Raw genomic sequence first — 111,906 nt, 5'->3', positions numbered from 1 at the left:
TGGTTTGTCTTTCCGGCCTCGCGGCCGTTCCGACGAGTGAGACTTTAGTGGATCCTTGGCCGCTCGGTCTAATCGAGCGAATTCCGGTTCCACATTCCGAAAACACGCACGAAAAAGCTGCGACAGCTAGTCGGTTGCGTTTGCGGAATGGTCACCCGCGGACCGACCGAAGTCGGCGCTCACGCCGGGCAACTCGGAGAACACTACGGATGGGCCGGGCCCGTGTCAACTCGCTTCGGTGTCGTCCGTCGCATCCGGGTCCACCCGGTGCAGAACGCTCGCCAACATCCCGCCCAGCGTGGCCAGTTCCTCGGAGGACAGGTCCTGCAACAGCTCCGACTCGAAGCCCGCCGCCATCCTCATGGCCTCCAGCCACTTGCCCCGGCCCTCGTCGGTCAGCTCGACGATCACCCGTACCCGGTTGGACTCGTCGCGCTCGCGGGTCACCAGACCCTCGGCGACCATCCGGTCGATGCGGTGCGTCATCGCGGCGGGGGTCAGTCCCAGGCGCTTGGCCAGATCACCGGGACCGAGGCGGTAGGGCTTGCCGACCAGTACGAGGGCCTTGAGCACCTCCCACTCGGCGTTGCTTATGCCGAGCTCGGCGACCTGGCGCCCGTAGGCGACGTTCATCCGCCGGTTCAGCCGCTGGAGGGCCGAGACGACCTTCTCGATCTGCGGGTCCACCTCGGGGAACTCGCGCTGGTAGATGGCGATCTGCTCGTCGAGGTCTAGCTCCGCCGGCTCATGGGGCGGCTCGTCGGCTGCGGTCATGTGCCGAGTATCCCATGGAAGTCGTTCGCACTTAAGTCTTCGGCCATGTATATTTTAGCTTCGAAGTTTAGGGTTGAAGTCTTCGAGCTCGTAGACCACGGGCTCTCGCACCAGAGGTAGGTGAGTGTGACCACGGCAATGGGCGCAGCGCTGCGCCGGATCCAGTTCGGGAACGCGCTGAGCGCGTTCGGCAACGGCTTCACGGTCCCGTTCCTGTTCGTCTACGTGGCGCGGGTTCGAGATCTTGGTGCCGTCACCGCGGGCGTGGTGTTGTGGGCTTTCGCCGCCGCCGCGCTGGTCGTGCTGCCGTTCACCGGTCGGGTCATCGACCGGCGGGGTCCGCTGCCCGTAGTGCTCGTCGGTTCCGTGGTCTCCGCGGTCGGTTCGCTGGGGTTCGGGTTGGCGACGTCGGCCCCGATGGCGATCGTCTCCTCCGGCGTGCTCGGTGCGGGCATGGCGGTGATCCAGCCCGCGCTGGCCACGCTGATCGTCTGGTGCTCTAGCACCACGACGCGTTCGCGCGCCTTCGCCACGCAGTTCTTCCTGAACAACCTGGGGCTCGGCATAGGTGGACTGTTCGGCGGGCTGCTGGTGGACACCGCCCACCCCGGCTCGTTCACCCGGCTGTTCGCCATAGAGGCGGCGATGTTCCTGGTGCTGGCCGCCATCGTGGCGACCGTGCGTCTGCCGCGTACCGTCGCGATCGAGGACATCCAGGACGCGCCGGAGGGTGAGCGGATCGGCGGTTGGCGGGCGTTGCTCGCGGACCGGTCGATGGTGCGGCTGTGCGTGCTCGGCGCGGTGATGTTCTTCGCCTGCTACGGGCAGTTCGAGTCCGGACTGTCGGCGTTCGCCACCGATGTCACCCGTATCCAGCCCGCCACCCTGGGCGTGGCGCTGGCCGCCAACACGGCGGTCATCGTGATCGCGCAGTTCCTGGTACTCAAGCCCGTGGAGCGGCGTCGGCGCACCCGCGTCATTGCGGCGGTGGGGCTGATATGGACGGTCGCCTGGCTGGCGGCGGGCGCCTCCGGGCTGATCCACGGGCACCAGATGTGGGCGACCGGGGCGATCATCTCCACGTACGCCCTGTTCGGGCTGGGCGAGGCGCTGCTGGCGCCGACGGTGGCTCCGCTGGTGGCGGATCTGGCCCCGGGCCGCATGGTCGGGCTGTACAACTCGGCGTTCGCGCTGGTCAAGCAGCTCGCATTGGCCGTCGGGCCGCTGGTCGGCGGCATATTGGCGGGCCTTGGGCTGTACACGCCGTACATCGTGATGCTGGTCGGCTGCTCACTGGCGATCACCGTGCTGTCGCTGCGGTTGGGGCGGCGCCTCACTCCTGTACAGGACTCGCCGATGCGTGCCGCCGCCGTGTCCGCGCCGTCCGCGGAGGCGGATCGGGTGGTGGCGGCGGCCTGAGCGGTCAGCCGCCGGTACCCGGCAGGGCGAACTCGCACCAGACGGTCTTCCCGCCGCCCGGTGTCCGCCGCGAGCCCCATGAGGAGGCGATGGTCGCGACGATCGCGATCCCGCGGCCCGCTTCGTCTCCGGGCTCGGCGCGCCGTCGCCGTGGCAGATGGTCGTCGCCGTCGGTCACCTCGATGATCAGTCGCCGGTCGGTGCGGCGCAGCCGCAACCGCATGGGCGGGGTGCCGTGTTGCAGCGAGTTGGCCACCAGTTCGCTGGTGGCCAGCACCCCGAGGTCCCGCAACTCCACCGGGAACCGCCAGGACGCGAGCACCCCGGTCGCGAACGCCCGTGCCCGGGGCGCCGCTTCGACGCCGCCGAGCAGGTCGAGTGAGGCGTTGCGGAACAGTTCCGCTTCGGCCCCGGTGTGCCGGGGGTGTTGCAGCACCAGTACCGCCACGTCGTCGTCATGGTCCGAGCTGACGCCCAGGGTGCGCAGCAGCCGGTCGCAGATGACCTGCGGGGTGCCGCTGGCTCCGGCCAGTGCCCGCTCCAGCCCGGCGACGCCCTCGTCGATGTCCTCGTCGCGGCGTTCCACCAGCCCGTCGGTGTAGAGCACGGCGGTGGCGCCGGGCTCCAGCGGGACCGACCCCGATGCGTGCAGCCAGCCGCCGGTGCCCAGCGGTGGGCCGGTCGGCCCCTCGGCGCGGTGGACGGTGCCGTCCGCCGCACGGATGACGATGGGCAGGTGCCCGGCGGAGGCGTAGGTCAGCCGGGCCTCGCTGGGGTCGTGGACGGCGTAGACGCAGGTGGCGATCTGGCTGGCGTCGATCTCGGCGGCCAGCCCGTCGAGGAGTTGGATCACCTCGTGCGGCGGGAGGTCCAGCCTGGCGTACGCCCTTACGGCGGTGCGCAGCTGGCCCATCACGGCGGCGGCGCGTACTCCGCGGCCCATGACGTCGCCGATCACCAGGGCGGTGCGGCCCGCGCCGAGGGTGATCACGTCGTACCAGTCGCCGCCGACGGCGGCCTCGGTGCCGCCGGGCTGGTAGGTGGCGGCCACCCGCAGGTCGTCGGGCTGCTCCAACTCCTGTGGCAGCAGGCTGCGTTGCAAAGTGACAGCGGCCTCGCGCTGCAACCGCTCGCTGGCCCGCAGCCGTTCGGCGGAGCGCACCTGGTCGGTGACGTCGGCGGCGAAGACCAGCACACCGCCCTCCGCGGCATCCTCGGCCGCGGCCTTCTCCAGAGCGGTGTTCGCCAACGGGGTGCAGGTGAACGTGAAGTAGCCGCTGCGCTGCTCCTCGTTCGCGCCACGCGCCCAGGTCACCTTGCGGGCCTTGACGGTGCGCGGGCGTCCGCTGCGCAGCACCTGGTCCATCAGCGGCAACAGGCCCAGCTCGGCGAGTTCGGGCAGCGATTCGCGGGCCGGTTCGCCGGTTTTGCGGGCGCCGAAGACCTCGGTGTAGGCGTCGTTGACGTACCCGGTGCGGTGCTCGGGCCCGTAGGTGATGGCGATCAGCGCCGGTACCTGGCCGAGGACGTCATGGACGGAGAGTTGGTCGGCCGCGGTCGCCCCGGGGTGCCGCGCCGCGCGGGCGGCGGGGACGGATCCCGTGGCACCGGTGGCGCCCGGTGTGGCGGTGGGATCCGCTGCCGCGGCGGCAGCCGCCGCGCGTCGCTGTGTTCCGGGGAGCCGGGCGCTCCAGCGCGTCAGATTCACAGATTGATGCCTCGTGCTGTCGTACCGGGTGGCTCTGCCGGGCGGCCGTGGGGTAAACGCCCAGTTTCTCTTCTGTGTCACACTCTGCCCGCGTCAGGCGCATGTGTCACTCTTCGCAGGTACGGGCGTACCCGCCGTCACCATCGCAGTGTTGGAGCGTAGTTGGCGAGGGACGGATGTGGCAGTGCGGCGAGTACCTCGGTTGGGGGCGGTGGTGGGCCCAGCCGGGGTCAGACGTCCGGCTGTCTGCCGATGCCTGCGGCGAGTTCGAACTCCGCACGGGGGTTCTCCAGGGAGCCGAGTGCCGCGATCTCCCGCTTGAACAGCGCGGCCAGGGTCCAGTCGGCGAGGACTCTGGACTTGCGGTTGGCCGTTGGGAGGCGGCTGAGGTGGTAGACGCGGTGCATGAGCCACGCAGGGTAGCCCTTGACCTGGCGCCCGTACAGATGGGCGACACCCTTGTGCAGGCCGAGGGAGGCCACCGAGCCGATCAGGGCGTGCCGGTACTCCTGGGGCTCGCCGCCGCGGAGGGTGGCGATGATGTTGTCGGCGAGGAGCCTGCCTTGGCGGACGGCGTGTTGGGCGTTCGGCGCGCACTCGGTGCCGGGCTTCTGCGCGGTCAGGTCGGGTACGGCCGCGGCGTCACCGGCCGCCCAGGCGTGTTCGGTGCCGTCCAGCCGTAGCGCGGCGGTGACCCGCAGCCGGCCGTGCGGGTCGCGCGGCAGGTCGGTGGCGGCGACCAGCGGATGCGGCTTGACCCCGGCGGTCCACACCACCGTACGGGTGGGGAAGCGCGCGCCGTCGCTGAGTACCGCGATCCGTTTCTCGCATCTGGCCAGCCGGGTCTCCAGCCGTACGTCGATGTTGCGGCCGCGCAGCTCGCGCACCGCGTACCGGCCGAGTTCCTCGCCGACTTCCGGCAGGATCCGGTCGGTAGCCTCCACCAGCACCCAGCGCATGTCGTCGGGCAGCACGTTGTGGTAGTAGCGGGTGGCGTAGCGGGCCATGTCCTCCAGCTCGCCCAGCGCCTCGACCCCGGCGAATCCGCCGCCGACGAAGACGAAGGTCAGCGCCGCGTCGCGGACCTCGACATCGCGGGTGGAGGAGGCGATGTCGAGTTGGGCCAGCACGTGGTTGCGCAGGCCGACGGCCTCCTCCACGGTCTTGAACCCGATGCCGGACTCGGCCAGTCCGGGGATCGGCAGGGTGCGGGAGACCGACCCCGGGGCGAGGACGATCTCGTCGTAGCGCAGCTCGGCGTCGCCGCCGCCCTCGCTGCGGGTGGCGGGCGTGGAGACGTACGCGGTCCGTCTGGCGTGGTCGATGCGGCGCGCTTCGCCGACCACGACCTGGCAGCGGGGCAGGACGCGCCGGAGCGGCACGATGACGTGCGCGGGCGCCACGGACCCGGCGGCCGCCTCGGGGAGGAACGGCTGGTACGTCATGTACGGGTCGGGCGAGATGACGACGACCTCGGCCTCGCGGCGCCTGAGCCTGCGCTGGAGGCGCAGGGCCGCGTACATGCCGACGTATCCGCCGCCGACCACCAGGATCCGTGCTGGCTGTGTCACCTTCCCATGACGCACCGACAAGCGGTGGTTTGTCCACAGGGCCGCACAACGTTGTCCACAGGCCGATCATGGTTGGCTCACAGACTCGTACGATGCTGGAAAGCAGTCCGGGGAAGTACGCGATCGGGGCGGTCCGGGCGGAACCTCCCCCTTCATTCTTGACCTGGGCTCAACTATGTTCGTACAGCGGTACGTCATCGGTACGGGCAAGTGCCCGGCACCGAAGGGACATTGGGGGAGTCTCCGGGGGGAGACGTCACAACCGGGGGATACATATGCATATTCAGGACCCGCAGTGGGCGATGACCATCAACACTGACGGTGACGGACACGGCCGTGCCCATGGACGAGCGCACGGCCTGACGACGGGGGGTTCGGGGGGCAGGGGCACACCGCTGCGGGTGGATGCCCAGCGCAATCTGGAGCATGTGCTGCGGGCGGCGCGCGAGGTCTTCGGCGAGCTGGGCTACGGCGCGCCGATGGAGGACGTGGCGCGACGCGCCCGGGTGGGTGTCGGCACGGTCTACCGGCGCTTCCCCAGCAAGGACGTGCTGGTGCGCCGGATCGCCGAGGAGGAGACCGCCCGGCTGACCGAGCAGGCCCGCGCCGCGCTCGGACAGGAGGACGATCCGTGGGCCGCGCTCTCGCGGTTCCTGCGCACCTCGGTGGCGTCCGGGGCAGGGCGGCTGCTGCCGCCGCAGGTGCTGCGGGTGGAGACCAGCGCGCCCGAGCTGGCCGAGGCCAGGGTTCCGCAGCAGCGCGAGTCGGTGGCGGTCGTGCCGCACCGTGTGGACGGCCACGGGCCTGAGTCGCCGCGGCTGGTCGAGCCGCGCTCCACGGTCGGCGCGGAGCACGACGGCGGCATCACGGCGCTACTCACGGTGGTCGGCCAACTGGTCGAGCGGGCGCGTGCGGCGGGCGAGTTGCGGCCCGATGTGGCGGTGGCCGACGTGCTGTTGGTGATAGCCACCGCGGCGCCTTCACTGCCGGACGCGGCGCAGCAGGCGGCGGCTTCGGCGCGGCTGTTGGAGATCCTGCTGGAGGGGCTTCGGTCGCGTCCGCAGATACGTACGGCGTAGTCGGCCGCCGGTCCGCCGCTGGATCGGGGCGGTGCCACCCACGGTCCGGCGGCGGATGGTCACCCTCGTACGGGTGAACGTTCAGGGGCGACGCGGGAAGTCTGCCCGGACGAGTGGTTCCGGTGACAGCCCGGAGCGCGCGTCATGGGGGTGTGCGACCCTTGGCCGTGGCTTGGTGCGGCGGCGGGTTGTGGAGCTTGCGCGATGGGCGTTGACGGACAGGACGACTCTCGGGGCACTGACGGCGCGCGGTCCGGCGACGGCCGGGATGCGGGCGACTCCGGGGCCGCCGGTGGCTCGGGCGAGGGCCCCAGACCCGGCCGTGGGCTGCACCGGCGGGTTCCGGGCCAGGCTCCCGCGGGTGCGGGCGCCACAGGCGCGGCGGACGCCTCCGGACGGTCCGGCGGCGGACGCGGCGCGGCCGACGAGTTCGTACCGCAGCAGCGCGAGCGCTCGGGCGGTGGTCAACTGCCGCCGTCGGACGCCGAGTTGGTGGCCCGGGTGCGTGACGGTGACGACAGCGCGTACGAGGAGCTGTACCGGCGGCACGCCGACGCGGTACGCCGCTATGCGCGCGGTTGCTGCCGGGACGCCTACACCGCGGAGGACCTCACCGGTGAGGTGTTCGCCCGCACCCTTCAGGCGGTGCGCGGTGGCGCCGGGCCGGACGCGGCGGTACGGGCGTATCTGCTGACGACGGTGCGGCGGGTCGCGGCCTCCTGGACGAGCAGCGCGAAACGGGAGCAACTGGTCGAGGACTTCGCGGTGTTCGCGGTCAGCGCCGCCGGTGCGAACAGCAACGGCGGGAGCGGGGCGTTCGGTGCCGGGACGGATCCCGGCGCCGATGTGCGGGCCATGCAGGAGGCCGACCAATCGCTCGCGGTGAAGGCTTTCAAGACCCTGCCCGAGCGGTGGCAGGCGGTGCTGTGGCACACCGCTGTCGAGCAGGAGTCGCCCAGCCAGATCGCCCCGTTGCTGGGCCTGACCGCCAACGCGACCGCTGTGCTGGCGCACCGGGCCCGTGAGGGGCTGCGCCAGGCCTATCTCCAGGCCCATGTCAGCTCCGCGCTGACCGCCGAAGGCGAGTGCGCCCGGCACGCGGACCGGCTCGGCGCGCATGCCCGCGGCGGTCTGCGGCTGCGCGCGGACCGGGAGTTGCGCAAGCACCTTGAGACATGCGGCAGATGCCGTGCGGCGGCGGCCGACCTCGCCGATGTCAACGCCTGCCTCAAGGGCCTGCTGCCGGTTGCCACGATCGGGTGGTTCGCCGCGTCCTACGTCGCCAAGGCGGCCGGGATCGCCGCGGTCGGCGCGGCAGGCGCGGGAGCGGCGGCCGGTGCTGGTGCGGCGGGGGCGGGCGGGGCCTCCGGCTCCGGCGGCGCGGCGGGCGGTGCCGCGGCGGCCGAGGGCGTGGGGATGCCCGCGAAGATCGGCATCGCGGCGGGCGTGGTGGTCGCGGCGGGCGGAGTGGCGATCGCCGCCGTCCTGCTCGGCAACGACCACCACGCGCCGAAGCCGGAAGCCAAGCCGCCGGTGAAGGCCGCGCCCATCGGCCCCGTACCGAAGGCATCACCACCGTCCCCGGCGTCGACTCGCACCCCTAGGCCGAGTACCCCGCCGCCCTCACCCGCCCATGTCGCCCTGCCGACGCCGACCCCGACGCCGCCGCCGCCCAAGCCAACTCCCAAGCCCACCCCACCGGCGCCCCGGCCGACCCCGTCGCCCACCCCGACGCCGACGCCGCCACCGCTCGCACCGCCGACCGTCTACCAGCTCAACGAGCTACCGCTGGGCGTCCTCGGCGACGGCACGGGACCGGAGGTGCGGCCGGACGCGTTCAACTGGCTGTGGCACCGCTACGACCTGGAGATGGACGGCACCAACTACCCGGACGGGGTGAGCGTGCACACGCCCTCGTCCGTCGAGATCGACCTCAACCGCGCCTGCACCTCGTATGACGCGGTGGCCGGGCTGGACGACCTGTCGGCGGAGGGCGGCGCGGTGCGCTTCGCGGTCTACGGCGACGACACCCCGCTGTTCACCTCGGGCGTGGTCACCGCGGACAGCGGTCCGGTGCCGGTGCACGCCGACCTCACCGGGTACAGGACGCTGCGCCTGGTCGTACGGGACGCGGGCGGCGGGCCGTTCCTGAACCTCGCGGACTGGGCGCGGTCACGCATCAGTTGCCGGTGACGCCGTCCAGCAGTTCGACGGCCTCGCCGACGGTGTGCCGCAGGCCCTCCGCGTACGCGGCGTCGTGGGCCTGGTCGCCCAGCACGGCACGGGCCCGGTCGTGTACCCGTGCCGCGTCGGCTCGCTCCGGCACCGATCGGGCCAGCGAACCGCGCAGCGTGGTCGCCGCGCCCAACACCCGCAGCGCGTCCGCGGGTCGGCCCAACTCCAGCAGGCCGACGGCGGCTCGCTCGGCGAGGGTGGCGAGCAGCGGTTCGGTGCACTGCGCCGCGATGCCCTCGCGCAGGGCGCGGCGGAACGTGTCCACCGCCTCGGGCCGCTTGCCCTCGGCGAGCAGCACATCGCCGTCCAAGCCGGTGAGGAAAGCGGTGAACATCGGCGGCGGGGTGCCCAGTTCGGCCTCGGCACGGGCGATATCGCACAGCTCACGGGCTCTGGATACATCGCCCGCACGTGCGGCGATAGCGCCTTGCAGACAGCGGATATACGTACGCGCGTCCCAGACGCCATAGTGGTCGGCCTCCCGTTCCGCCTGCTCCAGCAGTCGCCCGGCCGTCGCGTCATCACCCTCCCTGGCGGCCAACTCCGCCAGCCTGGCCACCAGAAACGGGTGCTCAGCGCGCGCGCCCAGTTCCTCGCACAGCCGGATGGAGGCCTCCAGGTCGGCGCGCGCGGTGGCGTACTGGCCGCGCGCTATCGCCAACTCGGCCCTGGCGGTACGCACCTGGGCGATCAGCCAGCGATCCCCCACCCGCTCGGCCAGTTCGGCCAGCTCCGCCCAGTCGGCATCGGCGGTGTTCAGCCCACCGGGCATGTCGATGATCACGTGCGTGCGGAAGGTCAGCGCACACGCGAGTTCCCACTCGCCGCCGTACGCACGGCAGTTGTCCACCATGACGTCGGTGTGCGCCCGAATATCCTGCTGTCCGCCCAGGTGATATCCGACGAACGGCCACAGCAGTCCGGGAAAGCGCGCGCTGTGCGGCCCCGGCTCGGCGTAGACGCCTCTGATCTGCCGGGCCATCGCCTTGACCTCGTCGTGGACCACCCCCGCCACGCTCGCCCGGTCGGCACTGAGCAAGAACTGCACCAGCCGCAGATCCATCCGCGACATGAACAGCGGATCGCTGCGATCCGTCGGCGGCTCGCCGAGCGCGACGACCCGCGAGATCCACCCGGCGCTCTCGTCCCGGTAGCTGCGCAGCCACCAGAACCAGCCTAGCGCGGAGACCATCGAGATCGCCGTCTCCTCGTCACCCTCGTCGATCACCCGCTTCAGCACGCCGCGCGCGTTGTCCAGCTCGGTCTCCAGCCGCTCCAGCCAAGGGAGTTGCTCCCCGGTGCGCAGCTTCGGATCGGCGGTCCGCACCAGGTCGTGGAAGTACGCGGTATGGCGGCGGGCGGTGGCGGCAGCCTCGTCCGGATACTCGGCGGCGCGCTCCCGCGCGTACTCCTGGATGGTCTCCAGGAAGCGATAGCGCACCCCGTCCGGCAACTCCTCGGCGACCAGCAGTGACTTGTCCACCAGCGACCCGATCAGGTGCAGCACGTCCCGCTCGCGCAGCTCCGTGCCGTCGGCGCACACCGCCTCGGCGGCGGCCAGCGTGCAGCCGCCGGAGAAGACGCACACCCGGCGCAGCAGGGTGCGCTCCCGGGCGTCGAGCAGCCCCCAGGACCAGTCCACCACCGCGAGCAGCGTCTGCTGACGCGGTAGCACGGTGCGGCTGCCGCTGGTCAGCAGACGGAAGCGGTCGTCCAGCCGGTCGGCGATCTGATGCGGGGTGAGCATGCGCAGCCGGGCGGCGGCGAGTTCGATGGCGAGCGGCAGGCCGTCCAGGCGGCGGCAGATCTCGGCGATCGCCTCGTGGTCGGCGTCCGCGTCGAAGCCGGGGCGCACGGCCGCGGCACGCTCGGCGAACAGCCGGTACGCGGTGGGCGGAGGCAGCGGTTCCACCGGGCGGACCGCCTCGCCGGGCACGCCCAGCGGTTCCCGGCTGGTCGCCAGCACGGTCACTCCCGGGCAGTGTGCCAGCAGCGCCTCGGCGGTACGGGCGGCGGCGCCGATGACGTGCTCGCAGTTGTCGAGCACCAGCAGCATGCGGCGGTGCGCGCAGTGTTCGAGCAGCCGCTCGGTGGGCTCGGCGACCGGCGCCGTGCTCGTCAGCAGGGCGGTGTCGCTACGGCCTACGGAGTTGAGCACCGCGCGGGCCACCCCGCCCGGATCGGCGACGGGCGCCAGCTCGGCGACCCACACCCCGTCCGGGTACATGGCCGCGAGTTCGGTTCCGGCTTGCTCCGCCAGCCGCGTCTTTCCCGAGCCGCCCGCCCCGACGAGGGTCACCAGCCGGTGCAGGGCCATGTCGTCCCGCAGTGCGCGCAGGTCGTCCTCCCGGCCGACGAAGCTGGTGAGGCGGGGACGGAGGTTGCCGGGTGCGCCGGGGGCCGGGGGCGCGGGCGGTGGTTGGCGCGATGGGGGGCCGGGGTCGAGCAACTCGGCGTGCAGCGCGCGCAGTTCGGTACCGGGGTCGGTGCCCAGGCTGTCGGCGAGGGCGGTGCGGGTCTGCTCGTAGGCCGCCAGGGCGTCGGCGGTACGGCCGACCGCGCGCAGCGCACGGATGTACTGGGCGCGGAACGGTTCGTTCAGCGGATGCTCGGCCACCAGTTCCTGCAACTGCGGTAGGACGTCGGCGGCACGTCCCAACGCGAGGTGCGCCTCGGCGCGGTGCTGCAACGCGGTGAGCCGCAGGGCCTCCCAGCGGGCGGCGGCGGAACGGTCCGGGAGATCGGCGAGCGCCGGGCCGCGCCAGAGCGCGAGGGCCTCGTCCAGCGCGCTCGCGGCGGCCGCCGCGTTTCCCTCGCCGAGCGCGGTGGCGCCGTCCTTCGTCAGGCGCTCGAACACGAAGAGGTCGACGTCCTCGGGCTTGGCGTGCAGTACGTAGCCGGCCGGGCCGGAGCCGACCTCGTCCCGGCCGAGGGCCCGGCGCAGCCGGGACACCAGCGCTTGCAGGGCACCGTGCGCGTCCTCGGGCTCGTCGCCGCCCCACACCTCGTCGATGAGCACGGAGGGCGCGACGGGGCGCCCCGCACGGAGCGCGAGGGCAGCGAGGGCGGCGCGCAGACGGGCCCCGGCGAGCGGGGCTCCGGCGACTTCCGTCGTGCCGAGGAGTTGGTAGCGCACGTCTCATTCTCCCCCGCCCCCTGGGTGCGGCCCTGCCAGGGTTCGGAGTTTTCGCACTCGCCCGACCGATCGCCGCCGACTGTGCGCGTTCCGGTTCGCGGCCGCGCCGCGGGTTTGCGAGTGGGGATCTCCCACTCGCCAACCCGCTTTTACCGCGGGGCAACCGGACCCGCGACCAACCGCGCGACGGCGCACCAAAGGCCGACGGCGAACGGGCAGGCGGGTGGGCGAACCCCAGCCCCGGCTAGTGCGTAGGCGGCAGCGAGATCGCCCGAAAGGCCAGCGCCAGCACCCCCGGGGCGTCGGGCCCCGTCCAGCACGACCCCCGTCGCGCCAGCAGCCGCCGCAGCCAGACCTCCGTCGCGACCAACTCCCCCAGCCCGTCGAGCGGCAACGCCTCCCCGTCCGCCGCCGAGCGCAGCGCCCCCCGTACCACCCGCGCGTCGACCAGCCCGGCGTCGGCCAGCAGCGGCGCGCTGAACAGGTCCATCAGGTCGTCCACAGCGGCGCGCAGCCCTACCCGTACCGCGCCGGAGGTGTTGGTCGTGGCGCCCCACCCGGGCGGCAGATCGTGCACCCCGGCCCCGGCCAGTACCGCGCGCAGCACGGAGGCCCGCGCTCCGGGCCGTACCCGCATCGTCTCGGGCAGCGCCTGCGCCGCCCGCACCACCTGGTTGTCCAGGAACGGCGCATGCAGCCGCTGGCTTCGCACCTCCACCGCCTGCTCGAAAACCCGCAGATCAGCCGCCGCACGAGCGAGCGCCGCGCGGGCCCGCCGCTCGCCGGGACGGCCCACGGAGCCGGGCCGGGCAGCCGCGTCGGACAACCGAATCGATACTTCGGCGAGCGCCTCCCCGGTCAGCCAGCGGGCCGCGGGCCCGGGACGGCACCAGGTGAGCGCCGCCAATGACGCCGTGAGCCCACCCGCCCCGGCGTCGTCGAAGCGCCGTGCCAGCAGCCGGCCCGCCGCGTCCTCCACACCCTGTTGATAAGGCGTGCGGGCGAGCCGCCGCGCCGCCCGGTACAGCGTCAGCGGTACGAACGCGGAGCGCGCCGACGCCCCCTCGGCCCGCGCCAACGCGGCGGCGGGACGCAGCAGATGGCGTCGGTGCCGCTCCAGCAGCAGATCGGCGAGTCGCGCGGGATGCGCGTCGAGCACGTGGCGCGCGCCATGGCCGATGAAGTGGTCGGCGCCACCCGCTGCGAGCCGCCGCCGATGCCGCTCCGCGGTGATCAACGCGGGACCCGGTTCGTCGGTCAGCGGACCGCTGTCCAACAGGTCCGCGTACGGCAGGGACTCGGCACCGCCGGGCACCACCACGTGGTGCAGCCGGGGGTCGGCCGCCATCCTGCGGGCTCGTTCCAGCTCCGCGTCGCGCCCCTGCTCCCCGCTGGTGGCCAGGTCGTTGAAGGTGACGGCGCGCAGCCGCTGCCCGGCCTGCGCCCCCAGTCCGATCGGCGTTCCCGGCATACCGGGCAGGCCCGCGGCGAGCAGCGCCAGGGTCGCGGACGCGCTGCCGCCCGACAGGTCGGCGCCGATCCCGGGCGCGGGCGCGTCGCCGGGCTCGGGTACGTAGCGCGGCTGGGCCAGCCGGGCACGTACCGCCTCGACCAGCGCGTCCCGTACACCCGCGACCGCCTGCTCGGCGTCGGTGGCGGAACGGGACGCTCCGACCGCCAGGGAGGCGTGCGGCTCGTAGCCGGTGATCTCCGGGGCGCCCTCGCGCAGGATGAGCGCGTGACCGGGCGGCACCCGGCGCACGTCCTGGTACGGAGTGCCGTTGCCGAGCGCCTCCGGCGAGTCGGGGCAGGCTAGTTGGGCGGCGAGGTGGGTGACGTCCAGGCTCGCCTCGACGAGGTCGGCGAGCGGCAGTGCGGCGGTGGCGTACGCGGTGCCGCCCGCCCACGGGGTGTGGAAGACCGGGCGGGCTCCGGCGAGGTCGGCGACGATCGTGGTGCGGCGCCCGATCTGGAGCACCGCGGTGTAACTCCCTGCCCACATGGTGAGATGGCGCAGCGCGCCGCCGCGCGCCGCGTAGAGCCCGATGCGGAGCGCGTCATCGCTGGCGAGGCACCGGCCCAGTACGGCGAGGCGGACGGTCACCGGGCCTCCGCCGTTGCGCTGCCCGGAGCCGAATCCGGGCGTGGTGCCGTACGCGCTTCCGTACGCGCCGTGTGCGCCGTTGCCTCCGGGGCGTGTCGGGTCGGCCGTGATGACCCGGATCTCGTCGGCGCGCCAGTCGCCGACCGCCCACAGCGGATCGGGGTCACCCCACAGGAGTTGACCGCCGACCGGCAGCAGGGTCCGACCGGCGACGACCGATGACCGCGCTACGGCGCTGCTCCAACCCACCAACCACCGCATCGCAGCCTCCACCGGCTGTGGACAACTGGCTTCGCACCACGGCGAACTGCCGCTCCATCAGAGCCCGGACAGATCTCCGCTCGGGGAACATCAGGGCTCTGCTCTGGGAACATGCTGCCACGGAGTGGAGCGTCAGGGGCGTACGGGAGCGCGGCGAAGCGGTGGTCCCGCGCCACCGATGCGGGTCAATGTGGCGGTATGCGCGTTATGTTCCGTCTGTCGTATGCCGGTTGGCGTATGCCCCGGGCGGGGTGCCGCGTGGCGCGGGGGTACGCCGAACACGTTCGGCGGGGTGCGCGTCGCATTAAGTGGCGGCTGGGCTCCCGCCGTTGGGCCAGTGCGTAAAGCTCTGGTATAAGGCTGCCCGCCCCGGGCCTCCCCCTCCGTGGTCCGGAACGGGCAGCCCGTCTCAGTGCCCCGACCCGCAATCCCCAAACCGGCGATTTCTCGCCAACGTCGCGCGGGTATCCACACGCCACGCGCGGGCCAACACTCAGTCCGGGAGGCGTCGGCACGCCCCCCGGACCGGTTCCGCCACCCGCGGGGAATGAGGCAGCGGTGTCCCCTGGCCCACCACCGACAAATCCGAAGCCGCAGTCTCGACGGCAGGCCGACCCACGGCCCCATGCAAGCGCGATCACCGCGGCCCGCACAGAGCGCACGGACGGGCGCACAGCCACACACTCCGGGAGCACGTACACCAGTGCGGCGCAGGAATCTCGCCATCCGGGACAACTCCTCTTAACGGTCGGGATCCGGCGAACTACGCTGGGTGTACCCGAGGAGCGGGCGTCCCGGTGGCTCGGGTCTCGGCCCATGCCCTGCGACGGGCGTCGGCGGTCGCAGGACCCCGGCGGCCAGCGGGGGAAGCGGTCCGCGGCCCGCGACGCAGGGGGCGGCGAGCGGGACGAGGAGTGCGCATGACGAGGGAACACCGCGGGCCCAACGAGAAGCTCGGCACCATGCTCGCCTTGGCCGGGATCAGTAACGCGGGGCTCGCGCGCAGGGTCAACGACCTCGGAGCGCAACGGGGGTTGACGCTTCGCTACGACAAGACCTCGGTCGCCCGCTGGGTGGCCAAGGGGATGGTGCCGCAGGGCGCGGCGCCTCATCTGATCGCCGCGGCGATCGGCAGCAAGCTCGGCCGCCCGGTGCCGTTGCACGAGATCGGCCTCGCGGACGCGGATCCGGCGCCCGAGGTGGGGCTCGCCTTCCCGCGCGATGTCAGCGAGGCGGTGAAGTCGGCGACCGACCTGTGGCGCCTCGACCTCGCGGGCCGCCGTGACTTCCTGACCGGCTCCTTCGCGGTGACCGCGTACGCGACCCCGGCGTCCCGCTGGCTCATCACTCCCGCGGATGGTTCGGTGGCACGCGAGTTGACGGAGTCCGGAGTGCCGAGGGTCGGCCACGCGGACGTCCGCAAACTGCGTGAGGCGGCCGACGACGCCCGCCGCTGGGACTCCAAGTACGGGGGTGGTGACTGGCGTTCCGGCATGGTGCCGGAGTGCCTGCGGGTGGAGGCGGCGCCGCTGCTGCTCGGTTCCTACAGCGACGACGTCGGGCGCTCGTTGTTCGGCGCGACCGCCGAACTGACCCGGCTCGCCGGGTGGATGGCGTTCGACACCGGCCAGCAGGAGGCCGCGCAGCGCTACTACATCCAGGCGCTGCGGCTGGCACGCGCGGCGGCCGATGTGCCGCTCGGCGGCTATGTGTTGGCGTCCATGAGCCTGCAGGCCATCTACCGCGGCTTCGCCGACGAGGGCGTGGACCTGGCGCAGGCCGCACTTGAGCGCAACAGGGGGCTGGCGACCGCCCGCACGATGAGCTTCTTCCATCTGATCGAGGCCCGCGCCCATGCGAAGGCGGGCGACCCGCAGGCGTGCGGGACGGCGCTGTCGGCCGCCGAGGGCTGGCTGGAGCGGGCCCGCGACGGCGACCCGGATCCGGCGTGGCTCGGCTTCTACTCGTACGACCGGCTGGCCGCCGACGCCGCCGAGTGCTACAGCGATCTGGGGGTGCCACGCCAGGTGCGGCGCTTCACCGAGACCGCGCTGTCCCGCCCGACCGAGGACTTCGTCCGCTCCCACGGTCTGCGCCTGGTGGTCTCCGCGGTGGCGGAACTGGAGTCCGGCAACCTGGACGCGGCCTGCGCCGCGGGCGCCCGCGCGGTGGAGGTCGCGGGCCGCATCTCCTCCGCCCGCACCACGGAGTACGTCCGCGACCTACTGCACCGCCTGGAGCCCTACGGCGACGAACCCCGAGTAGCCGAACTACGCGAACGCGCCCGCCCGCTGCTCGCCGCCCCGGCGTAGCCCGCGGGGGCCTGGCGGCCAGCCAACATGGACGGCGGCCCCAAGTCGGCTAATACCGTGGGCAGTTCACTGTCCGGCGAGCACGGAGGCGCACGAAGCCACGCAGCGGTGGCGCGGACCGCTGCGCGGACAGCGCCAGAGCACGCGGGCGCGCCTGGGGCACGACCCGCTAACAGGCACAACACGCGGAGCCCCACGGGGGCGCGGGCGCGCACGGCCACCGGGGCACAGGGGCGGAGCCCCGCCGGAGCGGGGCGGGGCCGAAGCCGCGCCGGACCGAGGCAGGGCCGAAACCTCGCCGGACCGGGGCAGGGCCTCGCCGGTGGTCCGGGGCGAAGCCCCCAGCACCGGTCGCAGCGGCTCTCCCCCGCCCAGACACAGGTCGGCACCCCCACCGGGACACAGGGGCGGAGACCATGCGGGGTCCGGGGCGGAGCCCCGCCGGGTCCGGGGCGAAGCCCGTGCCAGGTCCGGGGCGGAGCCCCGTGCGGGTGGGAGGGTGGGAAAGAACCGTACGGGCGGGTGGCCGGGAAAGAAGGGGGCCGTTGTCAGTGCCCCGGTCCATGATGGAACCCGCACCACACCCAGCGGACGGCCCGAGGGAAACGGAGGTGACGCGATGGCGACCGCAGACGCCGTGCTGGTGATCGGCGCCGGCATCATCGGCCTGTCCACCGCGTACGCGATCACCCGCGCCGCCCCCGGCACCCGGGTCACCGTACTGGAGAAGGAGCTCCACCCGGCCCAGCACCAGACCGGCCGCAACAGCGGCGTGATCCACAGTGGGATCTACTACCGCCCGGGATCCCTCAAGGCCCGCTACGCCGTGCAGGGCGCGGCGGAAATGGTCAAGTTCTGCGCCGAGCACGACATCCCGCACGAGGTCACCGGAAAGCTGATCGTCGCCACCGAGCGCGAGGAACTGCCGCGCCTGCACAGCCTGGTGCAGCGCGGCAGGGAGAACGGCATCCCGGTGCGCGAACTCGTCCCGTCCCAGATAGCGGATCACGAACCGCATGTCCGCGGCATCGCGGCCATCCATGTCGGCACCACCGGCGTCTGCGACTTCCGGGCGGTGACCGAGACGCTGGCCCGTCTCGCCCAGGACGCGGGCGCGGACCTGCGCTACGGCCGCCAGGTGCGGGCGATCACCCAGCGCGGCAACGAGGTGGTCGTGTCGACCGCCGACGAGGAGTTCCGCGCCAAGGTGCTGGTGAACTGCGCGGGCCTGCACTGCGACCGCGTCGCACGCCTCGCGGGTCTCCGCCCAGCGATGCGGATCGTCCCCTTCCGAGGCGAGTTCTACGAGCTCGCGCCGTCCGCCGCGGACCTGGTGCGCGGACTGGTCTACCCGGTGCCGGACCCCGCCTTCCCCTTCCTCGGCGTGCACCTCACCCGAGGTGTGGACGGCGCCGTCCACATCGGCCCCAACGCGGTACCCGCGCTCGCCCGCGAGGGCTACGGCTGGCGTACGGTCAGCCCGCGCGACCTCGTGCAGACCGCCGCCTTCCCCGGCACCTGGCGGATAGCCCGCCGCCACTGGCGGTACGAGGTCGACGAGATCCGCCGCTCGCTGTCCAAGCACGCGTTCACCCGTGCCGTCCAGCGCCTGCTGCCCGATGTGCGCCCGGAGGACCTGATACCGGCCGCCTCGGGCGTCCGCGCCCAGGCGGTGCTGCGCGACGGCACCCTGGCCGACGACTTCCTCTTCGCGGGGAGCGGCCCTTACGTCCACGTACTGAACGCGCCATCCCCCGCGGCGACCGCGTCCCTGCCCATCGGCCGGGAGGTGGCCCGGCGGGCCCTGGCAGCGCTGACCGCCGCGTAGCCGTCGCGCCCATAAGGTCGGCCCGGGGATCTCCACCCCCGGATCCCGGCGCCCCGGGCCTTCTCCACCGCCCCCGTAGAATTGGGGGCACTGTGTCTGAGTCCCGCACCCCCACGTCCACCGTCGAAGCCGAGAACACCCGCGCGGCCCGCGAGGGCAAGCCGCCGATGTTCCCGAACGGCCCGGCGGCCCGTCCGCATCCCGACGCGCACCACGAGCAGCGGATCCGCACGTTCCACCCGCGCCGCGGCCGGGTGACCGCCGCGCAGGGCGACGCGATCAACCGGCTGTGGCCGCAGTGGGGTCTGGACATCGACGGCACCCCGCTCGACCTCACGGCACTCTTCGGAAGCGCCGACCTCCCGGTCATCGTGGAGATCGGCTTCGGCATGGGCGACGCGACGGCGCAGATGGCCGCCGCCGACCCGGCCACCGGAATCCTCGCCGTGGACGTCCACACCCCCGGCCAGGGCAACCTCCTCTGTCTCGCGGAGCGAAACGGCCTGTCCAACATCCGGGTGGCCAACGGCGACGCGGTCATCCTGCTCCGTGACATGCTGCCGCCCGGCTCGCTCGCGGGCCTGCGGGTCTTCTTCCCTGACCCCTGGCCCAAGGCCCGCCACCACAAGCGGCGGATGATCCAGCCCGAGTTCGTCTCACTGGCCGTCTCCCGGCTCGCCCCCGGCGCCCTCTTCCACTGCGCCACCGACTGGGAGCCGTACGCGGAGCAGATGCTGGAGGTGCTCAGCGCCGAACCGGAGCTGCGCAACGCGTACGACGGCTACGCGCCCCGTCCGGACTCCAGGCCGATGACCAAGTTCGAGGGGCAGGGTCTGGCGAAGGGCCATGTCGTGCACGACCTGGTCTTCACCCGCCGCTGAGCCCCACGGTCCGCACCGCCCCCACCCCGCCCACCTGCGAACGGCAGCCCGACGCGGCGTCGCGTACACCGCCCCTTCGGCCTTAGGCTCGACAGGTGTACTCGCACCCGCATTCGCCCGGTCCCTCCGGATCCCAGCACACCGGGCCCAACGGGTACGGGCCCACCGGCCCGACCTACCCGGCCCCGGGTACGAACGGAACGAACCCCACCCCGGTGACCGGCGCCGTCCCCGCCCAGCAGGGCGCGCACCCGGTCCCGTCGTACGAGCAGCAACCGCAGTTCGCGCTGCCCAAGCGCTGGCGCTACAAGCCGCGCCGCGCGTTCTGGGAGAGCAAGGCGCTGCGCGCCGGAGCGCTGATCGCCCTGCTGGCACTGTGCGGCCTGATCATTTTGGCGATAGTGCGCCAACAGACGGGCACCGAAGGCTTCCTGGTCGGCGTGGCGCTGGCCGTCCTGCCCGTCCCACTGCTCGTCGGAACGTTTCTGTGGATCGACCGCGTGGAACCGCAGCCCTGGCGGAACCTGGTCTTCTGCTTCGCCTGGGGCGCGTGCGCGGCGACCCTCGTGGCGCTGCTCGCCAACAGCTACGCGACACATCTGCTGGCGACGACGTTCACATCGAACCCCGGCGAGAGCGACACCTGGGGCGGTACCTTCGTCGCACCGCTGGTCGAGGAGACCTGCAAGGGCACGGCGGTGCTGCTGATCTTCCTGTTCCGGCGCCGCGATGTGCAGGGCATCGTGGACGGCGTGGTGGTCGCCGGGATCACGGCGACCGGCTTCGCGTTCACCGAGAACATCCTCTACATCGGCAACGCCTTCGGCGAGGACCAGGTGCTGGGTTCGACCGGCCTGGGGTCCACGACCATCGCCACGTTCTTCATCCGCGTGATCATGTCCCCGTTCGCGCATCCCCTGTTCACCAGCATGACCGGCGTCGGCTTCGGCATAGCCGCGATGAGCCGGCGCGGCCAGGCCCGCCGCTGGTTGGCACCGCTCGGCGGCTGGGCGATAGCCATGCTGCTGCACGGCATATGGAACGGTTCGTCCTCGCTTGGCCAGTTCGGCTTCCTGCTGATCTACGCGGCCTTCATGGTCCCGGTCTTCACCCTGCTGGCCTGGCTCGCGGTGTGGTCGCGGGGCAACGAACTACGGACGATCCGCGCCCAGTTGCCGGTGTACGCGATGGCAGGCTGGCTCGCGCCGCTCGAACCGGTCGCCCTGTCGTCGATGAAGGCCCGCAAACTCGCCCGTGACCTGGCCCGCGGCTCCCGTGGCACGGCGGCAGCCCGCACGGTGCGCGAGTACCAGTCGTTCGCCACCTCGCTCGCGTTCCTGCGAGCCCGCGCCGCACGCGGGGACGCGGACCCGGACTTCACCGTCCGCGAGCAGGAGTTGCTGCACCACATGTGGCAACGCAAGGCCCTGGCACAGCCGGTCCTCGTCCAGGCCGCGTACTCGGTGCTCCCGCCGGTCCCGCCCGCCTGGCCGGGCCCGCAGGTTCCGCCCCCGTACTACGGCCCCTACGGCCCGCCCCGCTGACCTCGGCGCCGCGCGGCCACCCAACCCGGGCAACTCGGCCAGCCCGGCAAGCCGCACATCGGCACCACCCTCCGTCTCCCGCTCGACGAATCCCCACGGCCCACGCCGCAGCAGCCCCGCCCGGAGCCCGGCGCACTTGGCCGCGACGACATCGTTGACAGGCGCCGACCGCCTGGGGCGCCGGCAAGAAGCCGGGGATCCGGACCAGGGACGTCCCGATCGCCGAGGGGGATTGTCAGTGGCCCTCGGTAGGGTCATGCCCAGCGTCGAACTGGTGCTCCACGGGGGTGAGTTCACCAGTTCGGCACTTGAACGCGCACCATCACACGGGGGAGATCATGAAGACACGCACCGCAGCCGTGCTGCTGGCCGTGGTCGCGGCCGTGGTGGCCGTGACCACCGCTCCGACCGCGTCCGCGGCGCAGGTCTACTCGGGGCGGGGGTGGGCGATAGAGACCGGTTGGGGCATCCACTCCGTCGACCGCTCCGAGCCGTACACCTTCACCTTCACCTCGGCCGCCGCCCGGGAGCGGCTGACCCCGTACATCGCCCCGGTACTCGGCCAGTTGAGCAGCGCCACGGGGGCGAAGTTCGTCCTGAGCCGCACGGTGGAGGGCTTCACGGGGGGCTGCCCCACCAAGCACCACCTGGTGATGAGCCTCGACTACCGGCCGCTGAACGGGCAGCGGGGGATGAGCCGGGCGCTGCCCTGCTACGACACCGTCGACCACTCGGCGTTCGGCGGCATAGCAAGGATAGACAGCGAGTACTGGACCCCGGCCTGGAAGGATCCGGACTGGTGGAAGGCGAACGCCGTCGTCCATGAGATAGGGCACCTGGTGGGTTTGGACCACCCCAACGCCAAGGACGCCAAGGGCGCTGACATCCCGTTCAGGTGCGTCACCGACGCCCGGGGTTTCCGACCTCTGATGTGCAGCCCGAACGGCGGCTACAGCGGCAGCCGCGGCGGGCGGTTCACCGAATTCGACCTGGCGGGACTCAGGCAGCTCGGGCGCAACTGGACGGCGTGACCGGTACGCACCGGCCCACCGCACGGCGGCGTTTCGGACGGGGTTAGTCTCAGGAACCACACAGGAGTTCCTTGAAACGGGAGGTAACGCGGATGCCCAGGATTCCGGGTTCCGTGGCGGCGGCGGCCGGGCTGGTCGGCGGTTACGGCGTGGCGCGTTGGACCAAGAAGCGGCCGCTGGGCGGTGCCGCGATGGCAGTGGCCGGTGCCTTCGCCGCGCGGGACTGGAACGGCAAGGCCGGGCTGAAGACGGCCGCCACGCTGACCGGGCTGTACGCAGCCGCCGCCGCGGGCTCGCACCCGCTGGCGAAGAAGGTCGGCGCCTGGCCGGCGGTGTTCACCGCGGCGGGCACGGTCGCGGCGGCCGCATGGATAGCCGCCGACCGCAAGTACTGAGAAGTGGTGCGCCGACGGCCCTGGTGTCGGGGGATGGCACCGGGGCCGTCGGCGGTTCAGGGACGCGCGAGCGGCACGGCGTAAACGGCGGCATCGGTCGGGCATCGCCGACCGAACAGCGGTGAACGGGCGCTCAGTACGCGTTCTTGTTGAATGTTATACCGAAACCCCGTGGTCCCGCAGCCAGGGCAGCGGATCGACCGGACCGCCACCGCCCGGGCGGACCTCCAGGTGCAGATGCGGGCCGGTGACATTGCCGGTCGCGCCCACTCGGCCGATGACATCGCCGGTGGTTACCTTGCCGCCGGTCTTCACCATCGAGGACAGATGGCAGTACCACAGCTCGGTGCCGTCATCGAGGGTCAGCACGATGCGGTAGCCGTACGAGCCCGCCCACCCGGCGGAAGTGATCGTTCCGCTGTGGATGGCCATCACCGGAGTGCCGGTCGGTGCGGCGAAGTCCTGACCGGTGTGGGTGGACGACCACAGCGAACTCGACTCTCCGAAACCGGCGGTGGGCGTGTAGGACGTGACGGGTTTGCCGTAGCTGGTGGCGAGTTGGGCGGCCTGCTCCGCCTGCGCCTTGGCGGCGGCCTCCTCGGCCGCCTTGCGCCGCGCCTCCTCCTCGGCCTTCTTCTTCGCCGCCTCCTCGCGCACCCTCTGCGCCGCCGCCTCCTTGGCGGCGGCCTCCTCGGCGGCCTTGCGCTCCGTCTCGCGTACGGCGGTGTCGGCGGCGGTCCGTTGCGCCTGCGCCTGCGCCAGGATCCGGGTGAGCAGCGACTCGCCCGCGTCCAGCGGCGCCGCGGGGGCGGCGGCAGGAGGCTGCTCGGCGGTCGAACCGGCGACGGCGTGCACCACCTGCGGCAGCACGTCGGGAACCGAAACCGGAATCGAGACGGGGGACTTGCCCTGGGCGGCGGCCACCCCTCCCGCGCCGACCGCGGCTATCGCGGCGACGCCGAGAACCGTCGAACCACGCGACACGGAACGCTGCTTGGGGAGCCGGTGCCTACCCCCGTCACCGGCGGCCGGGTCAACCGGGGTGGCCGGGTCGGCCGAGGGAGCGGAATCCGCGAAGGCGGGCTGCTGCGACGCCACTGGTGGCGCACTCCTTTCCTTCCTTCACGCCTACCGGGTTAGCTGACGGGTTCGGAAGCAGGAAGGTCTCCTACCGGCCCTTGCGCAGGCCGGATTCACCCCAGAGGATGGGTCCCCGGTTCCCGCGCTTGAGCGCGGGATTCGGCGTTGCGTTATCGAACGTTAATAGACCCGAGGGCTTGTTTCCAACCCGTTCGGGGAAAGCGGTGCCAGCGCAAGGGAGTTGGCGCCGCCCGCGCCGGAAGCGCACCGGAAGCGCGCCAAGGGCCGCCAGCCGTAGGCACGCGGCCGCGGTAACGGCTCGGCGGTCGGGCGGTGAACAGTACGTCAACCACGTGAATCGGCAGAATCCGGCGGAACGCCAACCCCTCTCCACCCGTCTAGTACGTCGTGAGTCTCACCGGCACGTCGTTCTTCGCCGTCCTGATCGCAGCGACGGTACTGATGGTCCTGGCCACCCTGTTGCTGTGGTCCCGTATCCCCGGCCCGCGGCCGGTGCGCTGGCTGTCCCGGTTGGTCATGATCCTGCTCTGCCAGTTGACGGCCATCTCCGTGGTCGCGGCATGGATCAACACCAGCTACGGGCTCTACGCCTCCTGGGCGGACCTGTTGGGCACGAACAGCAACGCCAACGCCGCCGCGATGCCCGGACCGCCCGCCTCCAGAGCGAAGTTCAGCCGAAGCGGAACCGGAATCCTGGACACGTACTTCCACGGTGCGCACTCCAAGCTCTCCGGCCAGGTCATCGTTTGGACTCCACCCGAGTACGACGACCCCAAGAACCGGAACATGAGGTTCCCCGTGCTGATGCTGCTGCACGGGGTGCCCGGCTCACCGCAGTCCTGGCTGGAGCACGGCGGGATGCCCACCGCCTTCCAGCGGCTGGTGGACGCCAACAAGGCGCATCCGTTCATCCTGGCCATGCCGGTGGTCAACCCCGGCAGCGTCGACACCGACTGCACCGACATCCCGGGCCGCAAGGTGGCCACCTGGCTGTCGGCCGACGTACCGAGCCTGATCAGGGACAAGTTCCGCACCATCCCCGGTCCCAAGGGCTGGGGCGTGATGGGCTTCTCCACCGGCGGCTACTGCGCCGCCAAGCTTCCGCTGGAGTTCCCGAACGTGTTCGGCGCGGGCGCCGCGCTCGACCCCGACCGGCTGTCCGGCGACCCGTCGGTGCTGTCCGACCCCGAGCTGCGCCGTCTCAACAGCCCGACCGACATGGTCCGCCACTCCAAGGCAGACGTGGGGATCTTCCTGGCCACCTCGAAGCAGGACCGTTTCAGCCAACCGTTCTACATCGAGCAGTTCGTACGCGCCGCGCAGGGCAGCAAGGTCCGGGTGCAGACCGAGCTGCTCGCCACCGGCGGGCACAACTACGGGACGTGGACCAGCGAGTACCCGGCCGCGTTCGGCTGGCTCAGCCAGCAGCTCGCGGCACCACAGCAGTCAGCGCCTCGGAGGTAGTGGCAAGCGACGGCGTCGGGCTCAACGCCTCCTCGGAGATCCGGCCCGCCGCGTCGCTCAGCTTGATCAGTACCGCGACCATCAGCCAGTTGGCCAGCGCGGAGGAACCACCGGCGGCCAGGAACGGCAGCGCCTTACCGGTCAGCGGGATCAGCCCGGTGACACCGCCCGCCACCACGAACACCTGCAGGCCGAGCGCCGCCGACAGCCCGGCGGACAGCAGCTTGCCGAACGGGTCGGTGAGCACGACCGCGGTCCGCAGGCCGCGCTCCACCAGCAGCACGTAGAGCAGCAGGACGGCGGTGACGCCCGCCAGGCCCAGCTCCTCGCCGACCGTGCTGAGGATGAAGTCGCTCTGCCCGGCGAAGCCGATCAGCCAGGGGTGGCCCTGACCCAGGCCGGTACCGAGGATGCCGCCGCTGCCGAAGCTGAACAGCGCCTGCGCCGCCTGGTCGGAGACCAGGCCCGCCGGGCGCTGGGCGGGCGGCAGGAAGATGTCCATCGGGTGCAGCCAGGCCACCACACGCCCGACCACGTGGGACGAGGTCGAGCCGACGATTCCGGCGCCCGCCACCGCCATGAGCAGGCCGACGACCACCCATCCGGTGCGTTCGGTGGCCACATACAGCATGATCACGAACACGCCGAAGAAGATCAGCGAGGTGCCCAGGTCGTTCTCGAAGACCAGCACCAGCAGGCTGACCGCCCACACCGCGATGACCGGCCCGAGGTTGCGCCCGCGCGGCAGGCTGATCCCCCACACCTTGCGTCCGACCAGCGCCAGCGCGTCACGGTTGACGGTGAGGTACGCGGCGAAGAAGACGGCGATGGCCACCTTGACGAACTCGTCGGGCTCCAGGGTCGCGCCGGGCAGCTGGATCCAGCGCTTGGCGCCGTAGGTGTCGCTGGGCGAGAACACCGGCGCTATCAGCAGCACCAGGGCCACCGTCATCAGCACGTATGCGTAACGCTGCAGCACCCGGTGGTGTTTGAGGAAGATCATGACCCCGACGAACACCACCATCGAGATCGCCATCCACATGACCTGGTTCGGCGTCTTGGCGCTGAAGCTCTTGGGGAACTCCACCTTGTAGCTGATGTCCAGCCGGCCGATGAGCATCAGACCGGTGGAGGAGAGCATCACCGCGATCGGCAGGATCAGCGGGTCCGCGTACGGGGCGAAGCGGCGGACCGCGAAGTGCGCGCCCAGTGCCATCACGCCGAGCACGCCACCGACCATGTAGAGCTTGCCGGACACGGTGTCGTTCAGCGCCAGCGAGGCGCTGGCGTAGCCCAGCATGCCGAGCGCGATGGCGCCGACTATCAGCACCAGTTCGGTGTTCCTGCGCCGATTCACCATGGGTGAAGCCACGCGCCCTCCCTAGATCCTGCGGTCCCGATCCCAGCGATTCCAGGTGGGGATCAGCCGCATTGTTGCACGGTTACGCAAAGGTCCGTTCCGCCTGCCCGTACCGGGCACCGGCGGCCGTCCCCAGCTTCCCGTACCCGGAGTACCGGAAGCTACGGCGCGTCTCGCGTCACATCACGGTACGTCGCGCGCCGGACACGGGTTCAGTCGCCTGCCGCCCTCGTGGGCACCGGTGACTTCGCGCACACGACCGGCGCCCGGGACGGCCCGCGCGAACCCGACCGCAACTCCCGCTCCGCCCAGCCGCCCGCCCAACGGGCCTTGCCCGCCGGGCAGTTGACGGCGAGCGCCACGAGTCGGCCACCGACACGGCCGGGTTTCTTTTGTCGCAGCCGTGCCCCAAGATCGCTCACGGGTACGAAAATCGATCGGCGGCATAACCTGCGTGGTTACGCTTCCCCGCCATGAACGTCTCACTGCTCGACGGCTGGTTCCCCTGGACCGTCCAAATAGCGGCCGCGCTGGCCTGCCTCGCCGCCATCGGCTGGCGGGACCGGCGCTGGCGGCTGCGCCGGGCGCCAGCGGCCGTCGTCGCGTCCGCCGCGGTGACCGCAGTCCTGGCGGTGGTCGTGATCAGGACGGCCGGGATCACCGATCCACTGCCGTTCTCGCTGTGGATCTGGGCAGGGGTGGCGATCACCGCGCTGGTCGTCCTGGTGGTCGGCTGGCGCGGCGCCCGGTGGTGGCGGCTGCTGCTGGCACCGGTCGCCATCCTGCTGGCCGTCCTGTGCGGGGCCAACGCGCTCAACCTGTCGACGGGCTACTACCCGACGGTGGACGACGCGATCGGCGAGCTGACCGACAGCCCGCTGCCGCAGCAGATCACCCTGGCCCAACTGGGCACGGTGACCGGCAAGACCAAGACCGGCCGCATCGTGTCGGTGAACATACCCGGGAACAGCGGATTCCGGCCGCGCCAGGAGCTCGTCTACCTGCCGCCCGCGTGGTTCCGCAGCAAGGCCCGCCCCAAGCTGCCGGTGCTGGAGATGATCGGCGGCGAGTTCTCCGAGCCCGACAACTGGGTACGGGCCGGAAACGCCGTGGCGACCTCCGACGCATACGCCGAGAAGCACCACGGCTTCTCGCCGATACTGGTCTTCGCCGACCCGGCGGGCGGCTTCAAGGTGGACACCGAGTGCGTCAACGGCCCGCTGGGCATGGCCGAGGACCACCTGGTCAAGGACGTGCCCCGGTACATCGAGAAGACCTTCGGCAGCAGCACCAGCCCCGCCAAGTGGGGTGTGGCCGGCTGGTCGATGGGCGGCACCTGCGCGGTCGACATGACCGTCGAGCACCCTGACGTCTTCACGCACTTCGAGGACATCTCCGGGGACATCGGCCCCAACAGCGGCAACAAGCAGCAGACCATCAACAAGCTGTACGGCGGCAGCGCCGCGGCGTGGGACGCCCACGACCCGCTGACCGTGCTGGCCCACCACCGCAGGTACCGGCACATCTCCGGCTGGTTCGAGAGCGGCGACCAGGAGGGCAAGCACATCGTCCAGGCCCACAAGCTGTGCGCGGCGGCCGGCAGGGACGGCATCAGCTGCAAGGTGAACGTGGCTCCGGGCTTCCACGACTGGCAGTTCGGCTCCAGGGCGTTCGCCCAGGCCCTGCCCTGGCTCGCCCAGCAACTCGGCACCCCCGGCGCCAAGGAGCTCCCGAAGACGCACACCCCGAAGCTCCCGGCGGTCCTCGACCCCAAGCGCCCCTGAGCGACCCCGAAGGCCCCTGGTCAGCGGCGCCACGCCGGTGACCTGGGGTGGGCCGGCCGCTGGGCCGTCCGCTCACTCAGCGCTCACGCAAACGACCCGGTTGCCAACGCCTAACGGCTGCAGATGCGGGAGCGCTCGCGGCGTCGGGCAGCCAGGACGTCCGGTACTGGGGCGACGGCGTTGAGGCACTGGCTGTCGGTCATCCAGTGGTAGGTGTGCACAGCGTCGGCCTGCATCAGCGGGATGATGACGAAGCCACCACCGAACGAGTGAGGACACCGACAGCGAAGGCGAGTAGCGGGCGCAGACCCGCGGCATGTCCAAGGGGGCCTGCGCGCAATCTGGCACAGGGCTTCCTCGAACGGTGCGGTTCCCTCGGTGCGGGGGGCGCCCGGGGCTACGGCGTTGACGCGTACGCCTCGCGGCCCGTTCGGCCGCCCATGCCTTGGTGAGAAGGTTCAGTGCGGCCTTGCTCGCCCCGTACAGCGCCAGACCCGGCGGGCTGAAGGCGGCGTTCTGCGAGCTAACGTCCACGGTCACACCCTGCCCGCGTTCGGCCATCGTCGGTGCGAGCGCCACGACCAGTCTCCACGCAGCCGCCGCCGGCTGCCGTGGCCTGGTGCGCCAGCCGGCGCACGGTCGCGAGTCCCGCAGGTCGGCCGCGATGAAATCCGCCTCACCGCCTCGGGCGCGGATCGCGTCCACGACGGCGCGGCGGCGCTTCTCGTCCCGTCCGCTGACCAGGACGTGAGCGCCCTGTTCCGCCAGGGCCTTTGCGGTGGGCGCCGATGCCGCTGGTCGCGCGGGCAGGGGTTGTCACGGCGGGCTGCGGCGAGCAGTTCGGCGCCCAGGACCTGGGCGTCGCGCAGTGCGGTGTCAGCGCCGATGCCCAGTGCCGGGCTCATGGCGTGGACGGCGTCACCCACGAGCGTCACAGTCGTCGGCTGCCACGCTTCGGGGGGGGATGGCTGCGCAGTGTCAGCGGCTGCACGGTGTCGACGTCCCACAACGGATGAGTGTGGTCAGGTCGGGGTGCCAGGAGGCGACCCGTTCCAGGGCGTAGCTCTTCAGGCGGCGCGGTGGACGGCGGGTGGCGCGCCGTCTGCTCACGCATCCACCATCAGATGAGGGGGTGGGGCGGTATGGCGTCGGTGACGGCCGCATGCGCGGTGAGTCCGGTGCGATGGGTGGCGGTGGCCAACCGGGGACGGTTCCACACGAAGGCACGCTGCTCGTTGACCAGTAGTGGCTGGTATCCGTCCGGGATCACCTTCACCACGGCCCACCCCATTTGCCGCAGCGGATCCGGCAGCCGGTGGCTGAGGTCAACAACCAGCGGACGGCCGCCGTCCGCGTGCACCGAGTCGATCAGCTCGGTCAGTGTCGCCTCCTCGCCTCCCCCTGGCGGTCGCAGCGGGACCGGCTCGCCGAAGCAGGAGGTCCAGCGGTCGACGGCCGCGACGCCCTCACCGGAGGCGAAGTAGAGGGCGCGGGCCACGTCGTCGGTGATCGCAGTCGGGTCGGGCGCCGGAGCGTCGGGCAGCCGGTGCCGGACGACGCGCAGCACCGAGTGGATCTGGAGCGCCTCCTGCAGCGCGCCCGCCAGGGCTGCCGCCGGGTCAGTGGACGCCTTGCAGCCCACGGCGGCCGAGGGGTGCCGGCGAGCGTCGTCTTGCGCACCGTCGACGATGATCCCGACCGCGCACACCACGCCCGGAACGCCCGTGGGCACTTGGGCCAGGATCGGTTCGCACCCGGCGCCGCCCGCCCGGTCCAGGGCGCGACGGAGCCTTGTCAGTGAAGGGCTCGGCGGGAGTTGCGCCAGCGTACTGCCCAGGTCGACACGCGGCAGTTCCAGGCGGCGGGCCCAGGCGACCAGGACCGCGTCGCGTTCGATGGTCTCCAGTAGCGCGGAGCGCAATGCCGCCTGATGGCCAGGGCCGGAGGCTGCCCCGGACGGTGAGGGGTCGAAGCCGACGGCATCGGCATCGGACGCGGGGAAATCGACCAGACCCGCGGGTACCCGTACGGTGACGCCATCGCTCAGTCGGCGAGCGGGGTACCACGCCAACTCGCAGCTCGCCACTGTCGGTTCGCCCATCGACGTCTCGTGGTGGCCGAAATCCAGAGTGGGCGCGCCCAGGGCGGCATGGGTCGCGTGGAGCGGATCGTCCGTCGGCGCCGGGCGTAGCGCGTACCGCTCGACCGCCTCTCCGATGGCACGGACGAAGACGTCCGACCGCGACACGCCGTAAGCCCCCACGACGTTGGCGGCCAGTGGACGGTCAGCGGGCGCCGGCCCGGCGTCCCATGCGAGTTCCATCATCCCCCGCCACAGTGGCTCGGTGGGCATGCTGGGAGGCAGGACCGTGCTGCCGCGGACCACACCCGTGGCAGGGGCGATGGTGGCCAGATAGTCGATCAACGCGAGGAGTCTCCTTCTGAACTGCCCGTCTCACCAAGGATGTCCGCGTACAGGGAACGCAGGTCAGCGGTGCGGAGGGCGCCGAGCATGGGGAGGCCGGCACCCCACGCACGTACTGCCCGCGAGGCCAGGGCGGCCGCCGAGACGGAGGGGCGTGGGCACCGTGGCACGGACCAGCGCTCGGCGAGGCCGCGGAGACCCGTGGCCGGGTCGGGCGAAAGGCCGGGCAGGTTGTCGCGTACCGCCTCCCAGGCCCGGCGGATGCGTGCCGCCTGGCCGAAACGTCCATCACCGGCGAGTGCCCGTCGCCATAGATGGGGTGCGGTGGCCGCGGTGGCGACCATCTTGCGTACACCGGCCACCGTCGCGAGTTCGTTGGACACGTACCAGATCTTGCCCGCGAATGGGTCGCGTCCCAGCTGGGAGCAGCCCAGCACGGTGCGCGCGCTCAGCAGGGCGGCGTCAGTGCGCACAGCGGCGTCATCTGCCGCGTCGCCCAGGTGGTCTCCGACAGCCGCCAACTGGCCCAGTAGGTGCAGGGATTCCGCGTCCGCGGTAGGTGGGCAGTGCGGTCCCGGTTCCATCGTGTAGCTGTTGAGGACCCGGAACAGCGCCTCCAAGACTCCTTCCCGGAGAAGCGTCGGGGGCAGGGTCCCGGTGGTCCAAGGGTCAAGCGCGGCCGTGTCGGCGGCGAGCAGCGGGGCGATGACCAGTTTGCGGTGGCCGCCGAGCACCGTGGTGGCCACCGCACTGACCTCCGCCGCCGTGCCGACCGTGGTGGGAACGGCAATGAGTTCGGGGCAGTGCTCCGGGCGACGGACGTCGGGGAAGACGACAAGCCCAGGCCTCGATCCGCCGTGCCGGATGCGGGCCGCGGCATCCGGGTCGGCGGTGAGCAGACGGCCCATGGCGGCCAGGTCGAGCACGGTTCCACCACCGACGGCGATGACGCGCTCGGCGCCGGACAGTTGGCCGCTGAGGGCCTCCGCCCGGGCCAGGTCCGAGGCGTCCGGGGCGCCAGCGTCGACGTCCAGGATCCGGCCGCCGCCGGAGGCCGCGGCCAGCCGCTGCACGAGACCACGCGGCAGCGCGGAGTCCGCGAGTACCACGGTGCCGTCATCGGCCGCCACCAGACCGCCTTCTGCGGCTCCTTCGGTGACCGCTCGTAGCGCGCTGCCGACGCCGACGTGCAGCAGCGTGGGGCGAGACCAGGTGGCGGGAATCTGCGGTGGTGCGGGTGCGGTGGTCACCGTGGCCGGGCTTCCTGGGCCGCGACGTCGGCCAGGCCCTTGTGCAGGGCGGTGCTCAGTGTTTCCAGCTCCGCCGGGGTGCTGGTCAGCGGGGGTATGACCTGGACGCAGCCGGGGCCGGGGTAGACGAGTGCGCCGTGGGCCCGGATCGCGGTGATGGTCCGTTGGACGGCCGCGGCGTCGAAGGGTGCGCCGTCACGGTCGACGAGGTGGACGCCGCGGAAGCAGCCGGCGCCGGTGACCCGGCCGACGACGGGCAGTCGATCGGCGAGGTCGGCGAGGAGTCCGTCGAGGTTCTTGGCGGTCCGACCGCCGTGGGCGAGCGCGTCGAGCACCTCGAACTGCCGCAGGGTCTCGGTGATCGCTGCGCAGGTCGGCGGGGTACCGGCCTGGGTCTCGGCATGCACGAAGAGGGCGTCATGCCGGTCGAACTCCGCGCAGACCCGATCGCCGACCAGAACGGCGGAGGCCGCGCAGGTGCCGTTGGTCAGGCCCTTGGAGGTGAGCAACACATCGGGCCGGGCAGCCCAGTTGTGGCTCGCGAACAGCGGTCCGGTCCTTCCGAAACCTGTGGCGACCTCGTCGGCGACCAGCAGGTAGCCGTACCGCTCGCGGAGCGCGAGCATGGCGTCGAGCAGTTCGGACGGTACGGGGTGAACTCCCGAGCCGAGTACCGGTTCGCAGACAACGGCGGCCACCTTGTGGCCCTCATGGGCCATCAACCGGGTGAAGTCGTCGGGCCGGTGCGGGTCGACGTGCCGGACCTGACGGACGTCGACACCGTACATGCCCTGTCCGAGCGCCTCCCCGGTCAGCGAGAAGGCACCGTAGGTCAGCCCGTGATAGCTCCCCTTGAGCCCCACCACCAGACGCCGCTGCGGCTCGCCGCGCAGTGCCGCGTACTGCCGGGCGAGCTTCATCGCCAGGTCGTTGGCCGACCCTCCGGAGGTCGAGAAGACCACACGGCGGTAGGTGTCCTGTCCCGCCGCGGCGATGAGCCGGGCTGCGGCGTCGATCGCGTGGTCATGGGAGCCGCGGAAGAGGGTCAGGTAGGAGGCTTCGCGCAGTGCGGTGTGCACGGCGTCGGCGATGGCCTCGTTGCCGTAGCCGAGGTTGACGTTCCACAGGCCGCTGGTGGCGTCGAACAGCTCGGAGCCGTCGGCGTACCGCAGGTACGCGCCGCGGGCCCCGGTCGTGCGCCGCTCGGGCCGACCGAAGGCACTGGGCGGGGAGAGCAGCTCCCACAGCGGGCGGTCGTGCGTTGTGAAGCTCATGCGGTGTTCCTCGCGACGATCAGGGTTGAGCCGGCGCCGGTCGTCGCACCGCGCACCGGGCGTGGGTCTTCGGTGGCGAATCCGGCTTCGGCCAGTTCGGCGATGACCTCGGCGGCCGTCACCAGGTGTACTTCGGACGTCAGCAGCAACGGCTCACGGTCCGTGCCGACCCGAAAGAGGGCGACATGGCGGCGCGACCGGTCCGCCGTCACATGGTCGATGAGGGTGCACACCGAGGTGCCGACCGTCATCGTGCGGGTGGTCTCCACCGGCCTGGCGGCGCCCTGGCCCGACTCCCGTCCACCGAGAGGGTCGAAGACGGTGAGCACGAAGGGGGCGCCGGGGTCCAGATGCCGCCGTACGCCGCGGAAGACCTCCGGGCGGATGGCCGGCGACAGCAGGCCGACGGTGGTGGTGCCCAGCAGCGCTGCTCCGTAACGGCGGTCCATGGCGAGGTGCCGGATGTCCGCCTCGACGATGGTGAGCCGCCGAGCCAGTTGGGCGGCTCGGGGATCGTCCAGCCGCTCGGCCAACAGGCGTAGCAGCGATGGGGAGTTGTCAACGCCGGTGACGTGGTGTCCGGCGGCGAGCAGGGGCAGGGTGAGGCGCCCTGAGCCGCAGGCGAGTTCGAGCACCGGCCCTTCGATGCCGCGCAACGCCGCGGTGATCTCGCGGACCTCGTGGCTGTCGCCCTGGCTCAACTGGTGGTAGAGCGGGCCTCCGAGGTCGCCGTAGAGATCGTCCACGGTCAGGGAGCCGCGCAGGGCGGCGGCGATCTCACCGGCGAGACCGGGCAGGTTGGGCGCGGTCGCCGAGTGGTTCATGCTGGTATCTCCTCCACGCGCCATGCGGGCGTCTGGGCTGGGCGGCGCTCACGGCCGGGCACCGTCGGCGGGCTGGTGTCGGTCCCCGCGCCGACGAAGGGGGCGAGCACCTGGTCGATCAGCGCGCGCTGGCGCGGCTGGGTCCTGCGGGTGAGTTCCTCGACGCGGGCGGCGTGCCTGGCGGTCATGCACCGCAGGACGCGCACCAGGGAGACATGGCCGTCGCGGCGTACCAAGGTGAGGTCCGGCCAGGGGTCGGCGGCGTCGTCCACCAACTCGACGACGGCCGCCAGGAGTTCGTGCCGCTCGGGCCGCCAGCCGAGGGGCCGCACGAGTCCACCGTCGTCCGCCAGTGCTCCGTACCACTCCAGCAGGTCCTGTCGGCAGGCTTCGAGCAGTGCCCGCGACCGGCGCGGGTCCTTGAGCGCTCGGTACGCCGCTCGTGCCGTTCGGGCGTCGGGGAAGCGGGCGATCTCCAGTTGGAAGCCGCAGGGCATGTGGTGCAGTCGCGTCGCGGGATCGTCCAACAGCCTTACGGTGGACTCCATCAGCGTGGTGCACCACACCCCCGCGTCGGCGAATCGCAGCCACAGGTCCCAGTCCTCAAGCCCGACCGGCGACTCGCGCCAACCGCCCACCGCCTCGGCCAGCCCGGCCTCGTGGGCGACCCGGGAAGGTTCGAACAGCGGGGCCATCAGCTGGAGTTCGGGGTGCCAGCACAGCAGGATGTCGGGTGGGGTGTGGACGGCCGCACCGGACGGGCGGACCCGGGTCGCCGCGGTGGCCACGAACCGCGCGCCGCTGTCGATCGCAGCGGTCACCCGGCTCAGATGGTTGGGCGTCCAGTGGTCGTCGTGGTCGATGTAGGCGATGGTGCCGCCCCTGGCCTGGTCCAGCGCCACGTTCCGCGGCCCGGACGGATGGCCGAAGCGCCGGGTGCGGATCAGCCGGACCCTGGGGTCCCGCGCGACGACGCCGGCCACAACCTCATCCGTGTCGTCGTCGCTCGCGTCCGAGACGACCAACAGCTCCCAGTCACGCACCGACTGGGCGCGTACCGAGTCCAGGGTGGAGACGATGGCGCGGCCCCGGTTGTACGTGGGGCAGATCACCGACACTCGGGGTGCGGACACAACCATTCCTTCGCTTCTCAACGGGTGAGGACGCGGACGACGGGTGCGCCGTACACCTGGACGATCCACCGGCCCAGCGGCAGGCTCCCGCCGTCCAGCGTCGCCGAGCCTGCGGGCGGCAGCGACGCAACTCCGGTGCTGGTGGCCGGATAGGCGTTCGCGGGCAACCGGGCGGCGTCCGCGCGGACCGGCAGGAACGCCTCGACCGGTGCGGAGACGGCCCGCCCGGCGGTACCGTCCAGTTGTCCCCGTGCCAGCCGCGCGCCGCCGCCCACGCCGGAGCGGTTGAAGCTCACCGGCATACCGGGGCGCAGCACGTGGGTGTCAGCCCCGGCCGGGAGCAGCACCTCGACGGTGTCCCCCTGCCGGATGTATCCCCCGTCCAGTTGGTACGGCACCTGGACCAGGGCGAGCAGCGCCACGGCGGCGCCGGCCACGGCGGCACCCACGCCGACGAGTCTGACCGGGCGGGCGCCGGCCGCTCTCGCCTCCCGCAGCACGCGCACGGCGCCGTTCAGGAAGCGCCAGGCGAGGTAGCCGAGGAGTGCGACCAATGCGACAGCGCCGAACACGCCCGCCCGCAACGCCACTCCGAGCCACAGGTACATGGCGGTACCGACGAGGTAAACCGGGAACGCCAGACAGCACAGACCGAAGGGAACCGCCCAGCGGACACCCGGCAGTTCACGCTCATAAACCCCGCCGAACAGGATCCTGGCCACAAAGCGCCGGGCGTCGTCCATCGCCTTGGTGCGCAGGTGCGGGATGTCGACCATGCTCATCAAGGCGATGTAGCCGTCGAACTTCACGAACGGGATCAGGTTCAGCAACCCGTGCAGATAGGTCATGGCGGCGAACGCGAGGGCACAGTCACCCAGCTCGCCCGACGGGACCAGCAGTGATCCGCTGGCCACCGCGCCCGCGACCGTCCACTGGACGGCGACACCGGCCAGCGCGGTCCAGGCCCGCTGCTCTCGGCGGGGCAGTCGCCAGCCGTCCGACACATCACAGAAGAAGGCGGGCGTCAGGTAGAACAGCATGATCCCAAGGCGGCTCGGTCTGCCGCCGAAGCAGGTCAGTACGGTGCCGTGCCCGAGTTCGTGCAGGGCCGTGGTCAGCAACAGAGCGCCGAAGAACAGCGCGTAGTCGCGAAGCGGCAGAGGATGCCCCAACGCGTATCCGACCTGTGTGGAGTTGGCGGCCAACACGCACACCCCGCATACCGCGAGCATCGCCGCGCAGATCCGGCCGGCCCGTCCGAAGGTCCGTAGCGCCAGGGGCCGGATCCGGGCGAGCAGGCGAGCCGGGTCGGCGAGTGTGAGGTGCACGGTGAGTGGCGGCGCGTAGCTGACGCGTCGCCGCCGAGGCGGTCGCGCGCTGTCCTCGGCCGTCGCCTCGCCCGAGATCAGGCCCATGCGGTCAAAGGCCAGCAGCGCGGAACGTACGTCGGCGGGGGTCCAGCGAGCGCCCAGCGCATCGGCCAGACCGGTGCAGTCCAGCCTGCCGTTCAGCAGTCGCAGCAGTGCGGCCGCGTCCCTGCCGACCCGCAGGTATCGCTGGTCGGCGCGGACGACGACCCATGGCGCGTCGTCCGCGCTGCCTTCCATCGGCGGGTGGATGACCGTCCCGGCCGCCCGGGCCGGACGCTCCGGTAGCGGACGGTTCCCCGGCGTACCTGGGGCGTCCGTTGCCGAGTGGTCCGTGCGGTTGTCGAGCCCGCCAGTTCTCATGGTGATCGTGATCGCTTTCGCATGCGGTCCAACGCGATGGCGCACTGCTGGACCGGCCGTTGGGGTCAGGTGATGTCTCTGCTCGCCAGCAGCTTGCGGGCGGCGACCGCCGCGACCGCCAGCCACGCGGCGATGACCACCAGCGCGATCGGTTCGGACAGCAACCCGGTCTTGTCGTCGCGGTAGACGCTGCTCATCGCGATGGTCATCAGGTACTTGCCAACGGACGGCAACAGTCGCTGCAACGCCGGATCGACCATCATCGTCATGACGAAGACCAGAGACACTGAGGCGACCTGGTGGCGCACCAGCCAGCCGAGGAACGTGCCCCATGGCCCGGCGAGCACGTTGACGAGGAAGACGCCGCCCAGGATCAGCCAGGTCTCGCGGTCGAAAACAGGTGAGCGGCCGATCGAGGAGAGGGCGCCGTAACTGGTCGCCACACCGACCACCACGGCCAGGGCGCCGAAGAGGGCCCCCACACCGCAGGAAACGATGGCCTTGGCCGCGAGCAGCCGGTTGCGGCCTCCGCTGAGGAGCACGGAACGGCTGATGTAGCCGTTCTGGTACTCACCAGAGACGGCCATCGCGCCCGCCATCGAGACGAACAGCAGGTAGGCGAACGGGTTACGGACCAGGTCGTGGGTGAGCACCGCCGCGGTGCTCGTTCCGGCGACGACACGGCCCCTCCCCTGGCTCATCAGGCCAAGGTTGGAGACCACGACGAAGAAGGTGCCGATGCCGAGCAGCCACAGCAGGGACCTGCTGTAACGCACCTTCAGCGTCTCGGCGGCGATCTGGTTACGCAACTGCTGCTCCTGACACCGGTGTTGCGGTCAGCTCGAAGAACTTCTCCTCCAGGCGGCTGCTGCCGTCCTCGGTGAGCTGTGCCAGCGAACCGCAGAACAGTAGGCGGCGTTGGAGGACGGCGACATCGTCAACGGTCTGTTCGAGTTCGGCCAGTTGGTGGCTGGAGACCAGGACGGTGCGGCCTTCGTCCGCGAGCGAACGCAGCAGCGTGCGAAGCCAGCGGATGCCTTCCGGGTCCATTCCGTTGGCCGGTTCGTCGAGCACCAGCAGCTCCGGGTCGCCGAGCAGGGCCGCGGCGATGGACAGCCGCTGGCGCATGCCGGTCGAGTAGCCCTTGACCTTGCGCCCGGCGCTGTCGGTGAGGCCGACCTGGTCGAGGACGGCGTCCACCCGGCTGGCGGCCAGATCCGCCGCACGGGCGGCGATCAAAAGGTTTCTGCGGCCGGACAGATGGGAGACGAAGCCCATGCCGTCCATGCTGACGCCCACCTGGCGGGCTGGGTGGGCGAGTTCTCCATACGGCACGCCGAAGACCGTCGCGGTGCCGCTGGTGGGGTGGATCAGGCCCAGCAGGCCCCGGAGCGAGGTGCTCTTTCCCGCTCCGTTGGAACCCAGCAGTCCGAGGATGCGTCCGCAACGCAGGGCGAACGTCAGATCCTCGACGGCCGTGGTGGTGCCGAAGGTCTTGGTGAAGCCGTCGAACCGGGCGGGGTCCTGACGCGTCACCTGTCGCTCCTGGACTGGGCGATGCGCAGTCCCATCAGCACGGCGAGGCCGAACTCGACGACCACGAGCACCGTCAGGGCGGTCCACCGTGCACCACCGTTCAGCACCAACGGGGAGAGCGCCATGAGCACCACCAGGACGAACATGATGGACGCCACGAACAATGGTGAGCGGAATCCCTGGTTGTCGACTGGCTGGCTTGTCATAAGTGCCTCCCGAGGTCTTGCTGTGGTTTGCGGTGCGCCGGGTTCCGCACTGCCTTCCGCGGACCGGTGTCGCGGAACCCGGCGATTCAACTACTCACCGGTCAGGTGATGGCTATGCCAATCCCGATGCCGGTGCCGAGAGCGGCACCACCGGCGGCACCCAACGTCAGACCGGTCGTGAAACCGCTCCAGAAGTCGGGGGCCTCCAGCGGCTCCAGCTCAGAGATACCCAGGTCGAGCCCGGGAGCGCTGAGCGCGGTGCGCTCAGACGCGGCGGCCGCTGCGTACATGCGGACGCTCCTTCCGTGATACGGGCCGAAAGGCCGATCAGGTGATGGCGACGCCGAGCGCGATGCCGCCGTAGACGCTACCGCCGACGACCGCGCCGCCGATGACGGTGCCGGTGACGAAGCCGGCAGCGGTGTCCCAGAAGCCCGGGGCCTCCATCGGCTCCAGCTCGGAGATGCCGAGGTCGAGCGTGGAAAGCTCAATGGTGTTCTGCATGATTTCCCTCCTTTCGGGATTTCCCGTGAGTGGTCTCCCCGTTCCAAACGGGAAAGCAGGGAGGTCGCGCTGTGCGCGCGCACGCCTCAGGGCATGACTGACTCAACAGCCGAGCCGGGGACGTGGGTCTTGGACGGGCTCAGCCCGTGATCGCCGGAATACCGGCGGGTGCCGCAGGCAGCCGCACACCGGCGCCCGTCAGGTGGCTCTCCACCTGCGCCACGGCACTCAGTGCGGCGTCTTGGCCGAGCCCGAGGTGCCGTGTTGCCATCTCTGCCGCCACGCCATGGTCCCCGTGGACCATCAGCAGCTCGACCAGGCGAGCGGCGTCCATGGACAGCTGGAACTGCCGGTTGCCGAGCGGCTCGTGGAGCACGGCGGTCTCGGGGTTGAACAGCAGCAGTGGAGCTTCCGCGCCGGCGACGGTGAGATCGACGGCCGGTGCGTCCTGGTCCCCCGTCGTCACCAGGCGCTCGGCGAAACCGGACACCCTCAGTTCGGTCAGGCCTCGTGCGGCCGCCATCCGCAGCGCGTCCAGGGCGTGCAGATAGCGTGACAGCCAGGGCCGCTGTCGGTGTGCGGCCTCCAGCACGGCGGTCGGAACAGCCTGGCCCAGACAGACCGGACAGCCGGAGCCTGGCGCACGCTCGATGGAGGACCAGACCGCGGTCAGTCCCTCCAGTCCGTCCCGCACAGTGCCGAGCAGGGCGCCGTGTGGCGCGGTCCGCACCTCACCGAGGCTGTTGACGAACAGCCGGTGGCGCGGGCCGCCACAGTCATGCGCGCCTCCCAGCGCGCACAGGTCGCCGAGCTGGATCATTGGGTGGACCAGCGCGGGCAGGAACGCCCCCCGTTCCCGCGCCTGATCGGCATCGTGCAGAAATGCCTCGAAGTCGTTCTCTCCGGTCACGCGGAGCAGGGTCGGTCCGGCTATCGCGAGGAAAGGCGCGACTGCGTAGTCCTGGACCTCGACGAAGAAGTCCTCACCCACCGACATCTCGTCACCGGGGGCGATGAACGAGCCCTCGTATTCCACAACCTCCGCTGTCGAAGCGGTAGTTGGAGCAGCACCGGAAGGGGAGAAAGCCATGGTTTCGCCGTCGCACAGACCGCTGTCGAGCACAGCCGGCAGCAAATCAGCCGACTCTACAAAGGCCGTCCTTGGCGACACATCATGTGTGGCCCCGACCAGACCCGCGCTACCGCGCCCCCAGATATGCAAGTGACGCAAAACATCCTGCATGTTTCCCCCTGCAAGCTGTTCGCCGCACGGCAGCGCCGCACGCCGAACCTTCCCCGTTTACCGTTGCCGTGGAAAGGCTTTGTTCAGCACCCACCAAGGTCAACCAGCCAGGTTCCCGTGGTCAGCACGAACCTGCTGGGGAGAACACAAGCACGTCCGCCCCGGTCCGGGCAACTCGGCCTTCTCCAGGCAGGATCCGCAGCTCAAGGCAGCCTCAACCGCCTTGACGCAGTTCGGGCGTCAGTGATGGAGTGACCCGGCAGGGACGCCTGATGATGCGGCGCCCAATGCGAGGAGCGAGTTGCACGAATGAAGGCCCTGGTACTCGCGGGAGGCTCGGGCACCCGGCTCCGACCGATAACCCACACTTCGGCAAAGCAGTTGCTACCGGTCGCGAACAAGCCGGTCCTGTTCTACGGTCTGGAAGCGATCGCGGACGCCGGGATTACCGATGTCGGCATTGTCGTCGGCGACTCCGAGGCAGAGATCCGTAACGCCGTGGGGGATGGCCGCGCATTCGGCATCACCGTCACGTACATCCAGCAACGGGCGCCACTCGGCATCGCGCACGCGGTACTGATCGCCCGGGAGTTCCTGGGAGAAGACGACTTCGTCCTGTACCTCGGTGACAATTTTCTGGTCGGCGGCATCACGGACGTGGTGGACACCTTCCTCACACAACGCCCGGACGCGCAGATCCTGCTCACCAGGGTGGCGCGGCCATCCGAGTTCGGGGTCGCGGAGCTCGATGGCACCGGCCGGGTCGTCGGCCTTCAGGAGAAGCCGCAGCGGCCCAAGAGCGATCTCGCGCTGGTTGGCGTCTACCTATTCGGCACCGCGATCCATGAGGCGGTGCGCGCCGTCCGGCCGTCCGCGCGTGGTGAGTTGGAGATCACGCACGCATTGCAGTGGCTGATCGACCACGGAAGTGACCTTCGCTCCACCGAGGTCAGCGGCTACTGGAAAGACACCGGCAACGTCGCCGACATGCTGGAGGTCAACCGCCTCGTCCTGGAGACCCTGGAGCCCCGGGTGGACGGTGAGGTGGACGAGACCAGCGAGATCATCGGCCGGGTGCGGATCGACGCGGGCGCGACGGTACGTCACTCCCGCATCGTGGGCCCGGCGGTCATCGGCTCCGGCAGCGTCCTCACTGACACGTATGTCGGCCCGTTCACCTCTATCGCCCAGGGCTGCCGGATCCAGGACAGCGAGATCGAGTTCTCCATCGTGCTCAAGAACGCCTCCGTGACCGGGGTCGGAAGGATCGAGGCATCGCTGATCGGCCGCAGCGTCGAGGTGACGCCCGCGCCCGCCGTACCGCGCGCCCACCGGCTCGTCCTCGGCGACCACAGCAAGGCGCAGATCTCCGCATGAAGCCACCTCGCAACGAACCGACCAGGATCCTCGTCACCGGCGGGGCGGGGTTCATCGGCTCCGCCTATGTCCGTGCACTGCTGTGCGGTCCGCAGGCCGACAGCGTCACAATCACCGTCCTCGACCGGCTGACATACGCGGGAAATCAGGCCAACCTGGCCGCCGTACGAGAACACCCGGGATTCGCCTTCGCCCACGGTGACATCTGCGACACGGAACTGGTTGACGAACTGGCCGCCACTCACGACCACATGGTGCACTTCGCGGCCGAGTCCCATGTGGACCGCTCGATCCAGGACGCGACCGACTTCGTACGCACCAACGTGCTGGGCACCCAGACCCTGCTGGCCGCCGCTGTTCGCCGTGGTGTCGGCCGGTTCGTCCACGTCTCCACCGACGAGGTCTATGGGTCCATCGCCGAAGGCTCCTGGCCGGAGACTGCCCCCGTGCAACCCAACTCGCCCTACGCGGCGTCAAAGGCCGCCAGTGACCTGGTGGCCCTGGCGTACCACCGTACGCACGGCCTTGACGTGCGGGTGACGCGCGCCTCCAACACCTACGGACCGCATCAGTACCCCGAGAAGATCATCCCGCGCTTCGTCACCAGCCTCCTCCAGGGCCGGAAGGTCCCGCTGTACGGAGACGGACGCCATGTACGGGACTGGCTGCACGTCGACGACCACGTCCTGGGCGTCGAGTTGGTCCGTCGTGATGGCCGCCCGGGCGAGGTCTACAACATCGGCGGCGGCAACGAACTGACCAACCGCGAGCTGACCGACCTGCTGCTGGCGGCGTGCGACGCCGGCTGGGAGATGGTCAGTCATGTGGCGGACCGCAAGGGCCATGACCTGAGGTATGCCGTCGACTGCTCCAAGGTCTGCGGCGAACTGGGCTACCGGCCACGGCACGACTTCCGCGACGGGCTCGCCGCCACCGTCTCCTGGTACCGCGACAACCGTGACTGGTGGGCGCCTTCGGTGTCCCAGGGGCGACCGGAAGCCGCACCATGCGGTGGCTGGTGACAGGTGCGGGCGGGCTGCTGGGCCACGACCTGCTCCGACGGCTCCTTGAGGAGGGCGAACCCGCGGTCGGCCTGCCCCGCACGGAACTGGACGTCACCGACGCGGCCGCGGTGAGGGCGGCGGTTCGCGATCTGCGCCCCGACGTGATCGTCAACTGTGCCGCCTTCACAGCCGTGGACGACGCCGAGCACGATCCCGCGCGGGCCCTGCGCGTCAACAGGGACGGTCCCGGCAACCTGGCCGCCGCTTGCGCCGACACCAGCACACGACTGCTGCACATCTCCACCGACTACGTCTTCGCGGGCGGAGCCACCCGCCCGTACCCCGTGGACGCCGGCCCAGCGCCGCGCACGGTGTATGGCCGCACCAAGCTGGCCGGTGAACGCGCCGTGCTGTCCTTGCTTCCGCACACCGGACACGTGGTGCGAACCGCCTGGCTCTACGGCGCGGTTGGCCGGAACTTCGTGCGCACCATGATCCGGCTGGAACGTGAACGGGAGACCGTTGAGGTGGTCACGGACCAGCGCGGCCAGCCCACCTGGTCCCTGGACCTGGCCGAGTGGTTGCTGTGGCTCGGGCGCGGCACGCTGGACGGTGCCATTCGGCCGGGGGTCCACCACGCCACCGCGGACGGTGAGACCACCTGGTACGAACTCGCTCGTGAGACCTTCCGCCTCCTCGGCGCTGACCCCGACAGGGTGCGGCCGACGACCAGCGACATCCTGCGCCGGGCAGCGGTTCGACCGAGTTACAGCGTGCTCGCTCCCAGAGGCTCGGATAAGGCTGCTCCAGGACCAATGCGCCACTGGAGGACCGCGCTGGCCGAAGCGGTCCCAAAACTGGTGGAGGCCGAACTCAACGCGGCCGGTCAGCCGACCTGCTCACTGGCGGCGGCGCGCAGGTCGGCGTAGAACTCCCGGCAGGCCCTGTACGAAGGCAGCAGCCCCCGGCGCTCCGCCTCTGCAAGGGTGGGTGCGGCGGCGTCCCTGGGCGACAACACCGGTTCCACATCGCCCGGCCAGTCGATGCCGAGGGCGGGGTCGAGGGGGTGGATCGCGTGTTCCCGCTGGGGCGCGTATCCCTGCGAGGTCAGATACGCCACAACCGTGTCGTCGGTCAGCGCGAGGAAGGCATGGCCGAGACCTTCCGCAAGGTAGACAGCACGACGGTGCTGGTCGTCCAGCCGCACGGCTTCCCAGCGGCGAAAGGTCGGCGAGCCGACCCGGAGGTCCACCACGACGTCGAACACCGCTCCGTGCAGGCACGTTACCTGCTTGCCCTGCCCCGGTGGCACGTCGGCGAAGTGGATGCCACGCAGCGCGCCACGACGGGAAACCGAACAGTTGGCCTGAGCGACCCGCAGCTCATGACCGGTCGCCGCCCGGAAGTCACCGCCCTGGAACCACTGGTGGAAGCTGCCCCGATCGTCGGCGAAGACATCAGTGTCCAGCAGCCACGCGCCCTCGATACCCAGCGGACGCACTCATGGCTCCTCAGCACTCGGCCAGCGGTCTGCCTGCGGAAAAAAGGCTTGACGGGACAGCAGGTGAGTCGAGCTATACAGGGAGAACTGTCACCGCAACACTGTCACCTGCGGAAACACCCTACAGGGCGGGGCCAACCCTCCCTTTCACGGTGTCCGACGTGGTGGGTTGACCGTTGAGCGGTCATCGGGAGCAGACGGTGGGGATGGATTGCGCTTGCTTCTTCTCCTTACCTCTGGCGTTGACGGCGGCTCATCATCGCGGCAGCGGACGCGGGCGCTGCGGCTTGCGTTCGCTGCTGCGGCACAGTGCCGGGAGTGGTGGAGCGTAGGCGGGCGGCTTCGGCGCGGCGGTTGGACCTGCCGCCGATCACGCTTCGGGATCTGCGGCATGTCGCGGCGACCCTCACCCACGGCGGAGGTGGCGATCTTCACACGATCAAGGAGACGCTGCGGCACTCCACGATCACGCTGACCTCGGACACGTACACGAGTCTGCTGCCCGAAGTCGACAAAGCCGCGGCCGAAGCCGCCGCGGAACCGTCCCGCGTGCCCCGTCCGGCGTCCGCTCCGTCGGCGGATGCCGAGCCGCCCACCCCCGCGGACGCCCCGGGCAAGGGAAAGCGCCCCGGCCGAAGCAACCAGCCGGGACGCGATCTCACAGGTCAGCGCCCCGCGAGGGGCGCTGGACCGGTGGGCCATCAGGGGCTCGAACCCTGAACCAATGGATTAAAAGTCCACTGCTCTGCCAATTGAGCTAATGGCCCGCACCCCGCAGCATAGCCGGGCGGGGGCCCTGGCTTCGATCTCATATGGCGTCGGTGGGCCGCGGATCCTTGAGGAACCAGCCGCGGGCCGACAGCAGCCACCAGGTGGCGGCGAAGCCCAGCACCGCCAGCACGGCGATCACCGCGTAGTTGAAGGTCTCGGCGGTCACCGGACTGGACTGCGGCAGCATGAACAGCAGCGTGATCAGCGTCACCCAGGCCACCGACACCACGCCGATCGGACGGCTCCAGCGGCCCAGGTGCCAGGGGCCGCGGTCGAAGCGGTCGCCCTGGCGCAGCCGCAGGTAGATGGGGATGACGTAGGCGATGTACTGGCCGATGGTGGCGATGGACGTCACCGCCCCGTACGCGGTCGAGTTGATCAGGTACGGCAGGCCCAGGACCAGCGCGCCCAGGGCGGCGAGCCAGACCGCGTTGGTGGGGGTGCGGGTGCGCGGGTTGATCCGCTGCCAGACGCGCGAGTACGGCAGCGCGCCGTCCCGTGAAAAGGCGTAGATCATCCGGCTGTTGGCCGTCACCGACGACATCCCGCAGAACAGCATCGCGCCGATCGCCACCAGGAGCAGCAGCTTGCCGCCGGTCGCGCCGACCGCGTCCAGCAGGATCTGCGCGGGCGGCACTCCGGTCCTGGTGTTCAACGTGCCGTCCCAGGACTGGATGGCGAAGGTGAAGCCCAGCAGCAGCACCAGGCCCGCGATCCAGGACAGCCAGATGGAGCGCACGATGCCGCGCGGCCCGGCCACCGAGGCGTCCTTGGTCTCCTCGGTCATGTGGGCGGAGGCGTCGTAGCCGGTGAAGGTGTACTGCGCCACGAGAAGGCTCAGCAGTCCCACGTACAAGGAGCTGTGCCAGCCGGTGTTGTTGACGAAGTGGGTGAAGACGAAGGACGCGGACTGGTGCTTGGCCGGTGCGAGGGTGAGCGCGCCGACGATCACCGCCACGCCGAGGACGTGCCACCACACGCTGACGTCGTTGAGGATCGCCACGATCCGCACGCCGAACGTGTTCAGCAGACCGTGCAGCAGCAGGATCACCGCGAACAGCCCGATGGTGCGCGGCGCGGTCACCGTGAAGCCGAACTGCAGGTTCAGATAGGCGCCCAGGAAGCTCGCCGCGCCGAAGTCCACACCGGCGGTCACCGCGATCTGGCCGAGCACGTTGAACCAGCCGGTGAACCAGGCCCAGGCGGCGGCGGTCCGGGGCGGCGCCAGCCGGTGCGCCCAGAAGTACAGCCCGGCCGAGGTCGGATACGCCGAACACACCTCCGCCATCGCCAGCCCGACGATCAGCGTCATCAGGCCCACCCCGACCCAGCCCCAGATCAGCATCGCCGGGCCGCCGGTGTTCATACCGAAGCCGTAGAGCGTCAGACAGCCGGATAGCACCGAGATGATGGTGAAGGAGACGGCGAAGTTGGAGAACGCCGTCATCCGCCGCGCCAGCACCTGGGTGTAGCCGAGTTGGCGCAGCCGCTCCTCGTCGGAGTCGTGCGGCGGCGGGGCGTGTTCGGCGGCGATTCTTTCGCCCGGGGAACCATTGAGTTCTGTCATGCCCACTGCGTTTCCCCGCGCTGGTGGTTCCAAAGCAGCGTGGCCGGAATTTAAAGGTATGAAACCAGACCGTTACCGCCCAGGCGGGCCGTGCCCCGCGGGTACAAAACGACGAACCCGGACGATGGTGTACATCGTCCGGGTTCGTCTCGGTCAGCTACCGCCGTCAGCCGTTGCGCTTCCAACGCGGCTTGTCCGCGCGGCGGTCGAAGCCACGGGCGCCGGTGCCGGACGCGCCCCGGTGGTCGTCCCGACGGCCGTACGGGCGGCGGTCGTCACGGTCCCGGTTGAACGCCGGACGGTCGTCGCGACGGTCCCGGTTGAACGGGCGGTCGCTGCCCCGGTGGTCACGGCGCTCGCGGTGGTCGCGGTTGAAACCGCCCCGGTCGTCCCGGCGGTCGAACGAGCGGCGCTCGCGGTCGTCGCGGTTGAACGCCGGGCGCTCGTCGCGACGGTCCCGGTTGAACGGGCGGCGCTCGCGGTCGTCCCGGTTGAACGCCGGACGGTCGTCACGACGGTCCCGGTTGAACGGGCGTCGGTCGTCGCGCCGGTCATCACGGCGCTCGTCGCGGTTGAACGGACGGCGGTCGTCGCGGCGGTCGAAGGACCGGTCCCGGTCGCGGTCCCGGTTGACCGGCCGCCGGTCGTCGCGCCGCTCGTAGGAGGAGCCGCGCTCCTCCCGCCGCTCGTACGAGGACCGGGCCGGACGCTCCGACCGCTCGCGGTCGCCCCGGCGCTCGAACTCGCCCCGCTCGTTGCGGCGTTCACGCCGCTCCTCCACCGGCGCGGCGGCCTGCGCCGGAACAACCGCCTCCGGCTGCTCCGTCTCATCGTCCGAGGGGGCCGAGGGGGCCGAGGGGACCGACTCACCGCGCTCGCGCGCCGCGCGGGCGGTCAACCGGTCGGCCTCCTCGCGCAGTTCGGTCGCCCGGCGCTGCGCCCGCTCCAACTCGCGGGTCAGCTCGGCGACATCGCGCTCGGCCTGCTGGGCCGCGTTCGAGGCCGCGTCCGCCTGGACCTCGGTCAGCGAGCGGGCGCCGGTGATCCGGGCCACGTCCTCGTCGAACGAGCCCGCACCGCCGACGATGTGGCGGGACGCCTCGACGCCCGCGTCCTCCATCAAGCGGAAGATGGTCTTGCGCTGGTGCGGCAGGGCGAGCGAGACCACGGTGCCGCTCTGACCCGCGCGGGCGGTACGGCCCGAGCGGTGCAGGTAGTCCTTGTGGTCACCGGCCGGGTCGACGTTCAGCACCAGGTCGATGCCGTCCACGTGGATGCCGCGTGCGGCGACGTCCGTCGCCACCAGCACGTTCACATAGCCGTCCTTGAAGTCGGCCAGCGTGCGGGTGCGCGCGCCCTGGGTCATGCCGCCATGCAGCGCGTCCGCCCGTACGCCCGCGTCGCGCAGCTGCTCGGCGACCCGGTCGGCGCCCATCTGGGTGCGGACGAAGATGATCGTGCGGCCCTTGCGGGCGGCGATGGCGGCGGTGACCGGCGCCTTGTCCTTCGGCTTCACGACCAGCACGTGGTGGGTCATGGTGGTGACCGCGCCCGCCGAGGGGTCGACCTCGTGCGTGACCGGGCTCACCAGGTACCGCTTGACCAGCGTGTCGATCTCGTTCTCCAGCGTCGCGGAGAACAGCAGCCGCTGGCCGCCGGCCGGCACCAGGTCGAGGATCTCGGTGACCTCGGGCAGGAAGCCCATGTCGGCCATCTGGTCGGCCTCGTCGAGCACCGCGATCCGCACCTGGTCGAGGGCGCAGGCGCCGCGGTCGATCAGGTCGCGCAGCCGGCCCGGGGTGGCGACGAGGATGTCGACGCCGCGCTCCAGCGCGTAGATCTGGTTGGCCATCGAGGTGCCGCCGCAGACCACCTTGAGCTTCAGCCCGAGCACGTCGCCGTACGGCTGGAGCGCGTCGGAGACCTGCATCGCCAGCTCGCGGGTCGGGGTGAGGATCACACCGCGCGGGCGCTTCTGCTCGGTGCGGCCGCCCGCGAGCGTGGTCAGCAGCGGCAGACCGAACGACAGGGTCTTGCCGGAGCCGGTACGACCACGGCCCAGGATGTCCTTGCCCTCCAGGGCGTCCGGAATGGTGGCGGCCTGGATCGGGAACGGGGTGGTCACACCGTTCTGCGCGAGCTTGCGGACGATCTGCTCGGGCAGCCCGAGGTCCGCGAAGGTGATGCTGGGGGCTTCCTCGGAAGCGGTGTCGACCTCGATGTTCTCGGGCATGGCAGAACGGTCGGCAGTGTCAATGGACATGCTGAAGCTGAACCTCTCGGAGACTGGGCACGCGCCAGCTCCGCAGGTTGCTTACAACCGCCTCGATGCGGTCAGCCACAGGAGTCAAGGAACGCGCCGCACGGCGCGCTTCGGTGTGGCGCCGGGGAAATGGGGCAAACGATCTACCACCATACCGACAGACTGCCCCGAACGCCAAATCGCCTTCCAGCCGGGGTGAGCGGCGTGACATCCGGAGCCGCCGTCTCAGCCCCCCGCCTTCGGCTGCGCGCCCGGCGAGGGCGAGGCCCCGCCGGTGGACGGCGGAGGCGTCGGCGTCGGGGTGGACACCGGGCTGGACACCGGCGGCGGCCCCGCAGGCGGGCTCGGCCGCTCCGACGACGGCCGGGGCGCCGGGCCGTGCTGCCCGGAGGGCGGCCGTCCGGGCCCCGCGGGGGCGGGCTGGTCCGCCGGGTGCCCCGCGGACGGCGCCGCCGCCTGCACCGAAGCCGCGCCCGGCGAGACCGAGGCGTCCCCGGGCACGCCCGGCAGCGCCCCGCGCGTCCGGGCCGCGTCGTCGTGCGGGTCCGCGCTCGCGCTGCCCGCACCGGCCGAGGGAGCCGTCGAGCCATGCGGTTGCGGACGGCCGGGCTCGGAGAACCGCAGACAACCCGCGGTCCCGGCGAGCAGGAACACCAACGGCAGCGCGGCGGCGGCCCTGCGGGCCCGCGCGGAAAGTCGAGTCACGGCCTACCCAACGCATTCCCCCGGCCGGAGGACACGGGAGCACGTCGGGTGCGCCGGACGGCATCCCGTTAGGGTGGGAAAAGCGGTCCGCCCGGTCCACGGCGGCCGCGCGGCGGTGGGGCCCGCCGTACCCGAACCGCGGTGTCGGCCGCCAACGGTCCCTACTTGCCGATGGAGCGCGCCCGCACACCAGGGGGCGCCGCGCGAGTAGGAGGCGTACGTGGAGGCGGAAGCGTCCATGCCAGGAACCGGGCCGAAGACCCCGACCGCGCACCAGCCCGGTCCGCGGTTCACCCCCTCCCCGCCCATCCGCCGGTCGCCGCTGCGCGGCCAGCTCCCCGCCCTCGCGGTGATCGCGCTCGGCGGCGCGCTCGGCGCGTGCGCCCGCTACGGCGCCTCGCTGCTGTGGCCGACCGGGCACGGGACGTTCCCGTGGACCACGCTGCTGGTCAACGCGGTGGGCTGCGCGGTGATCGGGGTCTTCATGGTGGTCATCACCGAGGGGGTCTCGGCACACCGTCTGGTGCGGCCGTTCTTCGGCACCGGCGTGCTCGGCGGGTTCACCACCTTCTCCACCTACGCGGTCGACACACAGCGGCTGCTGACGCGTGGTCAGATCGGCGTGGCGCTGGGCTACTTGACCGGGACGGCGGTGGCCGCCCTGGTATCGGTGTGGACGGCGGCGGCGTTGACCCGACGCTTCCTCGACTGGCGGGAGGCACGATGCGACTGACCGGTCCCGCGCTGCGGGTGACGATCTACGTCGGGGAGAACGACACCTGGCACCACCGGCCGCTGCACAGCGAGATCGTGCACCGCGCGCACGCCGCCGGGCTCGCCGGCGCCTCCGTCTTCAAGGGAGTCGAGGGCTTCGGCGCGTCCTCACTGATCCACACCTCACGGCTGCTGTCGCTCAGCGAGGACCTTCCGGTGGCCGTGGTGATCGTCGACACCGAGGAGCGGGTACGGGCCTTCCTGCCGCAACTCGACGAACTGGTCTCGGAGGGCCTGGTGACCCTCGACGAGTGCGAGGTCATCCGGTACGTGGGAAACGAGGAGCGGCGGTGAACTGGCTACTGGTGATCGCCGGAGCGGTGGTCGGCGCCCCGCTGCGCTATCTGACCGACCGCACGGTCCAGTCCCGGCACGACACGGTCTTCCCCTGGGGGACGTTCACCGTCAACGTGGTCGGCTGTCTGGTCCTCGGCACGCTCACCGGCGCGGCCGCGGCGGGAGCCGCGTCCTCGCGGCTGCAACTGCTCCTCGGCACCGGCCTGTGCGGGGCGCTGACCACGTACTCGACGTTCAGCTACGAGACGCTGCGGCTGGCCGAGCAGGGCGCGCGACTGCTCGCCGTGGCGAACGTGGTGGCCAGCGTGGTCGCCGGGGTCACCGCCGCCTTCGCCGGAGCCGGGCTGGCCCGGGTCCTGTGGGGATGAGCCGGGGATGACCGCCGCCAGGGCCGCGCTGCCTCCCTGGCGCTTCGTGGTCTCCTTCGGCGTCGTCAGCCTGCTGGCGGACTTCGTCTACGAGTGCGCCCGCCCGGTCACCGGACCGCTGCTGGGCTCGCTCGGCGGCGGTGATCGGCGTGGTCACCGGCGCCGGGGACGCGGCGGCGCTCGGGCTGCGGCTGGTGTCCGGGCCGCTGGCCGACCGCACCCGGCGGTTCTGGACGGTCACCATCGCCGGGTACCTGCTGACCGTGGTGAGCGTGCCGCCGCTGGGCGTGGTGGGCACGCTGTGGGCGGCCTGCGGGCTGGTGGTCGCCGGGCGGGGGGCAAGGCCGTGCGCGGCCCGGCCAAGGACACCCTGCTCTCGCACGCAGCGCCGCCACCGGGCGCGGCCGCGGCTTCGCGGCGGCCCAGGCGCTGGACCAGACCGGCGCGCTGATCGGGCCGCTGACCGTGGCCGGAGTACTGGCCGCCACCGGCGGCGACTACGCGCCCGCGCTGCTGGTCCTGGCCGCGCCGGGCGCCGCCGCACTGGCGGTACTGCTGTGGTTGCGGGCCCGGGCCCCGGCCCCGGCGGCGTACGAGCCGACACCGCCGGCGCCCGCCGAGGCGCCCTCGGCGCCGCTGCCCCGCGCGTTCTGGCTGTACGCGGCCTTCACCGGGGTCACCACCTGCGGTCTGGCCACGTTCGGCGTGCTCTCGTACCACCTGGTGCACCGCGCCCTGCTGCCGGTCGCGGCGGTGCCGATGCTGTACGCGGGGGTGATGCTGGCCGACGCGCCGAGCGCGCTGGCCACCGGCTGGGCGTACGACAGGATCGGGGCGCGGGCGCTGGTGGCGCTGCCGCTGATGACCGCGGCGGTGCCCGCGCTGGCGTTCACCGGCACGGTCGCGGTGGCGGTGGGCGCTGCGCTGGCCTGGGGCGCGGCGCTCGGCGTGCAGGAGTCCACCCTGCTGGCCACCGTCGCCGACCTGGTCCCAGCCGCCAGGCGGGCCACCGCGTACGGCGTCTTCGCCGGAGTGGTCGGCGCCGCCACGCTGGTCGGCGGGGCACTCACCGGGACGCTGTACGGGTACTCGGTGCGGGCGCTGGTCGTCACCGTCGCCGCGACACAGGCCGCGGCGCTCGTCCTGCTCGCCGTGGCGCGCCGGTCCGGGAGAATGGCGGGGTGCTGAAGATGTCGCGGGAGGAGTTCGAGGAGCTGGTCGGTACCGCACTCGACCGGATCCCCTCCGAGCTGTCCCAGGCCATGGACAACATCGCGGTCTTCGTGGAGGACGAACCCGACCCGTCGGGCCCGGAGCTGATGGGCCTGTACGAGGGGACTCCGCTGACCGAACGCGGCGAGTGGTACGCGGGCGTGCTCCCCGACCGGATCACCATCTACATGGGGCCGATCCTGCGGCACTGCCAGGAGCCGGAGGAAGTGGTGCACGAGGTGGCGGTGACGGTGGTCCACGAAGTCGCCCACCACTTCGGCATCGACGACGCGCGGCTGCACGAGTTGGGCTGGGGCTGACCCGCATTGAAACCGTTTTGGCGATACCGCTCGGCATCCCATATGCTTCTCACGTCCCCGACGGCGGCAGGAAAACGCGCCAAGGCGGGCCATCAGCCCTCATCGTCTAGTGGCCCAGGACGCCGCCCTTTCAAGGCGGTAGCACGGGTTCGAATCCCGTTGGGGGCACGCACCACCATGTGCGAGACTAGTGCTCGCACAAGCTTGGTCCTGTGGAGCAGTTTGGAGTGCTCGCCACCCTGTCAAGGTGGAGGCCGCGGGTTCAAATCCCGTCAGGACCGCTGCGGCTGGGTAGCTCAGTTGGTACGAGCGACCGCCTGAAAAGCGGTAGGTCGCCGGTTCGACCCCGGCCCCAGCCACCGCACGACGAAGACCCCGCCCCGGCGGGGTCTTCGTCGTTGTCGCCCGTTCACTCGTATGAGACCCCGCCCAACCCGTGCTACCGCCCGCCCGGATGCCGGTGCCGCCACACCCAGAAGACCGTGCCGGCCGCCACGGCCCAGACCGCGAGGACGACGAACGGGAACGGGTGCTGGTAGTGGCGGAAGTAGACGGCGGTGTGCTGGGCGTTGACCGAGGCGCCCGGGGGCAGCCAGCGGCCGATGGTACCGAGCAGGGACGGCAGCAGCGGCCAGGAGACCGCGCCGCCCGAGGACGGGTTGCCGAGCATCACCATCAGCCCCCAGGTCGGCAGCAGCGCCCAGCGCCCGATCAGGACGTTGAACATGCTGAAGACCATCCCCGAGGTGAACATCGTCAGCGCCAGGATCAGCCAGGACTCCACGAACGGCAGCCGTAGCGCGCCCAGCCCCCAGTCCACCACCGCGCAGATCGAGAAGCCGCCGAGCAGCGAGTAGGCCACCGTGAAGGCGATCCGCTCCGCCGGTGTGAGCTCCTTGGCGTGGACGCTCAACTGCACCGCGCCGATGAAGCCGAGGATCACCGAGGCCAGCGAGATGTAGAAGACGGCCAGGCCGCGCGGGTCACCCGGCTGCAACGGCCTGATGTCCTTCACGACCAGCGGTACCCCGACCGACGAACTGACCCGCGGCGCCGCCTCCGCCAGCAGCTGGGCGACGGAGGCACCGGACGCGCCGGAGAGGTCCAGCTCCGCTCTGCCCCTTCGCTCCTGGAGGATCGCGAAGACCTGCTGCTCGTTGACGGCGTGCAGCGCCTGCGCGTAGGTCGGGTAGTGGCGCAGCCGGAGCGACGCGCCGAGCGCCCTCTCCATGCCCTGTACGAACTGCGCCCGCTTGACCTCGGAGGCCGGGACACCGGTGACGGCGGTCGGAATGTGACGCGGAGTCGGGTTGGCGAAGGCGTACGTGTACGAGCCCGCGAACAGCCCCGCGGCCACCGCGACGATGAACGTGACCACCACCGCGGGCAGGAACGGCGACACGCGGAAGGCGTGCCACTTCTCCCGAATCCGGTGTGCACGGCCCGTATCCCGTTGCTGGCTCATGCCGCCCACCCTCCCGGTCGGCCGGGCGTCGCGCACGCCGTGAAACCCGTTCGCGGCACGCGCGCGGCGGGTGAGATCCTGGGAGCCGTATGTCCACTGCGCCTGCCCCCGCCCTGACAGCCCTCTTGGAGCGGCTGCCCGAACTGACGCTGCGCGACCAGCACCGCCTCGGCCGCCGACTCGACGGTGCCAGCAAGATCCGCAAGCCCGAGGCCCGCGCCGCGGTCTACGCGGAGATCGCCGCGCAGATCGAGGAGGCCGAGGCCCGGGTCGCCCGGCGCCGCGCCTCCGTGCCCACCGTCACGTACCCGGAACAGCTGCCGGTCAGCCAGAAGAAGGACGAGATCCTGGCGGCGATCAGGGACCACCAGGTGGTGATCGTCGCGGGCGAGACGGGCTCCGGCAAGACCACCCAGATCCCCAAGATCTGCCTGGAGCTGGGCCGCGGCGTCCGGGGCCTGATCGGCCACACCCAGCCGCGCAGGCTCGCGGCCCGTACGGTGGCCGAGCGGGTCGCGGAGGAACTGGACACCCCGCTGGGCTCCGCGGTCGGTTGGAAGGTCCGCTTCACCGACCAGGTGGGCGACTCCACCCTGGTGAAGCTGATGACCGACGGCATCATGCTGGCCGAGATCCAGACCGACCGCGAGCTGCGCCAGTACGACACGATCATCATCGACGAGGCGCACGAACGCAGCCTCAACATCGACTTCATCCTCGGCTACCTGGCCCAGCTGCTGCCCCGCCGCCCCGAGCTGAAGGTCGTCATCACCTCGGCGACCATCGACCCGGAGCGGTTCTCCCGGCACTTCGGCGACGCGCCGATCGTCGAGGTCTCCGGCCGTACGTACCCGGTGGAGGTGCGCTACCGGCCGCTGCTGGAAGAGGGCGGCGAGGACGCCGACCGCGACCAGGTCACCGCGATCTGCGACGCCGTGGACGAGCTGCAGCGCGAGGGACCGGGCGACATCCTGGTCTTCCTCTCCGGCGAACGGGAGATCCGCGACACCGCGGACGCGCTCAACAAGAAGAACCTGACCCGCGCCGGAGGCGCTTATGGGCAGGCTACCGAGGTGCTGCCGCTGTACGCGCGGCTGTCACACGCCGAGCAGCACCGGGTGTTCCAAAGGCCCGGCCAGGGGGCGGTCCGCCGCATCGTGCTCGCCACCAACGTGGCGGAGACATCGCTGACCGTTCCCGGCATCAAGTACGTCATCGACCCGGGCACCGCCCGCATCTCCCGCTACAGCCACCGCACCAAGGTGCAGCGGCTGCCCATCGAGCCGATCAGCCAGGCCAGCGCCAACCAGCGCAAGGGCCGCTGCGGCCGTACCTCCGACGGCATCTGCGTCCGGCTGTACTCCGAGGACGACTTCGAATCCCGCCCGGAGTTCACCGACGCCGAGATCCTGCGCACCAACCTGGCCTCGGTCATCCTCCAGATGACCGCCGCGGGCCTGGGAGACATCGCCAGGTTCCCGTTCATCGACCCGCCGGACAGCCGCCACATCAAGGACGGCGTCCAACTGCTCGAGGAACTCGGCGCGTTGGACCCCCAGCAGAAGGACGTCCGCAAACGCCTCACCCCGGTCGGCCGCAAACTCTCCCAGCTGCCCGTCGACCCCCGGCTGGCCCGGATGGTCCTGGAGGCGGACCGCAACGGCTGCGTACGCGAGGTCATGGTGATCGCCGCCGCGCTGTCCATCCAGGACCCGCGCGAGCGCCCCTCCGACAAGCAGCAGCAGGCCGACGAGAAGCACCGCAGGTTCGCCGACGAGACCAGTGACTTCCTGGCGTTCCTCAACCTGTGGCGGTACGTCCGCGAGCAGCAGAAGACCCTGTCCTCCGCCGCGTTCCGCCGGATGTGCCGCTCGGAGTTCCTCAACTACCTGCGGATACGCGAATGGCAGGACATCTACAGCCAGTTGCGCACCGTCGCCAGGACGATGGACATCCACATCAACGAGCAGGACGCCGACCCGCTGCGCGTCCACACCTCGCTGCTGGCCGGGTTGCTGTCGCACATCGGCCTCAAGGACACGGACAAGAACGAGTACCTGGGCGCGCGCAGCGCCAAGTTCGCGGTCTTCCCCGGCTCCGCGCTGTTCAAGAAGCCGCCGCGCTGGATCATGTCGGCCGAGCTGGTGGAGACCTCGCGGCTGTGGGCCCGGGTCAACGCCAGGATCGAACCGGAGTGGGTCGAACCGCTGGCCCAGCACCTGGTCAAGCGCACCTACAGCGAGCCGCACTGGGAGCAGAAGCAGGCCGCGGTGATGGCCTACGAGCGGGTCACGCTGTACGGCGTACCGCTGGTCGCCCAGCGCAAGGTCAACTACGGCCGGATCGACCCCGAGGTCTCCCGCGAGCTGTTCATCCGCAGCGCCCTGGTCGAGGGTGACTGGCGCACCCACCACCAGTTCTTCCACGACAACCGCAAACTCCTCGGCGAGGTCGAGGAGTTGGAGCACCGGGCGCGCCGCCGCGACATCCTGGTGGACGACGAGGCGCTGTTCGACTTCTACGACGAGCGGCTACCTGAACACGTGGTGTCCGGCGCCCACTTCGACTCGTGGTGGAAGCACAAGCGCCGCGAGGAACCGGAACTGCTCAACTTCGAGCACTCCATGCTGATCAACGAGTCGGCGGAAGCGGTCACCAAGGACGACTACCCGGACTCCTGGCGCCAGGGCAAGCTCAAGTTCAAGGTGACGTACCAGTTCGAGCCGGGCGCGGACGCGGACGGCGTCACCGTGCACATCCCGCTCCAGGTGCTCAACCAGGTGACCCCGAACGGGTTCGACTGGCAGATCAGGGGGCTGCGGGAGGACCTGGTCACCGAGCTGATCCGCTCGCTGCCCAAGCCGATCCGCCGGATGTGCGTGCCCGCGCCCAACTACGCAAAGGCGTTCCTGGAGCGCGCGGTGGCCGGCCCCGAGCCGCTGACCACCGTGCTGGCGGACGAGCTGCACCGGATGGTCGGGGTGGACGTGCACCCCGAGGACTTCGACCTGTCCAGGATCCCCGACCACCTGAAGATGACCTTCCGGGTGGTCGACGAGCGCAGGCGCAAGCTCGCCGAGGACAAGGACCTCGAAGCGCTGAAGCTGAAGCTCAAGCCGAAGACCCGGGAGGCGATCTCCAAGGCCGCCGGATCCATCGGCATCGAGCAGCGCAGCGGGCTGACCCAGTGGACGATCGGCACGCTGCCGGCCGCCTTCGAGACCCGGCGGGCCGGACAGCCGGTGAGGGCGTTCCCGGCGCTGGTGGACGAGGGCGAGTCGGTCGCCGTCAAGCTGTTCGACACCGAGGCCGAGCAGGCGGAAGCCATGTGGCGCGGCACCCGTCGGCTGATCCTGCTCAACCTGCCTTCCAACCCCGCCAAGTTCGCCCAGTCCAAGCTGACCAACGCGGACAAGCTGGCGCTCTCCCGCAGCCCGCACGGCAGTGTGCAGGCACTGTTCGACGACTGTGTGACCGCCGCCACGGACAAGCTGATCGCCGACCACGGTGGACCGGCATGGGACGAGGAGGGCTTCCGCAAGCTGTTCGACAAGGTGCGGGCCGATGTGGTCGACACCACGTTCGACACGGTCGCCAAGGTGCGCCAGGTGCTGGCCGCCTGGCAGTCGTGCGAGCGGCGGCTGAAGGCGACGACCAGCCCGGTGCTGCTGCCCAACCTCACCGACGTCAAGGAGCAGCTCGCGGGCCTGGTCCACCCCGGCTTCGTCACCGCGGCCGGCTGGCGCCGTCTGCCGGACCTGCTGCGCTATCTGGTGGCCGTGGACCGGCGGCTGCAGCAGATGCCCACCGGCGCCCAGCGGGACCGCACCCGGATGGACAAGGTCCACGAGATGCGGGACGAGTACGCGCAGTTGCTGGCCGCCCTCAAGCCGGGGCGGCCGGTGCCGCCGGAGGTGCGCGAGATCCGCTGGATGCTGGAGGAGCTGCGGGTCAGCTACTTCGCGCACGCGCTGGGCACCGCCTATCCGGTCTCCGACAAACGCATCCTCAAGGCGATCGACGCGGCCTGGCCGTAGGCCGAATCGCGAGTTCGACCTGGGGGCCCGCACTGCTGTACAGTCTTCATCGCAGCGCAGGAAGTTCTGAGAGCTGCGAAACCTGGTCCTGTGGAGCAGTTTGGAGTGCTCGCCACCCTGTCAAGGTGGAGGCCGCGGGTTCAAATCCCGTCAGGACCGCAACCGGCCCACATCCTTCGGATGTGGGCCATTTTGCGTTTCCGCTCACACTCTGCCGTTCGGGGTCCGAAACCCTGGCGCCGCCGCGACCTTGACGCACCGGGAAGCGGCGAGTACCTGTGGCATAAGCCCAGCGGAAGGCGGTGGACCCCGATGTCGACAGCCGTATCAGGAGACGCGCAGCGTCAGACCGCTCGAAACCCGCGACACGAGACCCGCGCGCTGCTCCGCGCCCATCTGTCGGCCGCCGCAGGCCGGGGCCATCTGACCCGCCACTGCCCGATCTGCCACCGCCTGCTGCGCCTGGCGCTGCTGGCCCCCTCGGGGGACGGGTGCCCCTCGGAACCGCGCGGTGCGGACGCCCCCAGCTGACCCAAAAACCGACAGAGCCCCCCTTACCGCATCCCTACATCGGACGGCAATACCGTCACATGTGACGGGAGTCACCAGACGAGATGCGGAGAAGGTGGAACTTCCACCCCTTCCGTATGCCGTCAATTTAATATGTGAAATTGCACTCCCGCCGCACCGCCACCCGAACAGCTTTCGAACACAAAAAGATCGCGTCGGACCCGGCGGAGTCCGACGCGATCTAGAGGCGAACCCTGATGGGGACAGGGGTCAGGAAGTGCTTAGGCGTTCCGGGCTGGGGGACCCGGAATCGGATGTACTGGGGTGTTTCAGCTCTCGGAACGCTGCTGCGGAATGCCCGCGAGCAGAGCCCGAACCTCCGCCTCGCGGTAGCGGCGGTGGCCACCGAGCGTGCGGATGGACGTGAGCTTGCCTGCCTTTGCCCAGCGCGTGACCGTCTTGGGGTCCACACGGAACATGGTGGCGACCTCAGCGGGGGTCAGCAGCGGCTCGGCATCAGGGGTGCGAGCGGTCATGAGCGGCCTCCTCGGGAGAACCGAACCATCACGGTTCTTTCCTCTAAATTCTGCACCTTGACCCGCGTTGCCCGAAATGGCGGACGCGAGCCGAGTCGGTAATAGGACGAACGGCTTGTCCTCGGCACTACAACTACACCATCTGTCCAGCCGTGTCGGCCAAACCGATGGAATTGCCCTCTCAGGTGTTCAAGCTCGGCGGAAGCCGATGGACCGGGCCATAACGGACAGTCACGCAGGCGTGACGATCAGTCACAGTGAGATCAAAGGACCGGGACGAGACAAGAACACGCAAGTTGTCCTATTTTGACACGAGGGTTAGCTATGGAGGCAAGAGTCGGGAAACGTGCTCTCCATCACGCTTGCCCAATTGGCCGGGATCGGGACCAAGGACCCGGTCAGGTCCAGTCCAAACCCCGTTCCCGGGATAAGCGTTCGGTAAGGGTACACATCACCACGTGCGGGTCAAACGCGCGTTCAGCTCGCGTACTGCAGCTCGCGCACCCCGCGCCAGCGGGCGGTCAGCCGGGCATAGGTCTCCGCGGCCCGCGCGCCGTCCCCCTCGCGCAGCGCCGCGAGCCCCTCCGCCACCTCCGCCGCGCTGTGGTCACCGGCCAGACGGCTCTCCGGAATCGCGTACACCAGGCCGCCGTAGTCCAACTCCACCAAGGAGCGCGGGTGGAACTCCTCCAGCCAGCGGCCGACGTCCACCAGGCCGTCGATCAACGGCCCCTCCTCCAGGCTGTCCCGCAGCACCCGCAGCCCCCGCGCCACCCGGCGGCGCGCCTGCACCATCGGCGCCCGGTAGCGCAGCACCGGCGCGCTGCGCCGCTTCTCGTCGCCGTCGTCGTCCGATGCGCAGACGCCGCCCGGCTCGAACTCCCGCTCGGCGTCGTCGAAAAGGACGAACCAGCGCACCGGCACATGCCAGGTGGCCGATCGGATCCACGGCCGGGCGTCCGGGTTGGCGACCCGCCACAGGTCGTAGTCGGCGGTCGTCTGGCGCCGTACGAGCGGCGGCAGCACCGCGTCCAGGACCGGGGCGGGCAGTTCCTCCTGGAGCTGCTCAAGGGCCAGCCAGGCGCGCAGCCGGGTGCGCCACGGACAGATGTGGGTCACCTCGTCGGCCACCACGACGAAAGCGTCCTGGCTCTCGTGCACCGGAACCGGCACCGGCGGCACGGGCACCAGATCGGCCAGCGACTGGCGCAACTCGTCCTGGGCGGTGGGCAGATGGCCCGCCGCGGCGTACCGCTTCCAGTGGCTGCGCTCGGGCTCGGGAAAGGCCGCGAGAGGCTCGTAGACGCGCAGATACGAGGCGTACGGCACCGCAACCGCAGACCAGCCCACACCAGCTCCCTCGTCGCCGTCTGTATGCCGCATCGTGCCACGCCCGCCGCCCTTCCGTCTCCCATCCACCGGCCCGCTGGGCAAGGCTTTCGTCAACCCCGGGGGTGATCCATGACACGGCAGGCGCTACAGCGTGTGAACGGGCCTAGTCTTCTGTTCAACGGGCCCTCCCCTACCCTCCCGGAGGGCTTATTCACCGACCTCGGGAGTCACCACCGTGACCGACGTACGTCCATCAGATTCCGTGGTCTCCAAGCTGTTCCGATCGGAGCAGGGGGGACACGAACAGGTCGCGCTCTGCCAGGACCGCGACACCGGCCTGAAGGCCGTCATCGCCATCCACTCCACCGCCCTGGGCCCCGCGCTCGGCGGCACCCGCTTCTTCCCGTACGCCAGCGACGAGGACGCCGTCGAGGACGCGCTGAACCTCGCCCGCGGCATGAGCTACAAGAACGCGCTCGCAGGGCTCGACCACGGCGGCGGCAAGGCCGTCATCATCGGCGACCCGGTGGTCGACAAGACTCCTGAACTCCTGCGCTCCTACGGCCGGTTCGTCGCCTCGCTCGGCGGGCGCTACGTGACCGCGTGCGACGTCGGCACCTACGTCGCCGACATGGACGTCGTCGCCGCCGAGAACCCGTGGACCACCGGCCGTTCCCCGGAGAACGGCGGGGCGGGCGACTCCTCGGTGCTCACCGCCTACGGCGTCTTCCAGGGCATGCGGGCCTCCGCGCAGGTGCGCTGGGGCGACCCGACGCTGCGCGGACGGCGAGTGGGCATCGCGGGCGTCGGCAAGGTCGGCCACCACCTGGTGGAGCACCTGCTGGCGGACGGCGCGGTCGTGGTGGTCACCGATGTGCGGGCCGACGCGGTGGAGCGGATCCGCGCCGCGCACCCCGGGGTCGAGGCCGTCGCGAGCACCGACGAGCTCATCGGCGCGCAGCTGGATGTTTACGCACCGTGTGCACTGGGTGGTGCCCTGAACGACGACAGTGTGCGCAACCTCACAGCCTCGGTGGTTTGTGGTGCCGCCAACAACCAACTGGCGCATCCCGGTGTGGAGAAGGATCTGGCCGACCGCGGAATCCTTTATGCGCCGGATTACGTGGTGAATGCCGGTGGCGTGATCCAGGTGGCCGACGAGTTGCACGGGTTCGATTTCGACCGGGCAAAGGCAAAGGCCACGAAGATCTTTGACACAACTTTGGCAATATTCGAACGCGCCGCGGCCGATGGAATTCCGCCAGCCGCCGCCGCGGACCGGTTGGCCGAGCAGCGGATGGCCGACCGCACCCCCGCCGAGAGCTGGTTGCGCCCAACGGTTGACTGACGGGGTGACCCGTACCACGACCCGGCCGTCGCCCCGCCGCGAAAGAAGGTAAAATCGTGGCTGACCAGCTAGGACGGGGCCGTTAACGGCCCCTGCTTCGACGCGCGTCGTGCGGGCGACGTACCGTGTGGGCGCGGAAGCAGGTACCGTTGAAGCCCTACGGGCCGGTCTTCGCCATGGAGACCGTTCCCATTCATGAACGCGTGTCAAGACTCGGGGCCGTCGAGCCCCGCCGTTGAGGGGGTCGAGCCATGGGGCGCGGCCGGGCCAAGGCCAAGCAGACAAAGGTCGCCCGCCAGCTGAAGTACAACAGCGGCGGAACGGATCTCTCACGTCTGGCCGAGGAGCTGGGCGCATCGTCGCCGACGCGACCGGTGAAGCCGGAGCACGACGACGATGAGCGGAACAACGACCCGTACGCACGGTACGCGGATCTGTACAACACCGACGAAGACGACGATGACGAGGACGCCGAGGGGCACCACTCGTCGCAACAGCGTCGCCGCGCTTGACCCTTCGTCTCGCTCACCCGGTCCGGGCCTCGCCCGGACCGGGTTTCGTCGTGCGCCTTTACCGGTGCCCTAGGCCGCGTAGTCGCCGGTGAGCGCCACCGCCTCGGTACGGTCGCCGCGGTCCTCGATCCCGCCCGCCACCCAGGCGTCCACCCCGCGGTCGGCGAGGGTCGTCAACGCCACGTCCACCGACTCGGGCGGCACCACGGCGATCATGCCGACGCCCATGTTCAGGGTCTTCTCCAGCTCCGGACGGCTGACCTCGCCCAACCTGCAGACAAGGTCGAAGATCGGGTCCGGGCTCCAGGTCGAGCGGTCGACCACGGCGTGCAGCCCGTCGGGGACCACCCGGGCCAGGTTGTTGGCCAGCCCGCCGCCGGTGATGTGGGAGAAGGCGTGCACCTCGGCGGTGCGGGTGAGCGCCAGGCAGTCCAGCGCGTAGATCCTGGTCGGCTCCAGCAGTTCCTCGCCCAGCGTCCGGCCGAACTCCGGAACCTCCCGGTCCAGCGCCCAGCCAGCCCGATCGAACAGCACATGGCGAACGAGTGAGTACCCGTTCGAGTGAAGTCCGGAGGACTCGATGGCGATGACCACGTCACCCTTTCGGATGCGATCCGCGCCCAGCAGCCGGTCCGCCTCGACCACACCGGTACCGGCGCCGGCCACGTCGAACTCGTCGACGCCGAGCAGCCCGGGGTGCTCCGCGGTCTCACCGCCGACCAGCGCGCAGCCGGCCAGCGAACAGCCCTCGGCGATGCCCTTGACGATGGCGGCGACCCGCTCGGGGAAGACCTTGCCGACACAGATGTAGTCGGTCATGAACAGCGGCTCGGCACCGCACACCACCAGGTCGTCCACCACCATGCCCACCAGGTCGTGGCCGATGGTGTCGTAGACGCCCATGCGGCGGGCGATGTCCACCTTGGTGCCGACGCCGTCGGTGGCGGAGGCGAGCAGCGGGCGCTCGTAGCGCTTCAGCGCGCTGGCGTCGAACAGCCCGGCGAAGCCGCCTAGTCCGCCGACCACCTCGGGGCGGGTCGCCTTGCGCACCCACTCCTTCATCAACTCGACGGCGGTGTCGCCCGCCTCGATGTCGACTCCCGCGGCGGCGTAGCTCGCACCAGTGGTCTCTGAAGACATTGCCTTGAGATCTTTCGTTGAGGGGATACGAGCCCTACGGGCGGCGGAGCGCGTTGGCCGCGTCCGGGCCGCCCGCCAGCTCGGTCTCCAGCAGCTGCTTGCCCAGCAGCTCCGGGTCGGGCAGCTCCATCGGGTACTCGCCGTCGAAGCAGGCGCGGCACAGGTTGGGCTTGGCGATCGTGGTCGCCTCGACCATGGCGTCGATGGAGATGTAGGCCAGCGAGTCTGCGCCCAGCGACTTGCCGATCTCCTCGACCGACATGCCGTTGGCGATCAGCTCGGCGCGGGTGGCGAAGTCGATGCCGAAGAAGCAGGGCCACTTCACCGGCGGCGAGGAGATGCGTACGTGCACCTCGGCCGCACCGGCCTCGCGCAGCATCCGGACCAGTGCGCGCTGGGTGTTGCCGCGGACGATCGAGTCGTCCACCACCACCAGGCGCTTGCCCCGGATGACCTCCTTGAGCGGGTTCAGCTTGAGCCGGATCCCCAGCTGGCGGATGGTCTGCGAGGGCTGGATGAAGGTACGGCCCACGTAGGAGTTCTTCACCAGGCCGGAGCCGTACGGAATGCCGCTCTCCTCGGCGTAGCCGACGGCGGCCGGGGTACCGGACTCCGGCGTCGCTATCACCAGGTCGGCGTCGACCGGCGCCTCCTTGGCCAGTCTGCGGCCCATCTCGACGCGCGAGAGGTAGACGTTGCGGCCCGCGATGTCGGTGTCCGGGCGCGCCAGGTAGACGTACTCGAAGACGCAGCCCTTCGGCCTGGCCTCGGCGAACCGGGAGGAGCGCAGCCCGTTCTCGTCGACGGCGATCAGCTCGCCCGGCTCCACCTCGCGGACGAACGTGGCGCCCACGATGTCCAGCGCGGCGGTCTCCGACGCGACGACCCAGCCACGCTCCAGGCGGCCGAGCACCAGCGGACGGATGCCCTGCGGGTCACGCGCCGCGTAGAGCGTGTGCTCGTCCATGAAGACCAGGCAGAACGCGCCCTTGACCTGCGGCAGTACGCGCTGCGCGGCGTCCTCCACGGGCAGCGGCTTGCCGTCGTCGTCGGTCTGCCCGGCGAGCAGCGCGGTGACCAGGTCGGTGTCGTTGGTGGCCGCGACGTTGGTGGCCCGGCCGTCGCCCTGCGGGAGCTTGGCGACCAGCTCGGCCAACTCGGCCGTGTTGACCAGGTTGCCGTTGTGGCCCAGGGCGATCGAGCCGTGGGCGGTCGCCCGGAAGGTCGGCTGGGCGTTCTCCCACACCGAGGCGCCGGTGGTCGAGTAGCGCGCGTGACCGACGGCGATGTGGCCCTTGAGGGAGCCGAGGGAGGTCTCGTCGAAGACCTGGGACACCAGGCCCATGTCCTTGAAGACCAGGATCTGGGAGCCGTTGCTCACTGCGATGCCCGCGGACTCCTGTCCGCGGTGCTGCAGGGCGTACAGCCCGAAATAGGTGAGCTTGGCGACCTCTTCACCCGGGGCCCAGACGCCGAAGACGCCGCAAGCGTCCTGGGGGCCCTTCTCGCCGGGAAGGAGATCGTGGTTGAGTCGTCCGTCACCACGTGGCACGAGACCGAGTCTAGGGCAGGCCCCCCGATGGTCCGAACCGGGGATCGATCGAAACCCGCAGGGTGACCTGCGCGGAACGCCAGGTCACCCCAGTACCGGCAGGTACCCGGAGAGATCGGCCCGCTCTCCGCTGGCCGACAGACGCGCGGAATCCAGCGCCTCCGCCCAGGTGAGACGGCCGGTGGCCATCCGGATCCAGGTCAGCGGATCGGTCTCCACCACGTTCGGCGGGGTGCCGCGGGTGTGCCGCGGCCCTGTGACGCACTGCACGGCGGCGAACGGCGGAACCCGGAGTTCGACGGAGTTGCCGGGCGCGGCCTCGGCGAGCGCGTCGGCGAGCAGCCGGGTGGTGGCGGCCAGCGCTTGGCGGTCGACGGGGATGTCGAGGCCGGTGGCGTCGGCCAGGTCGTCGGTGTGCACGACGAGTTCGACCAGCCGGGTCACCGCGAAGTCGGCGGCGGTCAGCGAGCCCAGGGTGATGCGGACCAGCCGGTCCGGTAGCGGACCGGCCACAGCGGCTTCCAGGGCCGCCACGGCGCGGGTCAACCGGTCCGCCACGTCCGGGGATTCGTCCGCCGCCTCGCGGGTGTCCGCGTCCAGCCGGTCGGCCAGGCTCGCGGTCGAGCGGGCCCAGCGGGTGAGCGTGAGGTCCGCGGCGGCGGGGGCCTCGGCGGCCAGTACCCGGGGCATCACCTCCACCTGCCGGGCGAGGTGCGCGACGAGTTCCCGCACCGTCCAGCCACCGACCCTGGTCCGCCGCTGGAACGCCTCGGGGGCCAGCCCCCGCACCGCCTCCGCCACGGCCCCGGCCTGCGCCACCAGTGCGCGGCGGGTCTTCTCGGGGTCGTAGGAACGGCTCTTACGGCTACGAGACGGCATGGCCGCAGCGTATCCACCCGCGGCGGGGGGCGACATGTCCTTTTCCCGGGCGGGGCAGCCCCGGCGGGCGACGCGGACGGCGTGGTCTATGGGGTCACGCCGTCCGCGGTCCCGGAGGGCTCAGCCCAGCAGCGCGGGGATGGTGCCCTCGTGCGCCTCGCGGAGCGCGGCCAGCGGGACGGTGAACTGGCCCTGCACGTCGAGAGCGTCGCCGTCGACCACGCCGATGCGCGTGGCCGCCAGGCCGCGCGCCCGGCACATGTCGGTGAACCGCAACTCCTCGCTGCGCGGTACGGAGACGACCGCCCGCCCGGCGGACTCGGAGAACAGCGTGACGAACGCGTCCGCCCCCTCCGGGATCACGATCCGGGCGCCGTTGCCGCCCTTGAGGCAGGACTCCACCAGCGCCTGCGCAAGTCCGCCGTCGGACAGGTCGTGCGCCGCGTCGATCATGCCGTCCCGGGATCCGGAGATCAGGATCTCGGCGAGCAGCTTCTCCCGCTCCAGGTCGACCTTGGGCGGCAGCCCGCCGAGGTGACCGTGCGCGACCTGCGACCAGGCGGAACCACCGAACTCCTCCCGGGTCTCCCCCAGCAGGTAGATCAGCTGCCCCTCCTCCGCGAACCCCATCGGAGTGCGGCGGGTGACGTCATCGATCACGCCGAGCACCGCGACCACCGGCGTCGGGTGGATGGCGGTCTCGCCGGTCTGGTTGTACAGCGAGACGTTTCCGCCGGTCACCGGAGTGCCCAGCACCTGGCAGGCGTCGGCGAGACCACGCGTCGCCTCGGCGAACTGCCACATCACGGCCGGGTCCTCGGGCGAGCCGAAGTTGAGGCAGTCGGAGACGGCCAGCGGCTTGGCGCCGGTAGCCGCGACGTTCCGGTACGCCTCGGCCAGCGCGAGCTGCGCTCCCGCGTACGGGTCGAGCTTGGCGTACCGCCCGTTGCCGTCGGTGGCCACCGCCACGCCGAGGTTGGTCTCCTCGTCGATGCGGACCATGCCGGAGTCCTCCGGCTGCGCCAGCACCGTGTTGCCGAGTACGTACTTGTCGTACTGAGCGGTGATCCAGGACTTCGACGCCTGGTTGGGGCTGGCCACCAACTGCAGTAGGGCGTCGCGCAGTTCGTCGCCGGTGGCCGGGCGCGGCAGCCTGTTGGCGTCGTCGGCCTGGAGCTCGTCCTGCCACTGCGGCCGGGCGTACGGCCGCTCGTACACCGGTCCCTCGTGGGCGACGGTGCGCGGCGGCACGTCGACGATCTGCTCGCCGTGCCAGTAGATCTCCAGCCGGTCGCCGTCGGTGACCTCACCGATGACGGTGGCGATGACGTCCCACTTCTCGCAGATCTCCAGGAAGCGGTCGACGTTGTGCGGCTCGACGACCGCGCACATCCGCTCCTGGGACTCGCTCATCAGGATCTCCTCGGGGCTGAGCGTGGCGTCGCGCAGCGGCACCGTGTCCAGCTCGATGCGCATGCCGCCGGTACCGGCCGACGCCAACTCGCTGGTGGCGCAGGACAGTCCGGCACCGCCGAGGTCCTGGATGCCGACGACCAGCTTCTCCCGGAAGATCTCCAGGGTGCACTCGATGAGCAGCTTCTCCTGGAACGGGTCGCCGACCTGGACCGCGGGCCGCTTGGTCGGGCCGGTCGACTCGAACGTCTCCGAGGCGAGCACCGAGACACCGCCGATGCCGTCGCCACCGGTGCGCGCGCCGTACAGGATCACCTTGTTGCCCGGCCCGGAGGCCTTGGCGAGGTGGATGTCCTCGTGCTTCATCACGCCCACGCACAGCGCGTTGACCAGCGGGTTTCCCTGGTAGCAGGAGTCGAAGACCACCTCGCCGCCGATGTTGGGCAGGCCAAGGCAGTTGCCGTAGCCGCCGATGCCCGCGACCACACCGTGCGCGACGCGCTTGGTGTCGGCCTCCTTCGGGTCACCGAACCGCAGCGGGTCCATCACCGCGACCGGGCGGGCGCCCATCGCCAGGATGTCGCGCACGATGCCGCCGACGCCGGTGGCCGCGCCCTGGTAGGGCTCGATGTACGAGGGGTGGTTGTGCGACTCGACCTTGAAGGTGACCGCGTAGCCCTGGCCCACGTCGACCACGCCGGCGTTCTCGCCGATGCCGACCAGCATGGCCGAGCTCTCCGGGGCCTTCTCGCCGAACTGCCGCAGATGGACCTTGCTGCTCTTGTACGAGCAGTGCTCGGACCACATGACCGAGTACATGGCCAGCTCGGCGCCGGTCGGGCGGCGGCCGAGGATGGCGGTGATCCGCTCGTACTCGTCGGGCTTGAGGCCGAGTTCGGCCCACGGCAGGGCGGTGTCGGGGGTCTGTTCGGCGTTCTTGACGGTGTCGAGGGTCATGCTGCGTCCTTTGGTGCCCTCGCTGCGCTCGGTCACGTGTTCACCAACTGCTTGAGGATCGAGGTGAAGAATCCGAGGCCCTCGGTCGTCGGGCCGGTCAGCGGCTCGACGGCGTGCTCGGGGTGCGGCATCAGGCCGACGACGTTTCCGGCCTCGTTGGTGATGCCGGCGATGTCGCGGCGCGAACCGTTGGGGTTCAGGTCCAGGTAACGGGCGACGACCCGGCCTTCGGCCTCCAGCATGTCCAGGGTGCGCTCATCGGCGACATAGCCGCCCTCGCCGTTCTTCAGCGGGACGGTGATCTCCTGGCCCTGCTCGTAGTCCGCGGTCCAGGCGGTCGAGGCGTTCTCGATCCGCAGCTTCTGGTCGCGGCAGATGAAGTGCAGATGGTCGTTGCGGGTCAACGCGCCGGGCAGCAGATGGGATTCGCAGAGGATCTGGAATCCGTTGCAGATGCCCAGGACCGGCAGACCCTGCTTTGCGCCCTCGATGATCATCTCCATGATCGGCGAGAACCGGGCGATGGCGCCGCAGCGCAGATAGTCCCCGTAGGAGAAACCGCCCGGCAGTACGACCGCGTCGACCTGCTGGAGGTCCTTGTCCCGGTGCCACAGCGATACCGGTTCGGCCCCGGCGAGCTTCACCGCGCGCAGCGCGTCCCGGTCGTCGAGCGAACCGGGAAAGGTGACGACCCCGATCCTGGAGTTACCGAGGCCCGAGGGACCGCCTTTGGGGGTGGTGGTGGGCGACGGGTGGGCGGTCACGAGTCGACCCTGACGGTGAAGTCCTCGATCACGGTGTTGGCGAGGAAACTCTCGGCGATCTTGTGGATACGGGCGAGGGCGTCGTCATCGATCGGCCCCTCGACTTCGAGTTCGAATCGCTTGCCCTGGCGAACGTCCGAGATGCCTTCGAAGCCCAGGCGAGGAAGTGCGCGCTGCACCGCCTGTCCCTGGGGGTCGAGGATCTCGGGCTTGAGCATGACGTCGACTACGACGCGTGCCACGTGCACTCCCGGTGGTGTGGTGCGTGAGGTGACCTCGAAGGTGGCGACTGTGACGACCTCCGAAGTGCTCTCAGCGTACCCGGCCGAAAAATCTACGCGCATAGATATCCCCGTCACCCCATCACGGTTATGCATCGACCGGGGTAACCTCTGTGGAAAACGCAAGGAAAACCGTATGGTCCCGATTGCGGCGCGATGAGGCAGGGAAATATGCCACAGCTTCCGCTCGTAATACCGTCCCTTGCGCAAATCAAAACGCATTGACCCCGACCAGTCGGCTACGGCACATCTCCGCACGTCAGGGCGGACGACATGGGTACCTGGTACGTACCCGTGCAGCCGTTGCCGCACGAAAGGACCGATATCCATGGCGCAGCGCGTGGTGGTCTCCCTCTCCGACGACATCGACGGCGGCGAAGCAGAGGAAACGGTCGCGTTCGGCCTTGACGGCAAGTCTTACGAGATCGACCTCTCCGCCGCGAATGCGGACAAGCTCCGCGACGCGCTGATGCCTTACCTGCAGGCGGGGCGCCGCCGCAGCCGGTCGGGCAAGACGTACAAGCGGACGTCGGTCGCGCCGGACCCGGCGGCGGTGCGGGCCTGGGCGCGGTCCCACGGGTTCGACGTGCCGCCGCGGGGGCGGATCCCCAAGAAGGTGTACGAGGCGTTCGACGCCGCGCGGTGACGGTTCGATCCCCTGCGGCCGGAAGCCGGGGGGCGGCCTCCCGCCCCCGGGCCGGGGGTTGCAGTGAGTTCGGTGCCGCCGACACCGCGCCGTCCGGGCTGTTCGCCGTCGCAGATTTCGTGGGGGCGAGGGGGCGAGTCCCCGAGCCTGTCCGGAGACTCTGGGCGACCCCGAGCCCCCGGACGGACAGGGGTGGGCGACTGCGGCCCGGCGCCCGCGGGGCCGGGTCGAATCGGACGTAAGCCTCCATATGCAGCCATCTGCCCGGCAGTTGAGGGCTCGATTGGACAGCAGCCCCCGGTGATCAGCTAAAGTCTGAAGCGCGCCGGGGGCGAGGCCGAAAGGCCGAACCACCGAACCGCGCGGGTGTAGCTCAGTAGTAGAGCGCCCCTTTTCCAAAGGGGAGGCGCAGTGTGCGATTCCTGTCACCCGCTCCGACGGCCCTACCGGTCGATTCGATCAGGTAGAGTGGTCAGCGCGCCGGGCGGTGAAAGCCGCTCGGAGGCAACCTGCGGACGTAGCTCAGTTGGTAGAGCGCAACCTTGCCAAGGTTGAGGTCGCGAGTTCGAGCCTCGTCGTCCGCTCCAGCGAAAGGGATCCACCTCGTAAGAGGCGGGTCCTTTTCTTTTTGCGTTACTCCGATGACAAATGTCATCAGCACTGATGACACCGCGCACCGTCCAACGCCCCGCCGCGGCGGAACGCTGATGTCATGCACACCGACACTGACCGGCAGGTGATCGAGGTCACCGCCCTGCGCCGCCGCTACGGATCGTTCCGGCCCAGGACCACCAAAAGCGCCACAACCGCCAACGGCACCAAACGCGACACAGGCACAGCCGCCCCCACAGGCACCGCCACCCACACCGGCTTCGAAGCCGTCCGCGGCATCTCCTTCACCGTCGCCCGGGGCGAACTGTTCGCCCTGCTGGGCACCAACGGGGCGGGCAAGACCTCGACCGTCGAACTGCTAGAGGGGCTGGCCGCACCCTCCGGCGGCCAGGTCCGGGTACTCGGCCACGACCCGTACCGGGATCGCGCCGCCGTCCGGCCGCGGATCGGTGTCATGTTGCAGGAGGGTGGGTTCCCGTCCGACCTGACTGTGCTGGAGACCGCCCGCATGTGGGCCGGGTGCACGACCGGCGCGCGGCCGGTGGCCCAGGCGCTGGACATGGTCGGCCTCACCGCGCGCCACCAGGTGCGGGTCAAGCTCCTCTCGGGCGGCGAACGGCGCCGACTGGACCTGGCGTTGGCCCTGCTCGGCAAGCCTGAACTGCTGTTCCTGGACGAGCCGACCACCGGCCTGGACGCCGAAGTGCGCCGGGAGACCTGGGAGTTGGTGCGGCGGCTGCGCGACCAGGGCACCACCATCGTCCTGACCACCCACTACCTGGACGAGGCGGAGGCGCTGGCCGACCGGCTGGCGATCATGCACCAGGGCCGGATCGTGGCCTCCGGCACCCCGGCCGAGGTGACCGCGGCGCGCCCGGCCCGCATCCGGTTCGAGCTGCCGCCCGGCGTCTCACCGGCCGAGCTGCCGCTGTCCGTACCCGCTGCGGCGTCCGGCCGCAGGGTGGAGGTCCGAACCGAGCGGCTGCAGGCGGCGCTGACCGAACTCCTGCTGTGGGCAAGGGACAAACAGGTAGAACTCGTCGGCTTGGACGCCCGATCCGCCTCGCTCGAAGAGGCGTTCCTGGACATCGCCGCGGGCGAGAGGGAGGAGCTGGCGGCATGAGCACCACCACGATGACGCGGATGGCGGCGCTGGGCCGGGCCGAGGCGACCTTGCTGTGGCGCAACCGGTCGGCGGCGTTCACAGCCCTGGCCATGCCGCTGGTCATGATCTACGCGATGCACGCCACCACCGCCAAGATGGGCGTCGGCAGGGTCGGCATGACCGCCACGGCGGTGTCGGTGACCGGCGGGATCGGCATGATCCTTGCCTTCGCCGTCTACGCGAACCTGGTGCCCGCGTACGTCACCCGGCGCGATGAGCTGGTGCTCAAGCGGCTGCGCACCGGAGAGCCGACGGACCTGGAGATCCTGGCCGGTACCGCGCTGCCCTCGGTGGTCGTGGCGCTGGCCCAGTGCGCCGTGCTGGTGGTCGCGGGAACCGCGATGCTCGACCTGTCCGCACCCCGGCGGCCCGAAGTGCTGCTGCTCGGCGTGGTGTTGGGCATACCGCTGATGGTGGCCTGCGCCGCCGCGACGACCATCGTCACCCGTAGCGCGGAGGTCGCCCAGCTGACGACGATGCCGTTGTGGTTGGTCTCGCTCGCCGGTTCCGGGCTGTTCATACCGTTGGAGATCATGCCGCACCAACTGGCCGACGTCTGCCGTCTGTTGCCGATGACCCCGGTCGTGGACCTCTTCCGGGCGGGCTTCCTGGGGGGCGCCGGCGCGATGCGGGTGGTGCGGGACGTGCTGACCGCGGGGGTCTGGCTCGGTCTCGCGGGGTGGTCTGTGCGACGGTGGTTCCGCTGGGAGCCGAGGCGTTGAGGGGTAGGTCCGGTGTTGGGGTGGGGGAAGCGGAGCGGTGCCGGGCGGGTGGAGCTGTACAGCCGCTGTTCGATGTACGTGTCGTTCGGGCTGTTCACGCTCGGCGGGATGTTGGTACTCCTCCCGGGCCTGGCCACCTTCCGCCGGCACCCGTGCGCGCTGCTGCTCACCCCGCTGTCGATGCTACTGCTGCTCTGCCAGGGCGCCTTGGCCATCGCCTTGAACAGCCAGGCGCTCGACCACTACCTGGAGCTACGCGAGGCTCCGGGCCGAAGGCTGACGATCGGGTTGGCGGCGGTGTCCGCGGCGGTGCTGTCGTGTGTGGCGGTGTCGCACGCGGCCGGAGTTCTGGCCTCCTGGGTGGTGGCGGAGGCCGTGATGTTCAGCACGGCCCTGCTCACCGGTCCGTTCTCGCTGCTGATGCCGATCCGGCGCACCGTGTGGGTCTCCGCCCTGGCAGTGGCGACGGTGTCGGTCGTGGTCGGTGCCACCGGACGGGGAGTGGCGCCCCTGGCCGGAAGCCTGTTCATGGGCGCGATCGGCAGTGCGTCGTTCGGCTTCTCCTCCAGAGGGTGCGGCTGGATCCTGTCCGTGCTGCGCGAGTTGGAGCAGGCCCGTGACGTGCAGGCGCGGCTCGCGGTGGCCGAGGAGCGGCTGCGGTTCGGGCGGGACCTGCACGATGTGCTCGGCCGCAACCTCTCGGTCATCGCGCTCAAGAGCGAGCTGGCGGTCCAACTCGTTCGCCGTGAGCGGCCGGAGGCGGTGGAGCAGATGATCGAGGTGCAGCGCATCGCCCGGGAGTCGCAGGGCGAGGTGCGCGACGTGGTGCGCGGCTACCGAACCGCCGACCTCGACACCGAACTGGCAGGCGCCCTGTCGGTGCTGCGCGCCGCCGGGGTGGACTGCCGGGTGCACGGCGACGACGCGTCGGCGCTGCCCGAGCAGGCGCAGTCGGTGCTGGCCTGGGTGGTCCGCGAGGGCACCACCAACGTGCTGCGGCACGGCGACGCACGGCGCTGCGCGATACGGCTGCGGGCGTGTCCGGACGGCGCGGCGGTGCTGACGATGGAGAACGACGGGGTGGACGACCGGCCGACGGGCAAGGGAAACGGCATCGACGGACTACGCGAGCGACTCACCGCGGTGGACGGCACACTGACCGCCGAGCGCCGGCCGGGCGGGGTGTTCCAGCTGACCGCCGAGGTGCCGAGGGCGACCGCGCCGGACGAACCGCGGTCGTACCGGGCGGTCACGGCAGGGGGAGCGGGATGAACGCGCAGGGCCAACCAGCCGGGGACACGGCGCCGGTGCGGGTGCTGCTGGCCGACGACGAACACCTCATCCGGGGCGCGCTGGCCGCGCTGCTGTCGTTCGAGGAGGATCTTCGGGTGGTGGCGGAGGCGGCCTCGGGGCCGGAGGCGTTGGCGATGGCCCGGGCACACCGGCCGCACGTCGCCGTACTGGACCTGGAGATGCCGGGCGCGGACGGTGTGACAGTGGCCACATCGCTGCGCTCCGAACTCCCCGACTGCCGAACCATGATCGTCACCGGGCACGGCCGCCCCGGCCACCTCAAGCGCGCGCTGTCCGCGGGGGTACGCGGTTTTGTACCGAAGACCGTCTCCGCGCAGCGGCTCGCCGAGATCATCCGTACCGTGCACGCCGGAGGCCGCTATGTGGACCCGGAGTTGGCGGCCGACGCGATCAGCGCGGGCGACTCCCCGCTGACCGCCAGGGAGACCCAGCTGCTGGAGCTGGCGGCGAACGGCGCGCCGATCGCGGAGATCGCCGAGCGCGCCGCGCTGTCGCCCGGAACCGTCCGTAACTACCTCTCGTCGGCGGCGGCGAAGCTCTCCGCGGAGAACCGCCATGCGGCGGTGCGCATCGCGCGGTCCCAGGGTTGGCTATGATGGTGCTCAGCAGCGCACGCGGACGTAGCTCAGTTGGTAGAGCGCAACCTTGCCAAGGTTGAGGTCGCGAGTTCGAGCCTCGTCGTCCGCTCCAGTAAGCGAAGGCCCCGGTTGGCTGACCAACCGGGGCCTTCGTGTATTCCGCTTCGGCGTGGGCCATGATCAGGACGTTGACATGGGCCTGACCTCGGCATAGTTTCCGCAGAATGCTGAGTACGGTACGGGAGCAAGCGCGCGGCCTGACCAAGGACCAGCGCAACGCGTTCGTCGCGGCCTATCTGGGCTGGGCGATGGACGCCTTCGACTACTTCCTCGTGGTCCTCGTCTACAGCGAGATCGCCGACGAGTTCAAGGTCTCGCTGACCGACATGGCGTTCCTGACCACCGCGACGCTGATCATGCGGCCGGTCGGCGCGTTCGTCTTCGGACTGTGGGCCGACCGGCGCGGGCGCCGCGTACCGCTCATGGTCGACGTGCTGTTTTACTCCGTCGTCGGCTTCGCCTGCGCCTTCGCCCCGAACTACACGGTGCTGCTGGTGCTGCGGCTGCTGTACGGCATCGGCATGGGCGGAGAATGGGGTCTCGGCGCCGCGCTGGCGATGGAGAAGATCCCGGCCGAGAAGCGCGGCTTCTGGTCCGGGATGCTCCAGGGCGGCTACTCCTTCGGCTATCTGCTGGCCGCCGTCGCGTTCCTCTTCATCGAACCGGCCTTCGGCTGGCGCGGCCTGTTCGCGTTCAGCCTGGTCCCGGCGCTGGTGGCGCTGTTCGTACGGACCAGGGTCGAGGAGAGCGAGGTCTGGGAGCGCACGGTACGGCTGAACGCCACTCCGGCCCGTGAGGTGTTCCGCAACCCGACCGTGCTGCGGCGGTTCGTCTACCTCGTCGCGCTCATGACCGCGTTCAACTGGATGTCGCACGGCACCCAGGACGTCTACCCGACCTTCATCAAGAAGGGCTTGGGGATGTCCGCGGACACCGCGATCGTGATCGCCATCATCTACAACGTCGGCGCGATGATCGGCGGCCCGCTGCTGGGCGCGTACTCGGAGCGGCTCGGCCGCCGCCGGGTGATCACGATCGCCGCCGCGGCCGGGCTGCTGGTGGTTCCGGCCTTCGCCCTGTCGACCACCGCCGGGTGGCTGGCGGTCAGCTCGTTCCTGATGCAGTTGTGTGTGCAGGGGGCCTGGGGTGTGATTCCGGCGCACCTCAACGAGCTGAGCCCGGACGCGATTCGGGGCTTCTATCCCGGCGTCACGTATCAGCTCGGCAATCTCATCGCCGCGCTGAACCTGCCGATTCAGGAGGCGCTGGCGAAGCAGTACAGCTATCCGACGGCCCTGATGGTGACGATCTTCCCGACGCTGGCCGTCGTCATCGCCCTCAGCGCCTTCGGCAAGGAGGCACGGGGCGTCCGCTTCGGCACGGGGTCGGCTCCGTCGGGGCTCACATAGTTCTTCGCGGGGCGCCCCGACCCACAACCAACCGTGCGCAACGCCGGGTGAGGGCCGACGGGAGAAGGCCCCCTACGCCCAGGGCGTACCCGTGAGCCGCTCGTACGCCTCCACATACTTCGCCCTGGTCCGCTCGACGACCTCCTCCGGCAGCGCCGGAGGAGGAGCGTCCGCCGACCGGTCCCAGCCGGAGGCGGCCGAGGTCAACCAGTCCCGCACGTACTGCTTGTCGAACGACGGCTGCGCGCGCCCCGGCTGCCAGCCGTCCGCCGGCCAGAACCGCGAGGAGTCCGGCGTCAGCACCTCGTCCGCCAGCACCAACTCCCCGCCCTCGTAGCCGAATTCGAACTTCGTGTCCGCGAGGATGATCCCCCGCTCCCGGGCGATGTCACGGGCCCGCCCGTACACCGCGAGCGTCGTCTGCCGCAGCAGCGCCGCGGTCTCGGCGCCCACCTGGCGGGCGACCTCCTCGTAGGAGACGTTCTCGTCGTGCTCGCCGACCGCGGCCTTCGTCGCCGGGGTGAAGATCGGCGCGGGCAGCTCGGATCCGTCGACCAGCCCCTCGGGCAGCGCCAGTCCGCAGACGGTACGGTCGCGCTCGTACTCCTTGAGGCCGGATCCGGTCAGGTAGCCGCGGGCCACACATTCGACCGGGACCATGCGCAGGGACTTGCAGACCATCGTGCGGCCCGCCCAGTCGGCGGGCGCCCCCTCGGGCAGATCGGTGGAGATCACATGGTTGGCGACCACGTCGGCGAGCTGCTCGAACCACCACAGGGACAGCTGGGTGAGGATCCGCCCCTTGTCCGGGATGACCGTCGGAAGCACCCAGTCGTACGCCGACATGCGGTCGCTGGCGACCATCACCAGCCGCCCCTCGGCGTCCTGGTAGAGGTCACGGACCTTTCCGGTGTGCAGATGCACCAGGCCCGGTACCTGCTCGGGCTCGGGCTTCTCGACGAATCCGGACACGGTTCCTCCACGTGGGTTGGTCCAAGTGCCCTGATTCTCCCGTACCCGCCGTCCGGCCGCGCGGCCCGGGGTCGGTCACCCTTTCCAACCCCGGTTCAGTCCCGCTTGCAGATGCGGTCCAGCAGGTTGGCGGTGGCCCGCTGCACCCGGGGGTCGACATGGCCGGGCCGGTCCAGCGCCGGCGACCAGGCGAAAGTGCCGGAGGCGAAGACATACGCGCCGCTGGGCGCCCGGTACAGCGAGGTCTCCTGGTGCACCCGCGCCCCCTGGGTGTCCTCGTACGGGGAGTGTGCGAGCAGGATCCGGTCGGTGTACTCCGGCAGCGCGGTACGCGGGAAGTAACGGTCCGCCTCGCCCGCGACCAGGCCGGGCAGTTCGTCACCCTCGTCGGCGCCGGTGGCCTGCCACAGCCAATGGTCGGCGTTGCGCACCACCAGCGGCGACGGTTCGGGTACCCGGCCCGCGTACTGCACCCCGAGCAGCTGCTGTTCCGGCTCGCCCATGTCCCGCCACAGCGCGGTGCGCCCGCGCGGATCACCGGGGTCGCGGCGCCGCTTGCGGCAGGTGAGCAGCCGGTCGGGGGCGGACGCGGGAGAAGGCCCCAACTCGATCTGCCAGTACATGGTGTTGGCGGACAGGAACACCAGCGAGGTGCCCTGGTCCCGGGCCCGCTCGACGGCCCGGCGCATGGACACCGACCAGTACTCGTCGTGCCCGGGGAAGACCATGCCCCGGTAGCGGCCGGGGTCGATGCGTCCGGCGTGCAGATCGCGGGTGTCGGCGTACGCGAGGTCGTAGCCGTAACGTTCGGCCCAGCGGATGAAGTCGTAGGCGTGGCCCACATGCAGCGGCAGGCCGGCACCCGCGTAGGGGCGGTCGAAGGAGACGGTCACCGCGGCGGCCTCCTCGCCGAGCAGTCGGCCCTCCTGGTCCCACGCGTGGTAGAGGCTGGCGCCGGTGCGGCCGTCCTCGGGATAGAGGTTGTACGCCTGCCAGGTGATGTCTGGCAGCACCAGCAGCAGATCGGCGGGCCGGGAGTCTCGAACGGTGAACGGGACGTGGCTGCGGTAGCCGTCGGCGGTGGTGAGCACCGCGACATAGGCGCCGGTGTTCCAGTACGAGGGGACCTGCAACCGCCAGGACAGCCACCAGTGGTGGCAGGAGACGGTGCGCCCCGCGGCCAGCGGCGGCGGCTGGACGATGCCGGACAGCCGGGGGCTGGTGGTGATGTGGGCGGCGCCGTCACCGCCGTAGTGCCCGATCCGGTAGACGTCGACGCTGAACTGCTGCGGCGGATCGACGGTGATGTGGAAGTCGACGCTCCCGCCGGGCATGACGGAGCCGGACGAGGCGAAGCCCTTGATCTGCAGGCGCACGTCATCGGCGTTGCGCGGTCCCGACACATGCCTGCGCATCGAGCGCTGCTCGGGAACGCGTTCGCCGTCGAGGGCGTCCATCGCGTCGATGGCGGCCAACTCCACGTACCAGGGCAGCAGTTGCCCCGATCCGTCCAGGTAGTACTCCCGGCCGCGCAGCCAGGGCAGTGGCCCCTGGCCGAAGGGGTCGGTCACGGCGTGCGCGAGGGCCCCGGAGTCCCAGCGCCGGATCTGGTCCGTCCCCACGAGAATCCCCTCCCCGCCTTGTCCTGCTGGCGGTGCGCCTGCTGTTTGCCCCAGCACATCACACAATGCGGTCCGTCCATCACCCTTAGTGGCTAATTATCGGAACAGATTCGCGGTGAAGGGTCCATTTCCGGTCATCTGCGCTGTCTGCCGAGATGCGACCGATGAGACCGATGTGACGTGAGTAGGGCAGTGTGGTGGCCGCTAGCGGGCCGTCGGTGGAGCCACCAGCCGTCGAATCAGACAAGCCGCACCGGCTTCTCCAGGCGGACCCCGACCGCGTTCAGCCAGGACCGCAGTGGCGCGGCGTCTCCGTTCTCCACCAGCCGCAGCACCGGCCAGGACAGGTCAGACCGAGGGGTGCCGCCGACCAGCAGCGCCGGACCGTCCAGCCAGTCGAGCCCGGGGGCGGCGCCGGCGGTGTCCACGGCGGCGCAGCACACCATCGCGGTGACGTGGTCGGTGAGCAGCTCACGGCCGGTGCGCGGCGGAAGCAACTGGTAGACGGGGGTGGCCGGGTCGCCCTCCGGGCCCACGGCGGCGGTCGGCACGGTGGGCCCTACCAGCGTTTCGGCCTGCGCCTGTTCACGTTCCTCGCGCGCCTGCAACACGCTGATCCGGGCCGCGAGTTCCTCGCTGCCGCCCTGCGAGAGCCGGTCCAGCACACGGGCGAGGGTCGCCTTGGCAGGGCCGTGCCCCTCGCCGATCCCGGCGCCGTCCGGCACTCCGGCGGGCGGCGACAGCTCGTCCAGCACCCGGTGCAGCCGCGCGGCGTCGCTGCGCCATATGCGGTCGACCACTTCTTCGGGGTACGCCTCCCAGGCGACCGGGGACCAGCCGATGGCGGAGCGCGACGGGACGCCGTGGAAGAGGCGGGCGGCGAGCAGGGAGGCCGCCTCGTCGATCGTGCCGGGTTCTTCCAGCAGGTCGCAGGCGGGGCGTTCACCGAGTCTGCTCTCGAAGCCCTCGGCCAGCCGGTCCCGGCGGGACAGCTCGGTGAGCGCCGAGACCACGCCCGCGTCCAGCCGGGACGGCCAGCGGCCCATCCGCCAGGCGGGCAGCGCCACCCGGGTGAGCAGCCGGTCCCACCCGGCGTACGCCAGGCCGACCTGCTCCTGGGCGACGATCCGCAGCCCGTAGTCCACCGCCTGCGCGCGCTCCGAGGCCGCCGCCGCGACCGCGCGCTCCATCTCGGCGATGTGCGCCCGGCAGCCGCGCAGCAGCAGCCGGGCCACCCAGCCGATGAACGCCAGCGCCGGGCGCCGGACCATCCGGGTCAGCCCGCCGCGCCCGCCCGGCACGGCGGCACCCTGCGCCGACACCGCCACGGCGGCGTCCAGCCCGCGTACGAAGCGCCGGGCGGCGGCTATGTCCGGGTCGGCGGACGGTCCGGTGCCCGCGACGACCGGGGCGAGCAGCGCGCGTAGCTCGGCCACCCGCATCCACCACATGAACGGCGAGCCGATGACCAGCACCGGGGCCTGCGGCGCCCGGCGCGCCAGCCGACGGCCGGCACGGCCCGTGCGGTGCCGCTGGTGGCTGCGGTCCTCCAGCCAGCTGTCGCAGTCCGGGGTGAGCGCTATCGCCGACGGCGCCGGTACCTGGAGGCGTCCGGCCAGGTCACGCACCATCCGGTACAGCTCGGGCGCGCAGGACTCGGCCACCGGCACGGTCGGGCTGACGGCGGGCCTGGCCCGTACGATCACCGCGGCCACTCCGCCCGCCAGCACCAGCACCGCCAGCGCGCCGCCCAGTACGGCCCAGCGCAGCGCGTCCCAGCCCCCGCCGCCGATCCGGCCGGTGGCACCGGCGACCAGCAGCACCACCGCGAAGGCGGCGGGCAGCAGGGCGACCGCCAGCGCGGTGCTGCGGATGCGGAGCACCGCGAGGGCGCGGGTGCGTGCTGCGTCTTCACCGGCCACCGAGCTGTTCACCCCCTAGCTGAGAAGGCCCCGCTGAGAACGAGACGCCGACGGCGTTGCTTCATCCCCCCACTGTGGCACTGCCCACTGACATCGCAATGCGGTGCGGCCAGTTGCCTTAAGGGCACGGCTGGAGTCCGCATGCGGGGCACCCTAGTTGCGAGCGGGGGCCGCGTCAGCCGGATGGGCAAGGGCTCACCCGATGGTGGCGCCCCGGAGCAGGAGGCTCCGTTTCAGCCCTCCGCCGCCGCCTTGGCGATGTCCCTCCGGTGGTGTGATCCGTCCAGGTGGATCAGGTCGACACCGGCGTACGCGCGCTCCCGAGCTTTGGCCAAATCCGTACCCGTCGCGGTCACGGACAGTACCCGGCCGCCCGCGCTCACCACGCGTCCCTCTGCATCACACTTCGTACCCGCATGCAGTACATACGTATGAGGGTCGTTGGACGGCACCGCCTCAAGCCCCTCGATGGGGTCACCGGTGCGGGGGGTGGCGGGGTAGTTGTGCGAGGCGATCACGACGGTCACCGCCGCGCCGTCGCTCCACCGCAGCGGCGGCTCCTCGTCCAGCCGACCGGTCGCCGCGTTCAGCAGCACACTGGCCAGCGGGGTCTTCAGCCGGGCGAGCACGACCTGGGTCTCCGGGTCGCCGAAGCGGGCGTTGAACTCGATGACCCGCACCCCGCGCGAGGTGATCGCCAGGCCCGCGTACAGCAGACCGGCGAACGGCGTGCCGCGCCGGCGCAGTTCGTCCACCGTGGGCTGGAGCACGGTCGACATGACCTCGTCCACCAGCTTCGCGTCGGCCCACGGCAGCGGCGAGTACGCGCCCATGCCACCGGTGTTCGGGCCCTGGTCCGCGTCGTACGCCCGCTTGAAGTCCTGCGCGGGCTGCAGCGGCAGCACGGTGGTGCCGTCGGTGATCGCGAACAGCGAGACCTCGGGGCCGTCCAGGAACTCCTCGATGACCACCCGGTCGCAGGCCAGCGCGTGCTCCCTGGCGGTCGCCGGGTCCTCGGTGACCACCACGCCCTTGCCCGCGGCGAGCCCGTCGTCCTTGACGACGTACGGCGCGCCGAAGGCGTCGAGCGCCCTGTCGATCTCCTCCCGCGTGGTGCACACGTAGGAACGGGCGGTGGGCACCCCCGCGGCGGCCATCACGTCCTTCGCGAATGCCTTGGAGCCCTCCAACCGGGCCGCCTCGCGGGACGGTCCGAAGCACGGGATGCCGCGGGCGCGCACCGCGTCGGCGACGCCGGCCACCAGCGGGGCCTCCGGGCCCACCACGACCAGGTCGGCGGCGAGCCGGGCGGCGAGGTCTGCGACGGCCTCACCGTCGAGCACGTCCACCGGGTGCTGTTCGGCGACCTCGGCGATTCCGGCGTTGCCGGGCGCGCAGTGCAGGGAGGTGACGTCGGGGTCGAGGGAGAGGGCGCGGCACAGGGCGTGTTCGCGGGCGCCACCGCCGATTACGAGGACCTTCACGGGGTCAGCCTAGTTGCGAGGGTCTTCCCCCACCCAGCCGCCCTTTCTCCCGGCTTCACTCTTTCGGGTAACACGTCGAGGCGCATATACCCGACCACACGGCACTTTCGGGCGGAATTCCGTCGATCGTGCCCCCGTGGTCAGCCGTTCGGCGGTAAGAAGGGGATTTCGGCGGGACGACGCGAGTGCGAGGGAGTTCTACGGGTGAGCCAACCGGACAAGCACCCCGAGGGGACCCCTCAGGAGGGGAACGGCCCGGGGCGCGGCCTGTGGCCGCTGGGCCGGGCGGGCGGCGACGCGGCACCGTCCGGTCGGCCGCCCGTGGGGCGGGTGGACGGCACTCCCCGGCGCGGCGGTCCACCGCAGGGGGATCTGCGCGGCGTCCCGTTCCCGCTCGGCGACTGGGGCGACCCGGCGCGCCGCCTCGGCGAGCTGTACCGCTGGGCCGAGGACAGCGCGCTGCGCACCGCCGACTGGTACCTGGCGGACCGGGTGTGGAAGCGCCGCTGGGCCCGCGCGCTGCGGATCGCCACGGTGCTCGGGGTGGCCACCGGACTGGCGCTGCCGCTGGTGCAGTTGACGCACACCGCGAGCGACCTGGCGGCCTGGGGCTACCTGGGGCTGCTGGCCGCCGCGGTCTGCGTGGGCGTCGACCGGTGGTTCGGCCTGACCTCCGGGTGGATGCGCGACGTGGCGACCGCGCAGGCGGTGCAACGGCGACTGGAGAAGCTGCGGTTCGACTGGGCGTCGGAGAGCGTACGCGAGGTGCTCGGCCCCACGGAGGGCACCGCGAGCGAGGCCGCTGAGCGGTGCCTGGCGGTGCTGCGCGGGTTCAGCGAGGACGTCTCGGAGCTGGTGCGTGGCGAGACGGCCGAGTGGATGGTGGAGTTCGGCGCCGGAACCGCGCCGCTGCGCACCCAGGCCCTGGTGTCCTGGCGGCGCGGCGAGGGCGGGCAGCAGCTCGGGCGGTTTCCGCTGCCGCCCGGAAACCGCCCCAACATGCCCCGGCAGCGCCCACCGGAGGGTCCTGGGAGGTAAGGGTTCTCCTCGCAGGCCCACGGACCGCGCCGCCGCTCAGCTGAACATGATCATCGAGCCCTGGGCCAGGCTGCGGGTCGCCGCCGCGTGCAGCCCCAGCCAGACGTGCCGCTCCCGGGCGAACGGATGGTCCTCGTACGGGATCTGTGCGGCCGGTTCGTCGAGCGCCGTCGGCCGCTCCGGTGGGGCCGGCGCCAGCGGCGGGTTGGCCGGGTCGACGCCGATCGCCGGTGCCACCGACTCCAGTTCGCGCAGCAGCCCATGGCTGGACCCCAACGGCCCACCGCCCGCGAGGAGTTCGTCGTTCACCACCGGTGCGGGAAAGTCCAGCGGTACGTACGCGCCCGCGTGGTCGTAGTGCCAGACCAGGTGCGACTGCTGCGCCGCGGACTCGAACATCTCCAGCAACTGCTCGTAGTCTCCGCCGAGTTCACCGACCGGCGTCACCTCAAGCCCGCACAGCATCAGCATGTGGGCGCGGCGCAGGAAGTGCAGCGCCGCGTAGTCGAACCCGGCGACCGGGGCGACGTCCCCCGACAGTCCGGGCATGTAGCCGTGGATCGGCACCGGCGGCAGGCCCGCCTCGCCAAGTGCCTTGTTGTACGCGCCGATCTCTTCCGCGAACGGGTTTTCCGGGCTGTGACACAGCACATCGACCAGGGGGACCAACCATAGGTCGCAGGCCACGGGCGCTCCAGGAGGTGGTAGGAGGCAGGGTCGCCAGCGTAACCGCAGCTCGGCGTCGCGTCAGGGGTACGTGACGGACCCGTGCCGTACGTCAGGGGGGCGTCAGCCGGCAGTCAGCGGCCGTCGCCGTGCCGCTCGACGAGTCGCCGCATCAGGGAGAGCGAGTGCTCGTTGTACGCGTCCACTATGCGGCGCGCGCCCTGCGTGTCGCCGTCCCGGATGGCGTCCGCCAGTGCGACGTGCTCGGTCCAGCACACTCCCGCCAGATCCGGTTCGCGACGCAGTAGAGGGACCGCGAACACCCACGACTGCACCCGCAGCCGGTCCAGGAACTCACACACGTGCGTGTTGGCGGTGAGCACCGCCAACTCCCGCCAGAAGCGCAGGTCGCAGCCGATCAGTACGTCCAGCGCACCCGCCCGGGCGGCGCTCGCGGCGGCCTCCGCGCGGCGGCGCACCGACGCCATGCCCTCGTCGGGCAGCAGCAGCGGGCCGTGCGCGGCCAGCCGGCGGAATATCCCCTCGCTCACCAGCGTGCGGGCCTCGACCAGGCCGCGGTAGTCGTCGTGGGTGAACTGCCGCACCTGGAAGCCGCGGTGGTGTTCGACGTCCAGCAGGCCCTGCGCCGCGAGGTCGACCAGCGCCTCGCGCACCGGGGTGGCCGAGACGCCGTACAGGTCGGCGATCTCCTTGACGGTGAAGTGGCGTCCGGCGGCCAGCCGTCCGGTGAGGACCTCGTCGCGGAGCGCGTCGGCGATCTGCTGGCGCAGACTGCTGCGCCGAACCGGCGTGCTGCCCGGCATGCCGCCTCCTCGCTCCTGGGTCCCCGGGGCCTGATGTGCCCGGGACAAGATATGCGAGGCGGCTACCCGGGCCGACGGCCGGTACTCCGCCACGTGACCAGCGCCACCACCCGTTCGGCCCGCGGGGCGGGTGCGCGGCGCCGCGCGGCCGGACGATGGGCTACGTGCGGACGCTGATGACGATCCAGATCGAGGCCGAGGCGGGGAGCCGGGCGCTGGAGTCCGGGGCGCTGCGCGAGACGCTGCGGCGCTTGGCCGAGCGGGTGCGGCCGGAGGCGGCGTACGCGTTCTATGCGGACGGGGTGCGGACGGTTCTGCTCGTCTTCGACCTCCGCGACGCGACGCAGCTGCCCGCGGTGACGGAACCGCTGTTCCGCGAACTCCAGGCTCAGGTCAACGTCTGTCCGGCGATGCCCCTGGGGGACCTGCTGGCCTCTTGGCACTGATGCCGCGGCGAACGGGCGGGATCATCGCGGGTCCACGACGGACAGCGCCGCGTCCAGGACGGCGAGCCCCTCCTTGGCCTCCGCCTCGGAGACGTTGCACGGCGGCACCACATGCGTCCGGTTCATGTTCACGAACGGCCACAGCCCACCCCGCTTGCACGCGGCGGCGAACTCCGCCATCGGGGCGGCGTCCGCGCCGGAGGCGTTGTAGGGCACGAGCGGCTCCCTGGTCGACCGGTCCTTGACCAGTTCCAGCGCCCAGAAGACACCCATCCCCCGCACCTCCCCCACGCACTCGTGCCGCGCGGCGAGCTCCCGCAGGCCGGGCCCGAGCACCCGCTCGCCGATCTCGGCGGCGTTCTCCACGATCCGCTCCTCCCGCATCGCGTTGATCGTCGCGATGGCCGAGGCACAGGCCAGCGGATGGCCGGAGTAGGTGAGTCCGCCCGGGTACGGGCGGTGGGCGAAGGTCTCCGCGATCCGCTCGGAGATCGCCACCCCGCCGAGCGGCACGTAACCGGAGTTGACACCCTTGGCGAAGGTCATCAGGTCCGGGACGACCCCCCAGTGGTCCGCGGCGAACCACTTGCCGGTGCGCCCGAAGCCCGCCATCACCTCGTCGAGGACGAAGACGATCCCGTACCGGTCGCAGATCTCCCGCACCCCCGCCAGATAGCCGGGCGGCGGGACCATGATCCCGGCGGTGCCGGGGACCGTCTCCAGGATGATCGCGGCGATGGTCTGCGGGCCCTCGAAGGCGATCAGTTCCTCAAGGTGCTTCAGCGCCCGCTCGCACTCCTGCGCCTCGGTGCCGGCGTGGAACTGCGAGCGGTACAGGAACGGCCCCCAGAAGTGCACCACCCCGGCCGAGCCGGTGTCGGACGCCCAGCGGCGCGGGTCACCGGTGAGGTTGATCGCCGCCGCGGTCGCCCCGTGGTACGACCGGTAGGTCGACAGCACCTTGTGCCGCCCGGTGTGCAGCCGGGCCATCCGCACCGCGTTCTCCACCGCCTCGGCGCCGCCGTTGGTGAAGAAGATCTTGTTCAGGTCGCCCGGGGTCAGCTCGGCGATCAGCCGCGCCGCCTCGGACCGTACGTCGATCGCGAACGCGGGCGCGAAGGTGGCCAGCTTCCCGGCCTGCTCCTGGATGGCCGCGACCACCTTGGGGTGCTGGTGCCCGATGTTGGTGTTCACCAGCTGGGAGGAGAAGTCCAGGTAGCGGTTGCCCTCGTAGTCCCAGAAGTAGGAGCCGTCGGCCCCGGCCACCGCCAGCGGGTCGATGACCGCCTGCGCGGACCAGGAGTGGAAGACATGCGCACGGTCCGCGGCCTTGACGGCAGCGCCGCGCTCGGGATCTGCGAGAGGGGCTGTCATGCCGCCCAGCGTAAGGAGCCGCGACCGCACGCCGAAATGCTCAGCCTGTATGGCTTCGGCCACTGCCGTCGACATGTTGTCAACGGCAGTGGCCGATGCGGTGCCAGGTCGGTGCCTCAGATGAACGAGTTGATCTCGATCGTCTCGTCCCGGCCCGGGCCCACGCCGATCGCGGAGATCGGGGCGCCGGACATGTCCTCCAGGGCCTTCACATACGCCTTGGCGTTCTTCGGCAGGTCGTCGAAGGTCTTCGCCTTGGTGATGTCCTCGTTCCAGCCGGGCAGCGTCTCGTAGACCGGCTTGGCGTGGTGGAAGTCGGTCTGGCTGTACGGGAGTTCCTCGACGCGCCTGCCGTCGATCTCGTACGCCACGCAGACCGGGATCTCCTCCCAGCCGGTGAGCACGTCGAGCTTGGTGAGGAAGAAGTCGGTGAGCCCGTTGACCCGGGTGGCGTACCGGGCGATCACCGCGTCGAACCAGCCGCAGCGGCGGTCACGGCCGGTGGTGACGCCCCGCTCGCCGCCGATGGTGCGCAGCTTGTCGCCGTCCTCGTCGAACAGTTCGGTCGGGAACGGACCCGCGCCGACCCGGGTGGTGTACGCCTTGAGGATGCCGATGCTGCGCGAGATGCGGGTCGGGCCGATACCGGAACCGGTGCAGGCACCGCCGGCCGTCGGGTTGGAGGAGGTCACGAAGGGGTACGTGCCGTGGTCCACGTCGAGCAACGTGCCCTGGCCGCCCTCCAGCAGCACGACCTTGTCCTCGTCCAGCGCCTGGTTCAGCACCAGGGTGGTGTCGGCGACGTAGTCGCGGATCTGCTCCGCGTAGCCCAGGTACTCCTCGACCACCTTGTCGGCGGAGATGGCCCGGCGGTTGAAGATCTTGACCAGGATCTGGTTCTTGTCGTTCAGCGCGGCCTCGACCTTCTGCCGCAGGATCGACTCGTCGAACAGGTCCTGCACCCGGATGCCGACCCGGTTGATCTTGTCGGCGTAGGCCGGGCCGATGCCGCGACCGGTGGTACCGATCTTGCGCTTGCCCAGGAAGCGCTCGGTGACCTTGTCCAGGGTCTGGTGGTACGGGGTGATCAGATGGGCGTTTCCGCTGATCAGGAGCTTGGAGGTGTCGACACCACGCGCTTGGAGTCCACTCAGCTCGGAAAGCAGGACCGCCGGGTCGACGACGACTCCGTTGCCGATGACGGGGGTGCACCCCGGGGAGAGGATCCCGGATGGGAGCAGGTGCAGCGCGTACTTCTGGTCGCCGACGACCACCGTGTGACCGGCGTTGTTACCGCCCTGGTAGCGGACCACGTAGTCAACCGAGCCGCCGAGCAGGTCGGTGGCCTTTCCCTTGCCCTCGTCACCCCACTGAGCACCGAGCAGCACAAGTGCGGGCACAGGCGTACACCCCTTCCGGGCGGGGCATGTCCAACGTGCGTAAGAGCCGTCGAACCGGTGCCCCGGAATAGACGAAGCCCCTGGCGCAAAGGCGCAAGGGGCTCTTGCACCGAGATTTTACCTGAGGAAGGACGAAGGTGTCGGCTCAAGCCTCGGCCGGGCTTCCGCTGCTGGTGGTCATCGACCCCGCGGCCCGCACATTGGACGGTGAATCGGTGCGCATCGCGAAGGACGTCCTGCGGGCGGGCGCGTCGTCGCTGAAGGTCTGCCTCCCGGACAGCGGCGAGGAACTGCGCCGGGCGCTGGTGCACCGCGGTCGCCGCCGTCCGGTGGTGATCGGCGACGATCACGCGCTGCTGCGCACGGTGCGACTGCTGCATCTGGAGGGCGCGCTGGGCGAGGCGGCGCTGTCGATGGTGCCGGTCGGTCAGCGCTCCGAACTGGCGCTGTCCCGACGGCTGGGTGTGCCGGCGTCCACGGTGGCGGCGGCCCGCGCGGCGCTGGACGGCGCGGTGCGCGACCTCGACCTGCTCCTCGACGAGAGCGGCGGGATCGTGCTGGGTACGCTGCGGATCCCGTCCTGGCCCGCCCCGCCGCCCCGGGGCAACTGGCTTGAGCGCGGCGCCCGTTCGCTGCTGCGCACCCTGACCGGCGGCCCCGGCCAGTCGCCGGGGCACCGGCTGCGGGTGGAGGCGGACGGGGTGCTGCTGGCCGACCTGGACCGCCCGGTGCACGAGGTGTCGGTGCGCTCCCCGACCGGCGGTCTGGCGGACGTCTATGTGCAGCAGACCAGCGGCCGCCCGCTGCGGGTGCGCGCCCAGGCGGTGACGATCTCCGGCCGGGACTTCCGCTACCACGCCGACGAGTCGCTGACCGGCCCGGTGCGCACCAGGACCTGGACGGTACAGGCCGACGCCTGGCGGCTGACGGTTCCCCGTTAGCCGCCGGGGGAACACGCGGTTGGGGTTGCGGTTCGTTCGACGCCGCCGTTCTCCGCCGTCGTGGTCGGACGAACCGCGATCCGCCGAGAACCGGAGTCCCTAGCGGCCCGAGCGTTCCGCGCGCCAGCGCTCCATCGTTTTGGTCCACTCCCGTTGCAGGAAGGCGAAGAAGTCGGCGGTCTCGGCGATCCGCTCCCCCGCGGGGGTCCCGCCGCCGACCGCATCGACGCCGGAGGCCAGGGTGCTCTCCAGCCGGGTGAGGAAGCGGTCGCGACGGGTGAACGTCTCGTACCACTGGTCGCTGTGCAGCCGGTACCGCTCGCGCCGTGAGCCGGGTTCCCGCTCCCGGCTGATCAGGCCGACCTGCGCGAGGTAGCGCACCGCGCCGGAGACGGCGGCCGGGCTGACCTTGAGCCGTTCGCCGACTTCCGCGGAGGTCAGCGCACCGTCGTCGGCGACCAGCAGGGCGGCGAACACCCGGGCGGGCATCCGCTGCATGCCCGCCTCCACGAGTTCGGAGGCGAATCGTTCCACGAACCGGTCGACGGCTTCTTCGTCCCGTTGCTGGTCTGCCATGGCGATCACTATACGATTCTATAACTTCACAACTTTCTGAAACCAGCGTAGCTTCGAAACCATGAACTCGGCAATCGAGGTGACCAGCCTGCACAAGGCGTTCGGCCGCACCCAGGCGCTGGACGGGCTCGACCTGACCGTCGCACGCGGTGAGGTCCACGGCTTCCTGGGGCCGAACGGCGCCGGGAAGTCCACCGCCATCCGGGTGCTGCTCGGCCTGCTGCGCGCCGACCGGGGCCAGGCGCGGCTGCTCGACGGCGACCCCTGGCGCGACGCGGTACGGCTGCACGCGCGGCTGGCGTACGTCCCCGGAGACGTCACCCTGTGGCGCAACCTGTCCGGCGGCGAGGTCATCGACCTGCTCGGCCGACTGCGCGGCGGCCTGGACCAGCACCGCAAGCAGGAGCTGCTGCGCCGCTTCGAACTCGATCCCACGAAGAAGGGCCGCACCTACTCCAAGGGCAACCGGCAGAAGGTCGCCCTCGTCGCGGCGTTCGCCTCCGACGCGGAGCTGCTCATCCTCGACGAACCGACGTCGGGGCTCGACCCGTTGATGGAGGAGGTCTTCCGCGAGTGCGTGCGCGAGGAGCGCGACCGGGGCCGCACCGTCCTGCTCTCCAGTCACATCCTCAGCGAGGTCGAGGCCCTGTGCGACCGGGTCAGCATCATCCGCAGGGGCCGCACCGTGGAGACCGGCACCCTCGCCGAGCTGCGGCACCTGACCCGCACCTCGATCACCGCCGAACTCGCCGGTCCGCCCAACGGCCTCGCGCGTCTGCCCGGCGTCCATGACCTCGACGTCCACGGCGAGCGCGTCGCGTTGCAGGTCGACACCGACCAACTCGACGCCGTACTACGGCAGATCACCTCGGTCGGCGTCCGCGCCCTCAACTGCACCCCGCCCACGCTCGACGAGCTCTTCCTGCGCCACTACCGGAGCGAGACGGCGGCCCGATGAACGACCTCACCGGCACCCGCGCCCTGGTCCGGCTGGCACTGCGGCGCGACCGGATCATGATCCCGGCCTGGGTGCTCCCGCTCGGCCTGCTGGTCATCGCGATGCGGTCCGCCATCAGCGGCCTGTACCCCACACAGGCCAGCCGCACCTCACTCGCCGCCAGCATGGCCGCCAACGGCTCGCTGCGCGCGCTCTACGGCCCCGTCTACGACACCGGCATCGGCGGGCTCACCGCCTGGCGCATGGGGTCGACAGGCCCTGCGCTGGCCGGGCTGATGGCACTGCTGCTGGTGGTGCGGCACACCCGCGAGGAAGAGGAGGACGGGCGGCTGGAGTTGCTCGGCGCGGGCGCCATCGGACGGCGGGCGCCCCTGGCCGCCGCACTGCTCACCGGCTTCGGCACCTCACTCGCCCTCGCCGCCATCGTCACCCTCGGACTGCTGCCCCAAGGCGCCACCGGAGCACTGGCGTTCGGGCTCGCGTTCGGCGGCGCGGGCTGCTGCTACGCGGCCGTCGCCGCGGTCACCGCACAGCTCACCCAGAGCGCACGGGCCGCCAAGGGCATCGCGGGCGCCCTGCTGGGCGTCGGCTATCTGCTGCGCGCCACCGGCGACGCCGCCGGTCCCGGCGGTCCCGGCTGGGCCGCCTGGCTCTCCCCGCTGGGCTGGGCGGAGCGGCTGCGCCCGTACGCGGGCGAGCGGTGGTGGGTGCTCGGACTGTTCGCCGGTGCGGTGCCGGTCCTGGTCGCGCTGGCGCACTCGCTGGTCGCCCGGCGGGACCTGGACGCCGGACTGCTGCCGTCCCGGCCGGGTCCCGAGGGCGCCGGGCGGCGGCTGTCCGGTGTGTTCGGGCTGGCCTGGCGGCTGCAACGCGGGGCGCTGTGCGGCTGGTTGTCCGGCTACGCCGTCGCGGGCCTGGTGCTGGGGGCGATCACCAAGGGCGCGGTGTCCCTGGGCAACGGCAACAAGTCCGTCGCCGACGAGCTGAACAGCCTGGGCGGCACGCACAACCTGGTGGACTCCTTCCTGGCCACCATGGTCAGCTTCCTGGGCATGCTCGCCGCCGTCTACGCCGTCCAGGCGGTGCTGCGGCTGCGCGGCGAGGAGATCGGCGGGCGGGCGGAACCGGTGCTCGCCGCGGCGGTCGGCCGGATCCGCTGGGCCGCCGCGCATCTGCTGGTCGCCGCGGCCGGATCCGCCGCGCTGCTGGCCGTCGGCGGGCTGGCGCTGGGCGTCGGCTACGGGGCGGCGGTCGGCGACGTGGGCGGCCAACTGCCGCGTATGGCCGGGGCCGGACTGGTCCAGCTGCCCGCGGTGCTGTTCGTCGCCGCCGTCGCGGTGCTGATCCTCGGCGCGGTACCGAGACTGGCCCTGGCCGGCTGGACCGTGGCCTCGCTGACGCTCGCCCTCGGGCTGTACGGGCCACTGCTGAGGCTCAGCCGGTGGGCGCTCGACCTGTCCGTCTTCACGCACCTGCCGAGGGTGCCGTCCGCGCCGGTGGCCGCGGCGCCACTGGTGTGGCTCACCGCGCTGGCCGCGGTGCTGACGGCGGCCGGGCTCGCCGCCCTGCGCCGCCGCGACATCGGGTGACGGGTCAGACCTCGACCAGCAGCTCGCGCAGCCCCCGGATGACGTAGCCCGGCTGCCACTCCGGTTCGCGCACCAGCCGCAGGCCCGGCGCCGAACGCAGCAACGCCCCGAAGGACGCGGCGAGTTCGATGCGGGCCAGCGGTGCGCCCAGGCAGTAGTGGATGCCCGCGCCGAACGCCAGATGCGGGTTGTCGGCGCGGGCCAGGTCCAGCCGGTCCGGGTCGGCGAAGCGGACCGGGTCCCGGTGCGCCGAGCCGAACAGCAACGCGACCTCGCTGCCGCGCGGGATGGTGGTGCCGCCGATCTCGATGTCGTCCAGCACCCAGCGCTCGAACAACTGCAACGGGGTGTCGTACCGCAGCAGCTCCTCGATGGCGGTGGGCAGCAACCCCGGGTCGGCACGCAGCAGTTCGAGCTGGTCGGGGTGGCGCAGCAGCGTCCACCAGCCGTTGGCGGTGGTGTTGACGGTAGCCTCATGGCCCGCGTTCAACAGCAGCACACAGGTGGAGACCATCTCCTGCTCGGAGAGCCGGTCCCCCTCGTCGTACGCGGCGATCAGCGCGCTGATCAGGTCGTCACCCGGGTCGGCCCGCCGCGCGGCGATCAACTCCCGCAGATAGGCGGAGAATTCCAGGCTGGCACGGACGGCGGCGGTGGCCGTGGCGTCGTCCGGGTTCAGCTCGTACATGCCGCAGATCGCCGCCGACCAGGGACGCAGCAGCCCCCGGTCGGCGGGCGGTATGCCCAGCATCTCGGCGATGACGGCGACCGGCAGCGGCTCGGCCACCCCGGCCAGCAGGTCGCCGCCGCCGTCGGCGCACAGGGCGTCCACGAGTTCCACGGCGAGCTTGTCGATGGTGGGGGTCAGACGGCGCACCGTCGCCGGGGTGAAGGCCTTGGCGACCAACCGCCGGATCCGGGTGTGGTCGGGGGCCTCAAGGTCGAGCAACCCGTTGCCGTTGAGCGTGTGGAACGGTTCGTGCGCGGCGGGCGGCGGGGTGCGGCCGAACTCCTCGTGGGTGAAGCGGTGCAGGTACGTCCGCCCCAGGCGGCGGTCCCGCAGGGCGGCGCTGACGTCCGCGTAGTGCGGGACCAGCCACTGGCGTGTCGGCTCGTACCAGATCGCTCTCCCCTGCTCCCGCAGCCGCCGGTAGGCGGGGTACGGGTCGGCGATGAACTCGGGCGACCGGGGGTCGAAATCCATGCGGGCTCCTTCCATCGGGGGGGCTCGCCCCTAAGCCACCTCGGCCAGGGCCGCCAGCAGCCGCGGAAAGGCCGGGGACCCCGGGATCAGCGGCGCGTAGTGGCCGACGCCTGCCAGTTCGCGCAGCACCGCGCCGGAGGCACCCGCGTACCGGCGTGAGACCTCGACGGGAACGTCGCGGTCCGCCGTACCGTGCAGCAGCACCGTCGGGGCGGTGAGCGGCAGCAGCCGCATCGGGTCGACGGCCGCCAACTCGCCCTCGGCGCCCAGGAGTTCGTCCACCGCCCCACCGCTGAGCCGCGACTCCCGCGCGTATCCGAGGTCCGCGACCGGCGACACCGCCACCACCGCGCTCGCCCCGCCCCGCGCGGCGGCCCACAGGGCGAGCTGACCGCCCGCCGAGTGGCCCAACAGCACCTGCGGCGCGCCGTCCCACGCGGTCTCGACCGCCTGGGACACGTCGTCGAACGTCGCGGGCCAGCCACCGCCCCCGCCGACCCGGCGGTACTCGACCAGCGCCACCGCATAGCCGCGCCGCGCCAACTCCGCGGCCAGCGGCGACAGATGGGCGCGGTCGTACGCCTCCCGCCAGAAGCCGCCGTGCAGCACGGTCAGCCGCCGCCCGCCACCCGGCCCGTAGTAGTCGATGACCTGCGAGGGATGCGGCCCGTACCGCAGGCTCCGCTCCGCCGGGGCGGGCGGCAGCGCCAGCAGCGCCGCCTCCTCGTCCGGCGGCGTCACCGCAGCACGTCCGCGAGGGTGCGCGCGGCGCGCAGCGCGTCCACGTACCGCGTGTACAGCGGGGTGAAACCGAACCGCAGCACATCGGGGCGCCGGTAGTCGCCCACCACACCCCGTTCGATCAGCGCCGCCATCACCTCGCCCGCGCGCTCGCAGCGCAGCGACACCTGGCTGCCGCGCAGCGCGTGTTCGGCGGGCGTGATCGACTCGACCATGCCGTCCGGCACGAGCGCGGCCACGCACTCCAGGAAGAAGTCGCTCAGCGCCAGGCTCTTGCACCGCACCTCCTCGATCGACACCCCGTCCCACGCCTCAAGTGCCGCCTCCAGCGCGAGCATCGACAGGATCTCCGGCGTACCCACCCTGCCGCGCGGCGCACCGTCCGCCGGTTCGTAGTCGGGTCGCATGCCGAACGGGTCGGTGTGCGAGTTCCAACCGGGCAGCGGGGAGTCGAACCGCGGTTGCAGCTCCCGCCGGATGTAGAGGTAGGCCGGCGCGCCCGGGCCGCCGTTGAGGTACTTGTACGTGCAGCCGACGGCCAGGTCCACCCCGTCCGCGTCCAGCCGCACCGGCAGCGCCCCGGCGCTGTGGCACAGGTCCCACACCACCAGCGCGCCCGCGGCGTGCGCGGCGGCGGTGGTGCCGGGCAGGTCGTGCAGCCGCCCGGTGCGGTAGTCGACGTGGTTGACCAGCGCCACGGCGGTACGCGGCCCGATCTCGGCCGCCATGTCGACGGCGCGGACCGGGCGCACCGTACGGCCGGTCATCCGCGCCGCCGACGCGGCGATGTAGCCGTCGGTGGGGAAGGTGGCCGCGTCGACCAGCACCTCGTCCCGGTCCTGCGGTGCCATCCGCACCGCGCCGACCAGCGCCTTGAAGACGTTCACGCTGGTGGAGTCGCCGACCACCACCTGCCCCGGCGCGGCACCGATCAGCGGGGCGATCCGGTCGCCGACCCGCTCGGGCGCGGTCCACCAGCCGCTCTCGTCCCAGGAGCGGATGCGCAGCCGCCCCCACTCGCGCTCCACCACGTCCTGAAGCCTGGCGGCCACACCGTGCGGCAGCGCGCCGAGCGAGTTGCCGTCCAGGTACACGCCCGCGTCGCCGGCCGCCTGATCAGATGGGGCCTCAAGGTCGAACCGGTCGCGGATCTTGGCCAGTTGGTCATCGGCGTCCAGCCGTTCAGCACGGCCCAGCAGTGAGTCAGACATGGCTTCTGGCCGTCCACAGCTCGGGGAAGACGTTCTTGCGGGCACGTTTCTCCAGCCAGGCCACGCCCGCGGAACCGCCGGTGCCCGGCTTGGCGCCCATCGCGCGGCGGGTGGCCACCAGGTGGTCGTTGCGCCAGCGCCACACCAGTTCGGCGACCTCGGTCAGCGCCTCGCCGAGCCGCGCCTCCGGGCTGTCCTGCGGTCCCGCGTAGATCCGCTGCCAGACCCGTTCCACCGCCGGGTCTGCCTCGTAGCGCTGGGCGACGTCGCGGTCGAGCGCCGCGGCCGGGACCGGGTGGCCGCGGCGGGACAGGAAGCCCAGCACCTCGTCGTACAGGCTCGGTTCCTGTAGCGCCTTCTCCAGTTCGGCGTGCGCCCGCGAGGCACCGCGGTGCGGGACGAGCATCGAGCTGGACTTCTCGCCGAGCAGGAACTCAAGGCGCCGGTACATCGCCGACTGGAACCCGGATCCCTCGCCCAGCGCGCTGCGGTACGAGTTGAACTGAACGGGCGTGAGATGGGCCAGCGGCTTCCAGGACGCGTTCAGCGACTCCAGCTCGTAGGTGCTGCGCCGCAGCGCCGCGAGGGCGGTCGGCAGGTCGTCCTGGCGCAGCGCCTCGGCGGCGGTCTGCCATTCGTGGACGATGACGGTGAACCACAGCTCCATCACCTGGGTGGTCACCAGGAAGACCATCTCGCCCGGGTCGTCGGAGAGCGGGTGCTGCAGATGGGTGAGGACGTCGGCCTGTACGTAGTCGTCGTAGGGGGTGGTGCCCTCGAAGTCGAGGTTGGGTGTCTGCGCCCCCGCTTCGTCGGAGTCGGGGTGGTGGGACATCGCTGTCTCCTTGCTTGCGCCACCGGGTAGCGGTCTGCTCCTTCCCGATCGGCGTCGGAGCCCCGGTCCCCTCGGACCCGCGCACACGATCGACGTGCCGCCCGGCCCATGCGCATCATGCGGGCAGTGACCGGGATACGGCAAGACCTGCCTGGCGGCGGGGCCAGACAGGTCTTGGCGTACGGGTTCAGCCCAGCGTGTCAGCTGCCGTCGGGGACGAGTCGCGCAGGAAGGCGGCGCAGCGCTCGTGCTCCTCGTTCTCGCCGATCGCCTGTGCGGCGCGGCCGAGGGCGTGCAGGGAGCGCAGGAAGCCGCGGTTGGGCTCGTGCTCCCAGGGCACCGGCCCATGGCCCTTCCAGCCGTTGCGGCGCAGTGCGTCCAGGCCGCGGTGGTATCCGGTACGGGCGTAGGCGTACGACTCCACCACCCGGCCGGCCTCGAAGGCGTCATCGGCGAGCTGTGCCCAGGCCAGCGAGGAGGAGGGGTACTTCGCGGCGACGTCCGCCGGCGAGGTGCCCGAGGCGAGCAGCTCACGCGGCTCCGGATCGTCGGGCAGATGGGTCGGGGGCGGCCCCCCGAGCAGGTTCTCATGAATGGCCATACCCCCAGTCTGCCCGCTCCCCGACCGCGGGCGGCCGGGGAGATGGGGGTTTCGGCGTCCGGGGCACGGGCCCCGAGGGATTCGGGGGGCCGCGGCCCCCCGAACCGGGCCTTACTTCAGCTTGTTGCCCGCGGAGCGGAGGTTCTGCGCGGCGACGCCGACACGCGCCGCCATGCCCTCCTCAGCCGCCTTGCCCCAGGTGCGCGGGTCATAGGCCTTCTTGTTGCCGACCTCGCCGTCGACCTTCAGCACACCGTCGTAGTTCTTGAACATGTGCCCCGCGACCGGCCGCGTGAACGCGTACTGCGTGTCGGTGTCGATGTTCATCTTCACCACGCCGTTCTCCAGCGCCTCGTTGATCTCCTCGATCGTCGAGCCGGAGCCGCCGTGGAAGACGAAGTCGAACGGGTTGGGCTTGCCGTACTTCTCGCCCACCGCGACCTGAAGCTCCTTCAGGATCGACGGCCGCAGCACGACGTTGCCCGGCTTGTACACACCGTGCACGTTGCCGAACGACGCGGCCAGCAGGTACCGGCCCTTCTCACCCAGGCCGAGCGCCTCGGCGGTACGGATGCCGTCCGAGACGGACGTGTACAGCTCGTCGTTGATCTCGTGCGAGATGCCGTCCTCCTCGCCGCCGGTCGGGGTGATCTCGACCTCAAGGACGATCTTCGCCTTGGCGGCCTCGGCGAGCAGTTCCTGCGCGATGGCGAGGTTGTCGTTCAGGTTCTCCGCCGAGCCGTCCCACATGTGGGACTGGAACAGCGGGTTGAGGCCCTTGGCCACCCGCTCCTGGGAGATGGCCAGCAGCGGACGGACGTAGCCGTCCAGCTTGTCCTTCGGGCAGTGGTCGGTGTGCAGCGCCACGTTGACCGGGTACTTCTCCGCGACGATGTGCGCGAACTCGGCCAGCGCCACCGCGCCGGTCACCATGTCCTTCTTGTACTGGCCGCCCAGGAACTCCGCGCCACCGGTGGAGATCTGGATGATGCCGTCGCTCTCCGCCTCGGCGAGGCCGCGCAGCGCGGCGTGCAGCGTCTGCGACGAGGTCACGTTGATGGCCGGGTAGGCGAACTTGCCTGCCTTCGCCCGGTCGAGCATCTGGTTGTAGACCTCGGGGGTTGCGATGGGCATGTGTCCGCTCCTTGGGGGTCCGCGGGTCTCGTACAGACGTGGCTACGTCATCGTCGCCCTCATCTTCGCAGACTCCCGCTCAACCTCCATACGGCAGCTATCACACTTACGCGTGAGCGGTGGCCGTTTCACGTGAAACAGCCACCGCTTCCCGATAAGCGCAGGTCAGAGGCGTGCGCCAGCGATCAATCCAGGCCGAGGTCGGCCAGGCTGTACGCCTGGAAGTACGGCAGCCCGGTCTCCGCGATGGCCGGAGCCGCACCGCGCTCCACGATCACCGCGACACCGACGACCTCGGCGCCCTCCTCGCGCAGCGCCTCGACCGCCGTCAGCACCGAACCGCCGGTGGTCGAGGTGTCCTCGACCGCCAGCACCCGGCGGCCCTTGACGTCCGGACCCTCCACCCGGCGCTGGAGCCCGTGCGCCTTGCCGGTCTTGCGGACCACGAACGCGTCCAGCCTGCGCCCGCGCGCCGCGGCGGCGTGCAGCATCGAGGCGGCGACCGGGTCGGCGCCGAGGGTCAGCCCGCCCACCGCGTCGTAGTCAAGGTCGGCGGTCAGGTCCAGCATCACCTGGCCGACCAGCGGCGCCGCCTCGCCATCGAGGGTGATCCGGCGCAGATCGACGTAGTAGTCGGCCTCCTTGCCGGAGGAGAGGGTCACCTTGCCGTGCACCACGGCCTTGTCCTTGATCTGCTGCAGCAGGGCGTCACGGGCGTCAGTCATGCCCATGAGACTAGCCGAGCCGCTCCCACGCCCAGACCGTCGTGATCTCCAGCGGATCGATCGGGGTGACCAGCCGCGGATGGGTGTTGAGGCCGTTCGGCGGCCCCGACTGCGGCTCGACGCAGATGGCCTCCGGCTGCTCGTCGTAGACCACCACCCACTCGGCCGGGCTGGTCACCTTGAGCCTCAGCCGGCCCGGCCAGGTGAGGGTCACATCGACGCCGTCCGGCATGCCGAAGCAGTCGTCCCACGGGCCCGGCTGGGGGTCGATCCGGCGGCCGGTCGGCAGGTGGTCGTCGCCGCGCTCCTCCTGCCAGGCGGGCGCGAAGTCGATGGTGGCGTCCTGGCCGCCCGCGCCGAGATTGCGCAGGAACCACGGGTGCCAGCCTGCCTGTGCCGGAAAGGACACCTCGGCGGTCTCCACTCCAAGGGTGAGCCGCAGTTCGTTCTCGGTGAGCTCGAAGACCTGTGTCACGCGGCCCTCGTACGGCCAGGGGTCGGTGAGGTCGTAGTAGAACGAGGCGGTGCGCTCCCCCTGTGTGGACTGCGTCCAGGTCGCATGGCGTCCGGTGCCGTGGATGGCGTGCGGGGCGGCGTCGATGGGCAGTTGGTGGGTCACGCCGCCGTTGCGGAACCGCCCGTTATCGGTGCGTCCGCACCACGGGACCATGACGAACGAGCCGTAGCGCGGGCCCTGCCGCAGCAGTTCGGTACCGCCGACGCGCAGGCTGCTGATGCCGCAGCCGGCGTCCGGCCGCACGGTCAGTTCGACGTCTCCGGCCGTGAGCCGGACCGGTTCTGGTGTCTGGTGCATGCCCCGAATCTAGGGCCTGTCAGCGGCGGCGGCGCAGCACCCGGCCGACCACCACGGCCGAGGCGAGCAGCGCGGCGGCGGCCGGTGCGGCCCAGCGCAGGGTGTCGCCGGTCGAGCTGGTGGTCGGCGCGGGCACCGGGGCGTAACGGCCGCGCGGCGGCGCGTGGTCGACCTCCTCCGCACTGCGGCCGATCATGGTGCGGCGCGCGTGCGCGGCCTCGGCGGGCACGTCGGCGCGTGGATGCGGGTCGTCCTCCAGACCGGCGGGGGTCTCCGGTACGTCGACCTCGACCAGCTCCAACTCCTCACCCTCCTCGGAGAGTTCGGGCAGCTCGGAGAGCTCCACGTCCTCGGCGTCGTCCATGTCGTCCATGTCGACGTCGCCCGGCAGCAGCACGCCCTGCGCGGACGCCTCCTGCGCGGGCGGGGCGAACTCGGCGGGGGGTTCGGCTTCCAGATCCGTTGTGAGGTCGGAAACGAAACGATCCAGCAGACGGCGACCGGCGGCTTCCACGGTCGGCTGGTCGTACTCGGTGAGTCGGCCCTCGGCCTGCACGGCGCCGGAGAAGCCGAGCCGGGTGCCGCGGCCTTCCGGGTCGAGCCCGATGACCAGCGCCAGCTTCACCGTGCCACTGCCGCGGGCTTCGGCGCCCTCGCCCTCGATCTCGAAGCCGCCGTCACAGGCGGCGATCCGCAGGCTGCCGCGGTACGTGATGGTGGAGCCGCCGATGCGCAGCCGCAGCCGTCCCGCGAGCCCGCCGGGCACGGCGGCGGCCGCGTCGCGCTGTAGTGCGGAGACGCACCGGGCGACCCTGTCGGGCTCGCTGAGTGCCCGCCGCACGGTCTCGACCGGGAATGGGACGTACGACTCGTGCTCCATACCGCCGGAGCCTACCGGGACGCCGCGTTCATGGGCAGCGTCCCGGGTTCTGCCCCGGGGCCACGGGGCGGCGGCCGCGCGCCGCCGCGGCGGGAAGCCGTTGCCGCCTCAACCGCCGCGCTGGAGGCAGGTCAGTCTCCGTACCGGGGTCGCATCAGCGTGGACGGGGAGGAAGGGGTTGGCGGGCGGGAAATCTCGGCCAGGCGGACGGCGGCGCGCAGGGTGGCCGGGGTCAGGGACCGCAGGGGCGGGACGTCTGCCGACAGGTGGGCGGCGACCGGATCACGGGCGGCCAGCAGGAAGCACCAGGGCGTGGCGCCCGCCGGGACCCAGTAGTCCGTGGTGCGCAGACCCGCGGAGCGAGCCGTAGCGTCGACCGTCCAGAACCGCTGCGGGCGGCCCGCGTGCACCGCGAGGCGCCCGCCGGGGGCCAGATCCGCCGCCGCCAGTCCGAAGAACTCCTGCGAATACAGCTTGGCGCTACGGGAGATGCCCGGGTCAGGCAGATCCTCGATCACCACGTCGTACGCGCCGGGTCGGCGCCGTTCCCACAGCCAGTCGAAGGCGTCCGCGGTCACCACCCGGACCCGCGGGTCAGCGAAGGAGTGACGGTTCAGCGCGCTCAGGCCGGGGTCACCGCGCGCCAGGTCCACCAGTTGCGGGTCCACCTCCACCAGCGTCACCGACGCCACATCCGGGTACCGCAGCACCTCGCGCAGCGCCAGCCCGTCGCCGCCGCCGAGGATCAGCACCCGCCGGTGCGGCCCGGCCATCGCGGGGTGGACCAGCGCCTCGTGGTACCGGTACTCGTCGCGCCCGGAGGCCGACAGCCGCCCGTCGAGGAAGAGGCGCAGCGGACGCCCCGCGGGCGAGCCGGTGAGCACCACCTCCTGTACGTCCGTGCGCACCGCCAGCCGTACGTCGCCCCCGTAGACCGCCTGCCGCGCGGCCCGCTCGAACGGCCCCGCGAACACCGCGGCGGTCGCCAGCACCACCAGCACCGCGATGTTCACCCCCATCAGCCAGCCGCGTGCCCGTCCGCTCAGATCGCGCCGGAACAACCCGAGCACCGTCGCCGCGCCCGCCCCCGCGTTCACCGCCCCGGTCAGCAGCACGCCCGTCACCTGCCCCAGGAACGGCAGCAGGACGAACGGAAAGGCCAACCCCCCGACCAGCGCGCCCACGTAGTCCGCGGCGAACAGCTCGGCCACCGCGCCGCCCGCGTCCTGCCGTCTGATCCGCTGGATGAGCGTCATCAGCAAGGGCACCTCGGCGCCTATCAGCAGCCCGATCGCGAAGGCGAACACCGTGAGAGCCGAACTGGACTGCCCGAGCCAGGCGAAACTCGCGTAGAGCGCCATAGCGGACAGCCCGCCGATCAGCGCCAGCAGCGACTCGATGAGCGCGAAGCCGACCGCGGCCCGGCACCGGATGGTCTTGGCCAGCAGCGAGCCGATCCCCATCGCGAAGACCATCACGGAGAGCACGACGGACGCCTGGGTGACCGAGTCGCCCACCAAGTACGAGGCGAGCGCGACGAGTTCGAGTTCGTAGACGAGTCCACAGGCGGCGCAGACGAAGACCGAGCCAAGCACCAGCGCACGCCCGAGGCTGACCGAGACCGGCAACCGGGCAAAGGACGGGGGCACGTCGATCATGAGTGCACGCTACGTCACTCTGCGCGTCGCCCCGGTCACCCACAGGGGTGCAATCGGACGTTGCCGACGGCGCGTTGACGGTCGGCCGCACCACCGGTCGCGCCCCGCGCAACGCCCGGCCGCGGAAGCGTTCACCGCAACCCCGTCACCCGTGACCTCGTGGTCACCAGCCGCCCCTCCGTCGGGTAGGCGTGCCAGGTGCGCCAGTGCACCTCGCCGCCGCCGTCCGGGTCGCGCTGCACCAGCATCGCGGTGAAGGCGTTGGGGTCGCCGGGGAAGCGCCCGGCGAGCCCGTGCGGATGGTCGGCGACCAGCGCCAGCAGCTCCTGGGCACGGCCCGCGAACGAGCCGCGGGAGAGCGTCTCCACGCGCGCCGCGAACTCGTACTCCCAGTCCCCGATGCGCTCCGCGACGCCCAGCGGCAGCGGCGTCCTGCTGCCCGGCATACAGGCCACGGTCTCCGAGCAACCGCCGTTCGAAGCGTTCAGCAGCACCTGGTGGGAGGCGCCAAGCAGCCGCATCTGCACCTGAATTCGGCAATTGCCCGCGGTACGCGAAGGACGCGGCCCCAAATCGAGTTCCAGGTTGACGACGGCGAGCGCGGGCAGCGGTTCCTTGCCGAGCCGCCAGGCGAGATCCCCGGCGCGGGTGTCGATATAGGCGGTTTGAAGGGTCCTGAGCATGGGTCGGCTCCGCAAGCACGCGAGGGTCACGCAGGGGCTGGTGGGCCGGCCCGTCCCCTGGCTCCCTCGCGGGGACGCGCGGGAGGGCATGTGGAGGACCGGCCCAGGGGGACGTCCACCGGTTCGTGTCCACGGGGGTCCGGGAATCAATACGGAATCATGAATTTCGTAGCGCGCGTAGCGGTTTTACCCATCCAAGTGCGGTTTACATCCCCACGGGCACGTACCTGTTCAGGTGTTCACCACATCCGCTCCAGCCGCATATGCGAAGCGGCAAGCGCCACGCGCAGTTGTGCTCGCCCGGCCGCTACCGCTCCTCTGACGACCCGTCGGCAGACCCCCCGCGCGCCTCCGTGCGCCCCCGGCGGGACGCCGCGCCGTCGAGATCCGGCCGGGTGGCCGACGCGATGGCCGCGACCACCATGAACGCGATGCACGCACAGATGACCAGTCCCACCAGGTAGGGCATGTCGCCCACCTCACCTTCCCCAACTCCCCCGAACTCCCCCGAAACGAGGCGCTTCGATCCGTGCTCCGGGTCATGCCCGCGACGGCGCGCCGGTAATGGGGAGTTGAGGAAGTCCAGAGGTTCGCCGGAGGATAGCTGGCATGACTCGGCCTCTGCTCAATCGGCGCCTCGACGGTTTCGGCACGACGATCTTCGCGGAGATGTCCGCGCTCGCCGCCCGCACCGGGTCCATCAACCTCGGCCAGGGCTTCCCCGACACCGACGGCCCCGAGGAGGTGCGCGAGGCCGCGGTACGGGCGCTACGGGACGGCCGCGGCAACCAGTACCCGCCGGGTCCGGGCATCCCGGAGCTGCGCACCGCCATCGCCGACCACCAACGCGACCGGTACGGGCTGGAGTTCGATCCGGACACCGAGGTGCTGGTGACCGCGGGCGCGACGGAGGCGATCGCCGCCTCGCTGCTCGCCCTGGTCGAGCCGGGCGACGAGGTGATAGCCCTGGAGCCGTACTACGACTCGTACGCCGCCTGCATCGCGATGGCGGGCGGCACCCGGGTGCCGGTCACGCTGCGTCCCGAGGGGTCGAGGTTCGTGCTGGACCTGGACGAGCTGCGTGCCGCGGTCACCGAACGCACCCGGCTGATCCTTCTCAACACGCCGCACAACCCCACCGGCACCGTACTGACCCGCGACGAGCTGGCCGCCGTCGCCGAACTGGCGGTGGAACGCGATCTTCTGGTGATCACCGACGAGGTGTACGAACACCTGGTCTTCGACGGCGAACACCTGCCACTGAGCACATTCAGAGGAATGCGCAACCGAACTGTGACCATCAGTTCCGCGGGCAAGACGTTTTCGTTCACCGGCTGGAAGGTGGGCTGGGTCACCGCTTCACACGATCTGGTGAACGCAGTGCGAACAGCGAAGCAATTCCTCACGTACGTCTCGGCCGGCCCGTTCCAATACGCGGTGGCCGAGGCGCTGCGGCTGCCGACCAGCTATTTTCTCGATCTTGCCGCCGACCTGCGGTCCAAGCGGGACCTGCTGGTGGGCGGTCTACGGGAGGCCGGCTTCGGGGTGTTCCGCCCGGCCGGCACGTACTTCGTGACCACCGACATTCGCCCACTCGGCGCAACCGACGGATTCGACTTCTGCCGCTCCTTGCCGGAACGTTGCGGGGTGGTCGCGATCCCCAACGCGGTGTTCTACGACGCGAAGGAAAGGGGAACTCCCTACGTACGCTTCGCGTTCTGCAAGCGAACAGAGGTGCTCAACGATGCGATCTCGCGTCTGAAGCAGCTACGCTCCTGAGGCAACCCATCCTGACTTTCGATCGTCTTTCACCCGTGGGGGTGGATTGCTGCGCTACTCGGCACGACGGACCCGTACAACCCGACAATGCGCGCAAGGCAAGAACAGAGTCATTCAGGCTTGTCGTCAAGTACGGTGCCGATGAACGGACGCCCCGGGAGGAGCGGAACAGGTGTATACGGCCGAGCCGGTCTCGACCCCTCCTCGTGCTGCGGCGGGGGGAACCACCGCCCCGAGACCCGAGGTCCGCTCCCGCCTTGAGCGGGCGAGGGCCTCACTGCGGCGCGCGGCACCCGCGCTCATGGTGTACGCGGCGGTGCGGGCCACCGGCCTGCTGTTCCTGTCCGCGTACGCCTGGTACGCGGGCCAGCATCCGCGCAGCATCCTGGGCCTCGCCTGGGACGCGCGCTGGTACTTCCGGGTGGCCGAGTACGGCTACGGCACCCTGATCCCGTCCGCCACCCAGCACACGATCCTCTACAACGACCTGGCGTTCTTCCCGCTGTATCCGATGACCGTGCGGGTGGTCTCGCACATCATCCCGATCGGCGTGATCAACGTGGCGATCCTGGTCGCCTGGATCGCCACGCTGCTGTCGGTGTGGGCGATCTACCTGATCGGCGCCCGGCTCTACAGCCGCCGCGTCGGCATCGCCCTGGTGCTGCTCTACGGCCTGCTGCCACACGCCATCATCCAGACCATGGCGTACACCGAGCCGGTGATGACCGCGCTGGCCGCCTGGTCGCTGTACGCCGTGCTGACCCGCCGCTGGCTCTACGCGGGCACGCTGGCCGCCCTGGCGGGCTGCACGCGGCCCAACGGCGTGGCGGTGGCCGCCGCGGTGGTGGCGGGCGTGGCCATGGACTACTGGCGGCGGCGCCGGGCGGGCAAGCCGATCGACTGGCGGGCCTGGATCGGCGCGGCGATCGCGCCGCTCGGCTGGTTCGGCTACGTGCTGTGGGTCGGCTGGCAGACCGGGGACATCAAGGGGTACTTCAAGGTCCAGGCGCGCTGGGGTTCGCGGTTCGACTTCGGCTGGAGCGCGCTGCGGTTCTTCAAGCACCTGGTGACCGGCACCGACTACTTCGCGTACTACGTCGCCGCGGCCATCGTGGCCGCCGCGGTGATCCTGCTGGCGCTGTGCATCACCGACCGGATCCCGGTGGCGCTGCTGGCGTACTGCGGGGTGCTGATGCTGATCGGCATCGGCGGCGCGGGCTTCTTCCAGTGCAAGCCGCGGTTCCTGATGCCCGCGTTCCCGCTGCTGATCCCGGCCGCGATCGCGCTCGCCAGGGCCAGGCCGCGCACCGCCTGGGTGGCGGTCATCTCACTGGCCGGGTTCTCGTTCTTCTACGGAACGTATCTGCTCACCATCGCGCCACTGGCGCTGTGAACGGGCTCTGAACGAAACGGACGCCGCGGCGGGGAATCTCCTCCCCACCGCGGCGTCGGCGTTTCAACGAGGTGTCGGGATCAGTCCTCGTCGCCGTCGTCACCGTCGGACTCGGCGTCCTTCTCCAGTCCGAGCTGCTCGGTCACCCACTTGTCGAAGTCGACCGAGGCACGCACCCAGCTCACCGTGGACGACACGAAGTGCTCCAGGCCGACGCCGAGCCCCAGCAGCATCTGGGCCTCGCCGATCAGCCGCACCGAGCCGTCGTCGTGGGTGTGCGAGTAGACCTTCGGCCACAGCGTCTGCCGGTTCCACCCGTCGGCGATCTCCAGCAGCTTGTTCTTGTCCTCGATGGAGTAGGCGCGGTCGTAGAAGGTGCGGACCGCGAAGACCTCCTGCTCCCCCTCACCGCGGAACATGAAGTACGTACGGAAGTCCTCCCATGGCGCGGCGAGGTCTCCCTCCTCGTCCACCACGTACTTCAGCTCCATCTGGTCCAGCAGCTGCTTGACCAGGTCCTGGTTCGGCCGGATCACGCCTCCTCCCGGGGGCCCGGCCGGGGGCTGGTCGGACGGGCCTTGGCCGAAGTTCGGGATGGAGGACGGGTCGATGCTCACCGTGTGGTTCCCTTCGCGACGATTGCCGCCATCCTCCCCCATCCCGGCCCCGGTCTGGCAAGCCCAGCCCTCATCGGACCGGCCGTACGGTCAACCCTTCACCCTCGCGGTCCACACGGACGGTGTCGCCGTCGTGCACCTCACCCGCGAGGATCGCCTTCGCCAGCCGGTCGCCGATGGCGGTCTGCACCAGGCGGCGCAGCGGCCGGGCACCGTACGCGGGGTCGTTGCCCTCCCGGGCCAGCCAGGCCAGCGCCCCGGCGGAGACGTCCAGCTCCAGACGGCGGTCCTTGAGGCGGTCGCGCAGCCGGTCGAGCTGGAGTCCGGCGATCCGGCCCAGCTCGTCCTCGCCCAGAGCGCTGAAGACCACGATGTCGTCCAGCCGGTTGAGGAACTCCGGCTTGAAGGACGCCCGCACCGTCTCCAGTACGGCGTCGCGCTTGCGCGCCTCGGACAGCTCGGAGTTGACCAGGTACTGCGAGCCCAGGTTGGAGGTGAGGATGAGGATGGTGTTGCGGAAGTCAACGGTCCGCCCCTGGCCGTCGGTCAGCCGGCCATCGTCCAGCACCTGGAGCAGCACGTCGAAGACCTCGGGGTGCGCCTTCTCCACCTCGTCCAGCAGCACCACGGTGTACGGCCGCCGCCGCACCGCCTCGGTGAGCTGGCCGCCCTCCTCGTAGCCGACGTAGCCGGGCGGGGCACCGACCAGCCGGGCCACCGAGTGCTTCTCGCCGTATTCGCTCATGTCGATGCGGACCATCGCCCGCTCGTCGTCGAACAGGAAGTCGGCCAGCGCCTTGGCCAGCTCGGTCTTGCCGACACCGGTCGGGCCGAGGAACAGGAACGAGCCCGTCGGCCGGTCCGGGTCGGCGATGCCGGAACGCGACCGGCGCACCGCGTCCGACACCGCGGAGACCGCCTCGCTCTGCCCGATCAGCCGCCTGCCCAGTTCCTCCTCCATGCGCAGCAGCTTGCGGGTCTCGCCCTCCAGCAGCCGCCCGGCCGGGATGCCGGTCCAGGAGGCGACGACCTGGGCGATGTCGTCCGGGGTGACCTCCTCGCCGACCATGCCCTCCAGCTGCCGCTGCGCCTCGATCGCCTCGGCCAGCTCCTTCTCCGCCTGCGGGATCTGCTCGGTCCTGATCCGGCCCGGGGTGACCCAGTCTCCGGTCTCGGGGGCCTTCAGCTCGGCCCGCTGGAACTCGCTCTCCAACTCGTCCAGCCGCTTCTTCAGCTCGCCGACGCGGTTGTGGACCTCGCGCTCCTTGTTCCACTTCGCGGTCAGCCCGCGCAGTGCCTCCTCCTTCTCCTCCCGTGCCCTGCGCAGCGCCTCCAGGCGTTCGCGGGCGTCGGGGGCGAGCGCCTCCTCCTTCTCGGCCTGCTTCTTGGCCTTCTTGTCCTTGGCGCCGGAGATGGCGAGCAGCGACTCCTCCTCCATCCGCAACCGGTCGACGGCGCGCTGGAGTTCGTCGATCTCCACCGGCGAGGAGTCGACCTCCATGTGCAGCCGGGAGGCGGCCTCGTCGACCAGGTCGATGGCCTTGTCGGGCAGGAAGCGCGAGGTGATGTAACGGTGCGACAGGTTGGCGGCGGCCACCAGCGCGGAGTCGGCGATCCGCACCTCGTGGTGCGCCTCGTACCGCGGCTTGAGGCCGCGCAGGATGGCGATGGTGTCCTGCACGCTCGGCTCGGCCACCAGCACCTGCTGGAAGCGGCGCTCCAGCGCCGGATCCTTCTCGATCCGCTCCCGGTACTCGTCCAGCGTTGTCGCGCCGACCATCCGCAGCTCACCGCGGGCCAGCATCGGCTTGAGCATGTTGCCCGCGTCCATCGCCGAGTCGCCGCCCGCACCGGCGCCCACCACGGTGTGCAGTTCGTCGATGAACGTGATGATCTGGCCGTCGCTCTCCTTGATCTCGGCCAGCACGGCCTTCAGCCGCTCCTCGAACTCACCGCGGTACTTCGCGCCCGCGACCATCGCGCCCAGGTCCAGCTGGACCAGCCGCTTGCCCTTTAGCGCGCCGGGCACGTCGCCCTTCACTATCCGCTGGGCGAGCCCCTCGACCACGGCGGTCTTGCCGACGCCCGGCTCGCCGATCAGCACCGGATTGTTCTTGGTACGGCGGGACAGCACCTGGATGACCCGCCGGATCTCGTTGTCCCTGCCGATGACCGGGTCGAGCTTGCCCTCGCGGGCGATGGCGGTGAAGTCGGTGCCGTACTTCTCCAGGGCCTTGTAGGTGGCCTCCGGGTCAGGGGTGGTCACTCGGGTGCCTCCGCGGGCGGTCTCGAAGGCGTCCAGCAGCTTGGCGGCCGTGGCGCCCTGGCGGTCCAGTAGTTCTGCGGTGTTGCCGCCCTTGGCGGCCAGCCCGATCAGCAGATGCTCGGTCGACACGTAGGCGTCGCCCAGTTCCTTGGCGCGCTGCGAGGCGTCGGCGATCACCGAGAGCAGGTCGCGGCTCGCCTGCGGCGGGGCGACGGTGGAGCCCTGCACCGTGGGCAGTGCGCTCAACTGCGCCTTCGCGCCCTTGAGCAGGGCGTCCGGATCGGCGCCCACGGCGGCCAGCAAGTCCTTGAGGTTGTCGTTCTCCGGCTGCTCAAGCAGCGCGGCGAGCAGATGCGCCGGGGCCAGGTCCGCGTGGCCCGCGGACACCGCCCGACTGTTGGCGCCGCTCAGCGCCTCCTGGCTCTTGTTGGTCAGCTCTGCGTTCACGTGCGCGGACCTCCTCCATGGCGTCGCCATCATCCTGCCAGATCAAGTGTAAGACAACTTGAGTCGACAAGACTCAATTTTTCCTGGGAACGAAGTGGGCGCGGAAAGGTCATCGACCACGCGGGACGGATCGGATGGGAAGATCACCGGATGCCGATCAACCCCCTGCACCCCGGCGAGGCCTTCATCGCCTTCTGGCGAGAAGCTCACTACGCCACCCTCACCACCCCCCGCCCCAACGGCACCCCCCACGTGGTGGCGGTGGGAGCGACGTACGACCCGGAAGCGGGCCTGGCCCGCGTGATCACCCGCAAGCAGAGCGTGAAGGTCCGCAACGTGCTGGCCGCCGGCGAGCAGGGCGCCCGCGTCGCCCTCTGCCAGATCGACCGCGCCCGCTGGGCCACCCTGGAGGGCCTGGCCACCGTCTCCACGGACCCGGCCGCCGTCGCGGAGGCGGTGCGCCGCTACGAGGAGCGCTACCGGCGCCAGACCACGCCGAACCCGGACCGGGTGGTCATCGAGATCGCCCTCACCTCGGCGATGGGCCGCGCCTGAGGCGGTTCGGCCGCGCCCGACCGAACGCGAGGCCGGGCCAACGCGAAGGGGCCCGGGGCGAAACCCCGGGCCCCCTTGCGTATGAGGAAGCGTCAGTCCTGCCGCTTGGGCCGCCAGACCACCAACGCGCTGGCCTGCCGCACGTCCTCGTACGGCACCAGGTCCCGGCGGTACGAGGCGTGTACCGCCGCCTCGCGCTGGCGCATCGCGGCGGCGGCGCCCTCAAGGCCGGACTGGAGTTCGGCGACCCGCGCCTGGAGCACGGCCACCTGGTTCTCCAGCTCGATGATGCGCTTGATTCCGGCGAGGTTGATGCCGTCCTGGCTCAACTGCTGTACCTGGCGCAGCAGTTCGATGTCCCGCGCCGAGTACCTGCGGCCCCGTCCGGCGGTACGGTCCGGGGACACCAGTCCCAACCGGTCGTACTGCCGCAGGGTCTGCGGGTGCAGCCCTGACAGCTGAGCGGCGACCGAGATCACATACACAGGTGACTCGTCCGTCAGCTCGTACGGGTTGCGGCGTGCGCCCCGGCCGTCCATCTCAAGCTCCCTTCGCGGCCTTGAACAGCTCTGCCCGCGGATCCTGATCCACGGTCGCCTCTCGATACGACTCCAGCGCGTCCAGCGCCTTGCCGTCCACCGATTCCGGAACCGCCACTTCTACCGTGACCAGCAGGTCACCGCGGGTACCGTCCTTGCGGGTCGCGCCCTTGCCACGGGCCCGCAGCGTACGGCCGTTAGGGGTACCCGGCGGGAGCTTCAGCGTCACCGGTGGACCGCCCAGCGTCGGCACCTTGATCTCGGCACCGAGCACCGCCTCCGGGAAGGTGACCGGAACGGTGACCGTCAGGTTGTCCCCCTTGCGCCCGAACACCGGGTGCGCGTCGACGTGTACGACGACGTAGAGGTCCCCCGCCGGGCCGCCGCGCTCGCCCGGCGCGCCCTTGCCGCGCAGCCGGATCCGCTGGCCGTCGCTGACACCCGCCGGAATCCGCACCTGCATGGTGCGCGCGCTCTTGGCCCGGCCGCTGCCCTTGCAGACGTCACAGGGGTCCTGGGCGATCATGCCCCGGCCCTTGCAGTCCACACAGGGATCGGTGAGCGAGAACCCGCCGCCGGAACCCCGGGAGACCTGCCCGGTGCCCACACAGGTCGGGCAGACCCGCGGCGTACCGTTTTTGTCACCGGTGCCCGCGCAGCTCTTGCACGGCGCCGAACTCGACATCCGCAGCGGCACGGTGGCCCCGTCCACAGCCTCGGTGAAGCTCAACGTCACCTCGGACTCGATGTCCTGACCACGCCGCGGCTGGGTACGCGTGGCGCCCCCGCGCCCGAAAAGTCCCCCGAACACGTCACCGAGACCGCCGCCGAAGCCCCCACCGCCGGTAGTGGTGCCGGTACCGGTGTGGGCGCCGCCGAACAGGTCGCCGAGATCGAAGTTGAACCCGCCCGGTCCGGCGGGACCCCCCTGCCGGAAGCCACCGTTGCCGAACAGGGTGCGCGCCTCGTCGTACTCCTTGCGGCGCTTGGGGTCCGACAGCACGTCGTTGGCCTCGGAGATCTCCTTGAAGCGCTCCTCGGCCTTGGGGTTGTTCTTGTTGGCGTCCGGGTGGAACTCGCGGGCGAGCTTCCGGTACGCCTTCTTGATCTCCGCCTCGGTCGCGTCCTTGGGGACGCCGAGAACCTTGTAGTAGTCCTTCTCGATGAAGTCCTTGGTGCTCATCCCCGGCGTCCCTCCTCTCCTACCTCAACTGCCGACGCGTCAGCCCTGTTCCGGGCCACCGCTCTCCTCGTCAGAGTCCGCCGCGGCCTCCTTGCCCGGAGCGCCCGGCTGCGGTTCGGCGACCGCGACCCGGGCCGGACGGATGGTCCGCTCGCCGATCCGATACCCCGGCTGCAGAATCTGCACGCACGTGGTTTCGGTGACGTCCGGCGAGTAACTGTGCATCAGCGCCTCGTGCACCAGCGGGTCGAAGGGCTCGCCCTCCTTGCCGAACTGCTGCAGACCGAGCTTGGCGACCACCGTCTCCACCGACTCGCCGACCGACTTGAAGCCGCCGACCAGCTCACCGTGCTCCCGCGCCCGACCGATGTCGTCGAGCACCGGCAGCAGTTCGCTCAGCAGGTTGGCGATCGCGATCTCCTTGACCGCGATCCGGTCGCGCTCCACGCGGCGGCGGTAGTTCTGGTACTCCGCCTGGAGGCGCTGGAGGTCGGCGGTGCGCTCGGCCAGTTGGCCGCGCAGCGACCCCAGTTGCTTGTTCAGGTCCTGGTCCGCGCCCTGCTCTGCGTCCCCGGCCGGGGCCGCCGGGCCCGCCTGCTCGGCGGGCCCGGCGCCCTGCGCCGCGTCGTCTGCGTCAGCCGTCGCGGCGTTGACGGGGACGTCAGCAGGCTCCTGCGGGAAGCCCTGCGACTCCTCCGTCACGCGGCACCACCCTCACGCTTCTTCGGCTCCTCGTCCACGATCTCGGCGTCCACGACATCGTCGTGCGCCTCGTCCTTGGACATGTTGACGTTCTCACCGGCGCCGGGCGCGGCCTGGGCGGCCTGGGCGTCGGCGTACATCGCCTGGCCGAGCTTCTGGCTGACCGCGGCGACCTTCTCGGTGGCGGTGCGGATCTCGGCGATGTCCTCGCCCTTGAGCTTCTCCTTCAGCTCACCGATGGCGGTCTCGACCTCGGTCTTGACCTCGCCCGGGACCTTGTCCTCGTTGTCCTTGAGGAACTTCTCGGTCTGGTAGACGAGCTGCTCGGCCTGGTTGCGGGTCTCGGCGGCCTCGCGGCGCTTGTGGTCCTCCTCCGCGTACTGCTCGGCCTCGCGCATCATGCGGTCGATGTCGTCCTTCGGCAGCGCGGAGCCACCGGTGACGGTCATCCGCTGCTCCTTGCCGGTGCCGAGGTCCTTGGCGGCCACGTGCATGATGCCGTTGGCGTCGATGTCGAAGGTGACCTCGACCTGCGGCACGCCGCGCGGCGCCGGGGGCAGACCGGTCAGCTCGAACATGCCGAGCTTCTTGTTGTACGCGGCGATCTCGCGCTCACCCTGGTAG

Annotated in this window: 99 protein-coding genes, 8 tRNA genes, 4 pseudogenes and 1 riboswitch; of the genes and pseudogenes, 46 read left to right on the top strand and 65 right to left on the bottom strand. The window is 71.0% G+C overall.

What is annotated here, in order from left to right; all coding sequences use genetic code 11:
- Positions 1-225: 225 nt before the first annotated feature.
- A complete protein-coding gene (locus O5O46_RS29755; RefSeq protein WP_269858717.1) occupies positions 226-774 on the bottom strand; it encodes a MarR family winged helix-turn-helix transcriptional regulator in 549 nt (182 codons plus the stop codon).
- 126 nt (positions 775-900) lie between these two features.
- Between O5O46_RS29755 and O5O46_RS29750 the strand changes: the two genes are divergently transcribed.
- Positions 901-2,193, top strand: a complete 1,293-nt coding sequence (locus O5O46_RS29750; protein WP_269858716.1) for an MFS transporter — start codon at positions 901-903, stop codon at positions 2,191-2,193.
- Between the two features lie 4 nt (positions 2,194-2,197).
- Here the strand turns inward: O5O46_RS29750 and O5O46_RS29745 are convergent, their stop codons facing one another.
- Together O5O46_RS29745 and O5O46_RS29740 are read right to left on the bottom strand one after the other, a co-directional pair.
- Positions 2,198-3,901, bottom strand: coding sequence for an ATP-binding SpoIIE family protein phosphatase (locus O5O46_RS29745; RefSeq protein WP_269858715.1), 1,704 nt, complete (start codon positions 3,899-3,901; stop codon positions 2,198-2,200).
- Positions 3,902-4,131: 230 nt separating this feature from the next.
- Entirely contained in the window at positions 4,132-5,424 is a 1,293-nt protein-coding gene (locus O5O46_RS29740; RefSeq protein ID WP_269858722.1) for an NAD(P)/FAD-dependent oxidoreductase, read from the bottom strand.
- A gap of 323 nt (positions 5,425-5,747) precedes the next feature.
- Here O5O46_RS29740 and O5O46_RS29735 point away from each other — a divergent pair, with 323 nt between their 5' ends.
- Positions 5,748-6,551, top strand: coding sequence for a TetR/AcrR family transcriptional regulator (locus tag O5O46_RS29735; protein WP_443072658.1), 804 nt, complete (start codon positions 5,748-5,750; stop codon positions 6,549-6,551).
- Positions 6,552-6,755: 204 nt separating this feature from the next.
- On the top strand, positions 6,756-8,744 hold the full coding sequence (locus O5O46_RS29730; RefSeq protein ID WP_269858713.1) for a sigma-70 family RNA polymerase sigma factor: 1,989 nt from the start codon (positions 6,756-6,758) through the stop codon (positions 8,742-8,744).
- Here the strand turns inward: O5O46_RS29730 and O5O46_RS29725 are convergent.
- Positions 8,731-11,922 (bottom strand): BTAD domain-containing putative transcriptional regulator, encoded by a 3,192-nt coding sequence (locus O5O46_RS29725; RefSeq protein ID WP_269858712.1) that lies wholly within the window; start codon positions 11,920-11,922, stop codon positions 8,731-8,733. The two genes, O5O46_RS29730 and O5O46_RS29725, sit on opposite strands and share 14 nt — an antisense overlap.
- Before the next feature lie 244 nt (positions 11,923-12,166).
- Positions 12,167-14,287, bottom strand: a complete 2,121-nt coding sequence (locus tag O5O46_RS29720) for an asparagine synthase-related protein (protein ID WP_269858711.1) — start codon at positions 14,285-14,287, stop codon at positions 12,167-12,169.
- Between the two features lie 920 nt (positions 14,288-15,207).
- Between O5O46_RS29720 and O5O46_RS29715 the strand changes: the two genes are divergently transcribed.
- The 6 genes from O5O46_RS29715 to O5O46_RS29690 all read left to right on the top strand — a co-directional run bounded on the left by O5O46_RS29715 (position 15,208) and on the right by O5O46_RS29690 (position 22,278).
- Positions 15,208-16,599, top strand: coding sequence for an MFS transporter (locus O5O46_RS29715; protein WP_269858710.1), 1,392 nt, complete (start codon positions 15,208-15,210; stop codon positions 16,597-16,599).
- Positions 16,600-17,218: 619 nt separating this feature from the next.
- Positions 17,219-18,427, top strand: a complete 1,209-nt coding sequence (gene lhgO, locus O5O46_RS29710) for an L-2-hydroxyglutarate oxidase (protein WP_269858709.1) — start codon at positions 17,219-17,221, stop codon at positions 18,425-18,427.
- 92 nt (positions 18,428-18,519) lie between these two features.
- Entirely contained in the window at positions 18,520-19,308 is a 789-nt protein-coding gene (gene trmB / locus O5O46_RS29705) for a tRNA (guanosine(46)-N7)-methyltransferase TrmB (protein ID WP_443072657.1), read from the top strand.
- A 95-nt stretch (positions 19,309-19,403) separates the two neighbouring features.
- Positions 19,404-20,852, top strand: a complete 1,449-nt coding sequence (locus O5O46_RS29700) for a PrsW family glutamic-type intramembrane protease (RefSeq protein ID WP_443072656.1) — start codon at positions 19,404-19,406, stop codon at positions 20,850-20,852.
- Between the two features lie 338 nt (positions 20,853-21,190).
- Positions 21,191-21,883, top strand: coding sequence for a hypothetical protein (locus O5O46_RS29695; RefSeq protein ID WP_269858708.1), 693 nt, complete (start codon positions 21,191-21,193; stop codon positions 21,881-21,883).
- A 92-nt stretch (positions 21,884-21,975) separates the two neighbouring features.
- Positions 21,976-22,278, top strand: coding sequence for a hypothetical protein (locus O5O46_RS29690; protein WP_269858707.1), 303 nt, complete (start codon positions 21,976-21,978; stop codon positions 22,276-22,278).
- A gap of 156 nt (positions 22,279-22,434) precedes the next feature.
- On the opposite strand, the gene O5O46_RS29685 is transcribed toward O5O46_RS29690, so the two are convergent.
- Complete coding sequence (locus O5O46_RS29685; protein ID WP_269858706.1) at positions 22,435-23,376, bottom strand: M23 family metallopeptidase; 942 nt, start codon at positions 23,374-23,376, stop codon at positions 22,435-22,437.
- A 12-nt stretch (positions 23,377-23,388) separates the two neighbouring features.
- Positions 23,389-23,533, bottom strand: a riboswitch (cyclic di-AMP (ydaO/yuaA leader).
- A 233-nt stretch (positions 23,534-23,766) separates the two neighbouring features.
- On the opposite strand from O5O46_RS29685, the gene O5O46_RS29680 reads away from it, so the two are divergent.
- Complete coding sequence (locus O5O46_RS29680; protein ID WP_269858705.1) at positions 23,767-24,843, top strand: alpha/beta hydrolase; 1,077 nt, start codon at positions 23,767-23,769, stop codon at positions 24,841-24,843.
- Here the strand turns inward: O5O46_RS29680 and O5O46_RS29675 are convergent.
- Positions 24,797-26,203 (bottom strand): FtsW/RodA/SpoVE family cell cycle protein, encoded by a 1,407-nt coding sequence (locus O5O46_RS29675; protein WP_269858719.1) that lies wholly within the window; start codon positions 26,201-26,203, stop codon positions 24,797-24,799. The two genes, O5O46_RS29680 and O5O46_RS29675, sit on opposite strands and share 47 nt — an antisense overlap.
- Positions 26,204-26,415: 212 nt before the next feature.
- The gene (locus O5O46_RS29670) at positions 26,416-26,625 is read right to left on the bottom strand and encodes a hypothetical protein (RefSeq protein WP_269858704.1); all 210 of its coding nucleotides are present in this window, start codon (positions 26,623-26,625) and stop codon (positions 26,416-26,418) included.
- 51 nt (positions 26,626-26,676) lie between these two features.
- Here O5O46_RS29670 and O5O46_RS29665 point away from each other — a divergent pair, with 51 nt between their 5' ends.
- Positions 26,677-27,987 carry an alpha/beta hydrolase gene (locus O5O46_RS29665; RefSeq protein WP_269858703.1) on the top strand — a complete coding sequence of 437 codons (1,311 nt, stop codon included), beginning with the start codon at positions 26,677-26,679 and terminating at the stop codon, positions 27,985-27,987.
- 110 nt (positions 27,988-28,097) lie between these two features.
- Here O5O46_RS29665 and O5O46_RS29660 read toward each other — a convergent pair whose 3' ends face one another.
- From O5O46_RS29660 to mpaB, 15 genes and pseudogenes are all read right to left on the bottom strand, one after another.
- Entirely contained in the window at positions 28,098-28,223 is a 126-nt protein-coding gene (locus tag O5O46_RS29660) for a hypothetical protein (protein WP_269858723.1), read from the bottom strand.
- A gap of 232 nt (positions 28,224-28,455) precedes the next feature.
- A pseudogene (locus O5O46_RS29655) lies at positions 28,456-28,548 on the bottom strand (short-chain dehydrogenase); the annotation flags it as partial.
- Positions 28,524-28,892, bottom strand: a complete 369-nt coding sequence (locus tag O5O46_RS35700; RefSeq protein WP_443072659.1) for a hypothetical protein — start codon at positions 28,890-28,892, stop codon at positions 28,524-28,526. The gene O5O46_RS35700 and the pseudogene O5O46_RS29655, both read right to left, overlap by 25 nt.
- A 215-nt stretch (positions 28,893-29,107) precedes the next feature.
- Positions 29,108-30,412, bottom strand: a complete 1,305-nt coding sequence (locus O5O46_RS29650; RefSeq protein ID WP_269858702.1) for a YcaO-like family protein — start codon at positions 30,410-30,412, stop codon at positions 29,108-29,110.
- Positions 30,409-31,662, bottom strand: a complete 1,254-nt coding sequence (gene mpaC / locus O5O46_RS29645) for a daptide-type RiPP biosynthesis dehydogenase (RefSeq protein ID WP_269858701.1) — start codon at positions 31,660-31,662, stop codon at positions 30,409-30,411. Before mpaC ends, O5O46_RS29650 begins: the two co-directional genes overlap by 4 nt.
- Complete coding sequence (mpaD, locus tag O5O46_RS29640) at positions 31,659-32,936, bottom strand: daptide-type RiPP biosynthesis aminotransferase (protein WP_269858700.1); 1,278 nt, start codon at positions 32,934-32,936, stop codon at positions 31,659-31,661. The genes mpaC and mpaD overlap by 4 nt, the downstream gene beginning before the upstream one ends.
- Entirely contained in the window at positions 32,933-33,760 is an 828-nt protein-coding gene (gene mpaM / locus O5O46_RS29635; protein ID WP_269858699.1) for a daptide-type RiPP biosynthesis methyltransferase, read from the bottom strand. Before mpaM ends, mpaD begins: the two co-directional genes overlap by 4 nt.
- Entirely contained in the window at positions 33,757-34,893 is a 1,137-nt protein-coding gene (locus O5O46_RS29630; RefSeq protein ID WP_269858698.1) for a glycosyltransferase family 2 protein, read from the bottom strand. The genes mpaM and O5O46_RS29630 overlap by 4 nt, the downstream gene beginning before the upstream one ends.
- Before the next feature lie 17 nt (positions 34,894-34,910).
- On the bottom strand, positions 34,911-36,623 hold the full coding sequence (mpaP, locus tag O5O46_RS29625; protein ID WP_269858697.1) for a daptide biosynthesis intramembrane metalloprotease: 1,713 nt from the start codon (positions 36,621-36,623) through the stop codon (positions 34,911-34,913).
- A 65-nt stretch (positions 36,624-36,688) separates the two neighbouring features.
- The gene (locus tag O5O46_RS29620) at positions 36,689-37,432 is read right to left on the bottom strand and encodes an ABC transporter permease (protein ID WP_269858696.1); all 744 of its coding nucleotides are present in this window, start codon (positions 37,430-37,432) and stop codon (positions 36,689-36,691) included.
- Positions 37,425-38,159, bottom strand: coding sequence for an ABC transporter ATP-binding protein (locus O5O46_RS29615; RefSeq protein ID WP_269858695.1), 735 nt, complete (start codon positions 38,157-38,159; stop codon positions 37,425-37,427). Before O5O46_RS29615 ends, O5O46_RS29620 begins: the two co-directional genes overlap by 8 nt.
- Entirely contained in the window at positions 38,156-38,365 is a 210-nt protein-coding gene (locus O5O46_RS29610) for a hypothetical protein (RefSeq protein WP_269858694.1), read from the bottom strand. Before O5O46_RS29610 ends, O5O46_RS29615 begins: the two co-directional genes overlap by 4 nt.
- A gap of 101 nt (positions 38,366-38,466) precedes the next feature.
- A complete protein-coding gene (locus O5O46_RS29605) occupies positions 38,467-38,655 on the bottom strand; it encodes a hypothetical protein (protein WP_269858693.1) in 189 nt (62 codons plus the stop codon).
- 37 nt (positions 38,656-38,692) lie between these two features.
- On the bottom strand, positions 38,693-38,869 hold the full coding sequence (locus tag O5O46_RS29600) for a hypothetical protein (RefSeq protein WP_269858692.1): 177 nt from the start codon (positions 38,867-38,869) through the stop codon (positions 38,693-38,695).
- A gap of 139 nt (positions 38,870-39,008) precedes the next feature.
- The gene (mpaB, locus tag O5O46_RS29595; protein ID WP_333482434.1) at positions 39,009-40,112 is read right to left on the bottom strand and encodes a daptide biosynthesis RiPP recognition protein; all 1,104 of its coding nucleotides are present in this window, start codon (positions 40,110-40,112) and stop codon (positions 39,009-39,011) included.
- A 309-nt stretch (positions 40,113-40,421) separates the two neighbouring features.
- Between mpaB and O5O46_RS29590 the strand changes: the two genes are divergently transcribed.
- The 3 genes from O5O46_RS29590 to rfbD are packed head-to-tail and all read left to right on the top strand — an operon-like array spanning position 40,422 to position 43,422.
- On the top strand, positions 40,422-41,489 hold the full coding sequence (locus O5O46_RS29590; RefSeq protein WP_269858690.1) for a glucose-1-phosphate thymidylyltransferase: 1,068 nt from the start codon (positions 40,422-40,424) through the stop codon (positions 41,487-41,489).
- The gene (rfbB, locus tag O5O46_RS29585) at positions 41,486-42,511 is read left to right on the top strand and encodes a dTDP-glucose 4,6-dehydratase (protein WP_269858689.1); all 1,026 of its coding nucleotides are present in this window, start codon (positions 41,486-41,488) and stop codon (positions 42,509-42,511) included. Before O5O46_RS29590 ends, rfbB begins: the two co-directional genes overlap by 4 nt.
- Positions 42,496-43,422, top strand: a complete 927-nt coding sequence (rfbD, locus tag O5O46_RS29580; protein WP_269858688.1) for a dTDP-4-dehydrorhamnose reductase — start codon at positions 42,496-42,498, stop codon at positions 43,420-43,422. Before rfbB ends, rfbD begins: the two co-directional genes overlap by 16 nt.
- On the opposite strand, the gene O5O46_RS29575 is transcribed toward rfbD, so the two are convergent.
- Positions 43,380-43,994 carry a dTDP-4-dehydrorhamnose 3,5-epimerase family protein gene (locus O5O46_RS29575; RefSeq protein WP_269858687.1) on the bottom strand — a complete coding sequence of 205 codons (615 nt, stop codon included), beginning with the start codon at positions 43,992-43,994 and terminating at the stop codon, positions 43,380-43,382. The genes rfbD and O5O46_RS29575 overlap by 43 nt on opposite strands.
- A gap of 357 nt (positions 43,995-44,351) precedes the next feature.
- Here O5O46_RS29575 and O5O46_RS29570 point away from each other — a divergent pair.
- A pseudogene (locus O5O46_RS29570) lies at positions 44,352-44,714 on the top strand (hypothetical protein); the annotation flags it as partial.
- Here O5O46_RS29570 and O5O46_RS29565 read toward each other — a convergent pair.
- From O5O46_RS29565 to O5O46_RS29550, 4 genes are all read right to left on the bottom strand, one after another.
- Positions 44,689-44,761: transfer RNA gene (locus O5O46_RS29565), tRNA-Lys, on the bottom strand. The pseudogene O5O46_RS29570 and the gene O5O46_RS29565 sit on opposite strands and share 26 nt — an antisense overlap.
- Before the next feature lie 41 nt (positions 44,762-44,802).
- The gene (locus O5O46_RS29560; protein WP_269858686.1) at positions 44,803-46,332 is read right to left on the bottom strand and encodes an amino acid permease; all 1,530 of its coding nucleotides are present in this window, start codon (positions 46,330-46,332) and stop codon (positions 44,803-44,805) included.
- A gap of 166 nt (positions 46,333-46,498) precedes the next feature.
- Complete coding sequence (locus tag O5O46_RS29555) at positions 46,499-48,595, bottom strand: DEAD/DEAH box helicase (RefSeq protein ID WP_269858685.1); 2,097 nt, start codon at positions 48,593-48,595, stop codon at positions 46,499-46,501.
- A gap of 225 nt (positions 48,596-48,820) precedes the next feature.
- Positions 48,821-49,300 (bottom strand): hypothetical protein, encoded by a 480-nt coding sequence (locus O5O46_RS29550; protein WP_269858684.1) that lies wholly within the window; start codon positions 49,298-49,300, stop codon positions 48,821-48,823.
- Between the two features lie 238 nt (positions 49,301-49,538).
- Here O5O46_RS29550 and crcB (O5O46_RS29545) point away from each other — a divergent pair, with 238 nt between their 5' ends.
- From crcB (O5O46_RS29545) to O5O46_RS29505, 9 genes are all read left to right on the top strand, one after another.
- The gene (crcB, locus tag O5O46_RS29545; protein WP_269858683.1) at positions 49,539-50,033 is read left to right on the top strand and encodes a fluoride efflux transporter CrcB; all 495 of its coding nucleotides are present in this window, start codon (positions 49,539-49,541) and stop codon (positions 50,031-50,033) included.
- Positions 50,024-50,368, top strand: coding sequence for a DUF190 domain-containing protein (locus tag O5O46_RS29540; protein WP_269858682.1), 345 nt, complete (start codon positions 50,024-50,026; stop codon positions 50,366-50,368). Before crcB (O5O46_RS29545) ends, O5O46_RS29540 begins: the two co-directional genes overlap by 10 nt.
- Positions 50,365-50,739, top strand: a complete 375-nt coding sequence (crcB, locus tag O5O46_RS29535; protein WP_269858681.1) for a fluoride efflux transporter CrcB — start codon at positions 50,365-50,367, stop codon at positions 50,737-50,739. The genes O5O46_RS29540 and crcB (O5O46_RS29535) overlap by 4 nt, the downstream gene beginning before the upstream one ends.
- Positions 50,740-50,746: 7 nt before the next feature.
- Positions 50,747-51,190 (top strand): hypothetical protein, encoded by a 444-nt coding sequence (locus O5O46_RS29530; protein ID WP_269858680.1) that lies wholly within the window; start codon positions 50,747-50,749, stop codon positions 51,188-51,190.
- Positions 51,191-51,204: 14 nt separating this feature from the next.
- A complete protein-coding gene (locus tag O5O46_RS29525) occupies positions 51,205-51,927 on the top strand; it encodes a hypothetical protein (protein ID WP_333482433.1) in 723 nt (240 codons plus the stop codon).
- The gene (locus tag O5O46_RS29520; RefSeq protein WP_269858679.1) at positions 51,921-52,271 is read left to right on the top strand and encodes a metallopeptidase family protein; all 351 of its coding nucleotides are present in this window, start codon (positions 51,921-51,923) and stop codon (positions 52,269-52,271) included. The genes O5O46_RS29525 and O5O46_RS29520 overlap by 7 nt, the downstream gene beginning before the upstream one ends.
- Positions 52,272-52,366: 95 nt before the next feature.
- Positions 52,367-52,439, top strand: a tRNA-Glu gene (locus O5O46_RS29515).
- Between the two features lie 38 nt (positions 52,440-52,477).
- A tRNA-Asp gene (locus tag O5O46_RS29510) sits at positions 52,478-52,552 on the top strand.
- 4 nt (positions 52,553-52,556) lie between these two features.
- Positions 52,557-52,630: transfer RNA gene (locus tag O5O46_RS29505), tRNA-Phe, on the top strand.
- Between the two features lie 80 nt (positions 52,631-52,710).
- On the opposite strand, the gene O5O46_RS29500 is transcribed toward O5O46_RS29505, so the two are convergent.
- A complete protein-coding gene (locus tag O5O46_RS29500) occupies positions 52,711-53,736 on the bottom strand; it encodes an ABC transporter permease (RefSeq protein ID WP_269858678.1) in 1,026 nt (341 codons plus the stop codon).
- Positions 53,737-53,825: 89 nt separating this feature from the next.
- On the opposite strand from O5O46_RS29500, the gene hrpA reads away from it, so the two are divergent.
- The 3 genes from hrpA (at position 53,826) to O5O46_RS29485 (ending at position 58,304) form a co-directional block, all read left to right on the top strand.
- A complete protein-coding gene (gene hrpA, locus O5O46_RS29495) occupies positions 53,826-57,773 on the top strand; it encodes an ATP-dependent RNA helicase HrpA (RefSeq protein ID WP_269858677.1) in 3,948 nt (1,315 codons plus the stop codon).
- An 84-nt stretch (positions 57,774-57,857) separates the two neighbouring features.
- A tRNA-Asp gene (locus O5O46_RS29490) sits at positions 57,858-57,932 on the top strand.
- Between the two features lie 153 nt (positions 57,933-58,085).
- Positions 58,086-58,304 carry a DUF6274 family protein gene (locus tag O5O46_RS29485; RefSeq protein ID WP_269858676.1) on the top strand — a complete coding sequence of 73 codons (219 nt, stop codon included), beginning with the start codon at positions 58,086-58,088 and terminating at the stop codon, positions 58,302-58,304.
- 308 nt (positions 58,305-58,612) lie between these two features.
- Here O5O46_RS29485 and bldC read toward each other — a convergent pair whose 3' ends face one another.
- Positions 58,613-58,819 carry a developmental transcriptional regulator BldC gene (bldC, locus tag O5O46_RS29480; protein WP_003980577.1) on the bottom strand — a complete coding sequence of 69 codons (207 nt, stop codon included), beginning with the start codon at positions 58,817-58,819 and terminating at the stop codon, positions 58,613-58,615.
- A gap of 477 nt (positions 58,820-59,296) precedes the next feature.
- The gene (locus tag O5O46_RS29475) at positions 59,297-60,169 is read right to left on the bottom strand and encodes a hypothetical protein (protein WP_443072653.1); all 873 of its coding nucleotides are present in this window, start codon (positions 60,167-60,169) and stop codon (positions 59,297-59,299) included.
- A 217-nt stretch (positions 60,170-60,386) separates the two neighbouring features.
- On the opposite strand from O5O46_RS29475, the gene O5O46_RS29470 reads away from it, so the two are divergent.
- Both O5O46_RS29470 and O5O46_RS29465 read left to right on the top strand, forming a co-directional pair.
- Positions 60,387-61,499: a Leu/Phe/Val dehydrogenase gene (locus tag O5O46_RS29470; RefSeq protein WP_269858674.1), complete on the top strand. Its 1,113-nt coding sequence runs from the start codon at positions 60,387-60,389 to the stop codon at positions 61,497-61,499.
- Positions 61,500-61,750: 251 nt separating this feature from the next.
- Entirely contained in the window at positions 61,751-62,011 is a 261-nt protein-coding gene (locus O5O46_RS29465; protein WP_269858673.1) for a DUF3073 domain-containing protein, read from the top strand.
- A gap of 69 nt (positions 62,012-62,080) precedes the next feature.
- On the opposite strand, the gene purM is transcribed toward O5O46_RS29465, so the two are convergent.
- The 6 genes from purM to purS form a co-directional block, all read right to left on the bottom strand.
- A complete protein-coding gene (gene purM / locus O5O46_RS29460; RefSeq protein ID WP_269858672.1) occupies positions 62,081-63,151 on the bottom strand; it encodes a phosphoribosylformylglycinamidine cyclo-ligase in 1,071 nt (356 codons plus the stop codon).
- A 34-nt stretch (positions 63,152-63,185) separates the two neighbouring features.
- Positions 63,186-64,703 (bottom strand): amidophosphoribosyltransferase, encoded by a 1,518-nt coding sequence (gene purF / locus O5O46_RS29455; RefSeq protein WP_269858671.1) that lies wholly within the window; start codon positions 64,701-64,703, stop codon positions 63,186-63,188.
- A gap of 84 nt (positions 64,704-64,787) precedes the next feature.
- On the bottom strand, positions 64,788-65,582 hold the full coding sequence (locus O5O46_RS29450) for a maleylpyruvate isomerase family mycothiol-dependent enzyme (protein ID WP_269858670.1): 795 nt from the start codon (positions 65,580-65,582) through the stop codon (positions 64,788-64,790).
- A 120-nt stretch (positions 65,583-65,702) separates the two neighbouring features.
- Positions 65,703-67,952 (bottom strand): phosphoribosylformylglycinamidine synthase subunit PurL, encoded by a 2,250-nt coding sequence (purL, locus tag O5O46_RS29445; RefSeq protein WP_269858669.1) that lies wholly within the window; start codon positions 67,950-67,952, stop codon positions 65,703-65,705.
- 32 nt (positions 67,953-67,984) lie between these two features.
- On the bottom strand, positions 67,985-68,716 hold the full coding sequence (purQ, locus tag O5O46_RS29440; RefSeq protein ID WP_269858668.1) for a phosphoribosylformylglycinamidine synthase subunit PurQ: 732 nt from the start codon (positions 68,714-68,716) through the stop codon (positions 67,985-67,987).
- The gene (gene purS / locus O5O46_RS29435) at positions 68,713-68,958 is read right to left on the bottom strand and encodes a phosphoribosylformylglycinamidine synthase subunit PurS (protein ID WP_269858667.1); all 246 of its coding nucleotides are present in this window, start codon (positions 68,956-68,958) and stop codon (positions 68,713-68,715) included. Before purS ends, purQ begins: the two co-directional genes overlap by 4 nt.
- 367 nt (positions 68,959-69,325) lie before the next feature.
- On the opposite strand from purS, the gene O5O46_RS29430 reads away from it, so the two are divergent.
- The 9 genes from O5O46_RS29430 to O5O46_RS29390 all read left to right on the top strand — a co-directional run bounded on the left by O5O46_RS29430 (position 69,326) and on the right by O5O46_RS29390 (position 75,503).
- Positions 69,326-69,643: a histone-like nucleoid-structuring protein Lsr2 gene (locus O5O46_RS29430; RefSeq protein WP_269858666.1), complete on the top strand. Its 318-nt coding sequence runs from the start codon at positions 69,326-69,328 to the stop codon at positions 69,641-69,643.
- Between the two features lie 362 nt (positions 69,644-70,005).
- A tRNA-Gly gene (locus tag O5O46_RS29425) sits at positions 70,006-70,077 on the top strand.
- Positions 70,078-70,154: 77 nt separating this feature from the next.
- A tRNA-Gly gene (locus O5O46_RS29420) sits at positions 70,155-70,230 on the top strand.
- Positions 70,231-70,355: 125 nt separating this feature from the next.
- Positions 70,356-71,378, top strand: coding sequence for an ABC transporter ATP-binding protein (locus O5O46_RS29415; RefSeq protein WP_269858665.1), 1,023 nt, complete (start codon positions 70,356-70,358; stop codon positions 71,376-71,378).
- On the top strand, positions 71,375-72,142 hold the full coding sequence (locus tag O5O46_RS29410) for an ABC transporter permease (RefSeq protein ID WP_269858664.1): 768 nt from the start codon (positions 71,375-71,377) through the stop codon (positions 72,140-72,142). Before O5O46_RS29415 ends, O5O46_RS29410 begins: the two co-directional genes overlap by 4 nt.
- 48 nt (positions 72,143-72,190) lie before the next feature.
- Positions 72,191-73,414 carry a sensor histidine kinase gene (locus O5O46_RS29405; RefSeq protein ID WP_269858663.1) on the top strand — a complete coding sequence of 408 codons (1,224 nt, stop codon included), beginning with the start codon at positions 72,191-72,193 and terminating at the stop codon, positions 73,412-73,414.
- Positions 73,411-74,052 (top strand): response regulator transcription factor, encoded by a 642-nt coding sequence (locus tag O5O46_RS29400; protein WP_269858662.1) that lies wholly within the window; start codon positions 73,411-73,413, stop codon positions 74,050-74,052. Before O5O46_RS29405 ends, O5O46_RS29400 begins: the two co-directional genes overlap by 4 nt.
- Before the next feature lie 18 nt (positions 74,053-74,070).
- A tRNA-Gly gene (locus tag O5O46_RS29395) sits at positions 74,071-74,146 on the top strand.
- Positions 74,147-74,258: 112 nt separating this feature from the next.
- On the top strand, positions 74,259-75,503 hold the full coding sequence (locus O5O46_RS29390) for an MFS transporter (protein ID WP_269858661.1): 1,245 nt from the start codon (positions 74,259-74,261) through the stop codon (positions 75,501-75,503).
- 72 nt (positions 75,504-75,575) lie between these two features.
- Here the strand turns inward: O5O46_RS29390 and O5O46_RS29385 are convergent, their stop codons facing one another.
- The 4 genes from O5O46_RS29385 to purD form a co-directional block, all read right to left on the bottom strand.
- The gene (locus O5O46_RS29385; RefSeq protein ID WP_269858660.1) at positions 75,576-76,475 is read right to left on the bottom strand and encodes a phosphoribosylaminoimidazolesuccinocarboxamide synthase; all 900 of its coding nucleotides are present in this window, start codon (positions 76,473-76,475) and stop codon (positions 75,576-75,578) included.
- A gap of 95 nt (positions 76,476-76,570) precedes the next feature.
- Positions 76,571-78,097, bottom strand: a complete 1,527-nt coding sequence (locus O5O46_RS29380) for a N,N-dimethylformamidase beta subunit family domain-containing protein (protein ID WP_269858659.1) — start codon at positions 78,095-78,097, stop codon at positions 76,571-76,573.
- A gap of 239 nt (positions 78,098-78,336) precedes the next feature.
- A complete protein-coding gene (locus O5O46_RS29375; RefSeq protein ID WP_269858658.1) occupies positions 78,337-80,019 on the bottom strand; it encodes a hypothetical protein in 1,683 nt (560 codons plus the stop codon).
- A gap of 233 nt (positions 80,020-80,252) precedes the next feature.
- A complete protein-coding gene (purD, locus tag O5O46_RS29370) occupies positions 80,253-81,503 on the bottom strand; it encodes a phosphoribosylamine--glycine ligase (RefSeq protein ID WP_269858657.1) in 1,251 nt (416 codons plus the stop codon).
- A 204-nt stretch (positions 81,504-81,707) separates the two neighbouring features.
- Here purD and O5O46_RS29365 point away from each other — a divergent pair, with 204 nt between their 5' ends.
- Positions 81,708-82,541, top strand: coding sequence for an SLATT domain-containing protein (locus O5O46_RS29365; RefSeq protein ID WP_269858656.1), 834 nt, complete (start codon positions 81,708-81,710; stop codon positions 82,539-82,541).
- 36 nt (positions 82,542-82,577) lie between these two features.
- On the opposite strand, the gene O5O46_RS29360 is transcribed toward O5O46_RS29365, so the two are convergent.
- Both O5O46_RS29360 and O5O46_RS29355 read right to left on the bottom strand, forming a co-directional pair.
- The gene (locus O5O46_RS29360; RefSeq protein WP_269858655.1) at positions 82,578-83,228 is read right to left on the bottom strand and encodes a hypothetical protein; all 651 of its coding nucleotides are present in this window, start codon (positions 83,226-83,228) and stop codon (positions 82,578-82,580) included.
- 113 nt (positions 83,229-83,341) lie between these two features.
- Complete coding sequence (locus O5O46_RS29355) at positions 83,342-84,031, bottom strand: GntR family transcriptional regulator (RefSeq protein WP_269858654.1); 690 nt, start codon at positions 84,029-84,031, stop codon at positions 83,342-83,344.
- Between the two features lie 164 nt (positions 84,032-84,195).
- Here O5O46_RS29355 and O5O46_RS29350 point away from each other — a divergent pair, with 164 nt between their 5' ends.
- Positions 84,196-84,477, top strand: coding sequence for a hypothetical protein (locus O5O46_RS29350; protein ID WP_269858653.1), 282 nt, complete (start codon positions 84,196-84,198; stop codon positions 84,475-84,477).
- 21 nt (positions 84,478-84,498) lie between these two features.
- On the opposite strand, the gene O5O46_RS29345 is transcribed toward O5O46_RS29350, so the two are convergent.
- On the bottom strand, positions 84,499-85,851 hold the full coding sequence (locus O5O46_RS29345) for an aspartate aminotransferase family protein (RefSeq protein WP_269858652.1): 1,353 nt from the start codon (positions 85,849-85,851) through the stop codon (positions 84,499-84,501).
- A gap of 116 nt (positions 85,852-85,967) precedes the next feature.
- Positions 85,968-87,251 carry an adenylosuccinate synthase gene (locus tag O5O46_RS29340; RefSeq protein WP_269858651.1) on the bottom strand — a complete coding sequence of 428 codons (1,284 nt, stop codon included), beginning with the start codon at positions 87,249-87,251 and terminating at the stop codon, positions 85,968-85,970.
- A gap of 137 nt (positions 87,252-87,388) precedes the next feature.
- Here O5O46_RS29340 and O5O46_RS29335 point away from each other — a divergent pair, with 137 nt between their 5' ends.
- On the top strand, positions 87,389-88,192 hold the full coding sequence (locus O5O46_RS29335; RefSeq protein WP_269858650.1) for a diacylglycerol kinase: 804 nt from the start codon (positions 87,389-87,391) through the stop codon (positions 88,190-88,192).
- A 99-nt stretch (positions 88,193-88,291) separates the two neighbouring features.
- Here the strand turns inward: O5O46_RS29335 and O5O46_RS29330 are convergent, their stop codons facing one another.
- On the bottom strand, positions 88,292-88,768 hold the full coding sequence (locus O5O46_RS29330) for a GbsR/MarR family transcriptional regulator (RefSeq protein ID WP_269858649.1): 477 nt from the start codon (positions 88,766-88,768) through the stop codon (positions 88,292-88,294).
- Positions 88,769-88,829: 61 nt separating this feature from the next.
- On the opposite strand from O5O46_RS29330, the gene O5O46_RS29325 reads away from it, so the two are divergent.
- Both O5O46_RS29325 and O5O46_RS29320 read left to right on the top strand, forming a co-directional pair.
- A complete protein-coding gene (locus O5O46_RS29325; protein ID WP_269858648.1) occupies positions 88,830-89,726 on the top strand; it encodes an ABC transporter ATP-binding protein in 897 nt (298 codons plus the stop codon).
- Positions 89,723-91,315 (top strand): ABC transporter permease, encoded by a 1,593-nt coding sequence (locus O5O46_RS29320; protein WP_269858647.1) that lies wholly within the window; start codon positions 89,723-89,725, stop codon positions 91,313-91,315. The genes O5O46_RS29325 and O5O46_RS29320 overlap by 4 nt, the downstream gene beginning before the upstream one ends.
- Positions 91,316-91,319: 4 nt before the next feature.
- Here the strand turns inward: O5O46_RS29320 and O5O46_RS29315 are convergent, their stop codons facing one another.
- The 12 genes from O5O46_RS29315 to O5O46_RS29260 form a co-directional block, all read right to left on the bottom strand.
- On the bottom strand, positions 91,320-92,519 hold the full coding sequence (locus tag O5O46_RS29315) for a cytochrome P450 (protein ID WP_269858646.1): 1,200 nt from the start codon (positions 92,517-92,519) through the stop codon (positions 91,320-91,322).
- Between the two features lie 30 nt (positions 92,520-92,549).
- Complete coding sequence (locus tag O5O46_RS29310; protein ID WP_269858645.1) at positions 92,550-93,260, bottom strand: alpha/beta hydrolase family protein; 711 nt, start codon at positions 93,258-93,260, stop codon at positions 92,550-92,552.
- Positions 93,257-94,471 carry a kynureninase gene (gene kynU, locus O5O46_RS29305; RefSeq protein WP_269858644.1) on the bottom strand — a complete coding sequence of 405 codons (1,215 nt, stop codon included), beginning with the start codon at positions 94,469-94,471 and terminating at the stop codon, positions 93,257-93,259. The genes O5O46_RS29310 and kynU overlap by 4 nt, the downstream gene beginning before the upstream one ends.
- Positions 94,464-95,306: a tryptophan 2,3-dioxygenase family protein gene (locus O5O46_RS29300; RefSeq protein WP_269858643.1), complete on the bottom strand. Its 843-nt coding sequence runs from the start codon at positions 95,304-95,306 to the stop codon at positions 94,464-94,466. Before O5O46_RS29300 ends, kynU begins: the two co-directional genes overlap by 8 nt.
- A 187-nt stretch (positions 95,307-95,493) precedes the next feature.
- Positions 95,494-95,907 carry a DUF3151 domain-containing protein gene (locus tag O5O46_RS29295; protein ID WP_269858642.1) on the bottom strand — a complete coding sequence of 138 codons (414 nt, stop codon included), beginning with the start codon at positions 95,905-95,907 and terminating at the stop codon, positions 95,494-95,496.
- 111 nt (positions 95,908-96,018) lie between these two features.
- Positions 96,019-97,041: a class II fructose-bisphosphate aldolase gene (fbaA, locus tag O5O46_RS29290; RefSeq protein WP_269858641.1), complete on the bottom strand. Its 1,023-nt coding sequence runs from the start codon at positions 97,039-97,041 to the stop codon at positions 96,019-96,021.
- Between the two features lie 185 nt (positions 97,042-97,226).
- Positions 97,227-97,772: an orotate phosphoribosyltransferase gene (gene pyrE / locus O5O46_RS29285; RefSeq protein WP_269858640.1), complete on the bottom strand. Its 546-nt coding sequence runs from the start codon at positions 97,770-97,772 to the stop codon at positions 97,227-97,229.
- A gap of 4 nt (positions 97,773-97,776) precedes the next feature.
- Positions 97,777-98,580, bottom strand: a complete 804-nt coding sequence (locus O5O46_RS29280) for an aldose epimerase family protein (protein WP_269858639.1) — start codon at positions 98,578-98,580, stop codon at positions 97,777-97,779.
- Positions 98,581-98,599: 19 nt separating this feature from the next.
- Positions 98,600-99,460 carry a CoxG family protein gene (locus tag O5O46_RS29275; RefSeq protein ID WP_269858638.1) on the bottom strand — a complete coding sequence of 287 codons (861 nt, stop codon included), beginning with the start codon at positions 99,458-99,460 and terminating at the stop codon, positions 98,600-98,602.
- A gap of 131 nt (positions 99,461-99,591) precedes the next feature.
- Positions 99,592-101,118 carry a polyamine aminopropyltransferase gene (locus tag O5O46_RS29270; RefSeq protein WP_269858637.1) on the bottom strand — a complete coding sequence of 509 codons (1,527 nt, stop codon included), beginning with the start codon at positions 101,116-101,118 and terminating at the stop codon, positions 99,592-99,594.
- A gap of 131 nt (positions 101,119-101,249) precedes the next feature.
- Complete coding sequence (locus O5O46_RS29265) at positions 101,250-101,801, bottom strand: DUF2617 family protein (protein ID WP_269858636.1); 552 nt, start codon at positions 101,799-101,801, stop codon at positions 101,250-101,252.
- A gap of 307 nt (positions 101,802-102,108) precedes the next feature.
- Positions 102,109-102,279 (bottom strand): hypothetical protein, encoded by a 171-nt coding sequence (locus O5O46_RS29260; RefSeq protein WP_269858635.1) that lies wholly within the window; start codon positions 102,277-102,279, stop codon positions 102,109-102,111.
- Between the two features lie 131 nt (positions 102,280-102,410).
- On the opposite strand from O5O46_RS29260, the gene O5O46_RS29255 reads away from it, so the two are divergent.
- Complete coding sequence (locus O5O46_RS29255; protein WP_269858634.1) at positions 102,411-103,580, top strand: pyridoxal phosphate-dependent aminotransferase; 1,170 nt, start codon at positions 102,411-102,413, stop codon at positions 103,578-103,580.
- A gap of 172 nt (positions 103,581-103,752) precedes the next feature.
- On the top strand, positions 103,753-104,973 hold the full coding sequence (locus O5O46_RS29250; protein WP_269858633.1) for a glycosyltransferase family 39 protein: 1,221 nt from the start codon (positions 103,753-103,755) through the stop codon (positions 104,971-104,973).
- An 80-nt stretch (positions 104,974-105,053) separates the two neighbouring features.
- Here the strand turns inward: O5O46_RS29250 and O5O46_RS29245 are convergent, their stop codons facing one another.
- From O5O46_RS29245 to O5O46_RS35690, 3 genes and pseudogenes are all read right to left on the bottom strand, one after another.
- Entirely contained in the window at positions 105,054-105,590 is a 537-nt protein-coding gene (locus O5O46_RS29245) for a YbjN domain-containing protein (RefSeq protein ID WP_269858632.1), read from the bottom strand.
- A gap of 70 nt (positions 105,591-105,660) precedes the next feature.
- Positions 105,661-107,241 (bottom strand): annotated as a pseudogene (locus O5O46_RS35695) (AAA family ATPase); the annotation flags it as partial.
- Positions 107,242-107,352: 111 nt separating this feature from the next.
- Positions 107,353-108,333: pseudogene (locus O5O46_RS35690) on the bottom strand (Clp protease N-terminal domain-containing protein); the annotation flags it as partial.
- A gap of 120 nt (positions 108,334-108,453) precedes the next feature.
- Between O5O46_RS35690 and O5O46_RS29235 the strand changes: the two are divergent.
- The gene (locus tag O5O46_RS29235) at positions 108,454-108,858 is read left to right on the top strand and encodes a pyridoxamine 5'-phosphate oxidase family protein (protein WP_269858630.1); all 405 of its coding nucleotides are present in this window, start codon (positions 108,454-108,456) and stop codon (positions 108,856-108,858) included.
- 92 nt (positions 108,859-108,950) lie between these two features.
- Here the strand turns inward: O5O46_RS29235 and O5O46_RS29230 are convergent, their stop codons facing one another.
- The 4 genes from O5O46_RS29230 to O5O46_RS29215 all read right to left on the bottom strand — a co-directional run.
- On the bottom strand, positions 108,951-109,397 hold the full coding sequence (locus O5O46_RS29230) for a heat shock protein transcriptional repressor HspR (RefSeq protein WP_269858629.1): 447 nt from the start codon (positions 109,395-109,397) through the stop codon (positions 108,951-108,953).
- A 1-nt stretch (position 109,398) separates the two neighbouring features.
- Complete coding sequence (dnaJ, locus tag O5O46_RS29225; RefSeq protein WP_269858628.1) at positions 109,399-110,580, bottom strand: molecular chaperone DnaJ; 1,182 nt, start codon at positions 110,578-110,580, stop codon at positions 109,399-109,401.
- Between the two features lie 39 nt (positions 110,581-110,619).
- Complete coding sequence (gene grpE / locus O5O46_RS29220; protein WP_269858627.1) at positions 110,620-111,282, bottom strand: nucleotide exchange factor GrpE; 663 nt, start codon at positions 111,280-111,282, stop codon at positions 110,620-110,622.
- The coding region (locus tag O5O46_RS29215; RefSeq protein WP_269858626.1) for an Hsp70 family protein at positions 111,279-111,906 on the bottom strand (628 nt) is incomplete at its 5' end. The genes O5O46_RS29215 and grpE, both read right to left, overlap by 4 nt.

It is taken from the genome of Streptomyces sp. RPT161 (assembly GCF_027533845.1).
Taxonomy (GTDB): domain Bacteria; phylum Actinomycetota; class Actinomycetes; order Streptomycetales; family Streptomycetaceae; genus Streptantibioticus_A; species Streptantibioticus_A silvisoli_A.
Note: the sequence above shows the minus strand (reverse complement) of the source record. Positions and strands in the feature narration are given on the sequence as shown.

Coding starts and splice junctions, on each gene's coding strand:
- O5O46_RS29390 (WP_269858661.1), top strand. CDS start 74,259: ATGCTGAGTACGGTACGGGAGCAAGCGCGCGGCCTGACCAAGGACCAG.
- O5O46_RS29695 (WP_269858708.1), top strand. CDS start 21,191: ATGAAGACACGCACCGCAGCCGTGCTGCTGGCCGTGGTCGCGGCCGTG.
- O5O46_RS29235 (WP_269858630.1), top strand. CDS start 108,454: ATGCCGATCAACCCCCTGCACCCCGGCGAGGCCTTCATCGCCTTCTGG.
- bldC (WP_003980577.1), bottom strand. CDS start 58,819: ATGACCGCTCGCACCCCTGATGCCGAGCCGCTGCTGACCCCCGCTGAG.
- mpaP (WP_269858697.1), bottom strand. CDS start 36,623: ATGAGAACTGGCGGGCTCGACAACCGCACGGACCACTCGGCAACGGAC.
- O5O46_RS29270 (WP_269858637.1), bottom strand. CDS start 101,118: ATGATCGACGTGCCCCCGTCCTTTGCCCGGTTGCCGGTCTCGGTCAGC.
- kynU (WP_269858644.1), bottom strand. CDS start 94,471: ATGTCTGACTCACTGCTGGGCCGTGCTGAACGGCTGGACGCCGATGAC.
- O5O46_RS29485 (WP_269858676.1), top strand. CDS start 58,086: ATGTCGACAGCCGTATCAGGAGACGCGCAGCGTCAGACCGCTCGAAAC.
- O5O46_RS29265 (WP_269858636.1), bottom strand. CDS start 101,801: ATGCTCAGGACCCTTCAAACCGCCTATATCGACACCCGCGCCGGGGAT.
- O5O46_RS29450 (WP_269858670.1), bottom strand. CDS start 65,582: ATGCCGTCTCGTAGCCGTAAGAGCCGTTCCTACGACCCCGAGAAGACC.
- O5O46_RS29295 (WP_269858642.1), bottom strand. CDS start 95,907: ATGGCCATTCATGAGAACCTGCTCGGGGGGCCGCCCCCGACCCATCTG.
- lhgO (WP_269858709.1), top strand. CDS start 17,219: ATGGCGACCGCAGACGCCGTGCTGGTGATCGGCGCCGGCATCATCGGC.
- O5O46_RS29280 (WP_269858639.1), bottom strand. CDS start 98,580: ATGCACCAGACACCAGAACCGGTCCGGCTCACGGCCGGAGACGTCGAA.
- O5O46_RS29355 (WP_269858654.1), bottom strand. CDS start 84,031: ATGCCGGGCAGCACGCCGGTTCGGCGCAGCAGTCTGCGCCAGCAGATC.
- O5O46_RS29660 (WP_269858723.1), bottom strand. CDS start 28,223: ATGCAGGCCGACGCTGTGCACACCTACCACTGGATGACCGACAGCCAG.
- purM (WP_269858672.1), bottom strand. CDS start 63,151: ATGTCTTCAGAGACCACTGGTGCGAGCTACGCCGCCGCGGGAGTCGAC.
- O5O46_RS29320 (WP_269858647.1), top strand. CDS start 89,723: ATGAACGACCTCACCGGCACCCGCGCCCTGGTCCGGCTGGCACTGCGG.
- O5O46_RS35700 (WP_443072659.1), bottom strand. CDS start 28,892: ATGAGCCCGGCACTGGGCATCGGCGCTGACACCGCACTGCGCGACGCC.
- O5O46_RS29345 (WP_269858652.1), bottom strand. CDS start 85,851: ATGACAGCCCCTCTCGCAGATCCCGAGCGCGGCGCTGCCGTCAAGGCC.
- O5O46_RS29555 (WP_269858685.1), bottom strand. CDS start 48,595: ATGTCCATTGACACTGCCGACCGTTCTGCCATGCCCGAGAACATCGAG.
- O5O46_RS29590 (WP_269858690.1), top strand. CDS start 40,422: ATGAAGGCCCTGGTACTCGCGGGAGGCTCGGGCACCCGGCTCCGACCG.
- rfbB (WP_269858689.1), top strand. CDS start 41,486: ATGAAGCCACCTCGCAACGAACCGACCAGGATCCTCGTCACCGGCGGG.
- mpaB (WP_333482434.1), bottom strand. CDS start 40,112: ATGCAGGATGTTTTGCGTCACTTGCATATCTGGGGGCGCGGTAGCGCG.
- O5O46_RS29255 (WP_269858634.1), top strand. CDS start 102,411: ATGACTCGGCCTCTGCTCAATCGGCGCCTCGACGGTTTCGGCACGACG.
- O5O46_RS29300 (WP_269858643.1), bottom strand. CDS start 95,306: ATGTCCCACCACCCCGACTCCGACGAAGCGGGGGCGCAGACACCCAAC.
- rfbD (WP_269858688.1), top strand. CDS start 42,496: ATGCGGTGGCTGGTGACAGGTGCGGGCGGGCTGCTGGGCCACGACCTG.
- O5O46_RS29330 (WP_269858649.1), bottom strand. CDS start 88,768: ATGGCAGACCAGCAACGGGACGAAGAAGCCGTCGACCGGTTCGTGGAA.
- O5O46_RS29730 (WP_269858713.1), top strand. CDS start 6,756: ATGGGCGTTGACGGACAGGACGACTCTCGGGGCACTGACGGCGCGCGG.
- O5O46_RS29275 (WP_269858638.1), bottom strand. CDS start 99,460: ATGGAGCACGAGTCGTACGTCCCATTCCCGGTCGAGACCGTGCGGCGG.
- O5O46_RS29740 (WP_269858722.1), bottom strand. CDS start 5,424: ATGTACGCGGCCCTGCGCCTCCAGCGCAGGCTCAGGCGCCGCGAGGCC.
- O5O46_RS29560 (WP_269858686.1), bottom strand. CDS start 46,332: ATGACAGAACTCAATGGTTCCCCGGGCGAAAGAATCGCCGCCGAACAC.
- O5O46_RS29600 (WP_269858692.1), bottom strand. CDS start 38,869: ATGCAGAACACCATTGAGCTTTCCACGCTCGACCTCGGCATCTCCGAG.
- O5O46_RS29690 (WP_269858707.1), top strand. CDS start 21,976: ATGCCCAGGATTCCGGGTTCCGTGGCGGCGGCGGCCGGGCTGGTCGGC.
- O5O46_RS29325 (WP_269858648.1), top strand. CDS start 88,830: ATGAACTCGGCAATCGAGGTGACCAGCCTGCACAAGGCGTTCGGCCGC.
- O5O46_RS29430 (WP_269858666.1), top strand. CDS start 69,326: ATGGCGCAGCGCGTGGTGGTCTCCCTCTCCGACGACATCGACGGCGGC.
- O5O46_RS29415 (WP_269858665.1), top strand. CDS start 70,356: ATGCACACCGACACTGACCGGCAGGTGATCGAGGTCACCGCCCTGCGC.
- O5O46_RS29315 (WP_269858646.1), bottom strand. CDS start 92,519: ATGGATTTCGACCCCCGGTCGCCCGAGTTCATCGCCGACCCGTACCCC.
- O5O46_RS29410 (WP_269858664.1), top strand. CDS start 71,375: ATGAGCACCACCACGATGACGCGGATGGCGGCGCTGGGCCGGGCCGAG.
- mpaD (WP_269858700.1), bottom strand. CDS start 32,936: ATGAGCTTCACAACGCACGACCGCCCGCTGTGGGAGCTGCTCTCCCCG.
- hrpA (WP_269858677.1), top strand. CDS start 53,826: ATGTCCACTGCGCCTGCCCCCGCCCTGACAGCCCTCTTGGAGCGGCTG.
- O5O46_RS29755 (WP_269858717.1), bottom strand. CDS start 774: ATGACCGCAGCCGACGAGCCGCCCCATGAGCCGGCGGAGCTAGACCTC.
- O5O46_RS29605 (WP_269858693.1), bottom strand. CDS start 38,655: ATGTACGCAGCGGCCGCCGCGTCTGAGCGCACCGCGCTCAGCGCTCCC.
- O5O46_RS29675 (WP_269858719.1), bottom strand. CDS start 26,203: ATGGTGAATCGGCGCAGGAACACCGAACTGGTGCTGATAGTCGGCGCC.
- O5O46_RS29715 (WP_269858710.1), top strand. CDS start 15,208: ATGACGAGGGAACACCGCGGGCCCAACGAGAAGCTCGGCACCATGCTC.
- pyrE (WP_269858640.1), bottom strand. CDS start 97,772: ATGGGCATGACTGACGCCCGTGACGCCCTGCTGCAGCAGATCAAGGAC.
- O5O46_RS29540 (WP_269858682.1), top strand. CDS start 50,024: ATGCGACTGACCGGTCCCGCGCTGCGGGTGACGATCTACGTCGGGGAG.
- fbaA (WP_269858641.1), bottom strand. CDS start 97,041: ATGCCCATCGCAACCCCCGAGGTCTACAACCAGATGCTCGACCGGGCG.
- crcB (WP_269858683.1), top strand. CDS start 49,539: ATGCCAGGAACCGGGCCGAAGACCCCGACCGCGCACCAGCCCGGTCCG.
- O5O46_RS29720 (WP_269858711.1), bottom strand. CDS start 14,287: ATGCGGTGGTTGGTGGGTTGGAGCAGCGCCGTAGCGCGGTCATCGGTC.
- O5O46_RS29230 (WP_269858629.1), bottom strand. CDS start 109,397: ATGGACGGCCGGGGCGCACGCCGCAACCCGTACGAGCTGACGGACGAG.
- O5O46_RS29465 (WP_269858673.1), top strand. CDS start 61,751: ATGGGGCGCGGCCGGGCCAAGGCCAAGCAGACAAAGGTCGCCCGCCAG.
- O5O46_RS29735 (WP_443072658.1), top strand. CDS start 5,748: ATGCATATTCAGGACCCGCAGTGGGCGATGACCATCAACACTGACGGT.
- O5O46_RS29530 (WP_269858680.1), top strand. CDS start 50,747: ATGACCGCCGCCAGGGCCGCGCTGCCTCCCTGGCGCTTCGTGGTCTCC.
- O5O46_RS29500 (WP_269858678.1), bottom strand. CDS start 53,736: ATGAGCCAGCAACGGGATACGGGCCGTGCACACCGGATTCGGGAGAAG.
- purL (WP_269858669.1), bottom strand. CDS start 67,952: ATGACCCTCGACACCGTCAAGAACGCCGAACAGACCCCCGACACCGCC.
- O5O46_RS29665 (WP_269858703.1), top strand. CDS start 26,677: ATGAACGTCTCACTGCTCGACGGCTGGTTCCCCTGGACCGTCCAAATA.
- mpaM (WP_269858699.1), bottom strand. CDS start 33,760: ATGAACCACTCGGCGACCGCGCCCAACCTGCCCGGTCTCGCCGGTGAG.
- O5O46_RS29610 (WP_269858694.1), bottom strand. CDS start 38,365: ATGACAAGCCAGCCAGTCGACAACCAGGGATTCCGCTCACCATTGTTC.
- dnaJ (WP_269858628.1), bottom strand. CDS start 110,580: ATGAGCACCAAGGACTTCATCGAGAAGGACTACTACAAGGTTCTCGGC.
- O5O46_RS29400 (WP_269858662.1), top strand. CDS start 73,411: ATGAACGCGCAGGGCCAACCAGCCGGGGACACGGCGCCGGTGCGGGTG.